This is a genomic window from Micromonospora sp. DH13 (genome assembly GCF_020873825.1).
GTDB classification, from domain to species: Bacteria; Actinomycetota; Actinomycetes; order Mycobacteriales; family Micromonosporaceae; genus Micromonospora; species Micromonospora haikouensis.
Genome location: NZ_JAHWGR010000011.1, coordinates 54,879 through 170,221, shown reverse-complemented (window position 1 = coordinate 170,221; position 115,343 = coordinate 54,879). Strand labels below are relative to the sequence as shown.

Annotated in this window: 96 protein-coding genes, 3 tRNA genes, 1 pseudogene and 1 riboswitch (1 of these 101 only partly in view); of the genes and pseudogenes, 63 read left to right on the top strand and 37 right to left on the bottom strand. The window is 73.4% G+C overall.

The features are described 5' to 3' along the window. Both LPA42_RS13750 and LPA42_RS13745 read right to left on the bottom strand, forming a co-directional pair. A protein-coding gene (locus tag LPA42_RS13750; protein ID WP_077935344.1) for a hypothetical protein crosses the window boundary here: on the bottom strand, window positions 1-529 show its 5' portion. Its footprint begins 233 nt before the window's first position; the window shows 529 of its 762 coding nt (coding positions 1-529); the start codon lies at window positions 527-529; the stop codon falls past the left edge of the window. Between the two features lie 212 nt (window positions 530-741). Beyond that, entirely contained in the window at window positions 742-1,227 is a 486-nt protein-coding gene (locus LPA42_RS13745) for a methylated-DNA--[protein]-cysteine S-methyltransferase (RefSeq protein ID WP_077935345.1), read from the bottom strand. Between the two features lie 72 nt (window positions 1,228-1,299). Here LPA42_RS13745 and LPA42_RS13740 point away from each other — a divergent pair, with 72 nt between their 5' ends. Both LPA42_RS13740 and LPA42_RS13735 read left to right on the top strand, forming a co-directional pair. Next, the gene (locus LPA42_RS13740; protein ID WP_077935370.1) at window positions 1,300-1,845 is read left to right on the top strand and encodes a hypothetical protein; all 546 of its coding nucleotides are present in this window, start codon (window positions 1,300-1,302) and stop codon (window positions 1,843-1,845) included. Between the two features lie 41 nt (window positions 1,846-1,886). Further along, entirely contained in the window at window positions 1,887-3,398 is a 1,512-nt protein-coding gene (locus tag LPA42_RS13735; protein ID WP_077935346.1) for a flotillin family protein, read from the top strand. A 159-nt stretch (window positions 3,399-3,557) separates the two neighbouring features. On the opposite strand, the gene LPA42_RS13730 is transcribed toward LPA42_RS13735, so the two are convergent. Then, entirely contained in the window at window positions 3,558-5,633 is a 2,076-nt protein-coding gene (locus tag LPA42_RS13730) for a S8 family serine peptidase (RefSeq protein WP_228986594.1), read from the bottom strand. Window positions 5,634-5,874: 241 nt separating this feature from the next. Continuing rightward, window positions 5,875-7,335, bottom strand: coding sequence for a CCA tRNA nucleotidyltransferase (locus LPA42_RS13725; protein ID WP_077935348.1), 1,461 nt, complete (start codon window positions 7,333-7,335; stop codon window positions 5,875-5,877). Window positions 7,336-7,461: 126 nt separating this feature from the next. Between LPA42_RS13725 and murJ the strand changes: the two genes are divergently transcribed. The 7 genes from murJ (at window position 7,462) to LPA42_RS13690 (ending at window position 15,962) form a co-directional block, all read left to right on the top strand. Beyond that, window positions 7,462-9,207 carry a murein biosynthesis integral membrane protein MurJ gene (gene murJ, locus LPA42_RS13720; RefSeq protein WP_077935349.1) on the top strand — a complete coding sequence of 582 codons (1,746 nt, stop codon included), beginning with the start codon at window positions 7,462-7,464 and terminating at the stop codon, window positions 9,205-9,207. Between the two features lie 469 nt (window positions 9,208-9,676). After that, the gene (locus tag LPA42_RS13715; protein ID WP_077935350.1) at window positions 9,677-11,281 is read left to right on the top strand and encodes a protein kinase family protein; all 1,605 of its coding nucleotides are present in this window, start codon (window positions 9,677-9,679) and stop codon (window positions 11,279-11,281) included. 43 nt (window positions 11,282-11,324) lie between these two features. After that, window positions 11,325-12,107, top strand: a complete 783-nt coding sequence (sigM, locus tag LPA42_RS13710) for an RNA polymerase sigma factor SigM (protein ID WP_043960985.1) — start codon at window positions 11,325-11,327, stop codon at window positions 12,105-12,107. Further along, window positions 12,104-13,075 carry a hypothetical protein gene (locus LPA42_RS13705; RefSeq protein WP_077935351.1) on the top strand — a complete coding sequence of 324 codons (972 nt, stop codon included), beginning with the start codon at window positions 12,104-12,106 and terminating at the stop codon, window positions 13,073-13,075. Before sigM ends, LPA42_RS13705 begins: the two co-directional genes overlap by 4 nt. A 212-nt stretch (window positions 13,076-13,287) precedes the next feature. Next, window positions 13,288-14,241: a thioredoxin-disulfide reductase gene (gene trxB, locus LPA42_RS13700; protein ID WP_077935352.1), complete on the top strand. Its 954-nt coding sequence runs from the start codon at window positions 13,288-13,290 to the stop codon at window positions 14,239-14,241. Between the two features lie 77 nt (window positions 14,242-14,318). Continuing rightward, the gene (trxA, locus tag LPA42_RS13695) at window positions 14,319-14,642 is read left to right on the top strand and encodes a thioredoxin (protein ID WP_043960991.1); all 324 of its coding nucleotides are present in this window, start codon (window positions 14,319-14,321) and stop codon (window positions 14,640-14,642) included. Window positions 14,643-14,792: 150 nt separating this feature from the next. Further along, window positions 14,793-15,962 (top strand): N-acetylmuramoyl-L-alanine amidase, encoded by a 1,170-nt coding sequence (locus LPA42_RS13690; RefSeq protein ID WP_077935353.1) that lies wholly within the window; start codon window positions 14,793-14,795, stop codon window positions 15,960-15,962. Window positions 15,963-16,016: 54 nt separating this feature from the next. On the opposite strand, the gene LPA42_RS13685 is transcribed toward LPA42_RS13690, so the two are convergent. Beyond that, a complete protein-coding gene (locus tag LPA42_RS13685; protein WP_077935354.1) occupies window positions 16,017-16,682 on the bottom strand; it encodes a GNAT family N-acetyltransferase in 666 nt (221 codons plus the stop codon). 306 nt (window positions 16,683-16,988) lie between these two features. Here LPA42_RS13685 and LPA42_RS13680 point away from each other — a divergent pair, with 306 nt between their 5' ends. Then, a complete protein-coding gene (locus tag LPA42_RS13680) occupies window positions 16,989-18,305 on the top strand; it encodes a PLP-dependent aminotransferase family protein (protein ID WP_077935355.1) in 1,317 nt (438 codons plus the stop codon). 7 nt (window positions 18,306-18,312) lie between these two features. After that, window positions 18,313-19,311, top strand: coding sequence for a D-alanine--D-alanine ligase (locus LPA42_RS13675; RefSeq protein ID WP_077935356.1), 999 nt, complete (start codon window positions 18,313-18,315; stop codon window positions 19,309-19,311). 46 nt (window positions 19,312-19,357) lie between these two features. Here the strand turns inward: LPA42_RS13675 and LPA42_RS13670 are convergent. The 9 genes and pseudogenes from LPA42_RS13670 to rpmH all read right to left on the bottom strand — a co-directional run. Then, window positions 19,358-20,029 (bottom strand): annotated as a pseudogene (locus LPA42_RS13670) (hypothetical protein); the annotation flags it as partial. 2,752 nt (window positions 20,030-22,781) lie between these two features. After that, entirely contained in the window at window positions 22,782-23,810 is a 1,029-nt protein-coding gene (locus tag LPA42_RS13665) for a ParB/RepB/Spo0J family partition protein (protein WP_077935358.1), read from the bottom strand. Between the two features lie 27 nt (window positions 23,811-23,837). After that, complete coding sequence (locus LPA42_RS34150) at window positions 23,838-25,178, bottom strand: ParA family protein (RefSeq protein WP_077935359.1); 1,341 nt, start codon at window positions 25,176-25,178, stop codon at window positions 23,838-23,840. 263 nt (window positions 25,179-25,441) lie between these two features. After that, window positions 25,442-26,155 (bottom strand): 16S rRNA (guanine(527)-N(7))-methyltransferase RsmG, encoded by a 714-nt coding sequence (rsmG, locus tag LPA42_RS13655; protein WP_077935371.1) that lies wholly within the window; start codon window positions 26,153-26,155, stop codon window positions 25,442-25,444. A 202-nt stretch (window positions 26,156-26,357) separates the two neighbouring features. After that, the gene (locus tag LPA42_RS13650; RefSeq protein WP_077935360.1) at window positions 26,358-26,948 is read right to left on the bottom strand and encodes a R3H domain-containing nucleic acid-binding protein; all 591 of its coding nucleotides are present in this window, start codon (window positions 26,946-26,948) and stop codon (window positions 26,358-26,360) included. 213 nt (window positions 26,949-27,161) lie between these two features. After that, complete coding sequence (yidC, locus tag LPA42_RS13645) at window positions 27,162-28,145, bottom strand: membrane protein insertase YidC (RefSeq protein WP_077935361.1); 984 nt, start codon at window positions 28,143-28,145, stop codon at window positions 27,162-27,164. Between the two features lie 3 nt (window positions 28,146-28,148). Continuing rightward, window positions 28,149-28,436, bottom strand: coding sequence for a membrane protein insertion efficiency factor YidD (gene yidD, locus LPA42_RS13640; protein WP_077935362.1), 288 nt, complete (start codon window positions 28,434-28,436; stop codon window positions 28,149-28,151). After that, window positions 28,433-28,849: a ribonuclease P protein component gene (gene rnpA / locus LPA42_RS13635; RefSeq protein WP_077935363.1), complete on the bottom strand. Its 417-nt coding sequence runs from the start codon at window positions 28,847-28,849 to the stop codon at window positions 28,433-28,435. Before rnpA ends, yidD begins: the two co-directional genes overlap by 4 nt. A 36-nt stretch (window positions 28,850-28,885) precedes the next feature. Then, window positions 28,886-29,023, bottom strand: a complete 138-nt coding sequence (gene rpmH / locus LPA42_RS13630; protein ID WP_074478258.1) for a 50S ribosomal protein L34 — start codon at window positions 29,021-29,023, stop codon at window positions 28,886-28,888. Window positions 29,024-29,643: 620 nt separating this feature from the next. Here rpmH and dnaA point away from each other — a divergent pair. The 5 genes from dnaA to LPA42_RS13605 all read left to right on the top strand — a co-directional run bounded on the left by dnaA (window position 29,644) and on the right by LPA42_RS13605 (window position 36,306). Continuing rightward, entirely contained in the window at window positions 29,644-31,548 is a 1,905-nt protein-coding gene (gene dnaA, locus LPA42_RS13625; protein ID WP_077935372.1) for a chromosomal replication initiator protein DnaA, read from the top strand. Between the two features lie 882 nt (window positions 31,549-32,430). Beyond that, a complete protein-coding gene (dnaN, locus tag LPA42_RS13620) occupies window positions 32,431-33,564 on the top strand; it encodes a DNA polymerase III subunit beta (RefSeq protein WP_077935364.1) in 1,134 nt (377 codons plus the stop codon). 40 nt (window positions 33,565-33,604) lie between these two features. After that, a complete protein-coding gene (gene gnd, locus LPA42_RS13615) occupies window positions 33,605-34,477 on the top strand; it encodes a phosphogluconate dehydrogenase (NAD(+)-dependent, decarboxylating) (RefSeq protein ID WP_077935365.1) in 873 nt (290 codons plus the stop codon). Window positions 34,478-34,493: 16 nt separating this feature from the next. After that, window positions 34,494-35,627 carry a DNA replication/repair protein RecF gene (gene recF, locus LPA42_RS13610; RefSeq protein WP_077935366.1) on the top strand — a complete coding sequence of 378 codons (1,134 nt, stop codon included), beginning with the start codon at window positions 34,494-34,496 and terminating at the stop codon, window positions 35,625-35,627. Next, window positions 35,617-36,306, top strand: coding sequence for a DUF721 domain-containing protein (locus LPA42_RS13605; protein ID WP_077935367.1), 690 nt, complete (start codon window positions 35,617-35,619; stop codon window positions 36,304-36,306). Before recF ends, LPA42_RS13605 begins: the two co-directional genes overlap by 11 nt. 170 nt (window positions 36,307-36,476) lie before the next feature. Here the strand turns inward: LPA42_RS13605 and LPA42_RS13600 are convergent, their stop codons facing one another. Further along, a complete protein-coding gene (locus LPA42_RS13600; protein WP_043961011.1) occupies window positions 36,477-37,031 on the bottom strand; it encodes a hypothetical protein in 555 nt (184 codons plus the stop codon). Between the two features lie 517 nt (window positions 37,032-37,548). Between LPA42_RS13600 and gyrB the strand changes: the two genes are divergently transcribed. The 7 genes from gyrB to LPA42_RS13565 all read left to right on the top strand — a co-directional run bounded on the left by gyrB (window position 37,549) and on the right by LPA42_RS13565 (window position 46,094). Next, on the top strand, window positions 37,549-39,495 hold the full coding sequence (gyrB, locus tag LPA42_RS13595; protein WP_077935373.1) for a DNA topoisomerase (ATP-hydrolyzing) subunit B: 1,947 nt from the start codon (window positions 37,549-37,551) through the stop codon (window positions 39,493-39,495). A 129-nt stretch (window positions 39,496-39,624) separates the two neighbouring features. Then, window positions 39,625-43,407: an intein-containing DNA gyrase subunit A gene (gyrA, locus tag LPA42_RS13590; RefSeq protein WP_096761543.1), complete on the top strand. Its 3,783-nt coding sequence runs from the start codon at window positions 39,625-39,627 to the stop codon at window positions 43,405-43,407. A gap of 3 nt (window positions 43,408-43,410) precedes the next feature. After that, on the top strand, window positions 43,411-44,325 hold the full coding sequence (locus tag LPA42_RS13585) for a DUF3566 domain-containing protein (protein ID WP_077935374.1): 915 nt from the start codon (window positions 43,411-43,413) through the stop codon (window positions 44,323-44,325). Between the two features lie 152 nt (window positions 44,326-44,477). Beyond that, a tRNA-Ile gene (locus LPA42_RS13580) sits at window positions 44,478-44,551 on the top strand. Window positions 44,552-44,594: 43 nt separating this feature from the next. Beyond that, window positions 44,595-44,723: a DLW-39 family protein gene (locus tag LPA42_RS13575; RefSeq protein ID WP_218107428.1), complete on the top strand. Its 129-nt coding sequence runs from the start codon at window positions 44,595-44,597 to the stop codon at window positions 44,721-44,723. A 43-nt stretch (window positions 44,724-44,766) separates the two neighbouring features. After that, a tRNA-Ala gene (locus LPA42_RS13570) sits at window positions 44,767-44,839 on the top strand. 97 nt (window positions 44,840-44,936) lie between these two features. Then, window positions 44,937-46,094, top strand: a complete 1,158-nt coding sequence (locus LPA42_RS13565; protein ID WP_158229356.1) for an erythromycin esterase family protein — start codon at window positions 44,937-44,939, stop codon at window positions 46,092-46,094. Between the two features lie 9 nt (window positions 46,095-46,103). Here the strand turns inward: LPA42_RS13565 and LPA42_RS13560 are convergent, their stop codons facing one another. After that, complete coding sequence (locus LPA42_RS13560) at window positions 46,104-46,871, bottom strand: HAD family hydrolase (protein ID WP_077935376.1); 768 nt, start codon at window positions 46,869-46,871, stop codon at window positions 46,104-46,106. Between the two features lie 103 nt (window positions 46,872-46,974). Between LPA42_RS13560 and LPA42_RS13555 the strand changes: the two genes are divergently transcribed. After that, window positions 46,975-47,940, top strand: a complete 966-nt coding sequence (locus tag LPA42_RS13555; protein ID WP_077935378.1) for an L-threonylcarbamoyladenylate synthase — start codon at window positions 46,975-46,977, stop codon at window positions 47,938-47,940. Between the two features lie 81 nt (window positions 47,941-48,021). Here the strand turns inward: LPA42_RS13555 and LPA42_RS13550 are convergent, their stop codons facing one another. Next, window positions 48,022-52,500 (bottom strand): HAD-IC family P-type ATPase, encoded by a 4,479-nt coding sequence (locus LPA42_RS13550; RefSeq protein ID WP_228986593.1) that lies wholly within the window; start codon window positions 52,498-52,500, stop codon window positions 48,022-48,024. Window positions 52,501-52,749: 249 nt separating this feature from the next. Here LPA42_RS13550 and LPA42_RS13545 point away from each other — a divergent pair, with 249 nt between their 5' ends. The 5 genes from LPA42_RS13545 (at window position 52,750) to LPA42_RS13525 (ending at window position 56,677) form a co-directional block, all read left to right on the top strand. After that, a complete protein-coding gene (locus LPA42_RS13545; RefSeq protein ID WP_077935395.1) occupies window positions 52,750-53,010 on the top strand; it encodes a hypothetical protein in 261 nt (86 codons plus the stop codon). Between the two features lie 221 nt (window positions 53,011-53,231). Next, window positions 53,232-54,701: an MFS transporter gene (locus LPA42_RS13540; protein ID WP_228986592.1), complete on the top strand. Its 1,470-nt coding sequence runs from the start codon at window positions 53,232-53,234 to the stop codon at window positions 54,699-54,701. A 185-nt stretch (window positions 54,702-54,886) separates the two neighbouring features. Next, window positions 54,887-55,672, top strand: a complete 786-nt coding sequence (locus tag LPA42_RS13535; protein WP_077935396.1) for an SDR family oxidoreductase — start codon at window positions 54,887-54,889, stop codon at window positions 55,670-55,672. 37 nt (window positions 55,673-55,709) lie between these two features. Further along, on the top strand, window positions 55,710-55,904 hold the full coding sequence (locus tag LPA42_RS13530; protein WP_074475710.1) for a hypothetical protein: 195 nt from the start codon (window positions 55,710-55,712) through the stop codon (window positions 55,902-55,904). A 212-nt stretch (window positions 55,905-56,116) separates the two neighbouring features. After that, window positions 56,117-56,677, top strand: coding sequence for a YbaK/EbsC family protein (locus tag LPA42_RS13525; RefSeq protein WP_077935381.1), 561 nt, complete (start codon window positions 56,117-56,119; stop codon window positions 56,675-56,677). Window positions 56,678-56,746: 69 nt separating this feature from the next. Here LPA42_RS13525 and LPA42_RS13520 read toward each other — a convergent pair whose 3' ends face one another. The 4 genes from LPA42_RS13520 to LPA42_RS13505 all read right to left on the bottom strand — a co-directional run bounded on the left by LPA42_RS13520 (window position 56,747) and on the right by LPA42_RS13505 (window position 60,171). Further along, window positions 56,747-57,373, bottom strand: coding sequence for a DsbA family protein (locus tag LPA42_RS13520; protein WP_077935382.1), 627 nt, complete (start codon window positions 57,371-57,373; stop codon window positions 56,747-56,749). Between the two features lie 20 nt (window positions 57,374-57,393). After that, window positions 57,394-57,822: a SufE family protein gene (locus LPA42_RS13515; RefSeq protein ID WP_077935383.1), complete on the bottom strand. Its 429-nt coding sequence runs from the start codon at window positions 57,820-57,822 to the stop codon at window positions 57,394-57,396. Window positions 57,823-57,917: 95 nt separating this feature from the next. Next, complete coding sequence (locus LPA42_RS13510; RefSeq protein ID WP_043961031.1) at window positions 57,918-58,343, bottom strand: CBS domain-containing protein; 426 nt, start codon at window positions 58,341-58,343, stop codon at window positions 57,918-57,920. A 58-nt stretch (window positions 58,344-58,401) separates the two neighbouring features. Next, complete coding sequence (locus LPA42_RS13505; RefSeq protein WP_077935384.1) at window positions 58,402-60,171, bottom strand: proline--tRNA ligase; 1,770 nt, start codon at window positions 60,169-60,171, stop codon at window positions 58,402-58,404. Window positions 60,172-60,389: 218 nt separating this feature from the next. On the opposite strand from LPA42_RS13505, the gene LPA42_RS13500 reads away from it, so the two are divergent. From LPA42_RS13500 to LPA42_RS13485, 4 genes are all read left to right on the top strand, one after another. Then, window positions 60,390-61,157, top strand: coding sequence for an SGNH/GDSL hydrolase family protein (locus tag LPA42_RS13500; RefSeq protein WP_077935385.1), 768 nt, complete (start codon window positions 60,390-60,392; stop codon window positions 61,155-61,157). Between the two features lies 1 nt (window position 61,158). Next, the gene (locus LPA42_RS13495) at window positions 61,159-61,605 is read left to right on the top strand and encodes a hypothetical protein (protein ID WP_077935386.1); all 447 of its coding nucleotides are present in this window, start codon (window positions 61,159-61,161) and stop codon (window positions 61,603-61,605) included. A gap of 46 nt (window positions 61,606-61,651) precedes the next feature. After that, window positions 61,652-62,554 (top strand): sulfurtransferase, encoded by a 903-nt coding sequence (locus LPA42_RS13490; protein WP_077935387.1) that lies wholly within the window; start codon window positions 61,652-61,654, stop codon window positions 62,552-62,554. Window positions 62,555-62,704: 150 nt separating this feature from the next. Beyond that, entirely contained in the window at window positions 62,705-64,351 is a 1,647-nt protein-coding gene (locus LPA42_RS13485) for a triacylglycerol lipase (protein WP_228986591.1), read from the top strand. Between the two features lie 9 nt (window positions 64,352-64,360). Here LPA42_RS13485 and LPA42_RS13480 read toward each other — a convergent pair whose 3' ends face one another. Further along, entirely contained in the window at window positions 64,361-64,747 is a 387-nt protein-coding gene (locus tag LPA42_RS13480) for a hypothetical protein (protein ID WP_077935388.1), read from the bottom strand. A 585-nt stretch (window positions 64,748-65,332) separates the two neighbouring features. Here LPA42_RS13480 and LPA42_RS13475 point away from each other — a divergent pair. From LPA42_RS13475 to LPA42_RS13465, 3 genes are all read left to right on the top strand, one after another. After that, window positions 65,333-67,120, top strand: coding sequence for an HSP90 family protein (locus LPA42_RS13475; RefSeq protein WP_077935389.1), 1,788 nt, complete (start codon window positions 65,333-65,335; stop codon window positions 67,118-67,120). A 9-nt stretch (window positions 67,121-67,129) separates the two neighbouring features. Beyond that, window positions 67,130-69,967 (top strand): hypothetical protein, encoded by a 2,838-nt coding sequence (locus LPA42_RS34145; protein ID WP_077935390.1) that lies wholly within the window; start codon window positions 67,130-67,132, stop codon window positions 69,965-69,967. Window positions 69,968-70,038: 71 nt separating this feature from the next. Then, the gene (locus tag LPA42_RS13465; protein ID WP_077935391.1) at window positions 70,039-70,662 is read left to right on the top strand and encodes a TetR/AcrR family transcriptional regulator; all 624 of its coding nucleotides are present in this window, start codon (window positions 70,039-70,041) and stop codon (window positions 70,660-70,662) included. A gap of 302 nt (window positions 70,663-70,964) precedes the next feature. On the opposite strand, the gene LPA42_RS13460 is transcribed toward LPA42_RS13465, so the two are convergent. Both LPA42_RS13460 and LPA42_RS13455 read right to left on the bottom strand, forming a co-directional pair. Continuing rightward, a complete protein-coding gene (locus LPA42_RS13460) occupies window positions 70,965-71,195 on the bottom strand; it encodes a hypothetical protein (RefSeq protein WP_228986590.1) in 231 nt (76 codons plus the stop codon). Window positions 71,196-71,257: 62 nt separating this feature from the next. Then, the gene (locus LPA42_RS13455; RefSeq protein WP_228986589.1) at window positions 71,258-71,536 is read right to left on the bottom strand and encodes a hypothetical protein; all 279 of its coding nucleotides are present in this window, start codon (window positions 71,534-71,536) and stop codon (window positions 71,258-71,260) included. A gap of 269 nt (window positions 71,537-71,805) precedes the next feature. Here LPA42_RS13455 and LPA42_RS13450 point away from each other — a divergent pair, with 269 nt between their 5' ends. The 4 genes from LPA42_RS13450 to LPA42_RS13435 all read left to right on the top strand — a co-directional run bounded on the left by LPA42_RS13450 (window position 71,806) and on the right by LPA42_RS13435 (window position 75,470). Beyond that, entirely contained in the window at window positions 71,806-72,570 is a 765-nt protein-coding gene (locus tag LPA42_RS13450; RefSeq protein ID WP_077935392.1) for a DUF5753 domain-containing protein, read from the top strand. Beyond that, a complete protein-coding gene (locus LPA42_RS13445) occupies window positions 72,567-72,752 on the top strand; it encodes a DUF397 domain-containing protein (RefSeq protein WP_077935393.1) in 186 nt (61 codons plus the stop codon). Before LPA42_RS13450 ends, LPA42_RS13445 begins: the two co-directional genes overlap by 4 nt. A gap of 213 nt (window positions 72,753-72,965) precedes the next feature. Then, window positions 72,966-74,303 (top strand): acetyl/propionyl/methylcrotonyl-CoA carboxylase subunit alpha, encoded by a 1,338-nt coding sequence (locus LPA42_RS13440; RefSeq protein WP_077935394.1) that lies wholly within the window; start codon window positions 72,966-72,968, stop codon window positions 74,301-74,303. A gap of 255 nt (window positions 74,304-74,558) precedes the next feature. Then, window positions 74,559-75,470 carry a hydroxymethylglutaryl-CoA lyase gene (locus LPA42_RS13435; RefSeq protein WP_198956398.1) on the top strand — a complete coding sequence of 304 codons (912 nt, stop codon included), beginning with the start codon at window positions 74,559-74,561 and terminating at the stop codon, window positions 75,468-75,470. Between the two features lie 146 nt (window positions 75,471-75,616). Here LPA42_RS13435 and LPA42_RS13430 read toward each other — a convergent pair whose 3' ends face one another. Then, a complete protein-coding gene (locus tag LPA42_RS13430; protein WP_077935400.1) occupies window positions 75,617-76,192 on the bottom strand; it encodes a snapalysin family zinc-dependent metalloprotease in 576 nt (191 codons plus the stop codon). Between the two features lie 216 nt (window positions 76,193-76,408). Between LPA42_RS13430 and LPA42_RS13425 the strand changes: the two genes are divergently transcribed. From LPA42_RS13425 to LPA42_RS13415, 3 genes are all read left to right on the top strand, one after another. Further along, entirely contained in the window at window positions 76,409-77,941 is a 1,533-nt protein-coding gene (locus LPA42_RS13425) for an acyl-CoA carboxylase subunit beta (RefSeq protein ID WP_077935401.1), read from the top strand. A 166-nt stretch (window positions 77,942-78,107) separates the two neighbouring features. Further along, window positions 78,108-79,262 carry an acyl-CoA dehydrogenase family protein gene (locus LPA42_RS13420; protein ID WP_077935402.1) on the top strand — a complete coding sequence of 385 codons (1,155 nt, stop codon included), beginning with the start codon at window positions 78,108-78,110 and terminating at the stop codon, window positions 79,260-79,262. Window positions 79,263-79,420: 158 nt separating this feature from the next. Beyond that, window positions 79,421-82,072 carry a helix-turn-helix domain-containing protein gene (locus tag LPA42_RS13415; protein WP_077935403.1) on the top strand — a complete coding sequence of 884 codons (2,652 nt, stop codon included), beginning with the start codon at window positions 79,421-79,423 and terminating at the stop codon, window positions 82,070-82,072. A 201-nt stretch (window positions 82,073-82,273) separates the two neighbouring features. Here the strand turns inward: LPA42_RS13415 and LPA42_RS13410 are convergent, their stop codons facing one another. Continuing rightward, a complete protein-coding gene (locus tag LPA42_RS13410) occupies window positions 82,274-82,774 on the bottom strand; it encodes a MarR family winged helix-turn-helix transcriptional regulator (protein WP_077935404.1) in 501 nt (166 codons plus the stop codon). Window positions 82,775-82,875: 101 nt separating this feature from the next. Between LPA42_RS13410 and LPA42_RS13405 the strand changes: the two genes are divergently transcribed. Continuing rightward, complete coding sequence (locus tag LPA42_RS13405) at window positions 82,876-83,457, top strand: YceI family protein (protein ID WP_077935405.1); 582 nt, start codon at window positions 82,876-82,878, stop codon at window positions 83,455-83,457. A 307-nt stretch (window positions 83,458-83,764) separates the two neighbouring features. Then, a complete protein-coding gene (locus tag LPA42_RS13400; protein WP_077935406.1) occupies window positions 83,765-85,243 on the top strand; it encodes a glutamate--cysteine ligase in 1,479 nt (492 codons plus the stop codon). A gap of 54 nt (window positions 85,244-85,297) precedes the next feature. Here the strand turns inward: LPA42_RS13400 and LPA42_RS13395 are convergent, their stop codons facing one another. Continuing rightward, the gene (locus LPA42_RS13395) at window positions 85,298-86,671 is read right to left on the bottom strand and encodes a hypothetical protein (protein WP_144082500.1); all 1,374 of its coding nucleotides are present in this window, start codon (window positions 86,669-86,671) and stop codon (window positions 85,298-85,300) included. A gap of 111 nt (window positions 86,672-86,782) precedes the next feature. Here LPA42_RS13395 and LPA42_RS13390 point away from each other — a divergent pair, with 111 nt between their 5' ends. Further along, complete coding sequence (locus tag LPA42_RS13390) at window positions 86,783-87,475, top strand: PASTA domain-containing protein (protein WP_096761546.1); 693 nt, start codon at window positions 86,783-86,785, stop codon at window positions 87,473-87,475. A gap of 97 nt (window positions 87,476-87,572) precedes the next feature. Continuing rightward, window positions 87,573-88,244: a PASTA domain-containing protein gene (locus tag LPA42_RS13385; protein WP_077935409.1), complete on the top strand. Its 672-nt coding sequence runs from the start codon at window positions 87,573-87,575 to the stop codon at window positions 88,242-88,244. Between the two features lie 64 nt (window positions 88,245-88,308). Here the strand turns inward: LPA42_RS13385 and LPA42_RS13380 are convergent, their stop codons facing one another. Both LPA42_RS13380 and LPA42_RS13375 read right to left on the bottom strand, forming a co-directional pair. Beyond that, window positions 88,309-88,767, bottom strand: a complete 459-nt coding sequence (locus LPA42_RS13380) for a hypothetical protein (RefSeq protein WP_077935410.1) — start codon at window positions 88,765-88,767, stop codon at window positions 88,309-88,311. A 101-nt stretch (window positions 88,768-88,868) separates the two neighbouring features. Then, window positions 88,869-89,159, bottom strand: coding sequence for a hypothetical protein (locus LPA42_RS13375; protein WP_043961066.1), 291 nt, complete (start codon window positions 89,157-89,159; stop codon window positions 88,869-88,871). Between the two features lie 635 nt (window positions 89,160-89,794). Between LPA42_RS13375 and LPA42_RS13370 the strand changes: the two genes are divergently transcribed. The 3 genes from LPA42_RS13370 to LPA42_RS13360 all read left to right on the top strand — a co-directional run bounded on the left by LPA42_RS13370 (window position 89,795) and on the right by LPA42_RS13360 (window position 91,475). Next, window positions 89,795-90,676 (top strand): helix-turn-helix transcriptional regulator, encoded by an 882-nt coding sequence (locus LPA42_RS13370; protein ID WP_077935411.1) that lies wholly within the window; start codon window positions 89,795-89,797, stop codon window positions 90,674-90,676. Beyond that, window positions 90,646-90,867 carry a DUF397 domain-containing protein gene (locus LPA42_RS13365; RefSeq protein WP_043961068.1) on the top strand — a complete coding sequence of 74 codons (222 nt, stop codon included), beginning with the start codon at window positions 90,646-90,648 and terminating at the stop codon, window positions 90,865-90,867. Before LPA42_RS13370 ends, LPA42_RS13365 begins: the two co-directional genes overlap by 31 nt. Window positions 90,868-91,058: 191 nt before the next feature. Further along, entirely contained in the window at window positions 91,059-91,475 is a 417-nt protein-coding gene (locus tag LPA42_RS13360; protein ID WP_077935414.1) for a hypothetical protein, read from the top strand. Here LPA42_RS13360 and LPA42_RS13355 read toward each other — a convergent pair. From LPA42_RS13355 to LPA42_RS13340, 4 genes are all read right to left on the bottom strand, one after another. Further along, a complete protein-coding gene (locus LPA42_RS13355) occupies window positions 91,440-92,042 on the bottom strand; it encodes a hypothetical protein (RefSeq protein WP_077935412.1) in 603 nt (200 codons plus the stop codon). The two genes, LPA42_RS13360 and LPA42_RS13355, sit on opposite strands and share 36 nt — an antisense overlap. 92 nt (window positions 92,043-92,134) lie before the next feature. Then, entirely contained in the window at window positions 92,135-92,941 is an 807-nt protein-coding gene (locus LPA42_RS13350; RefSeq protein ID WP_077935415.1) for a WecB/TagA/CpsF family glycosyltransferase, read from the bottom strand. Further along, window positions 92,938-94,011 carry an NAD-dependent epimerase/dehydratase family protein gene (locus LPA42_RS13345; RefSeq protein WP_043963666.1) on the bottom strand — a complete coding sequence of 358 codons (1,074 nt, stop codon included), beginning with the start codon at window positions 94,009-94,011 and terminating at the stop codon, window positions 92,938-92,940. Before LPA42_RS13345 ends, LPA42_RS13350 begins: the two co-directional genes overlap by 4 nt. Before the next feature lie 128 nt (window positions 94,012-94,139). Continuing rightward, window positions 94,140-94,225, bottom strand: a tRNA-Leu gene (locus tag LPA42_RS13340). A 207-nt stretch (window positions 94,226-94,432) separates the two neighbouring features. Between LPA42_RS13340 and LPA42_RS13335 the strand changes: the two genes are divergently transcribed. Genes LPA42_RS13335 through pknB form a run of 7 tightly spaced genes read left to right on the top strand, consistent with a single transcriptional unit; the run spans window position 94,433 to window position 103,472 of the window. Next, a complete protein-coding gene (locus tag LPA42_RS13335; RefSeq protein WP_043961072.1) occupies window positions 94,433-95,233 on the top strand; it encodes a DUF3662 and FHA domain-containing protein in 801 nt (266 codons plus the stop codon). A 6-nt stretch (window positions 95,234-95,239) separates the two neighbouring features. Continuing rightward, window positions 95,240-95,728, top strand: coding sequence for an FHA domain-containing protein (locus LPA42_RS13330; protein ID WP_074475676.1), 489 nt, complete (start codon window positions 95,240-95,242; stop codon window positions 95,726-95,728). After that, window positions 95,725-97,149: a PP2C family serine/threonine-protein phosphatase gene (locus tag LPA42_RS13325; RefSeq protein ID WP_228986588.1), complete on the top strand. Its 1,425-nt coding sequence runs from the start codon at window positions 95,725-95,727 to the stop codon at window positions 97,147-97,149. The genes LPA42_RS13330 and LPA42_RS13325 overlap by 4 nt, the downstream gene beginning before the upstream one ends. Before the next feature lie 30 nt (window positions 97,150-97,179). Further along, window positions 97,180-98,673, top strand: coding sequence for an FtsW/RodA/SpoVE family cell cycle protein (locus tag LPA42_RS13320; RefSeq protein ID WP_077935416.1), 1,494 nt, complete (start codon window positions 97,180-97,182; stop codon window positions 98,671-98,673). After that, window positions 98,670-100,175 carry a penicillin-binding protein 2 gene (locus LPA42_RS13315; protein WP_077935417.1) on the top strand — a complete coding sequence of 502 codons (1,506 nt, stop codon included), beginning with the start codon at window positions 98,670-98,672 and terminating at the stop codon, window positions 100,173-100,175. Before LPA42_RS13320 ends, LPA42_RS13315 begins: the two co-directional genes overlap by 4 nt. A 1-nt stretch (window position 100,176) precedes the next feature. Further along, window positions 100,177-101,649 carry a serine/threonine-protein kinase gene (locus LPA42_RS13310; protein WP_228986587.1) on the top strand — a complete coding sequence of 491 codons (1,473 nt, stop codon included), beginning with the start codon at window positions 100,177-100,179 and terminating at the stop codon, window positions 101,647-101,649. Beyond that, complete coding sequence (gene pknB, locus LPA42_RS13305) at window positions 101,646-103,472, top strand: Stk1 family PASTA domain-containing Ser/Thr kinase (RefSeq protein WP_077935419.1); 1,827 nt, start codon at window positions 101,646-101,648, stop codon at window positions 103,470-103,472. The genes LPA42_RS13310 and pknB overlap by 4 nt, the downstream gene beginning before the upstream one ends. Before the next feature lie 160 nt (window positions 103,473-103,632). Here the strand turns inward: pknB and LPA42_RS13300 are convergent, their stop codons facing one another. The 4 genes from LPA42_RS13300 to LPA42_RS13285 all read right to left on the bottom strand — a co-directional run bounded on the left by LPA42_RS13300 (window position 103,633) and on the right by LPA42_RS13285 (window position 107,277). Continuing rightward, window positions 103,633-104,283 (bottom strand): aminodeoxychorismate/anthranilate synthase component II, encoded by a 651-nt coding sequence (locus LPA42_RS13300; RefSeq protein ID WP_077935420.1) that lies wholly within the window; start codon window positions 104,281-104,283, stop codon window positions 103,633-103,635. A 2-nt stretch (window positions 104,284-104,285) separates the two neighbouring features. Beyond that, window positions 104,286-104,564, bottom strand: a complete 279-nt coding sequence (locus LPA42_RS13295; protein ID WP_043961080.1) for a hypothetical protein — start codon at window positions 104,562-104,564, stop codon at window positions 104,286-104,288. 2 nt (window positions 104,565-104,566) lie between these two features. Beyond that, window positions 104,567-106,204, bottom strand: a complete 1,638-nt coding sequence (locus LPA42_RS13290; protein ID WP_228986586.1) for a class E sortase — start codon at window positions 106,202-106,204, stop codon at window positions 104,567-104,569. A gap of 266 nt (window positions 106,205-106,470) precedes the next feature. After that, window positions 106,471-107,277, bottom strand: a complete 807-nt coding sequence (locus tag LPA42_RS13285; RefSeq protein ID WP_077935422.1) for a DUF881 domain-containing protein — start codon at window positions 107,275-107,277, stop codon at window positions 106,471-106,473. Window positions 107,278-107,505: 228 nt separating this feature from the next. Here LPA42_RS13285 and LPA42_RS13280 point away from each other — a divergent pair, with 228 nt between their 5' ends. The 6 genes from LPA42_RS13280 to LPA42_RS13255 all read left to right on the top strand — a co-directional run bounded on the left by LPA42_RS13280 (window position 107,506) and on the right by LPA42_RS13255 (window position 115,327). After that, a complete protein-coding gene (locus tag LPA42_RS13280) occupies window positions 107,506-107,769 on the top strand; it encodes a cell division protein CrgA (protein WP_043961083.1) in 264 nt (87 codons plus the stop codon). Window positions 107,770-108,092: 323 nt separating this feature from the next. Next, complete coding sequence (locus tag LPA42_RS13275) at window positions 108,093-110,288, top strand: (Fe-S)-binding protein (RefSeq protein WP_077935423.1); 2,196 nt, start codon at window positions 108,093-108,095, stop codon at window positions 110,286-110,288. Window positions 110,289-110,392: 104 nt separating this feature from the next. Then, complete coding sequence (locus tag LPA42_RS13270; protein ID WP_043963668.1) at window positions 110,393-111,703, top strand: hemolysin family protein; 1,311 nt, start codon at window positions 110,393-110,395, stop codon at window positions 111,701-111,703. Beyond that, entirely contained in the window at window positions 111,696-112,697 is a 1,002-nt protein-coding gene (locus tag LPA42_RS13265) for a hemolysin family protein (protein ID WP_043961086.1), read from the top strand. Before LPA42_RS13270 ends, LPA42_RS13265 begins: the two co-directional genes overlap by 8 nt. A 209-nt stretch (window positions 112,698-112,906) precedes the next feature. Beyond that, window positions 112,907-113,923 (top strand): NlpC/P60 family protein, encoded by a 1,017-nt coding sequence (locus tag LPA42_RS13260; protein WP_077935424.1) that lies wholly within the window; start codon window positions 112,907-112,909, stop codon window positions 113,921-113,923. A gap of 210 nt (window positions 113,924-114,133) precedes the next feature. Continuing rightward, window positions 114,134-114,274, top strand: a riboswitch (cyclic di-AMP (ydaO/yuaA leader). 12 nt (window positions 114,275-114,286) lie between these two features. Continuing rightward, window positions 114,287-115,327, top strand: a complete 1,041-nt coding sequence (locus LPA42_RS13255) for an NlpC/P60 family protein (RefSeq protein WP_077935425.1) — start codon at window positions 114,287-114,289, stop codon at window positions 115,325-115,327. The last annotated feature ends 16 nt before the right edge of the window (window positions 115,328-115,343 follow it).

Genomic DNA, 115,343 nt, shown 5'->3' with positions numbered 1-115,343 from the left:
CCTCCACCCGGCGGAAGTCGTCCGCGACCAGGGTCGTGTGCCCCTGACCGATCACGTCGGTGAAGACCACGTCCGAGACGATCAGAGCCAGGTTCACGGCCGGGGCGAGCTTGAGCGCGCTGCGGACCGGCGCGGAGTTCAGGAGCCGACTCACCACGACGACGCCCTGGCCGGCGAAGCCGTTGTCGGCCCGGTAGGCGACGCCGACGTGCAGGGCCATCCGTAGGCGCAGGCGCTCGGCCGGATCCCGGGACCGGTTGTACCGGGCCAGTTCGGCGTCGAGCTGCCGGGGAAAGTCGTCAACCATTCTGGGCTCGTCGGGTCCGAGCGGCACGAGGGACAGTTCTTCGTCTCCCACTCCCTGCCGCAGCCAGGTGGTCCGGTCCAGCTTCGCCCGGGCGGCAGCCGCGTCCAGGAGTTGGACCAGGGTTCGTTGCATGTCGTGCTGGGCGCAGTCGTCGCGCCCGCCGTAGCCCTCGGCATCGACGGAGACGCAGAATCGTCGGCCGAACTGCTCGTGAAGCTGCATGAACAAGCGCTCCCGTAACGATGAGTGGTGTGATTTCTGCCCACCCACTGTTCGCGTGATCAGCCTGCCAAACCCCCCGCAAGTACGGCTTTCGCCTGTCAGCTATGCGATAGGGCGGATTCATCGGGCATGGCGAGGAACAACCGACGGGATCGACCGGATTGTAGTCGCACCCTGACTGTGAGCGACAGCAACCGAGTGGCGACGGTTGGTCAGCTCCAGAGCCGGCGCAGGGCGACGCCGGCCTCCAGCTCCAGCAGCTTCACCTTGCGGGGCAGGCCGCCGCCGAACCCGACCAGCTTCGCCCCCGCACCCACGATCCGGTGGCAGGGGACGATCACGGGGATCGGGTTGCGGTTGCAGGCCACCCCGACGGCCCGCGCCGCCCCCGGGTCACCGCCGCCGACCAGTCGGGCCACCTCGCCGTAGGTCGACGTCTCCCCGTACGGGATGCGGGTCATCTCCCGCCACACCGCGCGCTCGAACTCGGAGCCCCGGCGCGCCGTCACCGGCACCGTGAACTCGGTCAACTCCCCGGCGAAGTACGCCCGCAGCTCGGCCACGACCCGGTCCGACAGATCGTCGCCGGGTACGTCAACGGCGCTCTCCACCCGCCCGAAGTGCGCGCCGCACACGGCGTCGTCGTCGGTGGCCACGGAGAACGCGCCGATCGGGGAGTCGAGCACGGTCCAGCGCATGCCCCATTCTTTCCCGCGAGCGTGACCCGCCCGACCCCGCCCACCCGCAACGGTGGCGGCCGGCGCCGCCGGATGACCTTGCACGGCGTCGATACCGTGCAGGTCGTGGCCACCGGAACGCTCATCTTCCTGATCATCGGCGGGGCGGGCGTCGGCGTGCTGGCGCTGGCCCTGCTCGGCACCGAGCTGTTCCACTTCAGCCATCCCGGTGCCGACGGTCCGGTGTCCCTGGAGGCGGTCGCCGGGTTCGCCGGCGCGTTCGGCTTCGGCGCGGCGATCGTCAACGAGCTGCTCGGTGCGCGTACCCCCGGGATGGTGGCGGCGGCCGTGGCCGGCGGCGCGGTCGCTGCGGTGCCCACCGCGTGGGTCGCGGCCCGGATGAGCCGGGCGGCCCGCACCATGCGCACCGACCCCACGCCCACCCGCCACCACCTCGTCGGCGCGCTCGGCCTGGTCGTGACCCCGATCCCCGTGGACGGCTACGGCGAGGTCAGGGTCCGCGTCGCCGGCCAGCCGGTCAAGCTCAACGCCCGCGCCGACCGGCCGATCGGGATGGGCGAGCAGATCTTCGTGGTCGAGGCCCTGAGCGAGACCAGCGTGCACGTCGAGACCTACTGACCCCCACCGTCCTCCTCCCCTTGTCGCAGAGCGGAAGTCGTATGCCCCTTCTCATCGCCATCGGCGGCGCGGTACTCCTCGTCGTCGTCCTCGTCCTGTTCGTGCTGTCCCGGATCAAGGTCGCCGGGCCCAACGAGGCGTTCATCGTCACCGGCCGCAAGGGCCGGACCACCGAGACCGCCGACGGCGGCCGGTCCACCGACATGTCCGGCCAGAAGGTCGTCCTCGGCGCGTCGGTGTTCGTGCTGCCCGTGGTGCAGAAGCTCCAGTCGCTCGACCTGTCCAGCCGCCGCATCGACGTCGGCATCAAGGGCGCCGTGAGCAAGCAGGGCATCCGGGCCGAGCTGCACGGCGTCGCCATCGTCAAGGTCGGCGGCACCGAGGACGCGATCCGCGCCGCCGCGCAGCGCTTCCTGCACCAGCAGGACGAGATCGACAACTTCACCCGCGAGGTGCTGGCCGGCGCGCTGCGCTCGATCGTCGGCCGGCTCACCGTCGAGGAGGTCATCCGGGACCGGGCGGCGTTCGCCAGCGCGGTGGCCGAGGAGGCCGAGCACTCGATGACCAACCAGGGCCTGGTGCTGGACACCTTCCAGCTCCAGGACATCGTGGCCGAGGGCTCGTACCTCCAGGACCTGGGGCGGCCGGAGGCGGCCCGCGTGCTCAAGGACGCGGCGATCGCCGAGGCCCGGGCCCGGCAGCAGGCCGAGCAGGAGCGGCTGCTCGCCGAGGAGGCCATCGCCGAGGCGAACCGGAACCTGTCGCTCAAGCAGGCCGCCATCCAGGCGGAGATCGACGCGGCGAAGGCGAAGTCGGCGGCGGCCGGCCCGCTCGCCCAGGCCGAGCGGGACCAGGCGATCCTCTCGGAGCAGCAGAAGGTCGCCGAGCGCAACGCCGAGCTGAAGCAGCGCCAGCTCGACACCGAGGTGCGCAAGCCGGCCGACGCCGCCCGGTACAAGGTGGAGCAGGAGGCCGAGGCGGCCCGCAACGCGGCGGTGCTCAACGCCGACGCGCGGCGGCAGGCCACCATCGCCGCCGCACAGGCCGAGGCCGAGCAGGCCCGGCTCACCGGTGAGGGCGAGCGGGCCCGCCGGGCCGCGCTGGCCGAGGCGAACGCCATCGAGGGCGCCAAGGAGGGCGAGGCCGAGCAGCGCCGCCGGTCCGCGATCGCGGAGGCCGTCGAGCGGGAGGGCCAGGCCGAGGCCGCGGCCATCCTGGCCAAGGGCCAGGCCGAGGCCGACGCGATGGCCCGCAAGGCCGAGGCGTTCGCCGCGTACGGGGAGGCCGCGGTCCTGGACCTGCTGGTCCGGGTGCTGCCGCAGGTGGTCGAGGCCGCCAGCGCGCCGATCGGCGCGATCGACAAGCTGACCGTCATCTCCACCGACGGGGCGTCGTCGCTGACCAAGTCGGTGGCGAGCAACGTGGCGCAGGGCCTCCAGCTCGGCACCGACCTGACGGGCATCGACCTGGCCGGCCTGCTCGCCAAGCTGGGCGCGGCGCGCAACGCCGGCACCGAGGCGACCACGGTGGACGGGACCGCCGTCGACCGCTGACCCTGATCAGCATCACGAAGCCGGCCGGGCCCGTCGTGGGCCCGGCCGGCTTCGCTTTCGGTACGGAGGATTCGGCCGTCCCGGGAAAGGCCGGCGCCCGCCGGACCACCCCGGTCGTTGGGGGCGGTGCCGACGGGCGCCGGATGTGGTGCGGGATCCTCAGGCGAGGCCGATGGTGAACTGCTCCCAGGCGCCGACCGAGGTGCTCTTGGCGATCAGCGGCTTGCTGCCGCCGCTGTCCGCCTTGACGATCTTGCCGTTCGCGTTCGCGTACAGGTGGACGGTGCCGTCCGGGTGGTGCCAGCCGACGTAGAACGCCTCCCAGTCGCTGATCGAACCGGCCTTCGCCAGCAGCGGCTGGGAGCCGCCGCTCTGCGCCGTCACGTACTTGTTGTTGACCAGGGCCCGGAAGGCGATCCAGCCGTAGCCGAGGTCGACCAGCTCGTACTTCTCCCAGGAACCCACCGAGGTGCTGCGGGCCAGCAGCGGCTTGCTGCCGCCACCGTCGGCCGCGACGAACTTGCCGTTCGCCTTGGCCTTCACGCTGACGATCGGGTTGGGCGCCTCGAAGTCGAACTTCTCCCAGGCGCCGATGCTGGCGCTCTTGGCGAGGAGCGGCTTGGTGCCCGCGCCGTCGGCGGCCACGTACTTGCCGTTGACCTGCGCCTTGAGGCTGACGCTGCCGTCGGTGTTGTTGACGAGCTGGAACTTCTCCCACGAGCCGATCGCGGTGCTCTTGGCGATCAGCGGCTTGCTGCCGCTGCCGTCGGCCGCGACGTACTTGCCGTTGGCCTTCGACTTGAGGGCGACCACCCCGCTGCTGACGGAGACGACGTCGAACTTCTCCCACCCGCCGAGCTGCCAGCTGCGGGCGATCAGCGGCTTGGAGCCGCCGCTCTCGGCCACGACCAGGGAGTCGTTGACCCGGGCCCGCAGGCCGACGTTGGTGCGGGCCACCGGGGTCGCGCCGACGTGCGCGAGCCGGTCGATGCTGCCCGCCGGGCCGAGCACCGCGCCGGAGACGCCGTTGGTGACGACGGCGTTGCGCACCTGCTGCGGGGTCCAGTTCGGGTTCTGGGCGAGCAGCTGCGCGGCGATGCCGGCCACGTGCGGCGCGGCCATCGACGTCCCGTTGATGGTCTCCGTCGCGGTGGTGCCGCCGATCCACGCCGAGGTGATGCCGACGCCGGGGGCGAACGTGTCCAGGCAGGTCCCGTAGTTGGAGAAGCCGGCCATCATGTCGACCCGGTCGGTGGCGCCGACGGTGATGGCGGCCGGCGCGCGGGCCGGCGAGTACGCGCAGGCGTCGTCGGCCTCGTTGCCGGCGGCGACGACGTAGGTGATGCCCTGGCCGATGGAGGTGGCGATCGCGTCGTCCAGCACCGGGTCCACGTCGCCGCCGAGGCTCATGTTCGCCACCGCGGGCTTCTGGGCGTTGTTGGTCACCCAGTCGATCCCGGCGACGACCCCCTCGGTCGAGCCGTAGCCCTCGCAGTCGAGCACGCGGACCGCGACCAGGTCGACATCCTTGGCGACGCCGTAGGTCGTGCCGCCCACCGTGCCCGCCACGTGCGTGCCGTGGCCGTTGCAGTCGGCGGCGTCGCCGCCGTCGATCGCGTCGAACCCGGAGCTGGCCCGGCCGCCGAAGTCCTGGTGGTTGATGTTGATGCCGCTGTCGATGATGTACGCGGTGACGCCGCTCGACGACGGGTACGTGTAGGACTTGCTCAGCGCCGGGGTGGTCTGGTCGATGCGGTCCAGGCCCCACGAGGGCGGGTTGGTCTGGGTGCCGCTCGCCGAGACCTTGCGGACCGGCTCGACGTACGCGACGTCCGGGTCGGCCGCCAGCCGCTTCGCCTCGGCGGGGGTGAGCTGCGCGGAGTAGCCGCGCAGGGCCCCGGTGAAGACCTTCCGCACCTTGCCGCCGTTGGCCTTGGTGAGCGCCTTGACGGTGCTGCGGGTGGTGCTCGCGGCGGCCTTGCCGTTCTTCAGCTTGACGATGTAGCGGCCCGGCACGACGCCCTTGGTCAGGGCGTCACGCGCCTGCGACCGCTTCGGCGCGGTCAGGTTCGGCCGCACCGGGTTGCCGGCGGCGTCCAGGCTGGACGCCTCGACGCCGGCCGGCTCCGGGCTGGCCGGGGCGGAGGGTTCGGCCATCGCCGCGCCGCCGGTGGTGGCGAGGGCGATGGAGGTCGCGGAGGCGAGGGCGAGCCCGGCCACCGCAGAGCGGCGCATTACGCCACGACGTGTCAAAGAGATCTCCCCGTTGCAGCATCGGCCGTCCACCTCGGACGGCCGAGAACAATGAATCAGGCCTCACACTGAAATGGACAGGAGGCCACGATGATGTTGCATCATCATGGACGCTGGTCGAAGGGAATTACCTCAGCCGATCGGTCGATACGCTACCGTCGCGTCGTCAGTTTCCCGACAGGACGCGCGATCGGAGCGCCGCGCCGTCCCGGCGGACCCGCGATCAGCCGCCGACGCCCTCTTCGCGGGCCCAGCGCAGCAGCTCCGCCTCGGCCTCGTCGCGGTCCAGCGGGCCGCGCTCCAGGCGCAGCTCCTTGAGGTGCTTCCAGGCCCGACCCACGATCGGCCCCGGCGGCACGCCGAGCAGCTCCATGATGGCGTTGCCGTCGAGGTCGGGGCGGACCCGGGCGAGGTCCTCCTCGGCGGCGATCCGGGCGATCCGCTCCTCCAGCGCGTCGTAGTCGGCCGCGAGGGCCGCCGCCTTGCGCCGGTTGCGGGTGGTGCAGTCCGAACGGGTCAGCTTGTGCAGGCGGGCCAGCAGGTCACCGGCGTCGGTGACGTAGCGGCGGACCGCCGAGTCGGTCCACTCGCCCCGGCCGTACCCGTAGAAGCGCAGGTGCAGGCCGACCAGCTTGACCACCTGGGCGGTGACGTCCTTCGGGTATCGCATGGCCTTCATCCGGGCCTTGGTGAGCCGCGCGCCGACCACCTCGTGGTGGTGGAAGCTGACCCGGCTGTCCGGCCCGACGGCCTTGGTGGCCGGCTTGCCGACGTCGTGCATCAGCGCGGCCATCCGCAGGACGAAGTCACACCCGTCGGTCTCGTACGACACGGCGTTGGCGACCACGGTGAGCGTGTGCTCGTAGACGTCCTTGTGCTGGGCGTGCTCGTCGATCTCCAGCTTCAGCCCGGTCAGCTCGGGCAGGAAGCGGTCGGCCAGGCCGGTGTCGACCAGCAGCCGCAGGCCGGTGATCGGGTCCGCGCCGCAGAGCAGCTTGGTGAACTCGTCGCGGATCCGCTCGGCGGTGATCCGGTCGAGGTCGGCGGCCATGCTGGTCATCGCGGCCCGCACGTCGGGGTGCACCGCGAAGCGGAGCTGGGCGGCGAACCGGGCGGCCCGCAGCATCCGCAGCGGGTCGTCGCCGAAGGACTCGGCGGGGGTGCCGGGGGTGCGGATCACCCGGGCGGCGAGGTCGTCGAGACCGCCGTGCGGGTCGGTGAACCGGTGCGCGGGCAGGCTCACCGCCATCGCGTTGATGGTGAAGTCGCGACGCCTGAGGTCCTCGGTGAGGCTGGTGCCGTACTCCACGACGGGGTTGCGGCTGACCTGGTCGTACGCCTCGGCGCGGAACGTGGTGATCTCCAGCCGCAGCCCGTCGCGTTGGCAGCCGATGGTGCCGAACTCCCGCCCGGTCTCCCAGATCGACTCGGCCCAGCCCTTGACGATCCGCAGGGTCTGGTCGGGATGGGCGTCGGTGCAGAAGTCGAGGTCGTCGCCGAGGCGGCCGAGCAGGGCGTCGCGCACCGAACCGCCCACCAGGTGCAGCTCGTGGCCGGCGTCGGCGAACCGGCGGCCCAGCTCGTCGGCGACCGGCGAGACGCGGAGCAGTTCGGCGACGGCGTTGCGCTGCGCGGCGGTGAGTTCGCGGCGGTCGGCGGCGTGGGGTGCGGAGGCTTCGGACATGGGATCGCCAGCCTATCGGTCGGGTCGGGGGCCTGATCCGCCGGGCGCGGGTAACCAGCAGGTGTTGACTATGGTCATGGTGTGCGGGCCGGTGCCCGGCTCCGACGTACCCCTGGGAGGCTGGAGATGAGCGGCGGTCTCTACCGCAGCGCGAACGCCGCGCAGGGCGGCGGCCGGCCCCCCGGCGACGACGCCACCTTCATCTCGGCGGAGCCGCTGAACCAGCCCGCGATCGAGTCGACCGCGCCGCCCCAGGAGCAGGTCGCCGAGGCCAGCGCCGCGACGAACAGCGCGGTGATGGCGATCGGCAGCCTGGTCAGCCGGGGCACGGGCTTCCTGCGCACGCTGGCGCTGACCGCCGCGCTGGGCGGGGCGCTGGTCGGCGACGCGTACACGACGGCGCAGATCCTGCCGGGGATGGTCTACGAGTTCCTGCTAGGCGGCATCCTCACCAGCGTCCTGATCCCGGTGCTGGTGCGCCGTCGCAAGGCCGACGCGGACCGGGGGCAGGCGTACACGCAGCGGTTGCTGACGCTCGCGGTGGTCACCCTGGCCGTCGCGGCGCTGCTCGCCGTCGCGGGAGCCTCGCTGCTGACCGCGCTGTACGCGAGCGACAAGTCCAGCGGCGACTACCAGTCGCTGGTCACCAAACTGTCGTACCTGATGCTGCCGATGATCTTCTTCACCGGCCTCAGCGCGTTGATCAGCGCGGTGCTCAACACCCGGGGGCACTTCGCCGCCCCGATGTGGGCACCGATCCTGAACAACCTCGTGGTGATCGGCACCGTCGGCCTCTACATCGCCATCTTCGGCGCGGAGATCGTCGACCCGGAGCAGATGACCACCGGGCGGATCCTGCTGATCGGCGGCGGCACCCTGCTCGGGGTGGCGATCCAGGCGGCCGGGCTGCTGCCGGCCCTGCGCAAGGTGGGGTTCCGCTGGCGGCTGCGGTTCGACTTCCGGGCGCTGGGCCTGGGCGAGCTGGGCCGGCTCGGCGCGTGGATGTTCTGCTACGTGGCGGTCAGCCAGATCGGCCTGATCGTCCTGTTCAACCTGCTCAACCGCGCCGGCCGGGAGAACGCCGCCGGCCCGCTGATCTACAACAACGTCTTCCTGCTGCTGATGATGGCGCACGGCATCATCGCCGTGTCGATCATCACGGCGCTGATGCCCCGGATGAGCGCCGCCGCCGCCGACGGCCGGTACGCCGACCTCGCCGCCGACCTGTCCCGGGGCACCCGGACGGTCACGGCGGTGCTCGCCCCCATCGCGGTCTGCTACGCGGTGCTCGCCGGCCCGCTGTCGGTGACGCTGTTCCGCTACGGCGCGTTCAGCGACGAGAACGCCACCGCCACCTCGCTGGTGCTGCTGGTCGCGGCGCTGGCCCTGGTCCCGTTCGCGGTCAGCCAGTTGTTCACGTTCGCCTTCTACGCGCTCCCGGACACCCGCACCCCGGCCCTGATCAACATTCCGGTGGTGGCGCTGCGGATCGGCGTGCAGATCGCGCTGTTCGCCGCCTTCTCCGCCACCTTCGCGGCGGCGGGGATGATGATCGGCAACGCGGTCTCCTACCTGGCCGCCGCAGTGTTCTCCGCGCTGCTGCTGCGGCCCCGGGTCGGCCGGATCGGGCTGGGCGGGATCCTGCGCACCCTCGGCAAGGTCCTGGTGGCCGCGCTCGGTGCCGCGCTGGCCGGCCTGCTCGTGGTGAACCTGCTGCCGGGCGGCGACACGCTGAGCTGGCCGCAGGCCGTGTTCCGGCTGGTCGTCGGCGGCGCGGTCATCGCGGGGACGTACCTCGGGCTCGCCATGGTGCTGCGGATCGGCGAGATCACCGAGGTGGTCGGGATGGTCCGCCGCCGCCTCGGCCGCTGACCGGGCCCGCCGGCCGCTTCGGGCCGGCCGGTCGAGCGGGCCCTCCGCCCGGCAGACACGGAGCGTGATCGAGGATCACCAGGCTGGGGACAGCCCTGTGGATAACTCAGCGATTCGCCGCTCAGCAGCCATAAGGCCCTGTGGACAACCAACCGTAAGGCTGAGCATGGCGGGCCGTTCGGCGGGGAATCCGTCGCCGTCGCCCGGACGCCACACCGGCGCGGCCCCTGCAACGACTACTTGCCGTCAACCTCTAGATTGGCTAGTACATGTGCCAGCAACGCGGCCGACAACGGTCGTAACCGGACAGGCGCGGCCACTCCCGGCACCTCAGCCGGGTACGCCGGGAAGATGACATGTCGGGGAGGCCGGCAACCCGGGTAAGGTCGCTCTCGACGGGTACGGCTGACCCCGGCGCTCCGCGTCGAGACCGTCGGTCGGTTCCTCAACAGGCAGAGCGGGAAGCCAGATGCCCAGCAGCGCGGGTCCATCGATCGACACGATCACCGAGGGAGGACGGGTGACCCAGGTCGGCGAGGGTCAGCAGGCGGAGGAGAGCGCTCCGCCGATCATGACCTTCGGTGCTCCCACGGCCGGTGAGATCCTCGCCGAGCGGTACGAGCTGGTCGAGCACATCAACAACGACAGCGCGGGCCGGCTGGTCTGGCGCGGGGTCGACGTGGTGCTGCGCCGCCCGGTCGCGGTCGTGCTGCGTTACCCGGGCGGCGACTCGGCCACCGAGATGCTCCAGGCGGCCGTCGCGGCCAGCCGGGTGATCCACCCCAACCTGGTCGGCGTGTACGACGCGATCGACGAGGCCGAGCGGGCGTACGTGGTCCGCGAGTGGGTGGACGGCCGGTCCCTGCGGGAGATGGTCGCCGACGGCCCCCTCGACCCGGGCCGGACGACCGCGATCGGCAACGCCGTGGCCAGCGCGCTGGCGGCCGTGCACGCCACCGGCATGGTGCACGGCAACGTGCACCCGGGCACCGTCATGATCAGCGACGAGGGCCGCGTGGTCCTGGCCGACGCCCGCACCGACGGCGCCGACAGCCAGGAGAACGACGTCCGCGCGATCGGCGGCATCCTCTACTTCGCCCTGACCGGGCACTGGCCGCACGCCGAGGCCCCGCTGCACGGCGCCACCGCCGGGCACGGCCGGGCCGCGATCCCCGACGCCGTGCGCGACGCCAGCGGCGCGATCGCCGCGCCCCGCCAGGTCCGGGCCGGCGTGCCGGCCTACCTCGACGACCTCACCATGGACCTGCTCGACGCCGGCATCGCCCCGCCGCCGTCGGACGTGCTCTCGGCGGAGCTGGCCCGGCTGGACATCCCGGTGGAGGACGACGGCTACCTGGAGCCCGCCGGCCCGCTGCGGTTCGCCGCCGACAACGGCGAGGAGCCGTCGCCGCTGGCCTCGGTCGCCGGGCGGAAGGTCGCCGTCGGCATCGCCGGCCTGTTGGCGGTCGCCCTCGTCGGCCTGCTCATCGGCATCAGCATCCTCGGCAACGACGACGAGACGCCGGAGACCGAGCCGGTGGCCCGGCCGTCCAGCAGCGCCCCGGCGACCGAGGCGACCCCCGCCGCCGCCGTGCGCAAGCTGTCGGTGACCGAGGTCCGCATCGTCGACCCGGACAGCAAGCTCCGCGACGAGCTGGGCGGGGCCGAGAAGGTGATCGACGGCGACGCGGACAAGGGCTGGGACACCGACACCTACACCCGGTCGAACTTCGGCAACACCAAGAGCGGCATGGGCGTCTGGATCGACCTCGGCGAGGAGCGCACCGTCAAGTCGGTGCAGGTGAGCCTCTCCGCCACCGGGGCCTCCGCCCAGCTGTTCGCGGGCACCACCGACCCGCCGCCCACGTCGTCGGGCGACAAGGAGCTGTTCGCCAGCTACAAGAAGAACCCGATCGGGCAGCCCTTCGAGCAGCACGACGGCACCACGATGACCTTCAACGGCTTCGACGCCGACGCGAAATACCGCTACCTGCTGTTCTGGATCACCGAGCTGCCCCCGAACGACCGGGGCTACCAGGTCGGCGTCCAGGAGATCACGGTCCAGGGGTCGTGAACCGGGGCCCGGCGACGGGGCACCGCAGCGATCGGGCGCGGTGATGGACGCTCACGGCGAGCGCGCGAGCGACGTCGACCTGCTGCGCGCCCACGTCGCCGGTGACCGGGACGCCTTCACCGAGCTGTTCCACCGGCACCGGGACCGGCTCTGGGCGGTCGCCCTGCGGACCCTCGGCGACCGTGAGGAGGCCGCCGACGCCCTCCAGGACGCGCTGCTGTCCGCCCACCGGGCGGCGGCCCGGTTCCGGGGCGACTCGGCGGTGACCACCTGGCTGCACCGGATCGTGGTGAACGCCTGCCTCGACCGGATCCGCCGCCGGCAGGCGCACCCGACCGTCCCGCTGCCCGACGGCACGCACGGCGTCGACGGCGGCCCGTCGACCGGCGGGTTGGAGCCCGCCGCCCCCGTCCAGGACCACGACACCGCCCTGGTGGTCCGGCAGGCGCTCGCCGAACTGCCCGTCGAGCAGCGGGCGGCGCTGATCCTCGTCGACGTGCAGGGCTACCCGGTGGCCGAGGTGGCCCGCATCCTCGACGTCGCCGAGGGGACGGTCAAGAGCCGCTGCGCCCGGGGTCGGGCCCGGCTCGCCGTCGCCCTCGGGCACCTGCGTACGGGCGCACTGCCCGACGGCCCGGCCGGCGACGCCGCAGGGGCGGGCCGACAGCCCGGCCCCGCCGTGCGGCTGGCCTCGCCGCGCGCCGGTGCCGACGGCTCCCACGGCCCGGACGTGCCCGCCGTCACCCAGGGGAACCCCCGGCCCGCCGACGGCGTCCGATCAGGGTCGGGACGCTCCCGGCGCGTCGCCAACCAGGAGGACTCGTGACTGCCGGGGGGTTCAGGGAGGTCGACCTCGACCTGCTCGCCGACTACCTCGGCGGCGCGTTGGACGGCACCCCCGACGAGGCGGTCGTGGCGCGGCTCGTCGCGGAGGACCCGGCCTGGGCCGAGGCCCACGACGCGCTGGCGGCGGCCCTGGCCCCGGTCGGCGACGCCCTCGCGGCCTGGGCCGGGCCCGCACCGCAGATGCCGCCGGTGGTCGCCGACCGGATCACCGCCGCGCTGGCTGGTGCCGGCCCCGGCACGCCCGCCGGTGTCACCGACCAGCCCGACCGGGCGGGCCTCGCCGACCCGGCCCGGGTCGGCCGGGTGCCCGCCCAGCCCACCGGCGGTACGCGCCGGCCCGCCGGCGGTCCCGGCCCGGCTACCGGCCGCCCCGGGGGCCGTGGGCGGCGCTGGGCGCGGCTCGCCGGGCCGGTGGCCCTGGCCGCGGCCTCGGTCGTCGCCGTCGGGTTCGGGCTCAACCAGGTGGTCGGCGGCAGCGACCAGAGTGGCGGCACGGCCGACCGGGCGATCAGCGCGCAGGCGGAGTCGGGCGGCGGCGCGTTCACCGTCGCCGGCGCGCCGCGGCGCTCGGGCACCGACTGGACGCCGGAGACCCTGGCCGCCGGCGATCGGCCGTCCCCCGGTGCCAGCGAGCCGCCGAGGTCGTTCGGGTCGGGGCCGGACGCGCCCGCCGGGGGCGACAGCGGCGAACGGCTGCCGGCCGTCGGGGACCTGGGCCGACTCACCGGCACCGCCGCCCTGGCCGACTGCCTCACGGCCGTCAGCGCCGAGCACGGGGCCGGTCCGCTCACCGTCGACCTCGTCGACTACGCGCGCTTCCGGGGCGCGCCGGCGCTGGTCGTACGCTTCGTCGACCCGTCCGGGGAGCGCTGGGCGTGGGTGAGCGGCCCCGAGTGCGGGGTGCCCGGGTCCGGTGCCGACACCCGCTACCGGACGCGGGTAGGGTGAGGCCGCGGCCGGCCCGGCGGGCCTCCACCGGCCGCGCCTGATTCACATCTGCCGTTCTTCCACGTGACGTGACCCACCGGATGACCGGCTCGGGAATCCCCACTTCGTACGATGACGTTCTGCAAGTCAGTAGTCGGCGTCTGCGCGGCGTCGACGCTCCGACCGGCATCGGTGCGCGTGCCGATGGCGACCACACACATCGGGAGACGGCAGTGGACGAGGTCCGCAACCTGATCATCATCGGCTCCGGGCCGGCCGGTTACACGGCGGCGGTCTACGCCGCGCGCGCCAACCTCAAGCCCCTGATCATCGAGGGCGTGCAGTCCGGCGGTGCGCTGATGACGACCACCGAGGTGGAAAACTTCCCCGGTTTCGCCGACGGCATCCTCGGCCCCGAGCTGATGGACAACATGCGCAAGCAGGCCGAGCGGTTCGGTGCCGAGTTCCTCACCGACGACGTGACCCGGGTCGAGCTGACCGACACCGGCAGCGTCGGCTCCGACGCGGTGAGCACCGTGTGGGTCGGCGAGACGGCATACCGGGCGAAGGCCGTCATCCTCTCCACCGGCTCCGCCTGGCGCCCGCTGGGCGTGCCGGGCGAGCAGGAATACCTGGGCCACGGCGTGTCGTCCTGCGCCACGTGTGACGGCTTCTTCTTCCGCAACCAGCACATCGTGGTCGTCGGCGGCGGCGACTCGGCGATGGAGGAGGCCAGCTTCCTCACCCGGTTCGCCGAGTCGGTCACCATCATCCACCGGCGCGACTCGTTCCGGGCCAGCAAGATCATGGCCGAGCGGGCGCTGGGCAACGAGAAGATCAAGGTCGAGTGGAACAGCGTGGTCGAGGAGGTCCTCGGCGACGACGGCAAGGTCACCGGCGTCCGCGTCCGCAACGTGCACACCGGGGAGGCCAAGGTCCTCGACGTCACCGGCGTCTTCGTGGCGATCGGCCACGACCCGCGCAGCGAGCTCTTCCGGGGCCAGGTGGAGCTGGACGACGAGGGGTACGTCAAGGTGCAGGCCCCCAGCACCCGCACCAGCGTCCCGGGCGTGTTCGCCGCCGGTGACGTGGTCGACCACACCTACCGGCAGGCCATCACCGCGGCCGGCACCGGCTGCGCCGCCGCCCTCGACGCCGAGCGCTTCATCGCCACGCTCGAAGGCTGAGCGCCGCACCCCGGGCTTCCCGGGTGGCGCACCGAACGACTGAAGGAACACATCGCAACCCCCGTAGGAGGGTCATAGTGGGAGCGACAAAGGCGGTCACCGACGCGAGTTTCGCCGTCGACGTGCTGAAGTCCGACAAGCCGGTGCTCGTCGACTTCTGGGCGGAGTGGTGCGGCCCGTGCCGCAAGGTCTCGCCGCTGCTCGAGGAGATCGCCGGCGAGATGGGCGACCAGGTCAGCATCGTCAAGCTCAACATCGACGAGAACCCGGAGACCGCGCGCGCGTACCGGGTGATGTCGGTGCCGACCCTGACCGTGTTCAAGAACGGCGAGCCGGTCCAGTCGATCGCCGGCGCCAAGCCGAAGGGCGAGCTGGTCAAGCTGATCCAGTCCGCGCTCTGACAGCCGCTACGCGAAGCCCCGTACCCCGTTGGGTGCGGGGTTTCGCATTTCGCGGGCCGTGACCTGCGCGGACACCGCCACCCCGGGCGGCCGGACCGCATAGCCTCAACCCGGGAGCCGCCGGCCGGCGACCCTGCGAAGGGGGCGAGCGTGCGTCCGATCCGACCCGGTGACCGTGGACCGGCGGTGCGCGAGATCCGCGCCGTCCTGACCGGTCTCGACCTGCTCGCGGCCGGGCCCTCGGCCGGCGACGAGTTCGACGCCGACACCGAACGCGCCGTGCGGGCGTTCCAGCAGTCCCGGGGGCTCAGCGTCGACGGGCGGGTCGGCGCGGAGACCTGGCGCGCCCTGGACGCCGCCCGCTGGCGGCTCGGCGCGCGCACCCTCTACCACGCGGTGCCGGAGCCGCTGACCGGCGAGGACGTCCGGTCGCTCCAGGAACGCCTGCTGGAGATGGGGTACGACGTGGGACGCGCCGACGCCGTCTACGGCGTACGCACCTCGCGGGCGGTGGCCCAGTTCCAGCGCGAGATGGGGCTCAAGCCGGACGGCTCCTGCGGCCCGCAGACCATGGGGACGCTGCGCAGGCTGGGGCGGAAGGTGGTGGGCGGCCGGCCGCAGTGGCTGCGCGAGTCCGACGCGATCCGGCAGGCCGGCCCGACCCTCGTCGGCCGGACCGTGGTCATCGACCCGGGGCACGGCGGCACCGACCCCGGGGTGGTGGTGCCGGACGGCCCGTTGCGCTGGACCGAGGCCGACCTGGTGCACGACCTGGCCAGCCGGCTGGAGGGGCGGCTCGCGGCAGCGGGCGTGCGGGTGCAGCTCACCCGGGGCCCGACGCCGCAAAGCTGCCTGCCGGACGCCGAGCGGGCGCAGCTGGCCAACTCCCTCGGTGCCGACGTGTTCATCTCGCTGCACACCGACGGGCACGCCAACCCGGAGGCGGAGGGGGTGGCCACCTACCACTACGGCACCGGCAACGGGGTCACCTCCGCGACGGGCGAGCGGCTGGCCGGGCTGGTGCAGCGGGAGATCGTGGCCCGCACCGGCCTGCGGGACTGCCGTACCCACGCCAAGACGTGGGAGCTGCTGCGGCTGACCCGGATGCCGGCGGTGCGGGTGGAGGTGGGCTACCTGACGTCGCCCACCGACCGGGGGCGGCTGGTCGACCCCCGGTTCCGGGACCGGCTGGTCGAGGCGATCGTCGCCGCCGTCCAGCGCATGTACTTCCCGATCGAACGGGACGTGCCCACCGGCTCGATCGACGTCAGCGCGCTGCGCGCGGCGGTCGCGGCAGGTCGCCGGGTGGGCGCGAACTGAGCCGCCCGCCCCGGGACAGCCGGTGGCGCGTGTGCGAGGCCGGACGCCGGCCGGTCAGCCGCCGGTGGAGCGGGTCGCCGGGGCGGGCCGGACCGGCCGGAGCAGGGTCTCGGGGCTCATCGACCCGAGCAGCTTCTCCAGGGCGTACTCGACGTCGGACTTCCAGCTCAGCGCGGTGCGCAGCTCCAGCCGCAGCCGGGGAAAGCGGGGATGCGGGCGGACCGTCTTGAAGCCCACCGACAGGAAGAAGTCGGCGGGGGCCACGCACCCGCCCGCCGGGTCGCCCTCGTCGCCGAACTTCGCGTCCCCGAACGCCTCGATCGCCTTGATGCCCCGCTTCGTGAGGTCCCGGGCGACGCCCTGCACCAGCATCCGGCCGAGCCCGCCACCGGCGAAGGGCGCGACCACGTGCGCGGTCATCAGCAGCGCCGCGTCGGCGGAGACGGGGGAGGTGGGGAACGCCATCGACCGGGGCACGTAGGCCGGCGGGGCGAACATGACGAACCCGGCGGGCATGCCGTCGACGTACGCGAGCTTGCCGCAGGAGCCCCACTCCAGCAGTGTCTGCGAGACCCAGGCCTCCTTCTCCAGCCCCGGGTCGCCGGCGGCACACGCCCGGTCGGCCGAAACCGGATCAAGCTCCCAGTGGACGCACTGCCGGCACGGCCGGGGCAGGTCCTCCAGGGTGTCGAGGGTCAAACTGACCAGACGTCGCGACATCGGCGCATCCCCACCTTAGGCTCGGAGGCGAGAACGACGCCGCCGCCTTCGGCGCCTCCGACGAGCGATCGTACGCCGCCGGACGGCGGTACGGGAGGGGACGCGCGAAACACCCCGCAGCGCCCATCCGGGCCCGCCGTTGCGCCGCAGGGCCGGTCCGGGATGTGGACGGCCGGCAAATCGATCGGCCCGTCCGAGCGGGAAAGGACTACCATCGGTGGTCTGCGTCCCGTGCCGCCATGGTCTGCGGTGTCCCGGGTACCCCCGGGGGGCGGGAGCCGCCCGACACGCGATCGAGGTGATGTCATGACCGGCACGACGCTCGACGACTACACCGACCGCTACGCCCGGCGCGTCCGGGGCATGACCGCCTCGGAGATCCGCGCCCTGTTCGCGGTGGCCAGCCGGCCCGAGGTGGTCTCCCTCGCCGGCGGCGCGCCCTACATCGCCGCCCTGCCACTGGACGCGGTGGGCGAGATGCTCGGCCGGCTCGGCTCCGAGCACGGCGTCACCACCCTGCAGTACGGCATCGGGCAGGGCACCCTGGAGCTGCGCGAGCGGATCTGCGAGGTGATGGCGCTCTCCGGCATCGACGCGTCCTGCGGGGCCTCCCCGGAGGACGTGGTGGTGACCGTCGGCGGGCAGCAGGCGCTCGACCTGGTGGCCCGCCTCTTCCTGGACCCGGGTGACGTGGTGCTCGCCGAGGGGCCGACCTACGTCGGCGCGCTCGGGGTGTTCCAGGCCGCCCAGGCACAGGTCGTGCACGTGCCGATGGACGACGACGGGCTGATCCCGGAGGCGTTGGAGACGGCGGTCGCCGAGCTGGCCCGGGCCGGGCGGCGGGTGAAGTTCCTGTACACCATCCCGACGTACCAGAACCCGATGGGCGTGACGCTCAGCGAGGAACGGCGCGAACGGGTCCTCGACATCTGCGAGCGCGCGGGCCTGCTGGTGATCGAGGACGACCCGTACGGGCAGCTCGGTTTCGAGGGTGACGCCCCGCGGCCGCTGCGGGCCCGGCGGCGCGACGGCGTCTTCTACCTCAGCACCTTCTCCAAGACCTTCGCCCCGGGGCTGCGGGTGGGCTGGATCCTGGCCCCGCACGCGGTCCGCGACAAGCTGGTCATCGCCAGCGAGGCGAACATCCTCTGCCCCAGCGGGTACGCCCAGGCCGCCGTCTCGACCTACCTGGGGACGATGCCGTGGCGCGAGCAGCTCAAGGTCTACCGGGAGGTCTACCGGGAGCGCCGCGACGCCCTGCTGGCCGCGCTGGAGGATCTGATGCCGGCCGGCACCACCTGGACCAGGCCCACCGGCGGCCTCTTCGTCTGGGCGAGCCTGCCCGACGGCCTGGACTCCAAGGCGATGATGCCGCGCGCGATCGCGGCCAGGGTGGCCTACGTGCCGGGCACCGGCTTCTACGCCGACGGCACCGGCACCGGCAACATGCGGCTGAACTTCTCCTTCCCCACGCCGGAGCGGATCCGGGAGGGGGTGCGCCGGCTGGCCGGCGTGATGGAGCAGGACATCGCCATGCGCCGGGTCTTCGGCGGCACCGTCGGTCGTCCCGGTTCGCGGCGGGGGCAGGCCGGCGCGGACACCCCGGGACCCGACTTGGCATGATTCCGGCATGGCTGCGATCCCTGCCGAGCGAATCACCGTGACCGACCCCAACAGCACCACCGAGCTGCACGTGCTGGTGCTCGCCGGTGGCCTCTCCTACGAGCGGGACGTCTCGCTCCGTTCCGGCCGCCGGGTGCTGGACGCGCTCCGCGCCGTCGGGGTGGAGGCGGAGCTGCGGGACGCCGACGTGGCCCTGCTCCCGGCGCTGGTCGCCGACCCGCCGGACGCCGTGGTGATCGCGTTGCACGGCGCGACCGGCGAGGACGGTTCGCTGCGCGGGGTGCTCGACCTGTGCGACGTCCCGTACGTCGGCTGCGACGCCCGGGCGTCCCGCGTCGCCTGGGACAAGCCGTCGGCGAAGGCGGTGCTCCGCGAGGCCGGCCTGCCCACCCCCGACTGGGTGGCCCTGCCGCACGACCGCTTCTCGGAGCTGGGGGCGGTGGCGGTGCTGGACCGGATCGTCGACCGGCTCGGGCTGCCGCTGATGGTGAAGCCGGCGCAGGGCGGTTCCGGCCTGGGCGCCGCCGTGGTCCGGGACGCCGCGTCGCTGCCGGCCGCGATGGTCGGTTGCTTCGCGTACCACTCGACGGCGCTGGTCGAGCGGTACGTCTCCGGCATGGACGTCGCGGTGTCGGTGGTCGACCTCGGGGAGGGCCCGCAGGCGCTGCCTGCCGTGGAGATCGTGCCCCGCAACGGCGTGTACGACTACGCCGCCCGGTACACCGCGGGCCGGACCACCTGGCACACCCCCGCGCGACTCGACCCGGAGGTCGCCGACACGGTGGCCCGCGTCGCCGTGGCGGCCCACACGGCGCTGGGGCTGCGCGACCTGTCCCGGGTCGACCTGATCGTGGACGCCGACGGCCAGCCGCACGTGCTGGAGGTCAACGTCTCGCCTGGCATGACGGAGACGTCGCTGCTGCCGCTCGCCGTCCAGGCCGCCGGGCTGGACTTCGGCCGGTTGATCGGCTCCCTGGTGACCCGGGCCGCCGCCCGGCGCGGCTGACCGGCCGCCGCGCTCACCGGGCGTCGTCGGTCGGCCCGTCCGCCGGCTCCGGGATCTCCTCGGCGGCCTCGATCACGCCGACGCCGTCGTCCTCGCCCACGGCGTCGGAGGACGACTGGGTGCCGATGCTCGACGGCGCCTGCCACTGGATGCGGGGCGGCTCGGCCAGCGGCCGGCCACCGAACTCGGCCAGCCAGGCGGCCACCATGGCCAGGTTCTCCCGCCACTGCTGCTCGGAGATCGGCGGGAGGATGGAGTCCCACAGCGACAGGAACGTGCCCCGCAACTGGAGGCGCCCGTACGGCCGGGCGAGGAACCACAGGTGCAGGTGGGCCGACCCGTCGCCCCACCGGTTCACGTGGACGCGGGCGACGCCGTCGAGGGACCGGATGGCCTTCTCCAGCCGTACCGTCATCACGCCCAGCTCGGCGGCGAGAAGATTGGGCAGGTCGCCCAGGTCGAGGTGGGAACGGGACTCCAGGATCAGCACCATCGGCAGCCCGGTGGGCCGATCCATGGCGCGGACACGCCACCGCTCGCCAACCCAGATGTACGCGTCGTCGGGCGCGGCGCAGGCCGTGCACTCCCGGTTGCCCTCGCCCTTGCGCGGGGGTTCCACCGGGACGGGGTCCTCAAGGTGCTTGACCCGGAGGTCGCCCTCGAAGGGGAAGGAAGGCCAGGAGGTGAAGTCGGGGACTGCGGGAGGGGTGTCGTGCACGACGCTGACCCTAACCGAGCAAGCGGGCCCTGTCCCTACCTGATTCGTCCAGCGTCGAGGGCGGCCGGGCCCTTCGGACCAGGCCCACGCGGTCGCCGGACGGGGCGAGTTCCGCACCCCCGCGTAGGGCCATCCCGCGCAGTCCACGAGCGTTGTCCACACGTTATCCACAGGCCGTCGAGACCGTCGCCACGGCCCGTCGTCCACAGGCTGACACCGCGTTTCACGCGGGGTTTCACGTGAAACAGGGTGGGGCTGTGGAAAACCGCTGTGGATAACTCCGCGCCTCTTGGCGAGGGTTGTGCACAGCCTTCTGCCTCCCTCGTTCCTAACGAGCCGGCGGCCTGCGGGTCGCTGCCTGAGCGCTCGGAGATGGGCCCGATCTGTCGCCGTCTTCCCGGGCGACGCCTGCTCATGGTGCCGCGAGGGTGGGGCGGGCCGTCCGAGGGGCGCACTCCCGCATCGCCCGACGTCCACCGATGGGGCCCCGGCGTCCCGTGCCCTGGCTCTCCGGGCTCCCGAGGCGCCCCACCCTCTCCGATGACGGGGAACTGACCATCGGCGAAGGGCTCTACACCTCCCATCGAGCCGACGCCGGCCGCGACCCTCCCGTCATCTCGGCGCGGGCGCGCACAGCGCAGCCGCGTGGTGCCGTCGGTGTGCCCGCTGCCGTCCGGGGGCGGCGAAGCGGCGGTAGCCCGTCGGGAAGGTGCGGTCGTCATGACCGCCGAAGACCGGCTCCCCTGAGCACCCAACCGAACGGCTACGGGGGCGACGTGCTGGTGCCGACCTTGGTGCTGGGCCGTCGCGGCTGCTGCTGCACTCGTGGGGCAAGCGACGCCGTCGGGGTAGTGGCGACCGCCGAGCGCCTCGGGGCTGGTCGAGGAGCGCCGAGCGCAACGGGGGCCGGTCGAGGACCGCCGACCTGGCCCCGAGGCTCAAGGATCGCCGAGGACGGGCGAGCGGAGAGATCGCCGTTGGCGCGCGGCGAACAACCCGTCGCTTCGCGACCGCACAGGAAAGAGCGGACCAGCCAGCCCGCTGAGGAGGCCGTACAGGTCCGAACCGACAAGCGGGGTGCAGTGGGTCGGATCGCACGCCTGCGATGGCACGAGGGCCAGCTGATGGTCTGCCGCCGCTTCACGGGCGAAGCCCTGGCCCACCCCGCTCTCTCAGGTCGCGCTCGTGAGGGGCCGCGTCCCCCGACAAGGGCTACGGGTTCAGGGCCGGAGTGCCGACCCCAGCCGTACTTGCGCCGAGCAGAGGGGGCACCGGAGCCGCCTCGCGCCGCGCACGCCCGGGGCCCGCCATTCCCGGCCGCAGGGCACCGATCGGACGGTCCCAAGCGTGCCCCCGAGCGTCCTGCGTTCTCCGCGCCCCGGCCTCCCGATCCCGGCTTCCGCGTCCCTTCGTGTCCGATGGCTCCTGAAGCCATGCGCTCCGCCCGGCGGCTGATGCCGGCCACGGGACGCGGCCCTGGGTCGGCGCGCTGCGCGTCGGCACCGGTGGTGCCGAGGGTTTCGGCTTCCGGTTCCACGTGAAACAGGGCGGCAGCTCGCCTCCGCACGGGGCCGGGATGGGCCGTTCCCTCGCCGCCCCGGCGGGAGCGAGCCGGAGGGGATCACCGAGCACGGCTACTCGGGCTTGGCCATCACGAGCCACAGACCGCGAGCGAGTTGGAGCGGCTCATCGTCACCAACTCGCCGCCACCGCTCCCCTTGCCGGTCCCGCGGCTGCCGAAGGCCTGGCGGCACGGCACCACCTCGTGGCGCGGAGGATCGTTTCACGTGGAACCAGTGGGCGGGATACTCGCGGCATCGGGCGGGCCAGCCGGTGAGTTACGCGGATTCGGCCGGCGGGACCCGAACCTCGACGTCCGGCTCGGACGCTGTCTACGGCGGCTTTGCCGAGGTGAGAGCCGGAGCCGGGACATGGTGCTGAGTGGCGTCCGTGCGGACGTCCTCGTTTCACGTGGAACCCGTCCACAGGCTGGTCGCCGAGGACCGACGCAGCTCGGGGTCGACATGGCGGCCCTCCTCCGTCCGGCGGCCCTCCTTCCTCCGGCACCCGTCGCCATGTCGGCGACATGGGGGTATCCGGGGCCTCGGGATACCCCCATGTCGCCGGCATGGCGACCGACGACGCCAGGTCGGCGGTGACCGCCACCGGGCGCCCGGCCAGGGAGAAGCTCAAGTCGGCAGAGGCGTAGGCCCTGCCGGCCCAGCACAGCCCATTCGAGGGAGCGCGTCCGGCGCGGGCGAGCCCGCGAGCCAACGGCGCCGATCCCGCAAGCCGACAGCCGCGAGCCCACGTGCCAACGGCACGATCCCGCAAGCCCGCGAGCCAACGGCGGCAAGCCCGCGTAGCAATGCCGAGCACGCCCCCGGGCGCGGAGCGGGGGCACCGCAGTGCCCGGGGGCGTGCTCGGCATTACCTGTCCGCCAACGTCTTCGGCGTATGCGATGGGCTCCGAGCCAATCGTCGGCCGAGACGTGTCCCGTGTCCCGTCTCGCCGACGGCGGGCAGCCCACCAGAGACCGGGAGGTTTCACGTGGAACGTGTCGGCGACCGCGGCGCACGGAGGTGGACGGCCCTCGCACCGCCTCACGGAGCCTGGGCCGCATCGTGCCGACCGCCACGGGGCGACGACTGCCGGAGGCGATGCCCCTCGGGACCACCCGGGCAGCAGCCTGAAACGCCGCCGGCCGCGTCGCCCGGGTGGGACGGCGCGGCCGGCGGGCAGGCGCGGAGGTCAGTCCTCGGGGGTGTCCTCTTGACCGACCCCGATGAGGCCGACGATCCGTTCCAGGTCGTCGACCGTGGCGAACTCGATGGTGATCTTGCCCTTGCTCCGGCCGATGTCCACCTTCACCCTGGTGTCGAACCGGTCGGAGAGCCTGTCCGCGAGGTCCGTGAGGGCCGGGGCGTGGGCAGTGGTCCGCCGCTTCGCGGCCGGGGCCTTCGCCGGCCCGTCCGCCAGCGCGAGCGCGACGATCTCCTCGGTCGATCGGACGGAGAGCCCCTCGGCGACGATGCGCGCCGCGAGTTGCTCCTGCGCCTGCGCCTCGTCCAGGCTCAGCAGCGCGCGGGCATGGCCGGCGGAGAGCAGCCCGGCGGCAACGCGGCGCTGCACCTGGGCGGGCAGATTCAGCAGCCGGATGGTGTTGGAGATCTGCGGGCGGCTCCGGCCGATCCGGCGGGCCAACTCCTCGTGGGTCGCGCCGAACTCCTCCAGCAGTTGCTGGTATGCGGCGGCCTCCTCCAGCGGGTTGAGGTTGGCCCGGTGGATGTTCTCCAGCAGCGCGTCCCGGAGCATGGCGTCGTCGCGGGTGTCCCGGACGATGGCGGGAATGTTCTCCCGGCCGACGGCCTGTGCGGCCCGCCAGCGGCGCTCACCCATGACGAGTTCGTACTTCTCGCCGTCGAGTGCCCGCACCACGATCGGCTGGAGGAAGCCGACCTCCTGGATGGAGGTCTTCAGCTCCTCCAGGGCCTCCTCGTCGAAGACCTGGCGGGGCTGCTTCGGGTTGGGCACGATCGCGTCGACCGGCACCTCAGCGAACCGGGCACCGGGCACCGGGCTGAGTTGAGGCTCGGACGGCGGCATGACCGCAGGGGCCTCGACGTCGACCGGCGCCACCATCGGGGCCGGTGCCGAGGCCGGGACGGGCGCCTCGCCGTCTTCGGGCATCGCCGTCGTCGTCTCGACGGGCTGGACCGGGCCAGTGGGGATCAGCGCCCCGAGCCCTCGACCCAGACCCCCCCGAGGACGGTTCTTCATACGATGCCTCCCAGCGACTTGTCCGCACTACGCATTCCGGCTCACCGGCTCCTTGACCCCACGCTCGGCGATCTCCTGGGCGGCCTCGAAGTAACTCGTCGCCCCCCGTGAACCGGGATCGTAGGTCATGACCGACTGGCCGTAGCTCGGTGCCTCGGAGACTCGGACGTTCCGGGGGATCACCGCCTGCAGGACCTTGTCACCGAAGTGGTTCCGGACGTCCTGCTCCACCGCGTCGGCCAGTCGGGTGCGCCGGTCGTACATGGTGAGCAGGATGGTGGAGACGTCGAGCCTGGGGTTGAGGTGCTTGCGGACCAGGTTGATGTTGTTGATCAGCTGGTTCAGCCCTTCCAGCGCGTAGTACTCGCACTGGATGGGGATGAGCACCTCCTGCGCGGCCACCAGGGCGTTGACGGTGAGCAGGCCCAGCGACGGCGGGCAGTCGATGAAGACGTAGTCGAAGTGGCCGGGGTAGGCGTCGATCGCCCGGGACAGCCGCGACTCGCGGGCCACCACGGACACCAGCTCGATCTCCGCGCCCGCGAGGTCGATCGTGGCCGGCACGCACCACAGGTTGGGGATGCCCTCGACGCCCTGGGCCACCTCCTCCAGCGGAACGCTGTTGATCAGGCAGTCGTAGACGTCCGGTACGCCGGTGTGGTGCGGGACGTTCAGCCCGGTCGACGCGTTGCCCTGCGGGTCGAGGTCGACCACGAGGACCCGGTTGCCGTGCAGGGCGAGCGCCACCGCCAGGTTCACCGTGGTCGTGGTCTTCCCCACGCCGCCCTTCTGGTTGGCGACGCACATCACCCGGGTCCGCTCCGGACGCGGCATGGTCACCTCGCCACTCGGATTAAGGATCTGCACGGCGCGCATAGCCTCCATAGCCAACGGTGGGTCATCCTCTTCGCGCGTCGGGGTTTCACGTGAAACGTACGCGGCATCGGCCGGTTCGGTGCCATAGGCCCCGGCCGGCGGTGCCGGCGTGTCGACTGGAACGGCGGCTCCCGGGGCCGCGTCAGGCACCACGTGCGGTGCGGGTTGCTGGGGGAGCACGACGGCAGGCCGGGGTGTCGACTCGAAGTGAGCGGAGGGCCCGGGGTCGGAACCGTCGGCCGCCGGAACGCCGGGGCGGCCGGCCCTGCCGTAGACCGTCCCGGACGCCTCCGCCCGGGGGGCGGTGGTGCCGGTACCGGCGGCGGCAGGGGCGTCGCGGCGTGGAGCGGGGCCGCCGCCGATCGGGTGCGCCGCCCCGTAGGCGTCGCCGGGCCAGCCGGGCTCGTCGGTTTCACGTGAAACGGGGCCCGCTGCGGACCGCTCTCCGCGACCGTTCACCCGTGGATCGTCGTACCTGCCGTCGTCATGCACCTGTCATCCCTACCCGCTCCGGATGGTCGGCCCGCACCCCGTCGTCTTGGCCACGCTCGTTCGCATCACGGAGCCTACGGCCCGGCGGGAGCGGCCGGGACCCCCTGAGGGTCAGATGCCGTCCACTCCACACTATCGACGCGCGGTCAGCCTACGGCGGACGGGCGCGGCCGGTCCACGCCGGATTTCCCGCCCGCGCGTGCCCGCACCCGTATCAACGACCCGACCTGCGGCGGGAAGCCGGCGCGCGAGGACAAAGGCGGTCAGCGGCCCCGGCGACGCCCGCCGCGCGAGCGCTTCGCCGCCGACTTGACGCGGGGCTGGTTCACCACCCGCTCGCGCACGATCTCCACCACCGTCGCCGGCGGCTCGATCACACCGACCCCGCAGCGCTGCACGGTCGGCTCGCCCCCGCCCAACTTGGCGACGGCCTCGGCGTGCTCCGCGATCTCGTCGGGGGCGGAAGCGCCCTTCATCGCCACCAGCCGCCCGCCCCGCACGGTCAGGGGGAGACACCAGGCGGCGAGGCGGTCGAGCGGGGCCACGGCGCGAGCGGTGACGATGTCCGCGCTGAAGGGGCCGACGCCGGTCGAGCCGGTCGCCGCCTCCTCGGCCCGCCCCCGGAAGACCCGGACCGTCTTCGCCAGCCCCAGGTTCTCGACCACCTCGATGAGGAAGGAGGTGCGTCGGGCCAGCGGCTCGACCAGCGTGACGGTCAGGTCGGGCCGGGCGATGGCCAACACCAGCCCCGGCAGGCCCGCGCCCGAGCCGACGTCGAGCACCGACGCGTCCGGCGGGATCCGTTCCGCCACCGCGGCGCAGTTGAGCAGGTGCCGGTCCCAGATGCGCGGTGCCTCCCGTGGCCCGATGAGGCCGCGGACCACCCCGTCGGTGGCGAGCAGCTCCGCGTACGCGGCGGCGAGTTCGAGCCGGTCGCCGAAGAGGGCACGGGCGGCCTCCGCCAGCTCCGGCGGCAGCGTCGCGACGGCCGGATCCGGTGCCTCCCCCGTCGGGCGGGGCGCATCGTCGCCGAGGGCCGGCGCCGTCACGCTGGTCGGCACGGCCTCGACGCCGGGCGCTGCTTCGCCGGCCGCCCCGGGCCGGGCAGGCGACGGCCCGGGCGGCGTGCCACCCGGGCCGGACACGGCTGCCGCCGTGGTGTCGTCGTGGGTCACCCGGTCAGTCCGCGGGCCGGACGACGATGCGGCGGTTCGGCTCGACGCCCTCGGACTCGCTCTCCACGCCGCTCATCGCATTGACGACGTCGTGGACGCACTTGCGCTCGAAGGCGGACATCGGTTCGAGCCGCACCGGCTCCCCGTACTCCTTGACCTTCTCCACCGCGTTCTTGGCGACGGCGGCGAGCTCCTTGCGCCGGGTGGCACGGTAGCCGCCGACGTCGAGCAGCAGCCGGCTCGGGGTCCCGGTCTGCCGGAACACCGCCAGCCGGGCCAGCTCCTGGAGCGCCTCCAGGGTGGCCCCGCGCTGCCCGACCAGGTTCTGCAGTCGGCCGCCGACGACCTCGACCACCGGACGCCCACCGGACACCAGCTCGTCGATGTCCCCGTCGTAGTCGAGGATGTCGAGCAGCCCTTCGACGTAGTCGGCGGCGATCTCGCTCTGCCGGAACAGCTCGCTCTCGGCCGGCGCCTTCTTCTCCCGGGGAGCGGCCCCGGTCTCGGCCTCCTCCTCGGTGTCGTCGGTGGCCTCGATCGGCGTGCTCTCCTCGTCCACTGACTGGTCAGCGCTGGGGATGCTGGTCTCGGTCACGGTCTCATCTCCGTACTCGCTCGGCCGGACCGTCGGGTCCGCTGGTTCCCCGGGGGCCGGCGGGAGATCACCGGTGCCCACGGGCACGTCTGTACGGGCGGCTGGCGCCCGCGACCGCGCTACGCGCGGTGGGTCGGGCCCGGCGCTGCCCCTCGGGCGGCGGCCAGGGCCCGGTCCCGCCCGTGCCGGGCGGCCGGCGCGGGTGGGGAGGCGTCAGCCCTGGCGCTTGGCCGGGCCGCTCTTCTTCGGGTTGACCGGCTTGGCGCCCGGCTTCGGGCCGGCGACCTTCGGCGTGGCCGGCGCCTGCTTGACCGGAGCGGGGGCGGCCTTGCGGCCGAACAGGCCGGCGGTCTTGGCCGGCTGGACCGGGCTGTTGGACTTGACGCCGGTGCGGCCCGGGGTGGGCGGCGGCGGGTACTTGCGCAGCACCCACTGCTGCTGGCCGAGGGTGAACAGGTTGTTCGTGACCCAGTAGATGATCACACCGATCGGGAAGATCGCGCCGGAGACGAGCAGCGACAGCGGGATGCCGTAGAGCATCAGGCGCTGCACCATCTTCTGCTGCGGGTCCTCCGCCCAACCGGTCTTGAGGATCATCTGGCGGCTGGTGAGGTAGGTGGTGCCCATCATCACCAGGACCAGGATGCCGGCGATCACCTTCACGGTGGTGCCGTTGGCCCCGAGGCGGGCCAGCTCGTCGGCGGTCGAGCCGAACTTGCCGGCGATCGGTGCGGTGAAGAGCTTGGCGCTGGAGGCGCTGTCGAACTGCTCGACCGTCCAGCCGTAGAGCGTCTTATTGATCTTGGCCGGATCGAGGCGGCGCAGCACGTGGAAGAGGCCGAGGAAGACCGGGATCTGGAGGAACATCGGAAGGCAGCCCATGAGCGGGTTGGCCTTTTCCTTCCGATAGAGCTCCATCATCTCCTTCTGGAGCGTCTCCCGGTCACCCTTGTGCTTCTCCTGGAGCTCCTTCACCTTGGGCTGGAGCGCCTGCATCGCCCGCTGGGACTTGATCTGCTTGACGAAGACCGGGAACAGGATCACCCGGACGGTGACCACCAGGAAGACGATGGCCAGGATCCAGGCCCAGTTCGTCCCGATCACCGCGTCGACCGGTACTCCGATGGCGTCCCAGGCCGAGTGCCAGGTCAGCAGGATCCACGAGATCGCGTAGTAGATCCAGTCCAGACTGAACAATTCTCAGGCTCCAGTCACTTCGGCACGGCGGCGACCGCCCGGCTCGGGCACCGGGTCGTGTCCACCAGGGTGAAAGGGGTGGCAGCGCAACAACCGTCGGACCGTCAGACCGGCCCCCCGAATCGCGCCGTGCCGGGCCACGGCCTCAAGGGCGTACGCACTGCACGACGGGTAGAACCGACAGCGGGCCGGCAGCGCCGGGCTTATCCAACGACGGTACGCGACGATGGGGCCGGTCAGCACCCGGGCACCCAAGCTCGTCGACGGCGACGCCGTGGAATCGCTGCTCATCGGGGCCGCCGCCCCCGGGGGGCACGGGCTGTGGCGATCGCCGCGTCGAGGTCGGTCCCGAGCCGGGAGTATGACGCCTCGGCTGCGGCCGGGAGTGCCCGTACGACCAGGGTGCTGCCCTCGGGCAGGGCCGCGAGCCGCTCGCGGACCAGGTGCCGCAACCGACGCCGGACCACGTTGCGGACGACGGCCGGGCCGACGGCCTTGGACACGACGAAGCCGGCGCGGGTCGCTGCGGAGGTGTGCTCCGCACCGGTGGTCCGCGCCGGCTTCGGCGAGACGTCCGTCGGTGTCCCCGGTGTGCCGGGCAGGGTCAGGTGGACGACGAGCACGCCACGGCCGGCCCGGCGACCAGCCCGGACCGCTGCGGCGAAGTCACTGCTGCGCCGCAGTCGTTGCGCGGCGGCCAGCACGACTGCCCACGTCCCCCGGACCGGCCTCGGTCGGCCTCAGGCCGACAGGCGGGTGCGGCCCTTGGCGCGACGGGTCGAGATGATGGCGCGGCCGGCCCGGGTGCGCATACGCAGCCGGAAGCCGTGGGTCTTCGCGCGCCGGCGGTTGTTCGGCTGGTAGGTGCGCTTGCTCACGTCAGGCTCTCCGTTTTCGTACGCCCCGGGCGCGGGATCGCCGGGGTCGTGTGGTGGTCCAGGCCACCTCGGCGGTGGCCCCCGATCGGTGCTGCCCGGCGGCGCGGAACCTCGGCGATGCGAGGGAGGCGACCGCGGACAGCAAGCACGCACCACCCTAGCAGAGGGCGGCAGAGCAGCCGATCCAGCCTACGCAGAGGGGCAATGAGCGTCAAACACCCCGCCACACCCCCACAGCGCCCCTGACCACGACCGAAGCGCTGCTTTTCACTGATGTCGCCAAGGGTGCCACCGCGTCGACGGTTGATGGCCCCGGCCCCGCGCTGTTAGCGTGCGCGTTTGCGGTCGGCGTCGTCGCCCCGTTCCCGTCGTCGGGCGAGACGGTCGTCGTCGAGCAGGACCGGACTCGGGCAAGACCCGACCAGGCAGTGAATCGTTCGGCACGGTGAAACCCGCTTCAGCGCCCGTTCAGACAGGGGGCAGGTCCCACCCGCTTCGGGCGGGGGGCCACAATCGGTCAGTACACACAGGCTGTGGATAACTTGTGGACGACGGCCGGTGAGCCGTCCGGCTGGACCACCGCGGCGGTCGGGAGCAGAAGCGAGGGGGGTGGCACGACGGTGGCCGGTACGACCGACCTAGCCGCGGTGTGGACGGCGACCACGGACGAACTCGCCGACGAGATCATCTCCGCGCAGCAACGCGCGTACCTGCGGCTCACCCGGCTCCGCGCGATCGTCGAGGACACCGCCCTGCTCTCCGTGCCGGACGCCTTCACCCGCGACGTGATCGAGTCCCGGTTGCGGCCGGCCATCACCGAGGCGCTGACCCGGCGGCTGGGCCGCCCGATCCAGGTGGCGGTGACCGTCCGGGTCGCCGAGGACCCCTCGGGTCGCCCCGCCGGCACGGTCTACCGCAGCACCCCGGACGCCGGGCCGGGCGAACAGCCCGCCCTCGACGGGTCCGTCGGCTTCGACGCCGCAGCGGCGTTCGACGGCCGGGGGTACGACGAGCCCGGCGCGGGCCGACACGAACCCGCGCTCGGCTTTCCCGCCCCGGGCCATCCCGGCCACCCCGGCCACGACGAGCCGGGCACCGACCACGCGCGGCCACCCCACCCGGGCCAGGACGGCACCGCCGGGCATCCCGGGCACGGGGTGGCGGAGCCGGGGCCCGCGTCCCGGCCAGCCCCGAACGACGACGGGCACCGCCAGGGGCTCGTCCCCGCCGCCCGCGACGCCCAGGAGCCCCTGTTCGGCGACGCCTTCGCCGAACCGCTGGTGCCGGGTGCCGACCGGCGCGGCTTCGAGGAGCGGCCCCGGATCGACGTCGGCGGGGCCCGGCCCTACGAGGGCCGATACGCGGCCGGCGCCGTGCCGGCCCCCCAGCGGTTGCCGCGCGACGGCGGCACCGACAGCGGGCCGGGTCGCAGTGGCATGGATCACCGTCCGGGTGGACGGGACGACCGGCGGCTCCCCGGCGGGGCGGAGACCGGTGGGAACCGGCTCAACCCGAAGTACATGTTCGAGACGTTCGTCATCGGCTCGTCCAACCGGTTCGCGCACGCCGCGTCCGTCGCGGTCGCCGAGTCGCCGGCGAAGGCGTACAACCCGCTGTTCATCTACGGCAGCTCCGGGCTCGGCAAGACGCACCTGCTGCACGCCATCGGTCACTACGCCACCACGCTGGGCAACGCCCGCTCGGTCCGGTACGTCTCGACCGAGGAGTTCACCAACGACTTCATCAACTCGGTGCGCGACGACAAGACGAGTGCGTTCCAGCGCCGCTACCGCGACGTCGACATCCTGCTGATCGACGACATCCAGTTCCTGGAGAACCGCGAGCGGACCCAGGAGGAGTTCTTCCACACCTTCAACACGCTGCACAACGCCAACAAGCAGATCGTCGTCACCTCCGACCGGTCGCCCAAGCAGCTCGCGACGCTGGAGGACCGGCTGCGCACCCGGTTCGAGTGGGGGCTGCTGGCCGACATCCAGCCGCCCGACCTGGAGACCCGGATCGCGATCCTGCAGAAGAAGGCGGCCCAGGAGCGGCTCTACGCGCCGCCGGACGTGCTGGAGTTCATCGCGTCGCGGGTGTCGAACTCGATCCGGGAGCTGGAGGGGGCGCTGATCCGGGTCACCGCGTTCGCCAGCCTCACCCGGTCGACCGTCGAGCTGTCGCTGGCCGAGGAGGTGCTGCGGGACTTCATCCCCGACGGTGCCGGCCCCGAGATCACCGCCGACCAGATCATGGTCTCCACGTCGGAGTACTTCGGGGTCAGCCTGGAGGACCTGCGCGGGCACTCCCGCTCCCGGGTGCTGGTCAACGCCCGCCAGGTCGCCATGTACCTGTGCCGGGAGCTGACCGACCTGTCGCTGCCCCGGATCGGGCAGGCGTTCGGCGGGCGGGACCACACGACCGTCATGCACGCCGACCGGAAGATCCGCCAGCAGATGGCGGAGCGCCGCTCGCTCTACAACCAGATCGCCGAGCTGACCAACCGGATCAAGCAGACCACCTGAGGCGTACGCCCACCACGCCCGCGCCCGCAGCGGCGACCGACGCCCGGCCGACCACGACGGCCGGGCGTTTTCGTGTTCCGGGCGGCGTCGACCTCCGCGCCCGACCACCCGGGTCGACGTGACGCCGGTCACGTCCAGACCCCGGAGCCGTCGTCCACAGGCGTGCCGGGACGCCTCGTGTTGACCCTCGACCCGGTTCAGGCCCCAGGATCGGCACATGCTCGTCCACAGTTTCCACACGCTGTCCACAGCCGGTTGTCCACCGGCGGTGGAAAACTACGCAGGGTCCGACCCCGGTTACCCACAGGCTGTGGACAAACCCTGGGGACGGACCTGTGGATGCCTGTGGACACCTGTGGACGATGCCGCCCGTCGCCCACAGGCAGGAGGACGGCTGTGGGCTACCTGTTGAAGGTTCTGGGGACAACGACGCGAAGACCGGTGCGGCCCGTCCACAGGACTGGGGAGAAAGTCGGTGGATAACCGGTGGATAACCGGTGGACGGCGGTGGACAACCCGGTGGATCGGCGGGCCTGTGGACGACCGGCCCGGTTTTACCCCGGGTTCTCCACAGGCTAGCCACCGGTGGATAACGTGTCTGACCTGCGCAGACGCGGGTTTTCCACAGTTTGCACAGGTGCTACGAAGACGATGAGTTTGTTCTTCTAAGAGAACAAAAACCAATCATCACCGTTGGACTTCCTGTGGATGGGGCCGGAACGGCCGGAGACAGTCGCTCCGGCACCGGCCGGATCCACGGGGTCGGGCGCACAGCCGATGCCCGCGCGCCCTAAGGTGCGATGGGAACCCGCACAGTCGGGCGGGACGGTGGGCAGCGGTCGGCATGAGAGAGTTGTCGCTGACGTCGACGCGGAGGCATTGATGAAGTTCCGAGTGGAGCGCGACGCGCTCGCCGAGGCCGTGGCGTGGACCGCGAAGAGCCTGCCCAACCGGCCGTCCGTGCCAGTCCTGGCCGGCGTGATGCTCCGGGTGACCGACGGCAACCTGCAGGTCTCCGGCTTCGACTACGAGGTCTCCAGCCAGGTGACCGTCGAGGTGCAGGGTGACGCCGACGGGGCCGCCCTGGTCTCCGGCCGGCTGCTCGCCGAGATCACCAAGGCACTCCCCGCGAAGCCGGTGGACATCGCCGCGGTCGGCGCGCACCTCGAACTGGTCTGCGGCAGCGCCCGGTTCACCCTGCCCACCATGCCGGTGGAGGACTACCCCGCCCTGCCCGAGATGCCGGAGAGCACCGGCACGGTCGACGCCGCCGCGTTCGCCGCCGCCGTCGCCCAGGTCGCCGTGGCCGCCGGCCGGGACGAGACGCTGCCGATGATGACCGGCGTCCGCATCGAGCTCTCGGGTGGCAACCTGGCGATGCTCGCCACCGACCGCTACCGGCTCGCCCTGCGCGAGATGGAGTGGCACCCGGACGACCCCGAGGTGAGCATCAACGCCCTGGTGCCGGCGCGCACCCTGCACGACACCGCCAAGGCCCTCGGTCCGCTCGGCGGGCACGTGACGATGGCCCTGTCCCAGGGGGCGGCCGGCGAGGGCATGATCGGTTTCTCCGGCGGCACCCGGCGCACCACCAGCCGGCTGCTCGACGGCGCCAACTACCCGCCGGTGCGCTCGCTCTTCCCCGCCAGCCACAACGCCGAGGCCCGCCTCGCCGTCAGCACCCTCATCGAGGTCGTCAAGCGGGTGGCGCTGGTCGCCGAGCGCACCACCCCCGTGCTGCTCAGCTTCAGCTCCGACGGTCTCGTCGTGGAGGCGGGCGGCACCGAGGAGGCGCGGGCCAGCGAGGCCATGGACGCCACCTTCACCGGCGACCCGCTGACCATCGGCTTCAACCCGCAGTACCTCATCGACGGGCTGGCCAACCTGGGCGCTCAGTTCGCGCAGCTCGCGTTCGTCGACGCCTTCAAGCCGGCGGTGATTTCCCCCGCAGGCGAGGATGGCGAGGTCATCCCCGGGTACCGGTACCTCATCATGCCGATCCGCGTCTCCCGCTGATCGCGCATACCCGACCCGGACGCAGCGGAGGTAGGAACACATGCAGCTCGGCCTCGTAGGACTCGGCCGCATGGGCGGCAACATGCGCGAGCGGCTGCGCGCCGCCGGTCACGAGGTGGTCGGCTACGACCGCAACGCCGACCGCAGCGACGTCACGAGCCTGGCCGAGCTGGCCGAGAAGCTCGACGGCCCCCGGGCCGTCTGGGTGATGGTCCCCGCCGGCGTCACCGACACCACCATCGACGCCGTCGCCGAGGTGCTCAGCGACGGCGACATCATCATCGACGGCGGCAACTCCCGGTTCAGCGACGACGCCCCCCGGGCCGAACGGCTCGACACGCGCGGCATCGGATACCTCGACGTCGGCGTCTCCGGCGGCGTCTGGGGCAAGGAAAATGGCTACGCCCTGATGGTCGGCGGCGCGCAGGAGCACGTCGACCGGCTGATGCCGATCTTCGAGGCGCTCAAGCCGGCCGGCGAGCACGGCTTCGTGCACGCCGGCCCCGTCGGCGCCGGCCACTACGCCAAGATGGTGCACAACGGCATCGAGTACGGCCTCATGCACGCCTACGCCGAGGGCTACGAGCTGCTCACCAAGTCCGAGCTGGTCACCAACGTGCCGGGCGTGTTCAAGTCCTGGCGCGAGGGCACCGTCGTCCAGTCCTGGCTGCTCGACCTGCTCGACCGCGCCCTCGACGAGGACCCGGACCTGTCCGACCTGAGCGGCTACACGGAGGACACCGGCGAGGGCCGGTGGACGGTCGACGAGGCCATCCGCCTGGCCGTGCCGCTGAACGTCATCGCCGCCTCGCTGTTCGCCCGCTTCACCTCCCGGCAGGAGGACTCTCCCGCCATGAAGGCCGTCGCCGCCCTGCGCCAGCAGTTCGGCGGCCACGCCGTCCACAAGCGCTGAGCGGCGTCCGCCACCCGTGTACGTCCGCCGGCTCGAACTGGTCGACTTCCGCTCCTACGAGCGGGTCGCCGTCGACCTCGAACCCGGCCCCAACGTCCTGGTCGGCGCCAACGGCACCGGCAAGACCAACCTCGTCGAGGCGCTCGGCTACGTGGCGACCCTGGGCTCGCACCGGGTCGCCACGGACGCCCCGCTGGTGCGGCTGGGCGCCACCTCGGCCGTGATCCGCTGCGCGGTGGCGCACGACGGCCGGGAACTGCTGGTCGAGCTGGAGATCGTCCCCGGCAAGGCCAACCGGGCCCGGCTGGGCCGTTCACCCGCCCGGCGGGCCCGCGACGTACTCGGCGCGCTGCGCATGGTGCTGTTCGCCCCGGAGGACCTGGAACTCGTCCGCGGCGATCCGGCGGAACGCCGCCGCTACCTCGACGACCTGCTGGTCAGCCGCCAGCCCCGCTACGCCGGGGTGCGCGCCGACTACGAACGGGTCGTCAAGCAGCGCAACGCCCTGCTGCGCACCGCGTACCTGGCCCGCAAGACCGGCGGGTCGCGCGGCGGGGACCTGTCCACCCTCGCTGTCTGGGACACCCACCTCGCCCGGCACGGGGCCGAGTTGCTCGCCGGCAGGCTGGAACTCGTCGCCGCACTCGGCCCGCACGTCACCAAGGCCTACGACGCGGTCGCCGCCGGCAAGGGCGCGGCGGGCATCACGTACCGGCCGTCGGTGGAACTGACGGACCCGGTGGCGGACCGGGCGGCGCTGGCCGAGATGCTGCTCGCGGCGTTGGCCGAGTCCCGGTCCGCCGAGGTGGAGCGCGGCACCACGCTCGTCGGCCCGCACCGCGACGACCTGGCCCTCACCCTCGGCCCGCTGCCCGCCAAGGGGTACGCCAGCCACGGCGAGTCCTGGTCGTTCGCCCTGGCCCTGCGGCTGGCCGGATACGACCTGCTCCGCTCCGACGGCATCGAGCCGGTGCTGGTGCTCGACGACGTCTTCGCCGAGCTCGACGCGGGCCGCCGCGAGCGGCTGGCGGGGCTGGTCGGCGGGGCGAGCCAACTGCTGGTGACCTGCGCCGTGGACGACGACGTACCGACCGGCCTGCACGGCGTCCGCTACCAGGTCGGCGAGGGTGAGGTGCGCCGTGCCGGATGAGCAGGAACTGCCGCCGGCCCGGCTCGGGCCCCGTACCCCCGCCGTCGGGCCGGCTGGCCGGGACGCCGCAGCCCCGGGCGGCGGCGGCGCACGCCGCGGCGCCGGCCGGGCGGCCGACGGGACCGGACGGTCCGACGGCCCGGCCGCCGCGGGCGGTGGCGACGCGCCCGCCGGGGCGGCGGGGCCGGAACTGGCCCGGGCGGTGCTGGACGCCGCGCGGGCCCGCCGCGAGACGGCGGCCAAGAACCGCCGGCGCAGCGTCGTCTCCGGCGACGGCGAGGGCGGCCGGCGGCTACGCGGCTACTCCGGCCCCGGGCCGGACCCCCGCGACCCGCAGCCGCTGGGTGTCGTGCTGGGCCGGCTGATGAAGGCGCGCGGCTGGGAGCAGCCGGCCGCCGAGGCGACCGTGTTCGGCGCGTGGGAGCGGGTCGTCGGCCCCGAGGTGGCCCAGAACAGCCGCCCGGTCAAGCTGGAGGACGGCGAGCTGACCGTCGAGGCCCGGTCCACCGCGTGGGCGACGCAGCTGCGGCTGCTCGCCGCCTCGCTGCTGCGGCAGATCGCCAGCGAGGTGGGCCACAACGTGGTGCGCAAGCTGCACATCCACGGGCCGGCCGCGCCGTCCTGGTCCCGGGGGCCGCGCCGCGTCCGGGGCCGGGGCCCCCGCGACACGTACGGCTGACGCCCGGGCCCGCGCGGGCTGGCCCGGGCCCGCGCGGGCTGGCCCGGGCCGCCTCGGGCGGGCCGGCCGCGCGATGTCGGCGACATGGCGGTATCCCGGCCGCCCGGATACCGCCACGTCGCCGACATGGAGTCGATCACCACGCGCGGGACGGGCCGGTGCCGGTCCCGTCAGGCGTCGGCGTAGACGGCGAAGCCCCGGTCGGCGCAGCGGCGGTAGAAGGCCGCCAGCACACCCAGCTCGGCGCAGGTGAAGTCCCACTGCGGCGGGTCGCCGTTCTCGTCGCGCAGCCCGTCTAGGCGGGTGTCGAGCCAGCGCAACTGCTGCTCGGCGAGGCGGCCGTCGCCGAGCAGCCCACGCAGCACGGTGCTGACCGAGTCGAAGGTGACCGTCTCCCCGTGCGGCCGGTGACCGGCCACGAAGCGCTCGATCCCGCCGGCGATCCAGGCGCAGCCGTCCGGGTCGATCACCGGGTCCTCGTCCTCGGCCGCGTTCTCCGTGGCGTAGAGCACATTCTCCAGCCCGAGCAGCAGGTCGACCAGCTCCGTGTAGGCGGTCGCCCGGACCGTGCCGGTCTTTGCGATGTGTTCGGCGAGAGCCGCCGTCGGCGCGGAGATCCGCGGCAGGTCGACGATCTCGCCGAAGTCGACGAACTCGGCCGGTGCGACCGGATCGTAGAAGCGGCCGGTCCGCGGCCAGTGCACCGCGACGTTGTCCAGCCCCATCTGGCGTCACCCCTTGAGAGCACGTGTCGAAGCGTTCGGGTCGATCGTCCGGTTCCGACCGGAAAAGATCAAGACCGGCCACGCTGGGCGCCGCAAACCTACGCCCACCGTCCCTCCCGCCGCGACCCCCACCCCCCGAGTCCCGGCGGCGGCGCCGCCACCCGATCCGGGGCTCGCCCGTAGGGGGAGTCGTGGGTGGCGCGGATCGGCCGGCTACGGAGTTCTCAGCCGCCGCGAAGGGGTGCCGAGTGGCGGTTCTGTCGTCTGCGCACAGTAAGATTGAGGGCGAGACGAAGACCCGACACGGTGCGACGGACACGGGCCCACCGGCCCGAGATCATTGTCCCACGTCGGGTCGAGCCGATCGCGATCCGCGGGCATCCGCGGCGACCGGCGCTCCGGCCCGTGCCCCGGTTCACGCCCGGTGCCGGTCCGCGCGCCGACGTCGCGTCCTGTCCGCCGAACCCGCGCCCGACTCGCCGCTTGCGGCGCTGGCGGCGCGAGAAAGTGGCCGAGGGTGGCAGCGCAGGACAAGCAGGAGTACGGCGCCGAGTCGATCACCGTCCTCGAAGGGCTGGAGGCGGTCCGCAAGCGGCCGGGCATGTACATCGGGTCGACCGGCGAGCGCGGTCTGCACCACCTGGTGTGGGAGGTCGTCGACAACGCGGTCGACGAGGCGCTTGCCGGCTACTGCGACACCATCGACGTGGTGCTGCTGGCCGACGGCGGGGTCCGGGTCACCGACAACGGGCGTGGCTTCCCGGTCGACCTGCACCCCAAGTTGAAGAAGCCCGGCGTCGAGGTGGCACTCACCGTGCTGCACGCCGGCGGCAAGTTCGACGGCAAGGCGTACGCCGTCTCCGGCGGTCTGCACGGCGTCGGCGTGTCCGTCGTCAACGCCCTCTCCACCAAGATGGCGGTGGAGATCCACAAGTCCGGTTTCGTCTGGCGGCAGCAGTACGCCAACTCCAAGCCATCGCCGCTGGAGAAGGGCGAGACCACCGACCGCACCGGCTCCGCCGTCGCCTTCTGGCCCGACGCCGACGTCTTCGAGACCGTCGACTTCGACTTCCAGACCATCTACCGCCGCCTCCAGGAGATGGCCTTCCTCAACCGGGGCCTCACCATCCACCTGCTCGACGAGCGGGTCCCCGAGGGCGAGGAGGGCAAGACCCGCGAGGTCACCTTCTGCTACAAGGGCGGCATCGCCGACTTCGTCCGGCACCTCAACGCCTCCAAGACCCCGATCCACAAGACGGTGGTCGAGTTCGGCGCCGAGGAGGAGGGCATGTCGGTCGAGATCGCCATGCAGTGGAACGAGTCGTACGGCGAGTCGGTCTACACCTTCGCCAACACGATCAACACCCACGAGGGCGGCACCCACGAGGAGGGCTTCCGCGCGGCGCTGACCAGCGTGGTCAACCGCTACGGCGCGGACAAGAAGCTGCTCAAGGGCGACGAGAAGCTCTCCGGCGAGGACATCCGCGAGGGCCTCGCCGCGATCATCTCGGTCAAGCTGGCCAACCCGCAGTTCGAGGGCCAGACCAAGACCAAGCTCGGCAACACCCCGGTGAAGAGCTTCGTGCAGCGGGTCTGCAACGAGTGGCTGGTCGACTGGTTCGACCGGAACCCCGCCGAGGCGAAGATCATCATCACCAAGGCGTCCCAGGCCGCCCGCGCCCGCATCGCCGCGCAGCAGGCCCGCAAGCTGGCCCGCCGCAAGTCGCTGCTGGAGTCCGGCTCGATGCCGGGCAAGCTCGCCGACTGCCAGTCCACCGACCCGCGCGAGTCCGAGGTCTTCATCGTCGAGGGCGACTCGGCCGGCGGCTCGGCCAAGCAGGGCCGGGACCCGCGCACCCAGGCGATCCTGCCGATCCGCGGCAAGATCCTCAACGTGGAGAAGGCCCGGATCGACCGGGTCCTGAAGAACAACGAGGTCCAGGCGCTGATCACCGCCCTGGGCACCGGCATCCACGACGACTTCGACATGGAGAAGCTGCGCTACCACAAGGTGGTGCTGATGGCCGACGCCGACGTCGACGGCCAGCACATCCAGACGCTGCTGCTCACCCTGCTGTTCCGCTTCATGCGGCCCCTGGTCGAACTGGGCCACGTCTACCTGGCCGCCCCGCCGCTCTACAAGATCAAGTGGAACAAGAAGGGCGACGACGCGCAGTACGCGTACTCCGACCGCGAACGCGACGGGCTGATCGCGCTGCGCCAGCAGAAGAAGCCCAACGCCAAGCCGGACGACATCCAGCGCTTCAAGGGCCTCGGCGAGATGAACTACCCCGAGCTCTGGGAGACCACGATGAACCCGGCGACCCGCACCCTGCGTCAGGTCACGCTCGACGACGCGGCGGTGGCCGACGAACTGTTCAGCGTGCTGATGGGTGAGGACGTCGAGGCGCGCCGCTCGTTCATCCAGCGCAACGCCAAGGACGTCCGCTTCCTGGACATCTGACGGAGCCGGCGGGACCGCCCGGCCGTCCACCGGCGGCCCGCCGATCCACAGAGTTATCCACAGTGTGGCCGGTTTCCACAGCGGTTATCCACAGCACGAAACCGACTCTGATTCTGATAAGGGTTAACAGTGACCGATACCCCCGAGTCCACCCCGAGCGAGCCCGAGGTCCCCGAGACCCCCGCCGCCGCAGTCGTGGCGCACGACCGGATCGAGCCGGTCGGGCTCGAGGTGGAGATGCAGCGCTCCTACCTCGACTACGCCATGAGCGTCATCGTCGGGCGGGCACTGCCGGACGTCCGGGACGGGCTCAAGCCGGTCCACCGCAAGATCCTCTACGCCATGTTCGACTCCGGCTACCGGCCGGACCGCGGGTACGTGAAGTGTTCCCGCGTCGTCGGCGACGTGATGGGTCAGTTCCACCCGCACGGCGACTCGGCGATCTACGACGCGCTGGTCCGGATGGCGCAGCCCTGGTCGCTGCGCTACCCGCTGGTCGACGGCAACGGCAACTTCGGATCGCCCGGAAACGACCCGGCTGCGGCCATGAGGTATTGTCTGGACGGCAATGTCCGCATTCGTACCGCCGATGGTGCGGTCCGGATCGGTGACGTCGTTTCCGACGCCGCGCCGAGCAGCGAGACCGACATCGAGCTGAAGGTTCGCGACCGCAACGGCGACCTGGTCCGCGCCTCCAAGTTCTTCCACTCCGGCGAGCATCCGACGCTGCGGCTGCGCACCCGCGAGGGGTACGAGCTGACCGGCACCCACAACCACCCGGTCCTCTGCCTGGTCGACGTGGCCGGCGTGCCGACCCTGCTGTGGAAGCTGCTCGCCGAGATCGGCCCCGGCGACCGGGTGGTCATCCAGCGGACGGTGCCGGAGGAGATCGGCTACCCGATGCTGGAGCACGTCGAGGCGGCCGTCCTCGCCGGTGCGTTCGTCAGCGAGGGCTGGGTGTCCAAGGGCCGGGCCGGCTTCAACAACACAGACCGCGAGTTCTTCGTCCGGGTCCTCGCGGCCTACGACCTCGCCGTCGGCGGTCCGCGCTACGTCAGCCAGCGCACCATCGCCTCCGGGAGCGTGCTGCACGAGATCGACGTCCAGGACCTCTCCGCGCTGCGGGAGAGCATCCTCGGCGAGCTGGTCGGGGCGCGGAGTGCCGCAAAGTTCGTGCCGGAGTTCGTCTGGCGGGGGCCGGCGGCGATCAAGCGGGCCTTCCTCCAGGCCCTGTTCGAGGGCGACGGCTCGTCGTCGCTGCTGCCCCGCAACACCATCCAGATCTCGTACTCGACCCGCAGCGAGCGGCTGGCCCGCGAGGTGCAGCAGCTCCTGCTGGAGTTCGGCGTCATCAGCCGGCAGTGCCCGTACGACAACGGCGAGATCAAGGTGGTGGTGACCAACCGCCGCGACGCCCGGATCTTCGCCCAGCAGGTCGGCTTCCTCGGCCGCAAGCAGGTCAAGCTGGAGTCGGAGCTGGCCCAGGTACCGGCGAGCAGCACCGCGCTCTCCGGCGACCACGTGCCGCTGGTCGGCGACTTCATCCGCGAGCACGGCGCCACCCGGTGGACCGAGCGGGACTGGCTGCGCCGGCACAACGTCGACCGGATCGAGCGCTGGGAGCGGGACCGCGAGGAGATCGTGGCCCGGATCACCGAGCGCGAGGTGCTCGACGTGGTTGAGCCGCTGGTCGACGGCCGGTTCTACTACGCCGAGGTGGCCAGCGTCACGGACGCCGGGGTGCAGCCGGTCTACAGCATCCGGGTGGACACGGACGACCACTCGTTCGTCTCCGACGGGTTCGTCAGCCACAACACGGAGTGCAAGCTCGACCCGCTGGCGATGGAGATGCTGCGGGACATCGACGAGGACACCGTCGACCTGCAGGACAACTACGACGGCCGGGCCAAGGAGCCCACCATCCTGCCGTCGCGGATCCCGAACCTGCTGATCAACGGTTCCGAGGGCATCGCGGTCGGCATGGCCACGAAGATCCCGCCGCACAACCTGCGCGAGATCGGCGCGGCGGTGCAGTGGTGCCTGGAGAACCCGGACGTCGACGAGGCGACGACCCTCGACGCGCTCATCGAGATCGTCAAGGGTCCGGACTTCCCGACCCACGGTCTGATCGTGGGCACCCAGGCGATCCAGGACGCGTACCGCACGGGTCGCGGGTCGATCCGGATGCGGGCCGTGGTGGAGGTCGAGGAGGACAAGCGGGGCCGCCCGGCGCTGGTGGTCAGCGAGCTGCCCTACCAGGTGAACCCGGACAACCTGGCCGAGCGGATCGCGGAGCTGATCAAGGAAGGCAAGCTCGCCGGCATCGCCGACATCCGGGACGAGTCCTCGGGGCGTACGGGCATGCGGATCGTGCTCGTGCTCAAGCGCGACGCGGTCGCCAAGGTGGTGCTGAACAACCTCTACAAGCACACCCAGCTCCAGGAGACGTTCGGCGCGAACATGCTGGCGCTGGTCGACGGGGTGCCGCGCACGCTGAACCTGGCCCAGTTCATCCGCTACTACGTCGAGCACCAGATCGAGGTGATCCGGCGGCGGACGGCGTTCCGGCTGCGCAAGGCCGAGGAGCGGGCGCACATCCTGCGCGGCCTGAGCAAGGCGCTGGACGCACTGGACGAGGTGATCGCCCTGATCCGGCGGTCGCCGACGGTGGAGGACGCCCGGCAGGGCCTGATCCGGCTGCTGGAGATCGACGAGATCCAGGCGACTGCGATCCTGGACATGCAGCTGCGCCGGCTGGCGGCCCTGGAGCGGCAGCGGATCCTCGACGATCTGGCGAAGCTGGAGCTGGAGATCGCCGACCTGAAGGACATCCTGGCCAAGCCGGAGCGGCAGCGGCGGATCGTCTCGGAGGAACTGGGCGAGATCATCGCGAAGTGGGGCGACGAGCGGCGTACGAAGATCGTGCCGTTCGACGGCGAGGTCTCGATGGAGGACCTGATCGCCCGCGAGGACGTGGTGGTGACGATCACCCGCACCGGGTACGCGAAGCGGACGAAGGTCGACCTGTACCGCTCGCAGCGGCGTGGCGGGAAGGGCGTCAGCGGGGCCACGCTGCGGCAGGACGACATCGTCAGCCACTTCTTCGTGTGCTCGACGCACGACTGGATCCTGTTCTTCACGAACAAGGGCCGGGTGTACCGGGCCAAGGCGTACGAGCTTCCGGAAGCCAGTAGGGTAGCCAAGGGCCAACACGTGGCCAATCTGCTCGCTTTCCAAGCGGACGAGCAGATCGCGCAGATCATCGAAATCCCGAACTACCAGGTGGCCCCCTACCTGGTACTGGCCACGAAGAACGGCCTGGTGAAGAAGACGCGGCTCGAGGAGTTCGACTCCAACCGTTCCGGCGGAGTCATCGCGATCAACCTGCGCGATGAGGACGAGCTGGTCGGTGCTGCCCTCGTCGCCCCGTCCGACGATCTGCTGCTGGTGTCGAAGAACGCGCAGGCGATCCGCTTCAACGCCACGGACGAGGCGCTGCGGCCGATGGGTCGGGCCACGTCGGGTGTGATCGGCATGCGGTTCAGCGACGAGGACGTCCTGCTGGCCATGGAGGTGGTCCGCGAGGGGCTGGACGTCCTGGTGGCCACGAACGGGGGATATGCGAAACGTACCCCGATCGAGGAATACCCGGTGCAGGGCCGGGGAGGTAAGGGCGTGCTGACTGCGAAGATCACCGAGCGCCGCGGTGGTCTGGTCGGCGCTGTGGTGATCCACCCGGACGACGAGCTGTTCGCGATCACCAGCAACGGTGGCGTCATCCGGACTCCGGTGAAGCCTGTACGCCGTACGCGTGACCGGAACACAATGGGGGTCAAGCTGATGGACCTCCCGGACGGCGTGACTATCGTGGCGATTGCTCGCAATGCCGACGAGCCTGACGAACAGGACTAGTTGATGACGGAGACACAGGCGAAGTCGGGGAACAAGGGGACCTCGGCCAACCCGGTCGACGAGGAGGCCGCCGCGAAGGGCGGCGCACCAGCGACCGGCCGCGCGGCCGTGGGCCGGGCAACCGTCCCCGCCGACGCGCCTGCCCCGAAGTTCACCCGGGCGCCCGGGATGGCGCCGCCGCCGGACTCCCCCGGCGACGATTCGGGGGCGAGCGACAAGACCGAGACATCCGGCATCGACGCGCCCACCTCCGCGGCGGCTCCGGCCGCGGCGGCGGGCAGTGCGGCCCGTCCGGCGACGACCCAGCCGATCAGGACCGGCGGCGGGCAGTCGGCGGCCGGCAGCAGCGCCGTCACAGGCACCCTGCCGCGCATCGGGGGTGGCACCGCCACGAAGCCGCAGCCGGACGGTGGCCGTCCGGCCGGTGTCGGCCGTCCCGCCAGTGGCGGCGGGCTGCCGCCGGGGGTGGCCGGTGCGGCGGCCGTCGGGGCGGCCCGCGTGGGTGACGCGGTGCGCTCGGCGCGTACCTCGGTCAGCTCGGCCGCGTCGCGCGGGCCCCGCCGGGCCCGGCTGAACCTCAAGCGGATCGACCCGTGGTCCGTGATGAAGTTCGCGTTCGCGGTCTCCGTCGTGCTGTTCATCGTGGTGGTCGTGGCCACGTCGGTGCTCTACCTGGCGCTGGACGCGATGGGTGTGTTCCAGAGCGTCAACGACAGCCTGACCGACCTGGTGGCCGCCGGCGGGCAGAGCAGCAGCACCTTCCAGATCACCGCCAAGGGTGTGATCCTGAGTTCCGCCCTGATCGGCCTGGTCAACGTCGTCCTGTTCACCGCGCTGGCGACTCTCGGCGCGTTCGTCTACAACGTCTGCGCCGACCTGGTCGGCGGGATCGAGCTGACGCTCGCCGAGCGGGACTGACCGCGTCCGACGCCGGGGCGGGCCGCGTAAAGCGGTCGCCCCGGCGTCGTGCGTCCGGGTAGTTTCGGGGGGTACGGCGGGGCGCGCGGCGCTCGGCGGCCCCCGATTTGGGGCGCGGCGGGCGGATGCGTTAACCTTGGCCGTCGCCACGCGGGGCTATAGCTCAGTCGGTTAGAGCGCAGAGCTGATAACTCTGAGGTCGCTGGTTCGATTCCAGCTAGCCCCACCGCACATCGTTCCGACGGCTGTCGAGCGCAAGGGGTCGCCCCATGTTCAAGAAGCTTCTGATTCTGGCCGGCGTCGTCGGTGTGGCTGCCCTGGTCGCTCGTAAGGTCAAGGCCTCCAACGACGAGCGGGCCCTGTGGCACGAGGCGACCACCGCGCCCGACCTGCGCTGACCGTCACTTCGACTGCCAGCTCCGGGCGGTTCCGCCCGCCTTCGGGGCCCTAGCTCAACTGGCAGAGCACTGCCTTTGCAAGGCAGGGGTTAGGGGTTCGAGTCCCCTGGGCTCCACTCAAAGTCGTGCAGCGTTGTGGTAGCCGTGACTGCTCACCGGCCCGAGGTTCGCAGGCTTGACCTCAACGCACGTTCAACTGTGATGGTTCGTCACATGAGCGAACGGGCAGACGATCTCCAGCGGGCCGGACAGCAGCTTTCCTCCCTCGTCGACGCGGCTACGGTCGTGGGGTTGGGCACCTCCACCCGCGCGGCGCACGAACTCTTCGGCCTTGTCGAACACACGACCCGCGCCCTGATCCGTCGCGGGTTCCGGGTCGTCGCGGTGCTCGACAACCAGCGGGTCGGCGAGCTGTACGACGAGTTCGTCCGGGGCGCGGACATCGATCTCGACGGGGTGCTCGGCCAGGCGTGGGGCCCGTGGCGGACGACCGAGATGCGCGCGGCGCTCGGCTGGCTGCGCCGGCACAACCAGCGGCGGACGGATCCGGTGAGGGTCATCGCTGTCGGCGGGTCGCGGGTGCTGCCCGCCGACTACCACCGCGCCGTGGAGCTGCTCGCCCGGCTGGACGCGCCGACGGCAAGGCGGGTGGGGGAGCTGTTCGACGTCATCCGTACCGCCCACGACAGTGGCGAACACGTCCAACGTGCACACGGCACCCACCCGGGTACGCCGTTCGTCGACCTCGCCCGAACCGCCCGCGATCTGGTCCTCGCACTCGACGGCGGCCCCGATCGCGACGAGGTGCTGCTGATGCTCGACGCGATCGTGGAACACCACGCCAACGCCATCGGTGTGGGGCACGACGTGGCCCGGGAGGAGCGTTCCGCCGCCGATCGGCTCGTGGCGCATCAGCGTCGGACGGGCGAACGCATCGTCCTCTGGGAGGGCAGCGCGCACGTCGCCGCACACCGAGGGGTGATGCTGGGCGCTCATCTTCGGGCTGCCCTCGCCGACAGGTACGCCGCCGTCCATCTCACGTTCGGCCGGGGGCGGATCCCGGGGATGGACCTGCCCGAGCCCAGCCCGAACTCGCTGGAAGGGGCGCTGCTGGCCGGTGGTGCGGGCGGCGTGCGGATCGTGGACCTGCGTTCGCCGGCTGCCACCGAGGTCGCGCCGCTGCTCGGTCGACCTGCGCGGACCCGGGTGGTCTCCGGCGTGTACGACCCTGGGCAGGACGAGAGGCACTACCTCGACCTGCCCTCGCCCCGCGACAGTTTCGACGTCGTTGCGGTCGTCCCCACGATCAGCGCGGTTCGTCCACTTTCGGCGGCCACGGAGCGCGACGTGCCCGGTCGTCGGAACGAATGACGGTGCTGGTCAGCCGACCGGGGCGCTGACTCCGGCGTCGCGGAGCAGCGCGAGCAGGCCGTGGCCGTCCTCGACCACGGCGTCCGGGGCGAGCGCGGGCAGGGGCTCCTCGCGGTCGGTGCGCGGTGAGCACATCAGCACCGCCGCCCCGGCTCCGGCGCGGCGGGCGCAGGCGACGTCGCGGTGCCGGCTGTCGCCGACGAACCAGCAGTCGGCGACCGGCACGCCGAGCGCCTGGGCGGCGAGCCGGGCCAGCTCAGGGTTCGGCTTACGCACGCCCGCCTCGTCGCTGTAGAGCTGCGCGGTGAACAGTGTGCCTAGGCCGGCGGCGGCCAGGAAGTCGCGTGGGGCGGCACCGCAGGTGGTGTTGCTGACGACCGCGAGCGGGAGGCCGGCGCGGGTGGCGGCGGCGAGGGCGTCGGGGATGCCGGGGCGCACGGCCCACTGCTGGTGCCAGGTCCACGCGTACGCCAGCGGGGTTGCCTCCCGGTCGACGGCGGCCCGGGCCGGGGCCGGCCAGCCGCCGGTGACGAACCTGGCCCACACCTGCCGGTGGCCCAGCTCGACGGGGTGCTCCCCGGCGCTCTCCTCGTCCCGCCACCGCCCGTACGCGTGGGCGCCGGCCGTCAGGTCGCGGGCGATCTGCTCGGCGGGGACCGCGCCACCGACGAGCCGGAACAGCCGTTGCACCAGCTCGGGCGGGTTCGGTGGCTGCGGTGGCGCGTCCGCGAGGACCCCGCCGAAGTCGAGCAGGAGCGCACGCGGTGTCCGGAGCATGCCCGCATCCTCCCGTACCGGTGGGGAGAGGAGAAGGGGCGAACCGGTGCGCCCGGGACGGGCAGGTTAGCGTCGGGGGGTGAGCACCGGATCTCCGCGCGTCCTGCCCGTCGAGAGCGGCATCGCCGAGGCTGCCTCGGTCCTGCGGGCCGGGGGGCTGGTGGCGTTCCCCACCGAGACCGTCTACGGGCTGGGCGCGAACGCCCTCGACGCCCGCGCGGCGGCCCGGATCTTCGAGGCGAAGCAGCGGCCGAGCTTCGACCCGCTGATCACCCACCTCGCCGACGCGGCCGACCTGGCCGGGCTGGTGGGGCCCGTGCCCGAGGCGGTGGCGGTTCTGGCCGAGCGGTTCTGGCCGGGGCCGCTGACGCTGATCGTGGACCGCCCCGCCGCCATCCCGCCGATCGTCACCTCGGGGCTGGAGACGATGGCCGTGCGGGTGCCGGACGAGGCGTCCGCGCGGGCGCTGATCGCGGCGGCGGGGGTGCCGGTGGCCGCGCCGAGCGCCAACCGGTTCGGGCAGCTCAGCCCCACCCGGGCCGAGCACGTGGTGGCGGGGCTGGGCGGCGCGGTCGACGTGGTGCTCGACGGCGGGCCGACCCGCTGCGGCATCGAGTCGACCATCGTGGACGCCCGGGGCGGGCGGCCGGTGGTGCTGCGGCTCGGCGCGCTGCCGGTGGAGACCCTGGTCGAGGCGGTGGGCCCGGTGACCGTACGCCCGGGCAGTTCCGGCCAGCCGGTGGCACCCGGGACGCTGGCCGCGCACTACGCCCCGCGTACCCCGTTGCGGGTGGCAGGTGGGGCGGAGCCGGCGGCCGGCGACGGCACCCGGCGGGGCCTCCTGGCGTTCCGGGAACGACCGGCGGGCGGCGACTGGGCCGCGGTCGAGGTGCTGTCGCCCGGGGGTGACCTGACGGTGGCGGCGGCCCGGCTCTTCGACGCGCTGCATCGACTCGACGCGGCCGGGGTCACGGAGATCGTCGCGGAGCGGGTGCCGGACGTCGGGGTGGGGCGGGCGGTCAACGACCGGCTGGGCCGGGCGGCGGCGACCTGGCGGTCGGACGCCTGACGCGGTCGGTCCGGCCCCGGCCCCGGCCCCGGCCCGCCCCCGCCCGGCCCGCCCGCCTCGCCCGCCCGTGCGCGCTGCGGTTCAGGGGTGAGAAGGGGACCCTTCTCTACCGGAGGCGTTAACAAGGGGCCCTTCCTTACTCAGCAGGCGGGTGAGGGTGCCGTTGGCCAGGGTCGCGCCGAGCGCCGATCCCGCCGCGATGCTCCAGCCGACCGGCCCGAGCGGGGTGCAGCCGAAGAACTGGCTGACCCCCGGCGTCTGCACCACGAGCACCAGCGCCCCGACGGAGGCGGCGGTCGACACGAGCACCGTGGGGCTGGTGCCGCCGGCCAACACGGTCTGCCCGAGCTGGGTGCCGACGAGCGAGGCGAGCGCGACCGTACCGGCCCGCCGTTGTCGCCCCGTGTAACGGGCGAGCGTCCAGCCCACCGTCGCGCCCAGCGTGGTGGATGCCGCCCGCAGCGCGATCTCCCGGGTCAGCGTCTCGCCGAGCGAGCTGTCCGGGCCCTCCCGCAGCAGGTGGTCGGCGTGGCCGTCGGCGGGTGGCCGGACGGCGATGGCCAGCGCCGGTGCCAGGTCGGTGAGCAGGTTGACCAGGAGCAGCTGCCGCCCGTTGAGCGCCGACCGGCCGGTGCTGGCGGCGCTGAGCACGCTGAACGCGATCTCGCCGAGGTTGCCGCCGACGAGGATGCTCAGCGCGTGTCGGACGGACGACCACATGGCCCGACCCTCGACGAGGGTGGCGATGATGGTCTCCAGCCGGTCGTCGGTGACCACCAGGTCGGCGGCGGCGCGGGCGGCGGGGGTGCCCCGCTGGCCGAGGGCGATGCCGACGTCGGCGAGTCGGATCGCCGGGGCGTCGTTGGCCCCGTCGCCGGTCATCGCCACGGTCCGCCCGTTGCGCTGCAACGCCTGGATGATGCGTACCTTGTGGGCCGGGGTACAGCGGGCCACCACGTCAATGCGGGTCAGCCGTTCGGCGAGCGCGTCGTCGTCGAGGCGGTCCAGCTCGGTGGCGGTGGCCACCCGCTGCTCGCCGTGGTCGGGGCTGATGGTGGCGGCGATCGCCTCGGCCGTCGCCGGATGGTCCCCGGTGATCATGATGGTGTGCACGCCGGCCTGCCGGATCCGGCGCACGGCGGGTGCGGCGGACTCGCGTACCCCGTCGGCGATCGCCAGCAGGCCGACGAAGACGAGGCCCGTCACGTCGTCGTCGGTCACGGTCTCGGCGGTGACGGGACGCTCGGCGACGGCCAGGACGCGGTGCCCTGCGCCGGCCCGCTCGGCGAGCATCCGGTGCAGCTCGGCCCGGCCGGCGTCGTCCAGCGGCCGGTCGTGCCCGTCGGCGGTGCGCCGGGCGGCGCAGCGGGGCACCACCGTCTCCGGGGCGCCCTTGACGCTGAGCAGCAGCCCGCCGCCGGCCCGGCCGACGGTGGCGTGGTAGCCCCGCGACGGCTCGAACGGCAGGCCGCCCGCCGCCTGCCAGCCGTCGGCGCCGGTCCGCTCGTCGACCCCGGCCGCCGCCGCGCCCCGGCGTACCGCCCGGTCGGTCTGCTGGGGCAGCTCGTCCGGGTCGCCGGCCGGGGTGGCGCGCAGCGCGGCGGCCAGGGTCCGTCGCAGCGCACCGTCCAGCCCTTCCGGCGCGGCGTACCGGGTGCCGCTGCCGTCGCCGACGCCGGCGAGCAGCAACTTGCCCTCGGTGAGGGTGCCGGTCTTGTCGAAGCACAGCACGTCGACGCGGCCCAGCGCCTCGATGGTGCGCGGGTTGCGGACCAGCGCGCCGTGCTCGGCCAGCCGCCGGGCGGCGGCGAGCTGGGCCGCGCTGACCAGGAACGGCAGGCCCTCCGGCACCGACGCCACCGCCAGGTTCGCGGCGGTCGCCGCCGTCTCCGCCAGGGGTACGCCGCGCAGCAGCCCCGCCCCGGCCACCGCCACCGCCGACCCGGCGGCCAACGGGACGGCCGACCTGGTGAGCTTGCCGAGCCGGGCCTCCACGCCGCTGGCCGGGGGCGACTGCCGGGCCAGCGCCAGGCTGCGTCCCGCCTCGGTGTCCGCGCCGGTGGCGACGACGACGGCGGTGCCGTGGCCGGTGGCGATGGTGGTGCCCTCGTACAGCATGGAGTGGCGGTCGGCGACGGCGGCGGCGACCACCGGGTCGGCGGACTTGCCCACCGGCAGCGACTCGCCGGTCAGCGACGACTCGTCGGCCTCCAACCCGTCGGTGGCGAGCACCCGGCAGTCCGCCGGCACGGCGTCGCCGGGCCCGAGGACGATCACGTCCCCGCTGACCAGTTCCTCGGCGGCGACGGTCCGTTCCGTGCCGCCGCGACGGACCAGGGCGGTGACCGCCGAACGGGACAGCAGCTCGGCCAGCGACCGTTCGGTGTTGCGCTGGTGGACGGCCCCGACCAGCGCGGACCCGCCGACCACTCCGCCGACGAGGGCCGCGTCGACCAGCGAGCCGAAGCTCGCGGAGAGCACCGCACCGGCGGCGAGTACGGGGGTGAGCGGGTTGGCCAGCTCGTCGACGAACGCGCGGAGCAGCCCGGACGGGCCCGGCGTGTCCCCGGTGCGGCCGACCAGGCGGCGTTGCGCCTCGGCGTCGTCGAGCCCGTCGGGGCCGGTGTCGAGCTGGCGCAGCACCGCGTCGGTCGGCATCAGGTGCCACGCCGTCGGGGCCGGCGGCGCGGTGTCCGTCCGGTCCGGCAGCCGGCCCGCCCGCCACACCCCGTGCAGGAAGGCCAGCGCGGCGGCCCCGTTCACGGCGGCCAGCGTCCGGCCCGGCAGCTGCCGGGGGTCGGCGGTGAACGCGCCGAGCGCCCCCAGCCCGGTGCCGGCCAGCGACAGCCGGATGTTCTGCGCGGTCATCCGGCGGGCCACCCCCGCCGCCTCGATGATCAGGGCGGCGACCCGCAGGTCGGTGCCTACCAGCAGGTGCGCCCCCCATGGCGGCAGCTCGTCGGGCCCGGCCACCCCGAGCCCGCAGTCGGACGCCCCCAGCGCCGTCCGGTCGGCGGAGAGCAGCAGCACCACCGCGCCGTCGCGCTGCAACTGACGCACGGTGTCGACGGTCCGTGGGCCGCCGGGAAGGACGGCGTCGGCGAAGGCGTACCGGCCGTCGTCGTCGCCGGCGACCACCAGCCGCAGGCCGGCCTGCCGGGTGGCGGTGGGCAGGGCGTCCACGCCGGGGGCGGGCTCCGGTTCGACCCGGAGCAGCGCGACGAGGCGGTCCGCCTCGGCGAGGCCGAGCAGCGTGCCGCCGCCGGAGCGCAGCCGCCTGCTGTCGTCGGTGTCGCCCGGGTCGGTCGCGCCGATGTCTTCCAGCGGGCCGAGCCGCCACCCGTCGGCCTGCTGCACCTGGCCGGGGGCGGCCGGGTCGAACAGCGCGAAGGCGCGGGCGGCCACCTGCCCGGTGTCCGCCCCGGACAGCGGGGCTAGGTCGGCGAGGACCGCCCGCTGCGAGCCGAGCACGGCGGCGTCCAGCACCACCGTGTCGATCCGGTCGAGTTCCCGCAGCACGCTGCGGTCCATGGCGATCACGCCGCGCCGGGCGAGCATGCGACCGAGTTGGGCGGCGTACCCCTCACGGCCGCTGCCCGGTGCTTTGGACAGGCTGGAGAGCCCGAGCGCGGCGGCCCGCTTGCCCCCGACCACCGGGATCGCCGCCGCGCCGGCCGCCGCGCCCGCCGCCAGCATCCGGGCGACGAAGCGTTCGGCGGGACCGTCCGGCTTCGGGTTCGGGCGTTGCGCCGTCGGGACCCGGGCGACGGCCCGGTCCGGGTCGCCGGTGAGCCGGGGCTCCGCCTTCGACCAGGCCGTGAGCTGGGCGCGGGCCTCGCCCCACTGCACGACGCGCTGCGCGCCGTCCAGCACGATCCCGGCCCAGCCGCCGGTGAGGCCCTGCACGACCGCCTCGGCGAGCGGGAAGAGGATGTCGGCGCGGGGGTCGGCGCGCAGTCCCCGGCCGGCGAGGGCGTGCAGCCTGGGGTGCAGGTCGACGGCGGTGAGCAGGCCGGACACCTCGCCCGGGACCGGGGTGAACGGCAGGATCCGGGTGGCCGCCGAGATGGTCAGGCCGAGCGCGTCCGAGGCGAGCGCACCGAGGGTGCGGGGGGTGCGCGGCCCGTCCTCGGGCGGGTGCGGGGGCGGGATCTCCGGGTCGGGCTCGTGGTCGCAGGTGCGTTCGCAGCGGGCGATCGTGGTGATGAGGTCGCGCAGTTTCGGTTCCGGTTCCTCGACGGCCACGACCACGCGGCCGGAGGCCGCGTTCACCCGGGCCCAGGTCACCCCGGGCAGCCGTTCCAGCGTGCGTTCCACCTGGCGGGCGAGCCGGTCGCCGCCGTCCTGGCCGACGCCGTGCACCTCGATGTGGTGCCGACCCGGCCGGGACCAGACCCGGCGACTGGTCAGGCCGGCCGACCGGGCCAGCCGGGTCGCGGCGACGCCGACGCTGCGGGAGGCGTCGCCCACCAGGTGCGGCACCGTCCGGGACACGTCGCCGACCAGAGGCATCGTCACCGACGGCAGGAGGCGGCCGGCGAGCCGGCCCAGCGAGGTCATCGAGCGGTACGGCCGGAGCGCCGCCGGCCGGCTTTCCCCGTGCCGCCGCAGCTCCCGCCGTACGCCATCTCGCCTCCCACGCTCGGTCCCGGCGGGCTGACTTCCCGCCCGCTCGGGCGTCATGCCCCCTTCGTCCGGGAATTTCTCGGCGGTTGGCCGGAGAAGTTCCTCCGTCGCTGGCATGGACGGGGCCGACGGTGGAACGCGGCTCGGGTCATGGCCAGCGCGGACGACACAGGGGAGGCCGGGATGAGCACGATCACGCGACACCTCAGCGGGGCGCACGAGATGGTGCGGACGTACAGCCGCCGGGTGGAGGTGCCGATGCTGGGCGAGGTCGCCGTGCCGCCGCCCGACAAGGTGGCCTACTACGCGGGCCTCGGGGTGCTCGCCGCGCTCCAGGTCATCGAGTGGCCGCTCGCGCTGGTCATCACCGCCGGGCACCTGCTCGCCGACCAGCACCTGTCCGGGCTGGCGAAGGGGGTCGGCGAGGCGCTGGAGTCCGCCTGATCCTCTGCGGCGCGTCGAGCAGGGGTGGATGAGGCCCGATCGCGCGGGGTGAGAGCCCGGTCACGTCCGGCTTGACCTGAATCCGGGTTGAGGTCGCAGGCTGGGCGCATGCTGATCGAACTGCTGAGGATCGAGGTGAGCCGGGAACGCCCGGCCGGCGGGCGGCGGCGGAATCCCCCGGTTGCGCCACCGGCGTGGGTCTTCCGCACGGTCGGTCGGCGGTGACCGCCGTCGCGCCCCCGGCCGCTCCGGGGCACCTGTTCGCCCCCGCGCTGCGCGCCATGACGGTGGGCGTGGTGGCACTGGTGTCGCTGCTGGCCTTCGAGGCGCTGGCCGTCGGCACCGCCATGCCCACCGTCGCCCGCAGCCTCGACGGGCTGTCCCTCTACGGGCTCGCGTTCGGCGGGGCCTTCGCCTCCGGCGTGGTGGGGATGGTCGTCTCCGGGGTGTGGTGCGACGCGCGGGGCCCCCGGGCACCCGTGTGGCACGGGGTGGGCTGGTTCGTGGCCGGGCTGCTCGTCGCCGGCTTCGCGTCGACGATGGGCGTGCTCGTGGCGGGCCGGATGGTGCAGGGCTTCGGCTCGGGCCTGCTGTCGGTGGCCCTCTACGTGGTGGTGGGGCGGGCGTACCCGGAGGCGCTGCACCGGCGGATCTTCGCCGCGTTCGCGGCCGCGTGGGTCATCCCGTCGCTGGTCGGCCCGGCGATCGCCGGGCTGGTCGTCGAGTACCTCGGCTGGCGGTGGGTCTTCCTGGCGGTGCCGGCGGTGGCGGTGCCGGCGCTGCTGCTCGTCCAGCCGGGCCTGCGCAGCCTCGCACCGTCCGCCGCCGTCCGGCCGTCGACCGGCGCGGCGGCCCGGGTCGGCTGGGCCTTCGGGGCGGGGGCGAGCGCCGCACTGCTGCACTACGGGGGGCAGCAGCGCGGCGTGCTCGCGGTCGGCCTGGTCGGTGCCGCGCTCGCGGGCCTGTTCTGCTGCGCCCCGCGGCTGCTGCCGGCCGGCTTCCTGCGGGCCGGCCGGGGCCTGCCCACGGTGGTGGGGCTGCGAGGGCTGGCCTCGGCCGCGTTCGCCGGTGCCGAGGTGGTGATCCCGCTGATGCTGTCCCGGGAGCGCGGGCTCACGCCGACCGGCGCGGGCCTGGTCCTGACCGTCGGCGCGCTCTCCTGGTCGGCCGGGTCCTGGTTGCAGGGCCGGCTGCCCGCGCCCGCCGCCGCAGTGCCGGGCACCGCGCCGGCGACCCGGCGCGGTTTCCTGGCCGGGCTGCGGGACCGGCTCGCGCCCCGGTCCTCCGCCACGCTGGTCCGCGCCGGGCTCGCCTGCATCACCGGCGGGACCGCCACGGTGGCGCTCGCGGTGTGGCCGGCGGTGCCGCTGCCGGTGTGCGTGCTCGGCTGGGCCGCCGCCGGGCTCGGGATGGGGCTGCTCTACCCGTCGCTGTCGGTGCTCACCCTGGAGCTGTCCGCCCCCGGCGAGCAGGGCCGCAACAGCTCCTCCCTGCAACTGGGCGACTCGCTCTTCGCGGCGACCGTGCTGGCGTTGACCGGCGCGGTGCTCGCGGCGGGCACCACCCCCGGCCGGTCGAGCTACGCGGTGACCCTGGTCCTGGCGGCCGCCCTGGCCGGGCTGGGCGTCCTGCTCGCCGGCCGGGTGGTGCCGGCGGGACGGGCGGCGTTGGCCCCGCGCTCCCCGCAGTGAGCTCGCCGGCCGGCCCGGCGGTCCGGCCCGGTGGCCCGGCCGAGCGTTGCGGCCCGGCGCCCGACCCGGTGGCCCGGACCAGCGCTTCGGCCTGGCGTCGCGGGGCGGGTCCGGTCACGAGCCGGCGGGCCGGCTCGTCGGGTCGGTGGACGACCCCACCCGGGGGCGTCGGGAGGGAGATGGACATGAAGGTGCTGGTCACCGGGGCCACGGGCGGTCTCGGGCGGGTCGTGCTGCCCCGGCTGCATGCCGACGGGTTCGCCGTGCGGGCGGCGAGCCGGCGGCCCCGCACCGGAGCGGAGGTCGAGTGGACGGTGGTGGACCTCGCCACCGGGGCGGGCCTCGCCGAGGCGGTGACCGGCGTGGAGGCCGTCCTGCACCTGGCCTCACTGCCTGGGGGCGGGCGGCGTACCCACCAGGTGGACGTCCTCGGCACCCGCCAGCTGGCCGTCACCGCCGGGCGGGCCGGGGTCGGCCACCTGGTGCACATCTCCATCGTCGGGGTGGACCGGGTGCCGTTCCCCTACTACCGGCACAAGCTGGCGGCCGAGCGGGTGATCGCCGAGGGGCCCGTGGCCTGGTCGGTGCTGCGGGCCACCCAGTTCCACCCGTTCCTCGACCGCCTGCTCACCATGTCCGGTCGACTCGGCCCCGTGATCGGGGACCGGGCGCTGCTCGTCCAGCCGGTAGACCCCGGCGAGGTGGCGGCCCGGCTCTCCGCGCGGCTTTCCGCCGGGCCGCTGGGCGACATCGAGGAGTACGGCGGCCCGCAGGTGCTCCGCTTCGACGAGGCGGCGTACGCCTGGCGTGCCGCCCGGCGCTCCCGCCGCCCGCTGCTGCCGGTGCGCCTGCCGGGGCGGCTCGGGCGGGCCCTGCGCGCGGGCGGCCTCACCACCTCGGCGACCCCGACGGGCACCCGAACCTGGGCGGACCACCTCGCCGCCACGTACGGGGGAACCGACCGTAGATGAGAAGTCCCCCCGTTCGACGTCTGCCTACCGTGACGCCATGTTGGTCCTCGTCTCCACCGTGATCCTCTACGTCGCCGGCTTCGTCTTCCTCTACGGGGTGATCCGGCTCGCCGTACGGCACGCCCTCGAAGACCTGGAGGCCCGCCGGCCCGGCCTGCTGCGCTCCCAGGAGGTCGCCGCCGCGCAGGACCGGACGTTCGTCCGGGAGAACCCGTTCGTCGCGAACGGCTGACCCGGCACCGGTCCCCACGGGGACGGGGCCGGACGACTCCCCCGGCGGGGCGGGGGACGCACCTCGGGGCCGGCCCGGGCACGGGGCTGGGCCGGCCCCGAGGTGGTAACACCGGCATCGTCGGTCCGGCCTCGCCTGGGCGTGGGCCCGGCCACCTGCGGTGGGCGTCCCGCGATCGGGCGGCGTCCGGGGGTGCGAGGATCGCAGCCGTGATGGGAACGCTGAAGACCGAGCCCGCCCGGAGCCGACCGGACCTGCTGGCACCCCCGGTGGCCGCCGCGCTCGGGCAGTGGCCCGCCGACGCTCCGGTGGACGTCGACCAGGTGCTGGTCGCGCCGATCGACGCGAGCCTCGCGGACACCGCCGAGTTCTGCGCCGCGTACGGGGTGGGACTGGAGGTGTCGGCGAACTGCGTGGTGATCGCCGGGAAGCGCGGGAGCGAGATCCGGTACGCCGCCTGCGTCGTCCTCGCCACCACCCGGGCCGACGTCAACGGGGTGGCCCGCAGGGCGCTGGACGTACGCAAGGCGAGCTTCGCCCCGATGGCCGAGGCGGTGGAGCTGACGGGCATGGAGTACGGCGGGATCACCCCGATCGGGCTGCCCGGGGACTGGCCGATCCTGGTCGACGCGCGGGTGGTCGCCGCTCCGTACGTGATCGTCGGCTCCGGCGTGCGGCACAGCAAGATCGCCCTGCCGGGACCGACGCTCGGCGCGCTCCCCGGTGCGCGGGTGGTGGAAGGGCTGGCCAGGCCCGCCCAGCCCACGGCGTAGATCGATGTCGTTTCACGTGGAACGTGATCGACGCCGATCGTTGGCTGCCCGGATCGTGGCCCTGACGCGTCAGGCTTCGCGCTGCTCGACCTCGCGCAGGGCGGCGAGCAGGGTCTCCGGCTCCTGGGCGCCGGTGACGACGTACTTCCCGGCCAGCACGAAGGTCGGCACGCTGGAGACACCGAGCTCGCGCGCGGTGGCCAGATCGGCAGCCACCTCGCGGCGGCCGAGGTTCGACTCCAGGTAGTCCCGGGCCTCGACCTCGTCCAGGCCGACCCCGGCGGCCAGCTTGACCAGGGCGTCCCGCGCGCCGATGTCGACCCCGTCGGCGAAGTGCGCCCGGTAGAGCGCCTCGACCAGCTCGGCGGAGCGGCCCCGCTCGGCGGCGAACCGGATCAGCCGGTGCGCCTCGAAGGTGTTGGCGTGCACCGCGCGGTCGAAGCGCATGTCGAGCCCCACGCCGGCGGCGACCCGGGTCACCTGGGCGAACATGCCCTCCGTCCGCTCCCGGCCGCCGAACTTCGCGGCCAGCGCCTCCACCAGCGGCTTCGGCTCGGAAACCGGCGACGGGTCGAGCTGGAACGGGCGGTACCGGACGATCACCTCACCGCCGTACGACTCCAGTGCCTGTTCGAGCCGGCGCTTGCCGATCCAGCACCAGGGGCAGACGACGTCGGCGTAGATCTCGATCTCCATGACCAGCGACAACCCGTCGATCAGGAGATCTGTTCCCGGACCTGGCGCTTGAGCCGGGCCAGGATGGCCGTGCCGCCCCGGACCCGCAGCGGGCTGATCGCCTGCGCCAACCCCATCCGCTGGTAGAGGTCGTCCGGCACGGCGAGCACCTCGTCGGCGCTCGCCCCGGACAACCCCTCGGCGAGGATGCCGGCGAAGGCGCGCGTCGTCGGCGCCTCCGGCGGGCAGTCGAACCAGGTGGTCACCGTCCGGTCCGGGTTCACCTCGGCGCGCAGGAAGAACGCGGTCTGGCACTCGGGGACCTGCTCCATGCCCTCCCGGCCGGCGAGTTCCCCGGGCAGCGGCGGGATGACGTCGGCATATTCCAGCAGCATCTCCAGCACCACGTCGCGGGGGGCTGCGGCGAACTCGTCGACGATCTCGGCCAGCTTGGTCGGCATCTCGGGCATCCGTTCAGGCTACCGACGGTCGGGCGACGGCAGCCCGACGGTGGTTAAGAAGGGGCCCCTGCTCTACCGGAGGCGTTAACAGGGGGCCCCTCCTTTCACACGGTCGGGGCCTGCTCGCTGATGTCGCTCAGCGCCGAGTTGGGGTCGAGCTGCATGGCCAGGTCGCCGAGGGAGACGATGCCGACGAGCTTGCGTTCGCCGTCGCACACGAGGATGCGCCGGATGCCGCGTTCCCGCATCAGCGACGCCGCCTCCCCGGCGGTCGCGTGCTGCTCGATCATCACCACCTCGCGGGTGATGACCGAACCGATCGTGGTGGTCGCCGGATCGCTGCGCTCGGCCACCGCCCGGACCACGATGTCGCGGTCGGTCAGCATGCCGGCGAGGCTCGCGCCGTCGGTGACCACGACGTCGCCGATGTCCGCCTCCTTCATCACCCTGGCCGCCTCGTCCAGGGTGGTCTCCGCGGGCAGGTAGACCACCTGCCTCGTCATCACGTCGCTGACCCGGTAACCGGTCATGGGAGCCTCCGAATACACACCTGTGCCGATCGGTAACCGGTACCCAGTGCGCCGCCCGCTACACCAGATCGCCCCGGGCACGCAGCGCCTCGTCGCGCAGCCGGTCCACCAGCCCCGCCAGCGGCAGCTCGGTCCGCTCGCCGGTGGCGCGATCGCGCAGCTCGACGTACCCGTCGGCGAGACGGCGACCGACCACGACGGCGCGCGGGACACCGATCAGCTCGGCGTCGGTGAACTTCACCCCGGCGGAGACGTGCGTGCGGTCGTCGACCAGCACCCGCAGGCCGGCGGCGGCGAGGCGTCCGCCCAGCTCCAGCGCCGCGTCGAGCTGCGGCCCCTTCCCGGCCGCCACCAGGTGTACGTCGCACGGCGCGACCGCCGCCGGCCACACCAGGCCCCGGTCGTCGTGGTGCTGCTCGGCGATCGCGGCGACCGCCCGGGACACCCCGATGCCGTAGCAGCCCATGGTGGGGCGGACCGGCTTGCCGGCGGGGCCGAGCACGTCGACGGCGAACGCGTCGGTGTAGCGCCGGCCGAGCTGGAAGATGTGCCCGACCTCGATCCCGCGCCGCATCGTCAGCGCGCCGGAGGCGCACGCCGGGCACGGGTCGCCCGGCCGCACCTCGGCCGCCTCGACGGTGCCGTCCGGGGTGAAGTCCCGGCCGCAGACCACGTCGGTGGCGTGCCGGCCCGGCTCGTCGGCCCCGGTCAGCCAGGCCGCCCCGGGGACCACCCGGGGGTCGACGAGGTAGCGGACGCCCAGCCCGGCCAGCCGCTGCGGCCCGATGTACCCGCGTACCAGCCCCGGGTGGGCGGCCCAGTCGTCGAAGACCGCCACGGTGGCCGGGGCGAGCGCCGCCCCGAGCCGCTTCAGGTCCACCTCGCGGTCCCCGGGCAGCCCCACCACCAGCAGCTCGGCCTCGGCCGCGCCCGGCCGGCGCACGGTCAGCACGACGTTCTTCAGGGTGTCGGCGGCCGTCCAGTCGGCGCGGCCGGCGAGCCGGCGGGTGTTCGCCAGGTCCACCAGCGCGGCGATGGTCGGCGTCTCCGGGGTGTCGTGCACGGCCGACGCCGGCTGCGCGCCGGGGTCGCCGGCCGCCGGGGGCCGGGTGACGACCGCCTCGGTGTTGGCGGCGTAGTCGCAGGTGGTGCAGCCGACGAAGGTGTCCTCGCCGACGTCCGTGGCGGCCAGGAACTCCTCCGACGCCGATCCGCCCATCGCCCCGGACGTCGCGCGGACCACGGTGAAGTCCAGCCCGAGCCGGGTGAAGACGCGTCGGTACGCCTCGCGGTGCCGGTCGTAGGCGGCCTGGAGCCCGGCGTCGTCCAGGTCGAACGAGTACGCGTCCTTCATCAGGAACTCGCGCCCGCGCAGCAGCCCGGCGCGGGGGCGGGCCTCGTCGCGGAACTTCGTCTGCACCTGGAACAGCGTCACCGGGAAGTCCCGGTAGGACGTGAACAGGTCCTTCACCAGCAGCGCGGCCAGCTCCTCGTGGGTCGGGGCGAGTAGGTGCTCGGCGCCCCGGCGGTCGGCGAGGGTGAAGATGTCGTCGCCGTACTCGGCCCACCGGCCGCTGGTGCGGTAGGGCTCGGCCGGCAGCAGCGCCGGGAAGTGCACCTCCTGGTCGCCGATGGCGGTCATCTCGCCCCGGACGATCTCGGTCACCCGGTCCAGCACCAGCTTGCCCAGCGGCAGCCAGGTGTAGCCGCCCGGTGCGGCGCGACGGACGTAGCCGGCGCGCAGCAGGAGCCGATGGCTCGGCACCTCCGCGTCCGCCGGGTCCTCACGCAGGGTCCGCAGCAGCAGGGTCGACATGCGCAACAACATCAGCGCAGCGTACGGCCGCGGTGACCGGCCGAGCGACGCGGTTTACCGGCGCGGCCGACCGGAGGCGTCCTCGCGGTCGATGAACTCCCTCACGTTCCCGGTGCCGGGACGATGTGCGCGGGTGGCCGGTGCCAGACTGTCTGACGTTAAGCAGGGGCCCCTTTACAACCGGATGCGTTAACAGGGGGCCCTTCCTTGCTGGCAAGGCGGAGGGTTCGGTGGGCTGGCGCAGTTTCGTGGCGGTGGGGGACAGCTTCACCGAGGGCATGGACGACGCGTACCCGGACGGCACCTACCGGGGCTGGGCGGACCTGGTGGCCACCCGGCTCGCCGCCGAGGCCGGCCCCGACTTCCAGTACGCGAACCTGGCGATCCGGGGTCGGCTCTTCCCCAACGTGGTGGCCGAGCAGGTGCCGGCCGCGCTGTCGATGAAGCCCGACCTGATCAGCTTCGCGGCCGGCGGCAACGACGTGCTGCGCCGCACCTTCGACCCGGACGCGCTGGTGGCCCGCTTCGACGACGTGGTCCGGCAGCTCCGTTCCGGTGGCGCGGACGTGCTGCTGTTCCGGTTCGCCGACGTGATGGCCCGGCTGCCCGGGCAGCGGCTCGTCGCGCCCCGGGTGCACCTGCTCAACCGGGCCGTCGGGGAGACCGCCGAGCGGCACGGCGCGATCCTGGTCGACCTCTACGCCGACGACACCTTCCTCAATCCGATGCTGTGGAGCACCGACCGGCTGCACCTGTCGGCGGCGGGGCACCGGCGGGTCGCCGGCCAGGTGCTGACCGCCCTCGGCGTCGGCTGCGACGAGGACTGGCTGCTGGTCCCGCCGCACCCCGCGCCGACGCCGTGGCTGGCCGCCCGCGCCGCCGACCTGCGTTGGGCGGGCCGGCATCTGGCCCCGTGGGTCAAGCGCCGGCTCACCGGCCGCTCGTCCGGCGACACCGTCACGGCGAAGCGGCCGGTGCTCGGCCCGGTCGCCGACTGACGTGCGGACCATCCACGCCGCGCCACTGCTGCGGCGCACCCTCGACGACCGGCCGGTCGCCGACACGGCGGTGCTGGTGACGGGGGACCGGATCGAGGCGGTGGCGCCGGCCGGCGAGCTGACGGCCGCGTACCCGGGGGTGCGGGTGCGTCGGTGGCCCGGCGTGCTCGGGCCGGCGCTGGTGCACGACGGGCCGCTGCCGTCCGCCCCCACCCCGCGCGAACGGGTGCACGCCCTGTTCGGGCTCGGGGCCGCCGCGGTGCTCGCCGACCGGGTGACCGACCCGGGGCTGCGGGCCGCCGCCGCCCGCAACGGGGTCGCGCTGCTGGCATCCGCGCGCCCGCCCGCGCTGGTCGTCGGCGGCCGGGCCGACCTGGCCGTCTTCGCCGACGACGGGAGCTGCGTCGCCACGGTGGTCGCCGGCCGCCTCGTGCACCGCCGCGCCTGACCGCGACCGTCACCCTGGGGTGGGGGAACCGGCGTAGGTTGGGCTCATGCCTGTGCCGAGTGATCCGAACCCCCGCCTCCAGTCGTACGCCGACCCGCAGCGGCTCGTCACCACCGACTGGCTCGCCGAGCACCTCGGCGACGAGGGCCTCGTCGTGGTCGAGTCCGACGAGGACGTGCTGCTCTACGACACCGGGCACATCCCGGGCGCCGTGAAGGTCGACTGGCACACCGAGCTGAACGACCAGGTGACCCGGGACTACCTGGACGCGGCCAGCTTCGCCGAGCTGTGCGCCGCCAAGGGCATCGGCCGCGACGACACCGTCGTCTTCTACGGCGACAACTTCAACTGGTGGGCGGCGTACGCGCTCTGGGTCTTCTCGCTCTTCGGCCACGCGGACGTGCGCCTGCTCGACGGCGGCCGGCAGAAGTGGGCCGCCGAGGGGCGGGAGCTGACCCGCGAGAAGGTCACCCGGCCGCGCGCCGCGTACCCGGTGCCGGAGCGCAACGACGCGCCGATCCGGGCGTACCGGGAGCAGGTGATGGCGCACGTCGCCGCCGGCCGGCCGCTGGTGGACGTGCGCTCGCCGGGCGAGTACACGGGCGAGATGCTGCACATGCCGGACTATCCGCAGGAGGGCGCGCTGCGCGGCGGGCACATCCCGGGCGCGGTGAGCAAGCCGTGGAAGTCGGCGGCGAACGACGACGGCACGTTCAAGTCGGCCGACGAGCTGCGGGTGATCTACGCCGACCAGCTCGGGCTGAGCCCGTCCGACGACGTGGTGGCGTACTGCCGGATCGGGGAGCGGTCCAGCCACACCTGGTTCGTGCTGCACCACCTGCTCGGCTACCCGCAGGTGCGCAACTACGACGGCTCGTGGACCGAGTGGGGCAACCTGGTGCGGGCCCCCGTCGTGAAGGGCGACCAGCCGGGAGGCATGGCCGGCTGACCCGCCGCCCGGCCACGGGCGTCCGGCCCGGGACACGACAACGGCCCGGCACCTGACCTTCTGTGGGCAATGTGCCGGATGCGCCGACACGGAGCCCGCCACCGGTGGAGCCTGCGAATGGGGCAGGACCCGCGACGGTGGCGAGGAGGCGTGTTGACCCTGGACCGCAGGCTCGTCGCGCTGCTCGTGCTGACCGCCGTGTTCCCGGCGGCCGAGGCCACCGTCCTGGTCGCCATGGACTTCGTGGCGGCCGAGGGGATCGCGCCCCAGGTGAGCGCGGTCTGGCCGTACGACACGTACCACGACCTGAGGTGGCTGTTCGTCTACCACCGGTCGTGGCCGGAGTTCGTCCTGTGGCTGGCCTACGTGGCGCTCACCCGGGGCGCGTTGACCACCGGCCTCGTCGCGCTGTCCTGGCCGGTCGAGGCGCCCCGGCCGCCCGTACGCCAGCTGTTGAAGCGCAACGTCGGTGTCTCCGTGGTGGTCACGGTCCTCGTCGTGCCGTGGGCGGTGATCTCGGTGGCCGCGTCGGTGGTGGCGCTGTCCTGGGTGCTGCTCGCGTCGCTGCTGCCGATGTTCCTGCTCGCGCCGTTCCTGCAACGGGCCGCCGCCGTCGGGCCGTGGTGGCGGGGGTTGCCCTCGCTGCCCCTGGTCGGGTGGACGCTGCTGAACTTCGTGGTGCTCACGGTCGCCGGGGCGGTGGCGTGGAGCGTGCCCGGCTGGTGGACGGTGCCGGTGGCAGCGGCGGCGGGCGTGGTCAACGGCGTGCTGTGGAACCGGACGGTACGGGCGGCCGTGCTCGCTCCCCGGCTGCGGTGGGCCCGGGTGCCGGTGGCCCCGATCGTGGCCCTGCTGGCACTCGTCGTGCCGCTGCTGATCCCGACGCTGGTCAGCACGGTGCCCGGCAACCAGCTGCGCACCGAGGACGTGCTGCTCACCCGACCGCTGCCGCCGGAGGTCACCGAGGCTGTGGTGGTGCTGGCCGGCTACGGCTCCGCGTACGGGGGCGAGCAGCCGCGCGACCCGAGGGTGGAACGGTTCTCCTACCGGGGGCTGGGCTCCGACGGCCGGCCCCTGCCCTACCGGCCACAGGACACCACCATCTCGGTGGCGGACAGCGTCGGGCTGCTCGCCGCGCAGGTGGACCGGCTGCACCGGCGTACCGGCCGGAAGGTGGCCCTGGTCGGGGAGAGCGAGGGGGCGATCGTGGCCCGCACCTACCTCGCCCGGCGGCCCCACCCGGCGGTCGACGCGCTGGTCATGTTCAGCCCGTTGATCAACGCCGGCCGGGCCTACTACCCGCCGCGTGGGGAGGACGACGGGTGGGGCGTGGTCACCGGCTGGATGCTCCGCGCCATGTTCGGGCTGGGGCGTCTCGCCGGTGCGCCGGGCAACGGGCCGGACGAGCCGTTCATCCGCTCGCTGCTCGACGACGCCCCGTTCTACCGCAACCAGCTCATGTGCCAGGTGCCTGGCGTGCGGATGGTGGCCTTCCTGCCGTACACGACGGCCGCCGAGGCGCCGCCCGGCGACTACACCGGCATCCCGGTCTTCCAGACCCCGGGCGTGCACGGCGGCCTGCTCAACCGGTCCCTCGTCCAGGACCGGCTGGTGAACTTCCTCGGCGGCGAGCTGGTCCAGCGGAACCGGCGCGAGTATCCGCTGTTCCAGCGGCTCGGGGCCGCCTGGCAGGCGCCCCCGCTGGCGATCTCGGCCAACCCGGCGTGGGAGGAGAGCGAGCAGCCGGACCCGGCGTTGACCGGCAAGGTCTGCCAGCCGTCCCGGGAACCCCGGTAGCCTGCCTGGTCAGGCGGTGCGCGAGCGCCGCTGCCGCAGCACCAGCCGGGCGGCGGTCAGGGCCAGCCCGAGGACGATCACCGCCCGGATCGGGTGGTACGTCAGCATCAGCAGGTGCGTCGCGACGGCGACGACGACGGCGAGCAGGGCGAGCCGGGTGGACCAGCGCCGACCCAGCGGCACGAGCGCCCCGGCCACCGCCAACAGCGCCCCGGCGGCGAGGTGCAGCCACGCCCAGCCGGTGATGTCGTAGTGGTACATCCCGCCGCCCTCGATGGAGACGTACGGGTCGCCGATCAGGTCGCCGACGCCGGCCAGCACGTCGAAGACGCCCGCCCCGCCGAGCAGGATCCCCGCCAGCACCAGCGGGCGCTCCTTCGTGCCGTCGTCGACCACCGTGCCCCCCGCCCGAACCGTCCGCGAAGGCCACGGCCCGGTAGGTCCCCGGGTCCGGCCCGCCCCCTCCGGGCTCCAGGCTAGGGGCCGCCCGGCCGGGTGTCCGCCGATCAGCGGGGGGAGCCGGGGTCGATTCCCCGCAGGGTCCGCCAGCCGACGGCGGCGGCCACCGAGAACACCGAGGCGGCCCCCCCAGGCGACGGGCGGCATCCCGTACGTGTGCCCGGCGAGCCCGGCCAGCGTCGCCCCGACGGGCGCGGTCACCAGCCCGACCACCCGTTGCGCCGCGCCCACCCGGCCAGCGGCGGCCAGCGCACCGCCCAGCCCGCCGACGCCGGCCCCGCAGAGAAACAGGCCGTAAGCCGCCTCCGGCACGGCGAGGACGTCGAGCGCCGCTTGAGGGTGGGCGGCGAACCCGGCAGGCGGAGGAGCAGGAGGGTGGAGAGGGCGAAGGTCAGGCGCCCACGGCGAAGGGGAGCGGTACAGGTCACCGGTCGAGGGTCAAGTTCCGGGCGAACGGGGGCAGCCGGGCGTCGGTGATCACCGGTACGGTGAGCGCCGGCATCGGACCGGGGAGCAGCAGCGTTGGACCGCACCTTCCAGGTCGACCTCCGAGGCGTGGTCGACCTGCTCAGTCATCACCTGTACGGCAGCCCACGGGTCTACGTCCGTGAGCTGATGCAGAACGCGGTCGACGCGATCACCGCACGGCGGGCGAGCGAGCCCGACGCGCCGGCGCTGGTGCGGATCTTCCCACCCGAGCTGACCGGCGACGGGACGCTGCGGGTGCACGACACCGGCATCGGCCTCACCGAGGCGCAGGTGCACGAGCTGCTGGCCACCATCGGCCGCAGCTCCAAGCGTGACGAGCTGGGCTTCTCCCGGCACGAGTTCCTCGGCCAGTTCGGCATCGGGCTGCTCTCCTGCTTCCTGGTGGCCGACGAGATCCGGGTGGTCACCCGGCACGCCGACGAGCCGACGGTGCTCTGGACGGGCTACGCCGACGGCCGGTACGCCGTCGAGGTCGCCCCGGCCGGTCAGCAGCGCCCGGAGCCCGGTACGACGGTGACGCTGGTGCCGCGCCGCGACGCCGACCAGTGGTTCGGCACCGCGATCGTCACCGAGCTGGCCCGGCTCTACGGGTCGCTGCTGCCGGTGACCGTCCGGGTCGGCGACACGGTCACCACCACCGGCGGGCCGCCCTGGCCGACCGCGCCCGGCGCGGGCGTCGACCGGCCGGCCCTGACCCGCTACGCCCGGCAGCTGCTCGGCGTCGACCCGTTCGACGTGGTGCCGCTGTCGGTGCCGGAGGCCGGCCTGACCGGCGTCGCGTTCATCCTGCCGACCCCGGTGAACCCGGCGGCCCGCGCCGGCCACCGGGTCTACCTCAAGCGGATGCTGCTCACCGAGCACGCCGACGGGCTGCTGCCCGACTGGGCGTTCTTCGCCCACTGCGTGGTCGACGCCGGGGAGCTGCGGCCCACCGCCAGCCGCGAGGCGCTCTACGAGGACGCCCTGCTCACCGCCACCCGGGAGGCCCTCGGCGACCAGGTGCGCGGCTGGCTGGTCCGGCTGGCCCGGCACGACCCGCGCCGGCTCGGCGAGTTCCTCCAGGTGCACCACCTCGGCGTGAAGGCCCTCGCCGTGCACGACGACGAGATGCTGCGGCTGGTCGACCGGTGGTGGCCGATGGAGACCAACGTCGGCACCCTCACCCTGGCCGAGTTCCGCCAGCGCCACGGCCTGGTCCGGTACGCGGCCAGCCTGGACGAGTTCCGCCAGCTCGCCGCCGTCGCCGCCGCCCAGGACCTGGCGGTGGTCAACGCCGGGTTCACGTACGACGCGGAGCTGATCGAGCGGCTGCCGGCCGTGGACCGGTCGGTGCTCATCGAGCGGCTGGAGCCGAGCGACCTGACCACCCGCTTCGACGCCCTCGACCCGGCCGTCGAGCTGGCCCTGCGGCCGTTCCTCGCCGGGGCGCAGCGGGCCCTGGAACGGCTCGGCTGCGAGGTGGTGGTGCGGGCGTACGACCCGGTGTCGCTGCCGGCGCTCTACCTGGTCAGCCGGTCGGCGGCGTTCAACGACCAGCTCGCCGCGACCCGGGACGCCGCCGACGAGCTGTGGGGCGGGGTGCTCGACGCGCTCGCCGCGTCCGCCCCGCCGGACCGCCCGCAGCTCGTGCTCAACCACCGCAATCCGCTGGTCCGCCGGGTCACCACCCTCGACGACCCGGAGCTGGTCGGGCTCGCCGTCGAGGCGCTGTACGGGCAGGCCCTGCTGCTCGGGCACCACCCGATCCGCGCGGCCGACGCCGCGCTGCTGAACAGTTCCTTCCTCGGCCTGCTCGGCCGGGCCGTACCGGGACGGGAGTGAGTGGCACCGATGAGTGACGACGAGCTGTGGCGGATGCTGCACGAGAGCAGCGGCATGCCGTACGGCGCGGGGCGCACGGCCGCCCTGGAGCAGCTGCTGCGCCGCGCCGACAGCGGCGACGACCGGCACCTGGCGTTCGCCGTGCGGATGCAGGCCACCACCGCGTACGTCTACGGCGGCGAGCCGGCGAAGTCCTTCGTCACCTTCTCGTGGTGCCTGGCCGAGTTCGACCGGGACCCGCAGCCCTACCACGAGCGCTACGCCCACCAGCTCCTCTGGCACTTCAAGTACATGGTCAACGCCATGTTGAAGTTCCCCGAGCTGCCGCTGGACCGCACGTACGCGGTGCTCGACGACATGCAGCGCCGGTACGCCAACGCGGGGCACAGCCTCCAGGCCGTGCACAAGCACCGCTACCTGGTCGCCGACCACGTGGGCGACGCCGAGGCCGCCGAGCGGTGGTACCAGGAGTGGCTGACCGCCCCGCGCGACGAACTGTCGGACTGCGCCGGCTGCGATCCCACCACCCAGGTCGCCCACCTCGCCCACGTGGGCCGGCACGACGAGGCGGTGGCGCTGGCCGAGCCGGTCCTCGCCGGCCGGCTGACCTGCACGGAGCAGCCGCAGGCGATCCTGACCGCGCTGCTGGTGCCCTACCTCCGCTCGGGGCGGGGCGACGCGGCGCGGGACGCGCACCGGGAGGCGTACCGGCGGCTGCGCGGCAACCTGTCGGACCTGTGGGACATCGGCGACCACGTCGAGTTCTGCACGCTGACCGGCAACGAGGCGCGGGCCGTGGAAATCGTCGAGCGGCACCTCGACTGGCTGGACCGCGCGCCCACCCCGGCCGCCGCGATGCACTTCGCGGCCACGGCCGCCGCCGCGCTGCGCCGCGCCGCCGGGGCCGGCGACGTCACCCTGCACCGGCGGGCGGCCGGCGACCGGCCGGCGGGCGAGGTGTCCGCCGCCGCGCTCGCCGCCGAGCTGACCGACACGGCGACCGCGCTGGCCGCGCGGTTCGACGCCCGCAACGGCACCACCCACCAGTCGGAGTGGATCGCCCGGCGGCTGGCCGCCGGCCCCGACGGCGAGCACCTGCCGCTGTCGGCCAGCCTCCGCCGTCGCCCGGCCCGCCGGCCCGAGCCGCCCGCGACCCCGGTTCCGGCGGCCACCGTGCCGGCCGGGGCCACCGCCGACGAGCTGCTCGACCTGGCAGACAACTGCTGGCGTACGCACGACCGGGCGGGGCTGGCCGCCGCGCTGGCCGCCTACGACGGGCGGTTCGGGGCGACCGGGCAGCCGCCCCGCACGGCGGCACGGCGGCTGGAGCTGCGGTCCGCCGAGCTGACCGACGCCGACGGCCCGCAGGCGGCGCAGGAGGCGAACCGGGCGGCGCTGGCCGCGTACCGGGAACTGCCGGACCCGGTGCGCGAGCAGGTGGTCGCGGGCCGGCTCGGCGCGCTGCTCTGCCTGACCGGCGACGGTGAGGAGGGGCTGGCGCTGGCGCAGGGGTCCGCCGACTTCTTCGCCGGGCACGACGACGCCCGGGAGCGGGCCGCCGCGTACGACCGGCTCGCTCTCGCGCTGGCGCACCTGCAGCGCTGGGAGGAGGCGCTGGCCGCCGCCGACCTGGCCGCCGCCGAGGCCGACGTCGACCCGTGGCTGGCCGCCCGGGTGGCGCTGCACCGCGCGCACGTGCTGGAGGAACTGGAGCGGCCGGAGGAGTTCCGGGCGGCGGCCGAGCTGGCCCGCCGGCTCACCCGCGAGGTGGGCGTGGGCGAGCTGGTCACCGCCGCCACCCTGGCGTACGCGCGGGCGACGGACGACCCGGCCGAGCGGGTTGCCGCCTGCGACGAGGCGCTGGAGACGGCCCCGGCGCAGGCCCGGTTGCCGGTGCGGGTGTTCCGGGCGCGGGCCCTGCTGAGCGCGGACCGGGTGGCCGAGGCGGTGGAGGACTTCGCCGAGGCGGTGACCCTCTGCGTCGAGCAGGGCGCCGACGGGGACGCCTTCCTGCGCTGGGAGCTGGCGAACGCGTACCGGGCGGCCGGGCGGCCGGCGGAGGCGGCCGAGGTGGCGGAGGAGGCGGTGCTCGGGCTGGACCGGCTCGGGGCGCAGGCCGAGGCGGACCGCTGCCGGCACCTGCTGGCCGGGATCTACGTCGACCTCGGTGAGCTGGAGCCGGCGCTGGCCCTGCTGGACCAGCTCGCCCGCAACCTCGACGGGCCGGACAACCTGCCCCACCGGGCGCAGGTGCTGGAGGAGGCCGGCGGGCTGCTCTACGACGCCGACCGGGACGCGCTGGCCGCGCAGCGGTTCGCCGAGGCGGCCACCGCCTACCGGCTGGCCGGTGCGCCGGTCGACGAGCTGCGCGCGCGCCGCCGGGAGGCCGACGCCCTGAACTGGTCCGGGGACGTGCCGGCGGCGGTGCGCGCCGTCGAGGTGGTGGACGGCCTCGCCGCCGCGCTGACCGGTCGGCCGGAGGTGCCGCCGGTGGTGACGTACGAGGCGGCGCTCGCGGCGGAGGTCGGTGCCCGGGTGCTGGCCGCCGACGAACGGCCGGACGATGGCCTGGACCGGCTGGCCGGGGTGCCGGCCCGGCTGCGGTCGATCGAGGCGTTCGGCGAGGCGGCCCGGGTGGAGCTGCTCGGCGGCGAGCTGCTGGTGCGCGCCGGCCGGCCGGGCGAGGCGGAGCCGCTGCTGCGGAACGTGCTCGGCGGCCTGCCCCCGGGCTCCCGGCCGGCGTCCCAGGCGGCGTGGCTGCTCGCCCGGGTGCTCGACGAGCTGGGCCGCCCGGACGAGGCGGCGGCGGTCCGGGCGGAGCACGGCCTGGGCGACGACGACGACTGATGGGGCGACGACGGCTGGCGGGGGCCGACCGGCGGGTAACCTAGGCGTCCGGTCGGGTCTAGGCTTGCCGGGTGACGGTGGAACAGCGGGCACGGGGAGCGGCGGGCGGCGTGGCGGGCACTGGCAGGCGACGGTCCCGGCGGGACGAGATCCTGGAGATCGCGGTCGGGCTCTTCGCCGCGCGGGGCTACCACGGCGTGTCGATGGACGACATCGGCGCGGCGGCGGGCGTCACCGGCCCCGCTCTCTACCACCACTTCGCCGGCAAGGAGGCGATGCTGGCCGCCGCGCTGATCCCGGTCAGCGAGGGGTTGCTCGACGGCGGGCGGGAACGGGTCACCGGCCGTTCCGACGACCCGCGCGGGGTGCTGGAGTCGCTGATCGACTTCCACGTCGAGTTCGCGCTGGCCAACCCGGCCGTGATCGCCCTGCACCTGCACGAGCTGGACCGGCTGCCGGACGAGCCGCGCCGCCGCATCCGCCGGCTTCAGCGGCTCTACGTGGAGCAGTGGGTGACGGTGCTGACCGCCCTGCACCCGGGCCTGCCCGACGGCGAGGCGCGGGTGCTCGCGCACGCCGCGTTCGGCCTGATGAACTCGACGCCGTTCCTCGGCGGCGAGGTGGACCGGCAGCGGCGGGCCGCGCTGCTGCGCGCCGCCACGCTGGCCGCCCTCCTGGCCGAGGCCGACGCCTGAGCCCTGCCGGCCCTGAGCAGCGCCGGGGCCTGCCAGGCCTGAGCAGCGCCGGGGGCCTGCCGGGCCTGAGCAGCGCCGGGGGCCTGCCGGGCCTGAGCAGCGCCGGGGGCCTTGAGCCCTGCTTGCCTTAGTCGACGCTGAGCGCCATCGGAAAAGCCGCATTTCCGACTAACCGCGACCAATGGGCCGGTCGGGCCGAGCCCTGGCACCCCCACCGCCCGTCGTCGTCGCGTACCACCGGCGATTCTTGGACAGTTGCTGTTCAGTCCTGACGACAACTGTCCAAGATTCTGGGTGGGCGGTCAGTGACGGGGACGGGGCAGGGAAAGCCAGCCGAGGAAACGGGCGTGCATCGCGGCCCTGTCGGGACGGCCGCCGAGTCGGTACATGTCGTCCATGGCGTCCCGCATCGCGGCGGCCAGGTAGAACGCGAGCGCGACGCTGTGGCCGTGGAACTCGGCGGGCAGGTCGAGTCGCGCGGGCGGGCAGGGCCACTGGGCGGCGCAGACCCGGCAGAGCCAGGCGGGACGCATCGGTAGATGCCGGCGGGGCATCACGGCACCAACGCGGGGCACCAGCGCACCCGGGCGGGGCATCAGCGCACCCGGGCCGGGCTCGTGCCCCGGGCGGGCGCGGCCTGCCGCAGGGCGACGGCGAGCCGGTGCAGCCCCTCGCGCAGCACGAACAGTTCGCGCTTGGCGACGGCGTCGCCCCGGGCGTCCAGCTCGTACGCCTCGATCCACGTCCAGCCGTGGTAGGTGTGCCGGTCCCGCACCTCGCGGATGACCCGTACGGTGATCGGCTTGACGAACTGCGGGCTCGCGGCGCGGGTCAGGTGCAGCACGTCGCCCGGGTCGATCGGTTGGCCGGTCACCGACGCCTGCCGGCCCGGGCGGTTGCCGGCGCGGTGGGTCCTTCTCGGTTCGGCATCTGCGTCCCCTGTCCGTGGCCGTTGGAGAGGGGGCCGCCCGCGCTTGGTGCGCAGGACCGACCGGGCGGCCCCCTCGACGAACGCGGGCCGGGGCATTTCGGTCAGCCCGACCCACGCCGTCCCGATGACAGCCTGCCCAGGGTTGCGGCGCAATCACACAGCGTTAGATGATTTCCTTCGGACGTTCCGTTGGTTCCTGAAGGGACTCAGGCATGAATCATGCGTTCGTCACGGCTCTCGCCGAGGCGTCGGAGACCGCCGAGAGTTTGGCAGGTCGCATAGGGATTCACCCGAAGACCGTCGCCCGCTGGGCCAACCCCGGGCGCATTCCGCAGACCCGGCATCGTGCCGAGGTAGCGAGGATCCTCGGGAAGGATGTGGCGGATCTCTGGCCGGATGCTCTGCGCCGTGAGCCGGTGTGGTTCCGGCCGTGGGTCGACATCGAGCGCGAGGCCGTCGCCCTGCGCGCCTTCCAGCTCGCCTGGGTGCCGGGCCTGTTGCAGACCGAAGCGTACGCCCGCGTCACGTTCCACGGGCAGCCCCTGTCGCCGGTCGAGGTCGACGACCTGGTGGTGGCTCGCATCGCCCGGCAGGGAATCCTCACCTGCGACCGGGCACCCACGACCGTCGTCGTCCTCGACGAGCAGGTGATCCGCCGGGTGCCGGCCGGCGGGCGGCCGATCATGGCGGCCCAGCTCGCCCGCCTGGTGACCTGCGCGGAGCTGCCGACCATCCAGCTGCACATCGTCCCCCGCGACGCCCCGACCTATCCGGGGCTCGACGGTCCCTTCACGATCGCCGAGCTTCCCGGCGGGACGCGGGTGGCCCATGTGGACAGTCAGGCCCAGGCGCAGATCATCGATCAAGCCTCCCAACTTGCTACTCTCGAACGACGGTGGGAGCGGATCCGGGGCGAGGCTTTGTCCCGGCCGCAGTCCCTGGATCTCCTGAGGGAGGCGGCAGCAGCATGGACATGACCGGCGCGCAGTGGCGCAAGAGCACCCGCAGCGGCGGCAACGGCGGCGACTGCGTCGAGGTCGCCGACAACCTGCCCGACGTCGTCCTCGTCCGCGACACGAAGGACCGCGACGGCGGCACCCTCTCCTTCTCGCCGGCCTCGTGGCGCGGCTTCGTCGAGCTGGCGAAGCGCACCGCCTGACCCGCTCGCCCCGCAGCACCCTCGCCCCGCAGCACCCTCGTCCCGCAGCCCTTCGACCCGCAGGCCCTCCGCATCCGCCGGGGCCTGTTCTGTGTCCGCAGCAGCTCGACACGAGCCGCTGAATCCGCCCCGCCGCCACGCGCTTGACTCGTGGCCGGCCCGTCACCCATGGTTCCCTGGCATCGTCCCCACCCCTGGACGCTGGAGGAGAACATGATCGAATCGCTGCTGGTAGCCAACCGCGGCGAGATCGCCCGTCGGATCATCCGAACCGCGAACCGGCTCGGAATCCGCGCGATCGCTGTCCACTCGGAGGCCGACGCCGGCCTGCCGTTCGTGACCGAGGCCGACGAGGCCGTCTGCGTGGGACCGGCGAACCCGGCCCAGAGCTACCGCAACGTCGAGGCCATCCTCGCCGCCGCCAAGTCGACCGGCGCGCAGGCGATCCACCCCGGTTACGGCTTCCTGTCGGAGAACGCCGACTTCGCCCGTACCGTCGAGAGCAGTGGGCTGATCTGGGTCGGACCCGGCGCGGACGCGATCTCCGCGATGGGCGACAAGATCAACGCCCGGAACCTGATGGCGGCGGCCGGCGTGCCGGTCGCGCCCGGCACCACCGAACCGGCCGCCGACCTGGACGCGGCGGTCGCCGCCGCCGCGGAGATCGGCTACCCGGTGATGGTCAAGGCCGCGGCGGGCGGCGGCGGCATGGGCATGGGCGTGGCCGCCGACGAGGCGGCGCTGCGCACCGAGTACGACAAGGTGCGCGCGTTCGCCGAGCGGATGTTCGGCGACGGGTCGGTGCTGATCGAGCGGTACTTCCCCCGGGTGCGTCACGTCGAGGTGCAGATCCTCGGCCTGGCCGACGGCCGGGTGGTGGCGCTCGGCGAGCGGGAGTGCTCGGTGCAGCGGCGCAACCAGAAGCTCGTCGAGGAGTCCCCGTCCCCGGCGGTCTCGCCGGAGCTGCGCGCGCGCCTCCTGGCCGCCGCCGTGCGGGCCGGCGAGGCGGTCGGCTACCGCAACGCGGGCACGGTGGAGTGCCTCTTCGACCCCGCCACGCAGGAGTTCTTCTTCCTGGAGATGAACACCCGGCTCCAGGTCGAGCACCCCGTCACCGAGCTGGTCTACGGCGTCGACCTGGTGGAGGAGCAGCTCCGGGTGGCCGCCGGCCTCGCGCCGACGTTCGACCCGGACGCGCTCGCCCCGCGCGGCCACGCCATCGAGCTGCGGATCAACGCCGAGGACCCGAAGCGCTTCCTGCCCGGCCCCGGCGTGATCACGACATGGCGCGAGCCGGCCGGCGAGGGCGTGCGGGTCGACTCCGGCTACGTCGACGGCAACACGGTCACCCCGTTCTACGACAGCCTGCTGGCCAAGCTGATCGTCAACGGCCGGGACCGGGCGGAGGCGATCGGGCGGGCCCGCGCGGCGGTCGCCGCCTTCGAGGTGGCCGGCCCCAAGTGCAACCTGCCGTTCTTCGCCGAGCTGTTGGAGAACGAGGAGTTCCTCTCCGGCGACTACGACACGGGCATCGTCTCCCGCATGCGCTGACCCCCATTTCGCCTCGGTGATCAAGAGGTTTGCGTCAGGATCCGGCATGCCCGGTGACGCAAACCTCTTGGTCAACTTCGCAGGCCGCCCAGGCGGCAGGGGGGCGGGTCGGCCTGGCGGCGGGGCTCGGGGGTCTGGTTGTCTGGAGGGACCATTGGTCGTCCGGCGTCGTCCCGTCGGCCGCCCTCACGAGGGGCGGTGGCGCGTGCGGCACCCCCGGCGGCCCGACGTCACAGCGAGGTGACCATGAGCCAGATGCCAGCGGCGGTCTCGATCCGGGAGGTCGGGCCGCGCGACGGACTCCAGAACGAGGAGCCCATCCCGACCGAGGCCAAGGTGCGGTTGATCGACGCGCTCTCCGGCACCGGCGTGCACCGCATCGAGGCGGTGTCGTTCGTGCACCCCAAGGCGATCCCGCAGATGGCCGACGCGGACGAGGTGTGGCGTCGGGCGGCGAAGGTCGACGGGGTGCGCTACTCGGCGCTGGTGCCGAACACCCGGGGCGCGCAGCGGGCCCTGGCGGCCGGGTTCACCGAGATCGAGGTGGTGGTCTCGGCCAGCGACACGCACAATCGGCGCAACGTCAACCGGTCCACCGCCGAGTCGCTCGACGACATCGCCGAGCTGATCGACCTGCTGCACGGTGCCGGGGCAACCGCCGAGGTGATCGTGGCGACCAGCTTCGGCTGCCCGTACGAGGGGGACGTCGACCCGGCGCGGGTCGCCGGCATCGTCGACCGCGTGGTCCGCGACGGCGCGGACCGGGTCGCGTTCGGTGACACCACGGGCATGGGCACGCCGCGCCGGGTCCGCGAGCTGATCAGCGCGGTACGCGACCGCAACGCGCACGTCCCCGTGCTGCTGCACTTCCACAACACCCGGGGCACGGCGCTGGCCAACCTGCTGACGGCTCTGGAGCTGGGGGTGACCGAGTTCGACGCCAGCGTCGGCGGCCTCGGCGGCTGCCCGTACGCGCCGGGGGCCAGCGGCAACCTGGCCACCGAGGAGGCGGTACACATGCTGCACGACATGGGCATCGACACCGGCATCGACCTGGCGGCCCTCGTCGAGGTGGCGGAGCTGGCCGAGGAGCTGCTCGGCAAGAAGCTCCCCTCCGGCGTCCTGCGGGCGGGCCCGCGCACCCGGCTGACGCCCCTGCCGGCCTGACCGACCGGGAGACGCGGCCCTGCCGGGCCGGGCGCGACGGGCCAAGAGGCGACAGGGCCGGGCGCGACGGGCCAAGAGGCGGCAGGGCCTGCTGGACGCGGCGGAGGGGCCGGCGGTGTGCCGGCCCCTCCGGTGTTCCCGCTCGGTCAGCTCACCGGGGCGAGCGCGGCGGGCCAGCTGTCGCGGAAGACGGCCGCCCCGCTGCTGTCCGTGCCCCGCTCGGTGGCGCTGAGCGTGCCGGCGAACAGGTTGGTGACCCGGTTCGCCTCGGCGGTGCTCGGGTACGGGTTGGTGCAGCCCGTGCCGGCGCTGCCGCCGGACATCAGGAGCGCGCAGTCGCCGTTGTAGTTGTCGGGCAGGCCGAGGATGTGCCCGATCTCGTGGGTCATGATCCGCAGGGGGCTGTACTGGGCGGCCTGCTGGGTGTCGATGTAGACCCGCCCGTTGCCGAGGCTGGTCCGCACGGCGTACGAGCCGCCGCCGGTGATCTGGTAGATCCGGAGGTTGGTGCCGCAGTTCGCCGTGAGCGTCAGGTTCGACGTGGCGTTGTTCCAGATCGTGGCGGCCTGGTTGGCGATGCTGGCGTAGCTCGGGGCCTGGCTGGTGTTGTAGCAGATGGTCATGGCAGCGGACGCGGGCGACGGGTTGGCGAGGGTGACGCCGAGGGTCGCACCGGCCGTGGCGACCATCGCGACCAGGGTCCGGCTGATTCGTGAGGCCATCGCTGACTCCAATCCGGGAGGGGGTGTCGGGAGCCTAACGAGAACCATCTACACATTTCAATATGTTGATCACGATCACTCGATGCGTGGCGCGTCGGGCGTTCGGTCCGCCCCGGGGTCGCCGATCGGGTGGCGAGTGGGATACCCTAACGATCGTTCAGGGTGGTCGGCGTGCCCGTGCGGCGGCCGGCACGGTGGCGGCAATGGGGAGTCGGCGTGACGCTCGACGGTGAGGCACTGGAGCAGCTGCGCAAGCGCGCCCGGGCCGGCGGTGCGGACAAATACCACGCGGCCAACGCGGCCAAGGGCAAGCTCTTCGCCCGCGAACGGGTGGCGCTCCTGGTCGACGAGGGCTCGTTCGTCGAGGACGGCCTCTACGCCAACGCCCTGGCCGAGGGCCTGCCCGCCGACGGCGTCGTCACCGGCACCGCCACCATCGACGGCCGGCCGGTCTGCCTGATGGCCAACGACTCCACGGTCAAGGCGGGCAGCTGGGGCGCGCGTACCGTCGAAAAGATCATCCGGATCATCGAGCGGGCCTACTCGACCGGCGTGCCGATGGTCTACCTGGTCGACTCGGCCGGCGCGCGGATCACCGACCAGGTCGACCTGTTCCCCGGCCGGCGCGGTGCCGGGAAGATCTTCTGGAACCAGGTCCGCGCCTCCGGCTCGATCCCGCAGGTGTGCGCCCTGTTCGGGCCGAGCGCGGCCGGCGGGGCCTACATCCCGGCGTTCTGCGACGTGGTGGCGATGGTCGACGGCAACGCCAGCATGTATCTCGGCTCCGACCGGATGGTCGAGATGGTGACCGGCGAGAAGACCACCCTGGAGGCGATGGGCGGGGCGCGGGTGCACTGCGCCGAGTCCGGCGTCGGGCACTTCCTCTGCAAGACCGAGGCCGAGGCGCTCGACGTGGTCCGCCGCTACCTGTCCTACCTGCCGGCCAACTGGACCCAGCCGCCGCCGGCCGCCGAGGCGACGCCCGCGCCGGCCAAGGCCGACCTGGCCGCGCTGGTGCCGGCCAGCGAGCGGCAGGCGTTCGACATGCGCCGGTACGTCAAGGGCCTGCTCGACGACGGCAGCTTCTTCGAGATCCAGGCGCTCTGGGCCAGGGAGCTGACCATCGGCTTCGGCCGGCTCGACGGCGAGGTCGTCGGCGTCGTCGGCAACAACTCGATGTTCAAGGGCGGCGTGCTCTTCGTCGACTCGGCCGACAAGGCGACCCGGTTCGTGCAGCTCTGCGACGCGTTCAACGTGCCGCTGCTGTTCCTGTCCGACGTGCCCGGGTTCATGGTGGGCAGCGCGGTGGAGAAGCAGGGCATCATCCGGCACGGGGCCAAGATGATCACGGCGATCTCCGAGGCGACGGTGCCGAAGATCTGCGTGGTGGTCCGCAAGGCGTACGGCGCGGGCCTCTACGCGATGGCCGGCCCCGGCTTCGAGCCCGACGCGACGATCGCCCTGCCCACCGCGAAGATCGCGGTGATGGGTGCGGAGGCCGCCGTCAACGCCGTCTACGCCAACAAGATCGCGGCCATCGCCGACGAGGCGGAACGGGCCGCCTTCGTCGCCGCCAAGCGCGCCGAGTACGAGCGCGACATCGACGTCGTCCGCCTGGCCAGCGAGCTGGTGGTCGACACGATCGTCGAGCCGCACGACCTGCGCGCCGAGCTGGTCCGCCGATACGCCGCCGCCCGCACGAAGGACCGGCACTTCTCCCGCCGCCGGCACGGCGTCACCCCGGTCTGACCCGCCGCGCCGGGGCCGGCACCACCACCGCGACCCCCGGGCCACCACCGCGACGCCCCCACCAGCACAGCGACGGCCACCACCGACGGCCACCACCGCTACCCAGGACCACCCACCCCGTCGGCGTCACGAGCGTCCGACGGAGGACTGCGTACAGGAGGAACCGATGGACTTCCGGCTCACCGAGGAGCAAGAGGCGCTGCGGTCCAGCGTGCGGGACTTCGCCCGCGAGGTGGTCGCCCCGGTCATCGCCGAGCACTACGAGAGGCACACCTTCCCGTACGAGGTGATCCGGCAGATGGGCAAGATGGGCCTGTTCGGCCTGCCCTTCCCCGAGGAGCACGGCGGCATGGGCGGCGACTACTTCGCGCTCTGCCTCGCCCTGGAGGAGCTGGCGCGGGTCGACTCCAGCGTGGCGATCACCCTGGAGGCGGCCGTCTCCCTCGGCGCGATGCCGATCTTCCGCTTCGGCACGGCCGAGCAGCGGGAGCGGTGGCTGCCGAGGCTGCTCAGCGGCGAGGCCCTGGCCGGCTTCGGCCTCACCGAGCCCGGCACCGGGTCGGACGCCGGCGGCACCCAGACCCGGGCCGTCCTCGACGAGTCCACCGACGAGTGGGTGATCAACGGCTCGAAGGCGTTCATCACCAACTCGGGCACCGACATCACCGCCCTCGTGACGGTCACCGCCGTCACGGGCACCCGGCCGGACGGGTCGAAGGAGCTGTCCACGATCATCGTCCCGTCGGGCACCCCCGGGTTCACGGTCGCGCCGGGCTACTCGAAGGTCGGCTGGACCGCCTCGGACACCCACGAGCTGACCTTCGACGACTGCCGGGTGCCGGCGGCCAACCTGCTCGGCGAGCGGGGCCGGGGCTTCGCCCAGTTCCTGCGCATCCTCGACGAGGGTCGCATCGCCATCGCCGCCCTGGCTGTCGGCCTCGCCCAGGGCTGCGTCGACGAGTCGATCAAGTATGCGAGCCAGCGCCAGGCGTTCGGCCAGCCGATCGGCAACTACCAGGCCATCCAGTTCAAGATCGCCGACATGGAGCTGAAGGCGCACACCGCCCGCCTGGCCTACTACGACGCCGCTGCCCGGATGCTGGCCGGCGAGCCGTTCAAGCGGCAGGCGGCGATCGCCAAGCTGCACGCCAGCACGGTCGCCGTGGACAACGCCCGCGAGGCGACCCAGATCCACGGCGGCTACGGCTTCATGAACGAGTACCCGGTGGCCCGGTTCTGGCGCGACTCGAAGATCCTGGAGATCGGCGAGGGCACCAGCGAGGTCCAGCGCATGATCATCGCCCGCGACCTCGGCCTGTGAAAGGAAGGGCCCCCTATTAACGCCTGAGGTAGAGAAGGGTCCCCTTCTCACGCCGGTAAACTCCCGCGTGCAGCGCTGTCGGATATTTGTGCCGGTCAGCGTCGGCAGGGCGACGGTTGGCTGACGACAGTCAGACCCGATCCGTACCCTTCCTGCCCATGGCTCCCGATCATGACCGTCCGCCGGGCGCGGACGGTCGTACCGGATTGTCCGCCCTGCTGCGCGCGCACCGGCACGCCGCCGGCCTCACCCAGGCCGAGCTGGCCGCCCGCGCCGGGGTCGGGGTGCGGACGGTCCGCGACCTGGAGCGGGGCCGGTCCGCGCGGCCGCAGCGGACCACCATCGACCTGCTGGCCGGTGCCCTCGGCCTCGCCGGGCCCGTCCGCGCGGCGTTCGTCGCCGCCGCCCGCGGGACGGCCCCGGCCGACCCTGCCCGCGCAGCCGACGAACCACCCGCCGCCCCGCCGCCGTCGGTTCCCCACCCGGTCGGTGCCGGGCCGCCGTCGGCCGCCCACCCCGGGGGTACGCCGATCGCGCTCCCGCCGCCCGTCGAGCTGATCGGCCGGGAGCGGGACGTCGCCGAACTCGTCGAGCTGCTCACCGCCGACCACGGCCCGCCCGTGGTCAGCCTGGTCGGGCTGGCCGGGGTGGGCAAGACGGCGCTGGCCCTGGCGGTCGCCCACGCCGTGGCCGGGCGGGCGCCGGGCGAGGTCGCCGGGGTGCTCGTCGGGGAGGGCTCGGACCCGGCCGACGTGCTCTCCGCCGCGGCGGCGGCCTTCGGCGCGGCCCGCGCGTCCGACCTCGCGGTGCGACTGGCCGCCCGTCCGGCGCTGCTGCTGATCGACGCGGTGGAGCGGGCGCCCGACCCGGTGGCCGGGGCGCTGCACCGGCTCGCGGGGGCGGTGCCCACGCTGCGGGTGCTGGTCACCGGGCGGCACCCGGTCGGTGTGCCCGGCGAGCGCGTCTGGCCCGTACCGCCGCTGGACGTGCCGCCGCCCGAGCTGGACCCGGCCGGGCCGGCCGTCCTGGCCGGCTACCCGGCGGTGGCGCTGTTCACGGCGCGGCTGGCCCGGGTGCGGCGGGAGCCGCCGGACCCGGCCGAGCTGCCGGCCCTCGCCGCGCTGGCCCGCCGGCTGGGTGGGCTGCCCCTCGCCATCGAGCTGATGGCCGCCCGGGGGCGCATCCTCGACCTCAACGAGCTGCTCGACCGGTACGGCGACCGCGTCCTCGACCTCGCTACCTCGCCGGCCCAGCGGCCCGGGCCCGGGTGGACGCCGGGGGGTGGGGCGACGGTCACCCTGCGGGACGCGGTGGCCGCCAGCTACCGCCTCCTCGCCCCGGACGAGCGGGCCGCCCTGCGTCGGCTCTCCGTGTTCCGCAACCGGTGGTCCGTGGAGCTGGCCGAGGAGATGCTGGCCGACGATGCCGACCCGGAGGGCACGGTCTCGATCGACCCGGTGCCGCTGCTGGACCGGTTGCTCCAGCTCGGCCTGCTGAGCGTCCGGGGGACCGGTCCGTTCCGGTTCCGGCTGCTCGACGCGGTGCGGGAGTTCGCCGCCGAGCAGGCCATCGGCGCCGGGGAACGGTGCGACGTCCGGCGGCGGCACGCGGAGGTCTTCGCGCGGCTGGTGGCCCGGACGGCCCCCGACCTGGCCGGCCCGCAGCTGACCTCGGCGGTGCGCCGGCTGGACGAGGCGACCGCCGACATCACCGCCGCGCTGGCCCACGCCGCCGTCGACGACCCGTCGACCGCGCTCCGGCTGGCCGTCGGGCTGGCCCGCTGGTGGCGGTTCCGGGGCCGGGACGTCGTCGGGCGGCAGTGGCTGCGGCGGCTGCTGGCCGACCCGCGCACCGCCGCCGCCGATCCGGGGCTGCGCGCCCGGGCGGTGCTGGGCGCGGCCCGGCTCGCCGTCGAGCACGGCGCGGCGGAGCAGGAGCTGCCGGCGGCCCGGGACGCCTGGGCCATCCTGCACCGGGCCGGTGACGTGGCCGGGGAGCTGGAGGCGCGGGCGGTGCTCTGCGCGCTGCTGGGCGCGACCGGGGGGCACGACGAGGCGCGCGACCAGGCCGCCGCCGTCCTCGTCCTGGCCACCCGGCACGGGCGGCTGCGCGACATGGCCGTGGCGCAGCACAGCCTCGCCTGGCACGACGTCCGGGTGGGCGACCTGGCCGGGGCGCGGCGTCGCCTGGCCGCCATGGACCGGCTGGCCGCCCAGTCCGGCGAGCGGCGGCTGCGCGTGTTGGCCCGGGCCGACCTGGCCGAGGTCACCCGGCTGGAGGGCCGGTACGCCGACGCCGTGGAGCAGGGTCGCCGGGTGGCCGCCGGGCTGGTGGAGGTCGGCGACCCGGGGCACCGTCGGCGGGCCCTCGGCACGATCGGCCTGGCGCTGGCCCAGGACGGGCGTCCCGACGAGGCGGCCGAGGTGCTGGCGGGTCTGCGCACCTGCGCGGCCGGTGACGCGGCGCTCGGTGCCGAGCCGCTGCGCGGCCGGCCGGGGGAGGCCCGGTTCGAGGACGGGATCTGCGCGCTCATCGAGGCGAACATCGCCCTGCACCGGGCCGACGGTGAGCTGGCGGCCGAGTGGTTCGCCGCCGCAGCGGAGGGGACCGTCGCCGGTCAGGACCGGCGGGACCTGGTGGAGGCGCTCGTCGGGCTCGCGGCGAGCACCCGGGACGCGGGCGTGCTCGACCGCCTCGACGCCGCCTGTCGGCAGAGCGGGATCAGCCTGCTGCCCCGGGAGGATGCGCTGCTGGCACCGCTGCGGCGGCCCGGCCGACCCGAGTCGACCGGGCGTGCCCGGGAATGTTGACGCGGGGGCGGCGCGAGCGAAGAAGCCCCCTGGTTTTACCCCTCGCTCATCGCTCGCGCCGGCACCCCCCGGTGCGCCCCCGCTGGGAGAACAGTAGCCACCCTCGGCGGTGTGACTTGTCTGCTTAATCCGGTTTGTTGTCGGCGGGTGGGCGGTTCTGCCGGTCTTTCTGCCGGTGCCTCCGGCCCGTCCGCCGGGCGGTCAGGAGGAGGCGGCTTCCGTCGGGACCGGGTCGGTGCTGCCGGCGGTCGCGCCCGGATGCACCGCATCGCGTACGCGGCGCAGGCCGTGGAGGAGGGTGCGCAGCTCCTCCGGCTCCAGCTGGCCGATGAACCACTCCTCGATGATCCGCAGGTGCCCGGGGAGGGTCTGGTCCAGCCGCTGCAACCCGGCGGCGGTGACCACCGCGTACGAGCTGCGCCGGTCGGACGGGCAGGCCCGGCGGCAGAGCAGGCCGTCACGTTCCATCCGGTCCACCACCCGGGTCACCCCGCTGGTGGAGAGCGAGGTCTGCGCGGCCAGGTCGGTCATGCGCAGCTGGTTGCCCGGCGAGCGGGCGAGGCGGGTGAGCACCTCGAACTCGACCGGAGAGAGCCCGTGCTCCTCGTACTGGGCGGCGAACCGGGCCGACAGCCCGGCGTGCGCCTCGACGAGGAGACCGACGGCGGTGATCCGGGGGTCGTCGAACACGTTCTGGTCCACGAGTTCATCATAGCAATACTTGACACACGGAATATTGCTCTGTCTATAGTTGCTCGGTCAGTCGTTGGGCCACTGAACAATCTCTCCTGGAGGACAGCACCATGACCAGCAGCAACGGATCGGTTACCCGCGAGTGGGAGGGCCTCACGATCCCGGCGGCCGGCACCTACCTGCTGGACGTCGCCCACAAGCGGGTCGGGTTCGTCGCCCGGCACATGATGGTCAGCAAGGTGCGCGGTGAGTTCGCCGACGCGACCGCCACCATCACCATCGCCGAGGACCCGATGCAGTCCTCGGTCTCCGCGACCATCCAGGCCGCCAGCATCAGCACCGCCCAGGCCGACCGGGACGGCCACCTGCGCAGCCCCGAGTTCCTGGACACCGAGGCCTTCCCGACCCTGGAGTACCGCAGCACGGGCGTGAAGTCCCGGGACGGCAACGAGTTCGTCCTCACCGGTGAGCTGACCATCAAGGGCGTGACGCGTCCGGTGGAGCTGGAGGTCGAGTTCGAGGGCGTGGGCCGCAGCCCGTTCGGCCAGGACATCTTCGGCTTCTCCGCCAGCACCGAGATCGACCGCGAGGACTTCGGCCTCACCTGGAACGTCGCCCTGGAGACCGGGGGCGTGCTGGTCGGCAAGAAGATCAAGATCGAGATCGAGGGCGAGGGCGTCCGCCAGGCCTGACCGCCCCGCTCCACGAGACCCGGGCCCGCGTCGCACCAGTCGACGCGGGCCCGCGGCCGTTCCGCCGGAGTCCCTTCGGCGGGAGCGTGCGAATTGTCACGGTCGGCCCCTTCGCGGGGGCGGTGGCGCGCGCCCCCACCTGGGTAGAGAGGCGGTCGGGAGCGCGTTCCAGGCCGGTCGCGGTCGCCGCAGAGGTGACCGTCCGGCGTCGGCCTCTGGCCCGGCGCGGGGGGTGCTTTTACCGTAGAAGGTTCACAATGTGCGCTGCGGGCGGCAGGCCCCGCCGCGCCTCGCGCCGGGAGGACACATGGGCAGGGACGTCGAGCAGGGCGCCTTCTCCCGAGAGGACAGGCTCCACTACCGGCAGAAGGTCCGGAGGTGCCTGGACGTCTTCGCGTTGATGCTGGACGACTTCGGCTTCGACGCCGACCGGCCGATGACCGGGCTGGAGATCGAGCTCAACCTGATGGACCCGGCCGCCGAGCCGGCGATGCGCAACGACGAGATCCTCGCGGACATCGCCGACCCGCTCTTCCAGACCGAGTTGGGGCGGTTCAACCTGGAGCTGAACGCCGAGCCCCGGCTCATCGAGGGCGCCGGCTTCGCCGACTACGAGCGTGACCTGCGCAGCAGCCTGGACCGGGCCGACGCGCGGGCGGCGTCGTCCGACGCGCGGATCGTCCTGGTCGGCATCCTGCCCACACTGACCGAGCGGCACCTGGTGGCCGACAACCTCTCCACCGCCGCCCGGTACCGGGTGCTCAACGACCAGATCGTCGGTGCCCGGGGCGAGGACATCGAGCTGGACATCCGCGGCGTCGAGCGGCTCCGGACGCACACCGACTCCATCGCGCCGGAGGCCGCCTGCACGAGCCTCCAGTTCCACCTCCAGGTCGCCCCGGACAGCTTCGCCGACTACTGGAACGCCTCCCAGGCCATCGCGGGCGTCCAGGTGGCCGTCGGGGCGAACTCCCCCTACCTGTACGGCCGGCAGCTCTGGGCCGAGACCCGGATCGCCCTGTTCCAGCAGGCCACCGACACCCGCCCCGACGAGCTGAAGGCCCAGGGCGTACGCCCCCGGGTCTGGTTCGGCGAGCGCTGGATCACGTCGATCTTCGACCTGTTCGAGGAGAACGTCCGCTACTTCCCGCCGCTGCTGCCGATCTGCGAGGACGAGGACCCGGTCGAGGTCCTGCACGCCGGGGGCGTGCCCGAGCTGGCGGAACTCCGGCTGCACAACGGCACGGTCTACCGCTGGAACCGGCCCGTCTACGACATCATGAACGGCCGGCCCCACCTGCGCGTGGAGAACCGGGTGCTGCCCGCCGGCCCGACCGTGGTCGACATGCTCGCGAACGCCGCCTTCTACTTCGGCCTGGCGCGGGGCCTGGCCGAGGCGGACCGGCCGATCTGGAGCCAGCTCACCTTCAGCTCCGCCGAGGAGAACTTCCACGCCGCCGCCCGGCGCGGGATGGACGCCGTCCTGCACTGGCCGCGCCTCGGGGACGTGCCGGTGACCAAGCTGGTGCTCGACACCCTGCTGCCGACGGCGGCCACCGGGCTGGACCGCTTCGGCGTCGCGCCCGCCGAGCGGGACCGCCTGCTCGGCATCATCGAGCAGCGCTGCCGCACCGGCCGCAACGGCGCGGTCTGGCAGACCGAGACGGTCTGGGCGGCCGAGCACCACCGGGGCCTGGAACGCGACGCGGCCCTGCACCACATGGTGCAGCGCTACGCGGAGTTGCAGCGGAAGAACGAACCGGTGCACACCTGGCCGGTCGACTGACCGACCCACCACCTCGCCGGCGGCCGGACCACCACCCCGCCGGCACAAGGTTGATCACGCCGGCTGGTCGGCCTCCGTGTCGACCAGCCGGGCCGGCCCGGGGCCGGTCGTCGCGGTCGCCTCCCCGGCCTCACCGGCCTCCCCGGCGGCACCGGAGCGCTGCCGGGGCAGCACGGCCGGCGCGGCGGAGCCGCGTCCGCCCGTTGTCGGCTTCGAGGACCCGGCCGCCTGCCCCGCGAGGTCGCGCCCGGCGCTCCGGCGGGTCGCGGAGCGCTGGGCGAGCGCCGCCGTCAGCACCGAGCCGGCGAAACCCACCACCACGGCGTACGGGGCGACCAGGTGCGCCGACACCTGCTCCCGGCCGAGCGTGCTCAGGCCGGGCACGACCAACAGGTACGCCAGCGCGACGAGGACCGGCCCGGCCCCGCCGGAGGCCGCCGCCCCGAGCCGGTGCTCCGCCGACCGGGCGGCACGCCGCGCGCCCAGCGCCCCGATCAGCAGCGCCGAGCCGAGCGCCAGCGACGCGCCGGGCCAGTAGAACCAGTCCCGGATCCAGAAGTCGGGCCGGTCGGCGCTGAGCTGCCAGATCCCGAGCTGGGCGGTGGTCAGCCCGCGCCCGGCGAGCACCCCGTCCACCACGGCGACCACGGCGAGAAGCCAGAGCCAGCCGGCGGTAGCGATCACGTTGGCCGCCGCAGCGGGCGAGCGCAGCGCCCAGACCGCCACGAGCAGCCCGAGGAACAGGCCGATTCCGGCGTACCCGGCGGCCATGGCCTGCGGTGCGGCGACGCCGGGCACGTCCGCCATCCGTGCCGGCACGGCCACCAGCAGCACGGTGACCAGCGCGCCGACCGCAGCGGCCAGCGCCAGCGCGAGCGCTCCCGCCGGCCGGGGCGGGCCGGTCGGCCCCGGCCCGGCGACCGGGTCGACGGCGTCGGCCACGTCGGGTCCCGGGTCGGTCACCTCCGGCCCGCGGGCGGCGGCCGGTGCCGGGGCGGCCGAATCCGTAGCGGCGGCCGGTGCCGGGGTGCCCAGCGCCGGAGCCGGCTCCGGGGCGGCCGGCTCGGCGGTGGCAGTGGGCTCGGCAGTGGCAGTGGCAGTGGGCTCCGCGGTAGCGGTCGGCTGGGCAGCGGCGGTGGGCTCCGCATCGGTCGTGACCCCGTCCGGGGCGGTCGCGGCCCGGTCTGCTGACCGGGCGACGGGACGCCGTAGCCGCTGGGCGCAGACCGCGCCCGCGATCGTCGAGGTGGCCGAGATCCAGGTCGCCCACGCGAGGCTCGCCACCCACGCCGCCTCGCCCGCGTCGACGCCCGACGCCGACCAGTTGATGATGCCCAGCCCGTAGCCGAAGCCCAATTGGGCGGCGCCCGCGCCGGCAGCGACACCGATCGCGGTGGCGATCGATCCTCCCCAGCCCCGTCTGGCCATGCCGGGCAGCGTAACGCCCCTGGGGCGGCCCGGCGAGTCGTGGCGGGGAACCCGCGCCGGGGTGCCTGGCGTGCCCCCGGTACGGTCGCCGGTGATGAGGTGGTGGGCGCTGTGACGGACGGGAACACCGTGGGGGAGGCGTACCCCGACGAGGCCGACGCGACCGGCTCGGGCCGGTCGGCCAAGCTGCTGGGCGGCGGCCTGGCCGTCGCGCTCCTCGCGCTGGCCGGCGCGGCCGGTGGCTGGCTGCTGGCCGGTGAGGACGACCCGTCGCCCGGCCTCCCGGCCGCGCAGCCCGACGTCTCGGCTACGGCACCCCCCTCCGAGGCCCCGTCGTCGCCGGCCCGGACGACCGCTCCGGCGACCCGGACCACCGCGCCCACCCGCTCCACCGGGCTGACCGTCCCGCCCGTGGTGGGCACGGACTTCGAGGACGCGCGGGACGAGCTGCGGGACCTGCGGCTGGGCTGGCGGCTGGTCTTCGGCGTGGAGTCGGGGCGGGACGTGCGGCGCGCCGACCCGCCCGTCGGCTCCCCCGTGTCGCGGGGCACGACCGTCGCGCTGTACGTCGCCGGGCCCGCACCCGAGGTCAGCGTCCCCGACCTGGTCGGCGACGACTGCGACGACGCGGCCGAGGACCTGGTCGAGGAGGGCCTCTACCCCGGCTATCCGACGGGCCGGACCGGCGTCGTCACGGCCCAGGCGCCGGCGGCCGACAGCACGGCGCACTGGAACGACAAGGTGGCTCTGACCTGCGGCGAGGAGCCCGGCGAGCCGAGCGCGGAGCCGCCGCCCACCCCGTGACGGCGGCTCGCCGCGCCGGTCCCGGCCGCGCTGGCCCACAGCGGTTAGCGTGGATGGGAGGGCCAGCCGCCCCGCCCGGTGTGGGAGAGGACGTGCCATGAGCGACGACCGCCAGGACCCGCCCCCCGACGACGCCGGTGACCAGACCCGGCCGCTGCCGAAGCCCGGTGACGACGACCGGCCGAAGCCGGCCGGCGGGCAGGTGTGGTCCGGTCGAGCCGGGGTGCCGCCGCCCCGACCGGCGGAGTACGGGCCCCCGACCGGCGAGTGGTACGCCGAGGAGCAGCCCGGCCGGCGCTGGTGGACGCCGATCCTGCTCGGTGTCGTGGCGCTGCTGCTGCTCGGCCTGCTGGGCGTCGGCTTCTGGCTGGCCCAGTCGTCCGGCGACGGCACCGGTCCCGAGGAGACGCCGTCGGCGGGCCCGACCTCGGCACCGGCGACGACCGGGGCACCGACGACCGAGGCGACGACCGGTGGGCCGTCCCCCACCCCGACGACGCCGCCGGCCACGACCCCGGCCGGGGTGCCGATGCCGCCGCTGGTGGGGCTGCCCCAGGCGACGGCCGAGCGGATCCTGGACCGGCTCGGGGTCGACCACCGCGTCGAGACCCGTGAGTCCGACCGGCCGGCCGGCACGGTGCTGGAGACCGACCCGGAGGCGGGGACGCTGGTGCCGGCCGGCGATCAGGTCATCCTGGTGGTCGCGGCGGCACCGGCACCGACGAGCAGCGCGGCGGCCCCGACGACCCCGGCGACCCCGACCCCCTGACGGCGGATCCGGTCGTCACGCCCGGCACCGGGGTTCGGTCACCGCGCTTCGCGCCCGACGCCGGTCACCACATGCGGCGTCTGGTGCCGACCAGGCCCAGCCCGGCCAGGGAGATGGCGAGCCCGAGGAGACCGGACCAGAACAGGGAGCGGCTCGTCTCGTCCCGCTGGGAGGTGGGCCCCGCCGCGGCCCGCCCGGCCTCGACCACCGGGTCCGTTCCGGCGCCGGCCCCCGCGCCGGCCGGTGGACCGGTCGGCACGCCCGCCGCGTCCGCTCCCGCACCGACGGGGCCCGGGACGGCCGGTGGATCCGCCGGGGCGGCCCAGTCGGGCTCCGGCTCCTCGTCGACGACGGTGATCTCCGGCGCGGGGACCGGCGCGGCCAGCTCGGTGGCCGACAGGGTCGGGTAGCGGACCACCACCCCGAGGGTGGTGGCGGCGCCGAGGAGCGCCAGCAGCCCGAAGGCGTAGATCGTACGGGACCTGTGGTGCCGCCGCGCGGCGGGCAGTATGACCATGACCATCCCAGGTTCAGGGTCCGGGACGCGCGGGGTGGAGACGTTCGCCGGGGTGGGCGTACCGATTCTATGGCGGTGGCACGCCCACCGGGACGGGTTTCGGCTGGTCAGCCGACCCGGGCGGGGGTACGCACCACGGGGCGGCGCTGCCGGACGGGGACGGTGCGCTGCCGGGGTTGGGCGGCGGCCCGAAGCTGGCGCAGGCCTGCGGCCTGCACGTAGATCGAACGCCGGCTGACCGCGTCCCCCGCCGCGTTCAGCTCGTAGCCTTCGAGCCACATCCAACCGTCGTAGGTGGGCCAGTCGAGCACCCGGATCACGCGGAACATGATCGGCTTGAGGAACTGGACACTCGCCGCGCGCGTCACGTGCAGCACGTCACCTGAGCGGGGAAGCACAGAGTTCTCCTGGGGAGATCGGCCGGCGGGCACGCCGGTGGCTGGTGTTTCGGGGGATGTCTCGCCTGGTGACGGGGTTGTGCCTCGTGAACCGGCGGCGCTGGTGATGCTGGTCGGGTCGGGCGCGTTGGTGGCGTGCCCGCACCCGACCAGCACCCCGCCGCTCCCGGTCGTCGCGCCCGCCGCCACAGTCACCCTGACGTGCGGCAGCGGGGTCCTCGCCCGGAGCGGATCTTGTCGTGCGGTGCCGGGCTGGTATCCCTCGACCGGACGCCCACCCGTCGGCGGATCGTCCCTTTCCGGCGGCCGACCGGAACGGTGAGTGATTCGAGCCCTACGGACAGATTGCATGAGTGTCGTGCTTCATGCAAGTTGCATGTCGACTTTTGCCGATACGTGAGCGGCTCGCGGAAATAGACGCTTGATGCCGCTGTCCCCGGACCGGCACACTGGACGCCGGTTCCGCCCGTCGCGGCCGGTCGACGACCGGCACCATCACCCCTGCCGCGAACGCTCGCCCGCCGTTCCGACGGTCGCGCCCCCGGCGGGCGTCGACCCCAGGCGCGACCGACCGGAGGTAACCGGGTGAGGGCGAGCAGCGAGCGATTCGGCCCAGTGGGCCGCCGGGGGGCGTCGTGAGCGAGCGGCGCAGCCCGACCATCCGCCGTCGCCGGCTCGGCGCCGAACTGCGCCGGCACCGCGACGCCGCGCGCATCACCATCGAGGCGGTGGCCGAACGGCTGGAGTGCTCGGCGTCGAAGATCTCCAGGATCGAGACCGGCCACACCACCGCCACCCCGCGCGACGTCCGCGACATGCTGCTGATCTACGGAGTGTCCGGCGCGGAGAGCGACGAGCTGGTGCAGATCGCCCGGGAGGCCCGGCAGAAGGGCTGGTGGCACCCCTACAGCACTGTGCTGGTCGGGGCCTACGTCGGGCTGGAGTCGGCCGCCAGCTCCATCCGGCAGTACGAGCAGCAGGTCGTCCCGGGCCTGCTGGAGACCGAGGAGTACGCCTCGGCGATGATCCGCGCCGCCCGGCCGGACTTCACCACCGAACAGGTCCAGCAACGGGTGCGTGTCCGACTGGGCCGTCAGTCGTTGTTGACCCAGGACGATCCGGTCGATCTGTGGGTGGTGCTCGATGAGGCGGTGCTGAGCCGGCCGGTGGGCGGCGACGCGGTGATGCGTGGCCAGCTCAAGCGGCTGGTGGAGGTGGCGGAGCTGCCGAACGTGACGCTCCAGATCCTGCCGTTCTCGGTCGGAGCGCACGCCGGCATGGACGGCACCTTCACCATCCTCAGCTTCCCAGAAGCCAATGATCCGGATGTCGTGTACGCGGAGAACGCCACGGGTGGGCTCTTCCTGGAGAAGAGCGACGAGCTACAGAAGTACAGCTTCATCTTCGATCATGTTCGAGCAGCGGCCATGCGCCCGGAGGAATCCATCGCACAAATCGCAAAACTGGCAGAGGAGCCGTTGTGGAAATGGCGACCAAGGGGTTCCGTGGGGACCTGACGCGGGCGACGTGGTTCAAGAGCTCGAAGAGCGGGCCGAACTGTGACAACTGCGTGGAGGTGGCGTACGTGACCGGGGCGGTCGGGGTGCGGGACTCGAAGGACAAGAGCGGTCCCAACCTGGTCTTCGCTCCGGCAGGCTGGCACGCCTTCGTCGCCGGGGCCAGGGACGGCGCGTTCCTCCGGGACTGATCGCTGACCCCTAGACACGACGGGCGTGACCCCTTCCGGCAGCGTGGCCGGGGCGGGGGTCGCGCCCGTCGCGTTTCCACCGCCGACCCGGGTCGTTGAACCCGTCGGGACGGCGCTGGTCGACGACCCGGACCAGCTACCGGAACGGCAACGGCCACCCGGATCGGCACCCGAGCGAGGCAGGCGAGACGATGACGACGATCGGTTCAGAGAACCTCACCAACGGTCCGGGCAAGCCGGAGCGGTTCGGCGGGAAATACCGCGGGGCCCGCCGGGACACCGTCCTGACGGAGGTCGTCTCCACCGATTCCGAGATCGGCAGCCGGGACGACGGCCCGACCGCCCTTGACCAGGCCGTCCCGCCGCTGTCGCTGCCGTCGCTGGACCCGAACCCGCTGACCGAGCCGTCGTTCCCGCCGTCGGGCTGGTCGGCCGGCCCGTCGGCCACCGACTCCCTGGTCGACCACCCGCTGCTGCGCGGGCTGCTGCTGGAGCTGCCACCCAAGGGCAGCGTGCCGCCGCCCGGCTGGCTGGACCGCTGGTTCGAGGCGACCCGGGCGATCCTGGAACTGCTATACGTGCAGGGCGGCGCTGGCCGCTCGCGCTGACCCGGGCTGCCGGGTCACCGCCCGCTCGGCGAGGCGGCTGTGGCGCAGCGCCTGGCGTACCCCGATCGCGGCGACGCCCAGCGCGGCCACGGTGACGGCGGCGCCGGTGGTGCCGGGCCCGGCGAAGAGGTCGAGGCCGCTGGCCGACAGCACCCCCGGCACGGTGGCCAGGCCGGTGGCCTGGAGCGGCAGGCCGATCAGCGGATGCGCCGCGGCGGCCCGCAGCCCGTGCGGGGCCGGCGTCTCCGGCGCGGCGGCGAACGCCCCCGCACCGGCCCACAGCCGGCGCACCCGGCGGGCCGTGACGACCGCCACCAGCAGCGCGGGGGCGGCGGCCAGTGCCAGGCCGGCGGCGGCCCGGTCGATCGTGCCGGTGCCGGCGCTGGTCAGCCCGACGGCGAGCACGGCCGCCGTCAGGCCGAGGCCGGTCACCGTCAGGGCGAGCAACCATCCGGTACGCCGCCGCAGCGCGCGGGCGCGGTGCGGCCGGGGCAGCCGCTCGGCGAGGAGACCCGCGGCCAGCCACACGCCGGCGATCGGCAACAGCACGATGAGATGCCCGTCCATGCCGTCAGCCTTGCCCAGTTCGACGCCCGCCGAATCCGGGTCGGCCCCCTGTTCGTCCCGCAGGCCCGTCCCGTAGGGGTCGCGCGGGCGGCCTAGACGGCGAAGGTGGCGGGGCGCTCGGTGGCCGGGGTCGGCGGCTTCGCCTTCCACAGGCCGGTCTTCTGCGCCGCCAGCCGGGCCAGGTATGCCGGGTTGAGGATGACGTACCGCCGCCAGAGGCGCTTCGGCTCCAGGCCGAGCCGCCAGAACCACTCCAGGCCGGCCCGCTGCATCCACGGCGGCGGGTTGCGCAGCAGCCCCGCGTGGTAGTCGAAGGCCGCCCCGACGGCCATCATCGGCATGTCCAGCAGCGGGCGCATCGCGTACGTGAAGATCTCCTGCCGGGGGCAGCCGAGCCCCACCAGGACGAGCCGGGCCCCGCTGGACCGGATCCGGTCGGCGATCTCGGCGTCCTCGCCGGGCTGCACGGCGCGGAACTTCGACGGCTCCACCCCGGCGATCTTCAGCGCCGGGAACATCCGCTCCAGGGCGGGGATCAGCCGCGCCAGCGTCTCCTCCGTCGAGCCGTACAGGTAGACCGGCAGGCCCTCCTCGGCGAAGCGGCGCAGCACGTGCAGGGTCAGCAGCGGGCCGTAGACCCGGTCGGCCAGGTTGGCGTGGTGCAGCAGGTTGAGCGCCCAGCGCACCGGCTGCCCGTCCGGGGTGACCACGTCGAACGAGTTGAGCCGGGCGTTGTGGGCCGGGTCGAGCACCCCGGTCATCACCCCGTGCACGGCGAGCGCGGTGAGCGCCAGCGGACGCCGCTCGTGCGCCGCCGCCACCACCCGCTCGGTCGCGGTGGCGTAGTCGGTGGCGTCGACGAGGACGCCGAGAACGTTGCGCTTGCTGCCGTCGGTCATGCCCCGGGCACCCACTTGTCCACGTTGGCCTCGTAGATCTCGCGCATGATCATCGGCACGTCGTAGACCTGCTTCCAGTCCGGGTAGTCGGCCTGGAACGCCTCGTTGGAGCCGATCCACCACTTGTGGTCGCCGATCCGGTTCGCCTCGACGTACTCGGTGATCATCTCCTGGCCGGTGATCTGCTCGGCCAGGGCGAACGCCTCCCGGTTGGAGGTGTTGGAGTGCCGGCCGCCGCCGAGGTTGTAGACGGCCGCCGAGCGCGGGTTGCGGAAGAACGCCTCGAACGCCGACACCACGTCCGAGCTGTGGATCGCGTCCCGGACCTGCTTGCCCTGGTAGCCGAAGATCTTGTACGTCCGGCGCTCCATGTTCGCGCGCATCACGTACCCGAGGAAGCCGTGCAGCTCGGTCGCGGAGTGCGCCGGGCCGGTCAGCGTGCCGCCCCGGAAGCAGGCGGTGCGCATCCCGAAGTAGCGGCCGTATTCCTGCACCATCACGTCGGCGGCGACCTTCGACGCGCCGAAGACCGAGTGCAGGCAGGCGTCGATCGACATGTCCTCGCGGATGCCCTGCTCGTACGGGTGCCCCGGCTCGATCTCCCAGCGGGACTCCAGCTCGACCAGCGGGAGGCTGTTGGGGCGGTCGCCGTACACCTTGTTGGTCGAGCAGTGGATCACCGGCGCCTCGATGCAGTGCTCGCGCACGTTCTGCAGCACGTTGAGGGTGCCGCCGGCGTTGACGTCGAAGTCGGTGAACGGGTCGCGCACCGCCCAGTCGTGCGAGGGCTGCGCGGCGGTGTGGATCACCACGGCGATGTCGCGGCCGTACCGGGCGAAGAGCTTCGCCAGCGAGTCGCGGTCGCGGATGTCGATGCTGTGGTGCGCGTACGCCCCGCCGAGCTCCTCGGCCAGCCGCCGGACGTTCCACGCGGTCGACGCCTCGGCGCCGAAGAACTCCTGCCGCATGTCGTTGTCGATGCCGACGACGTCGAGGCCGAGGCCGGCGAAGTGCCGGACCGCCTCGGAACCGATCAGGCCGCCCGACCCGGTCACCAACGCGACACTCACACGCCACTCCTGGTCCATCGGAGGCAGGGAAACGATCGGAGCATAGCGTGACGTCCGGCACCCACCGGATGGGACGCCGGGCCCCACGGAACGGCGAAAGGGCCCCGCGTTCCGCGGAGCCCTCGCTCTGGTGGGGAAGGGGGGAGTTGAACCCCCACGCCCTTTCGGGCACACGGACCTGAACCGTGCGCGTCTGCCATTCCGCCACTTCCCCGTGGCTTGACCCGGAACACTTTAACCTGCCCCGGATCCGCTGTCCCCAGCGGCCCGGCACATCCTACGGCGTCCCTGGCCTGCGCCGCGACCGGTTACCGTTCGTGGCGGACGAAACTGTAGCACGGGGGAAAGGGCCCGTTCGAACGGGCCGGCGACGGCCGGCCGAGCGGCGTGTGAGCTGCGCGCGCGCCGGCCGGATACCATCATGTCCTCGGGACCCGAGGAGGAGCCGGTGAGCGTGCTGCAACGCTTCGAGAAGCGTCTGGAAGGCCTGGTGGAGGGAGCCTTCGCCAAGGTCTTCAAAGGGGTGGTCCACCCCGTGGAGATCCTCAACGCCATGCAGCGGGAGGCCGAGGCGCACAAGGCGATCCTGGCCGGCGGGCGCACGTTGGTGCCCAACCGCTACGTGATCGATCTCTCGCCCTACGACCACAACCGCCTGGCGCCGTACGCCGCCGCCCTGGCCCAGGAGCTGGCCCAGTCGCAGGCGGAGTTCATCGGCGAGCAGGCCTGGACGGTCTACGGCGACGTGATCGTCGAGATCGAGCGCGGCGAGGGCCTCGACACCGGCATGTTCCGGGTCACCGCCGAGGTCTACACCGGCGGCGACGTGGCACCGGTGTCCGCGCCGGGCTACGACCAGGGCGGCTACGACGCCGGCCCCGCCTATCCGGCGTACGACCAGGGCGGCGGCTACGGTCCCCCGCCGGGGCACGGCGGTGGGCGCAACGTCCGGCTGGTCTCCGGCGACGGCCGCACCTACCCGCTCCAGATGGGCTCGACCGTGATCGGCCGGGGCGACCAGGCCAACTTGCGCCTGCCCGACGTCGGGATCTCCCGCCGACACGCCCGGCTGGACTTCGACGGTGGTCAGGTCGTGCTGACCGACCTCGGCTCGACCAACGGCACGATGGTCAACGGCCAGCGGGTCTCCGCCGTCGCGCTCAACCCCGGCGACATGATCCAGCTCGGCACCACCACCCTGACCTTCCGCGTGGACGGCTGATCCGCCTTGCCGGAACTCGTCATCACCGTCGCCCGGTTCGGGTTCCTGATCCTGCTGTGGATCTTCGTCTTCACGGTGGTCGGCGTCATCCGCCGGGACCTGTTCGCCGGCGCCCGGTCGGGCCGGCTGGTGGCCGCGCCCCGGGCCGTGGGCGCCTCGACCGGCCAGCCGCAGGCCAAGCCGGCCAAGGCGAAGCGGGGCAGGGCCGCGCACCAGCTGGTGGTGACCGCCGGTCAGCTCGCCGGCACCCGGATCACCCTGGGCGAGGCGCAGATCACCATCGGTCGGGCCGAGGATTCGACCCTCGTCATCACCGACGACTACGCGTCGGCGCGACACGCCCGGCTCGTGCCCCGCGACGGGCAGTGGTTCGTCGAGGACCTCGGATCGACTAACGGCACCTACCTCGATCGCGCTAAGGTCACCGGACCAACCCCCGTCCCCCTCGGCGTGCCGATCCGCATCGGGCGCACCTCTCTCGAATTACGGCCATGACTCTGACCCTGCGCTATGCGGCCCACAGCGACCGCGGTCTGATCCGAGACGGTAACCAGGATTCCGTCTACGCCGGGCCGCGGCTTCTCGCCGTCGCCGACGGCATGGGCGGCATGGCCGCCGGTGACGTCGCCAGCAACATCGTCATCGGTGCCATGGCGCCGCTCGACGAGGACGTCCCCGGTGACGCCCTGGTCGACGCGTTGCGTTCGGCCGTGGGCACCGCCAACCAGCAGCTCCGCGACACCGTGGACGCCAACCCGCAGTTGGAGGGGATGGGCACCACGCTGACCGCGACCCTCTTCTCCGGCACCAAGCTCGGCATGGTCCACATCGGCGACTCGCGGGCCTACCTCCTGCGCAACGGCGAGTTCGCGCAGATCACCAAGGACGACACCTACGTCCAGATGCTCGTCGACGAGGGCCGGATCAGCGCCGAGGAGGCGAGCAGCCACCCCCAGCGCTCGCTGCTCACCCGGGCGCTCGACGGCCGCGACATCGACCCGGAATACAGCGTCCGGCAGGTGCTCCCCGGCGACCGCTACCTGATCTGCAGCGACGGCCTCTCCGGCGTGGTGAGCGCCGAGACCATCGCCGACACCATGCGGGAATACACCGACCCGCAGCAGTGCGTCGAGCGGCTCGTCCAGCTCGCGCTGCGCGGCGGCGGCCCGGACAACATCACGGTGATCATCGCCGACGCCACCGACCGGGACATCGTCGAGGCGAGCCCGATCGTCGGCGGCGCCGCCGCCCGGGACCGGGGCATGGCCACCTCCGCCGACGTCTCCACCCCCGCCGCCCGCGCCTCCGCGCTCTCCGCCCCCCGGCCGCCCGCCCCCGAGGAGCCGGCCGACGACGACGGCGACGACGACCGCCCGAAGCGCCGCCCGCTGCGCACCGCGGCGATGACCCTCGCCCTGCTGGTCATCCTCGGCGGCGCGCTGCTCGGCGGATGGACGTACACGCAGCGGCAGTACTACGTGGGCGCCACCGAGGACGGCCGGGTGGCCGTGTTCCGGGGCGTGCAGGGGCAGATCGCGGGCCTCGACCTCTCCGCCGAGCACTCCGTCAGCCCCGCCCGGCTCGACGACCTCACCCTCGCCGCGCAGGAGCAGGTCAAGCAGGGCATCCCGGCCCGCGACGAGCCCGACGCCGAGCGCCGGCTGGCCGAGCTGACCAGCGACGACCCGCTGAACCCCAACCTGAAGCCGATCTGCCAGCCGACCCCGACGCCGACCCCCGAGGCGACGACGCCGGAGCCCACGAGGTCCCCGGTCAAGCCGGGGGCGACCCGTACGGCCTCCGGCAGCGCCCGACCCGTCGACACCCCGACCCCCGCGCCCACCGAGACGCCCGACGTGCTGCCCTCCGACACGGTTCCGCCGGCCGACCCGGCCGGGTGCCGGTCGCCGGAGTGAGCGTCGGCTGAGAAACCCGAGGACACCTCCGTGACCGCAGCCGCCGCACCGGCCGCCTCGCCCGCAACGACGGGCGAGCAGCCCGGCGTACGCCTGGCCCGGTCGCGGCGCAACGCCGAACTGTCGTTGCTGCTGCTGGCCCTGGTGATCGTCGCCGCGTACGGCGCGACGGTGGAGGCGACCGTGCTCGACACGGTCACCCCGGACTTCTGGGTCCCCACCGCCGTGCTGGCGGGCGTCTTCCTCGCCCTGCACGTCGTCATCCGGTACCTGGCCCCCTACGCCGACCCGGCCCTGCTGCCGGCGGTGGCGCTGCTCAACGGCATCGGGGTGGGCTTCCTGCGCCGGCTCGACCTGGCCCGGGCCGCCCCCGCCGACCGGGAGTCGCTGGCGATCTTCGCCGGCAACGGCGGTCGCCAGTTCGCCTGGACGCTGGCGTCGGTGATGCTGGCCGCCGGCCTGCTGGCGCTGATGCGCGACCACCGGTCGGTCTCCCGGTACGCCTACACGCTGGGCCTCGCCGGCATCGTGCTGGTGATGATCCCGGCGGTGCTGCCGGCGAAATACTCGGAGATCTACGGCGCGAAGCTGTGGATCATCGTGCCCGGGGTGGGGCAGATCCAGCCGGGTGAGTTCGCCAAGCTCGCGCTGCTCGCCTTCTTCGCCTACTACCTGGTGCGCAAGCGCGAGGTGCTGTCGCTGGCCAGCCACCGGTTCCTCGGCATCGACTTCCCGCGCGGGCGGGACCTGGGGCCGGTGCTCGCGGTCTGGGCGCTGAGCGTGCTGGTGCTCGTCTTCGAGAAGGACCTGGGCACCTCGCTGCTCTACTTCGGCATGTTCGTGGTGACGCTCTACATCGCCACCGAACGGGTGAGCTGGCTGCTCATCGGCCTGATCCTGTTCTTCGGCGGCGCCTACCTCGCGTACGTGCTCGGCGGCGTCGTCGGCGGGCCGTTCGCCAACTTCCACCTGCGGGCCCAGATCTGGCTGGACCCGTTCGCCGACCCCTACCAGGACGGCTACCAGCTCGTCCAGGGCCTGCTGGCGCTGGGCAGCGGCGGCCTGTTCGGCGCGGGGCCGGGCGGCGGGGAGCCGCTGGAGATCCCCGAGGTGCAGAACGACTTCATCTTCGCCGGCATCGGCGAGGAGATCGGGCTGTTCGGCCTCTCCGCGCTGCTGGTGGTCTATCTGCTCATCGTGGAGCGGGGCCTGCGGGCCGCGCTCGCCGTGCGGGACTCGTTCGGCAAGCTGCTCGCCGGGGGCCTCGCCTTCACCCTCGGCCTGCAGGTCTTCGTGATCGTCGGCGGGATCAGCAAGCTCATCCCGCTGACCGGTCAGACCACCCCGTTCCTCTCCGCCGGTGGCTCGTCGCTGATGGCGAACTGGCTGCTCATCGCGGTGCTGCTGCGGGTCTCCGACGCGGCCCGCCGCCCGGTGACCGGTGGTGGTGGCCCGGCGGCCCGACCAGGGGGCGGCCCACCCGAGCAGTTGCACGGTGCCCCCACGGAGGTGATCCGGCCGTGAACGCACCCCTGCGCCGCGTCGGTGTCGTCGCGATGGTCCTGTTCGGTCTGCTCTTCGCGAACCTGAACTGGATCCAGGCCTACAAGGCCGACGAATACCGCAACAGCGACTACAACGGCCGGGTCCAGGTGGCCGAGTACGAGCGCAAGCGCGGCAACATCGAGGCCGGCGGCACGGCGCTCGCCACCAGCAAGGAGACGGGCGGCAAGCTGCGGTTCCTGCGCACCTACCCCGGCGGCGAGAAATACGCGCACGTCCTCGGCTACAAGCCGGTCAACCTCGGCGACACCGGCATCGAGCGGGTCGAGAACGACTTCCTCGCCGGCACCAGCGACGCGCTGATCGCCAACCGGATCAAGGACATGTTCACCGGCGACGAGACGGGCGGCGGCAACGTGCTGCTGACCCTCTCCAAGCGGGCCCAGGACGCCGCGTTCAACGGGCTGTCCAACAACCAGGTCGGGGCGAAGAAGGGCGCGGCGATCGCGTTCGACCCGCGCACCGGCGCGGTGCAGGCGCTGGTCTCCATGCCCAGCTTCGACCCGAACCCGCTGGCCAGCCACGACACGGACGAGGCGACGGCGGCGTACAACAAGCTGGAGAGCGCCGAGGGCGGCCCGCTGAAGAACCGGGCGCTGTCGGAGGTGCTGCCCCCGGGCTCCACCTTCAAGATCGTGGTGGCCGCCGCCGCGCTGGAGAACGGCATCGGCAAGAACACCCAGATCTCGGCCGGCCCCAGCTACACCCCGCCGACCTCGGGCACCCCGATCCGCAACGCGGTGCCGTCGATCTGCCCGGAGTCCGAGGTCAGCCTGATCAGCGCGGTCACCGAGTCCTGCAACACGGGCTTCGCCAAGCTCGGCGTGGAGCTCGGCGCGGACACGGTGAAGGAGAAGGCCCGCCAGTTCGGCTTCGAGCAGGACGACCTGACCGTCGGCCAGCTCGGCGAGGGCGGGCTGCCGGTGGCGGCCAGCCGCACCGGGGCCATGCAGGGCCCCGACGGCAGCACCGACCCGGCCGCGCTGGCCCAGTCCTCCATCGGTCAGCGGGACGTCAAGATGACCCCGTTGCAGGGGGCCCTGATCGCCGGCGCGGTCGCCAACGGCGGCAGCCAGATGCGGCCCTACCTGGTGCGGCAGCTCCTCGCACCGGACCGCACCACCAGCTACTACACGGCCAAGCCGCGCGAGCTGCGCCAGCCGGTCAGCGGGCAGGTCGCGTCGGACCTGCGCGACATGATGGTGAGCGTGGTGGAGAACGGCACCGGCCGCAACGCGAAGTTCAACGGCTACACCGTCGGCGGCAAGACCGGCACGGCCCAGTCGGGCCCGCAGACCCCTGACCACGGCTGGTTCATCGGCTTCGCCCTGGATTCGAAGGGCACCCCGGTCTCCGCGGTCTGCGTGGTACTGGAGGAGGCGGGCAGCGGCGGCAGCGCCGAGGCGGCCCGGATCGCCGGCAAGATCATGCAGGCGGCGGCCGCCGACTCCGGGGGGCGCTGACATGCTCAGCCCCGGGGTCCAGCTCGGCAACCGCTACCGCCTCGACGAGCGGATCGCCAGCGGCGGCATGGGCGACGTGTGGCGCGGCACCGACCAGGTGCTCGGCCGCACGGTCGCCGTGAAGAGCCTCCTCCCGGCGCTGCTCGACGACCCCGACTTCGCCGAGCGCTTCCGCGGCGAGGCCCGCACCATGGCCACGATCAACCACCCCGGCGTGGTTGACGTCTACGACTTCGGCAACGACCAGCAGATCGCCTTCCTGGTGATGGAATACGTCGAGGGCGACGCGCTCTCCTCGACGCTGGGCCGGGTCGGCCGGCTCACCCCGGCTCGCACCATGGCCCTGCTCGCCCAGGCCGCCGACGCGCTGCACGCGGCGCACTGCAAGGGCATCGTGCACCGCGACGTGAAGCCCGGAAACCTGCTGGTCCGGCCCAACGGCACCCTCGTGCTGACCGACTTCGGCATCGCCCGGTCGGAGCTGGTCGCCCAGCTCACCGCCGCCGGCTCGGTGCTCGGCACCGCCTCCTACATCTCCCCCGAGCAGGCCACCGGCGCGGTGGCCACGCCCGCCTCCGACGTCTACGCCCTCGGCGTGGTCGCCTACCAGTGCCTGGCCGGCCGGCGGCCGTTCGAGGGCGACAATCCGCTGGAAATCGCCATGAAGCACGTCCGGGACACCCCCCGGCCGCTGCCGGCGGACATCCCGCCCCCGGTGCGGGCCATCGTCGAGCGGGCCATGGCGAAGGACCCGGCCGCCCGCTGGCCCAGCGCCGCCGCCCTCGCCGGGGTGGCCCGGCAGGCGAAGCTCGCGCTGGGGCAGCAGTCCCGTGGCGGCGGCCACGTCGGGCAGGTCTCCGCCGCCCCGGCGTCCCCGGCCGGCCCGCAGGCGCGCGCCCAGGTGCCGCCCGCGTCCCGGCAGCAGCCCCGGCCGCCCGCGGTGGCGCAGCGCCCGGTGCCGACCTCCGGCCCGCCGCAGCAGCGCCCGGTCCCGGCGTCGGCCCCGCCGCAGCCGCGTCCCCCGGTCACCCACCAGCCCCGCCCGCCGGTGGTGCACCAGCAGCCCCACCCGCCGGCCGGCGTGCCCCGTCCACCGGTGGCCAACCAGCCGGCCTACCCGCGCGGCGCGGCGACCGTGCCGCCGCCGGCCCCGGTCCACCAGGCCAACCCCCTCGCGTACGCCCGCCAGCCCGGCCCGCCCCCGGCCCCGCCGCAGCGGTCCAGGTCAGGGGCGGTTTGGCTGTTCATCCTGGTGGCCACACTGGTCCTGCTCTGCTCCGGCGTGATTTCCTACAACCTGCGGAAGAATGCGGCAGCCGGTGACCCCGGCGGGTCCGGTGCCCGGGCCGTGGCGTCCGGCGCGCTGCAGGCCGGTGGGCGCGACGATCCGTCCGGGACGCCGTACCGTCGAGTGGAACGACTCCTGCCGGGCGGCGGCGAGACGACGACGAGCGAAGGACGACAGACGCGATGACAGCGCAGGCCCGCCTGCTCGGTGGCAGGTATCAGGTCGGCGAGCTGCTCGGCTACGGCGGCATGGCCGAGGTGCACCGCGGCCGTGACCTCCGGCTCGGTCGCGACGTCGCGATCAAGATGCTCCGGGCCGATCTGGCCCGCGACGCCACCTTCCAGATGCGGTTCCGGCGGGAGGCGCAGAACGCCGCCTCGCTCAACCACCCGGCCATCGTCGCGGTCTACGACACCGGCGAGGAGACGGGGCCGACCGGCGAGACGCTGCCGTTCATCGTGATGGAGTTCGTCAACGGGCGGACCCTCAAGGAGGTGCTCGGCGTCGAGGGGCGGCTCCAGCCGCGCCGGGCGCTGGAGATCTGCGCCGACATGTGCGCCGCGCTGGAGTTCAGCCACCGGCACGGGATCATCCACCGCGACATCAAGCCCGGCAACGTCATGCTCACCCAGACCGGCCAGGTCAAGGTGATGGACTTCGGCATCGCCCGGGCGTTGGCCTCCGGCGCCACCACGATGACGCAGACCAGCGCGGTCATCGGCACGGCGCAATACCTCTCGCCCGAGCAGGCGCGCGGCGAGGCGGTCGACGCCCGCTCCGACGTGTACGCCGGCGGCTGCGTGCTGTTCGAGCTGCTCTGCGGCCACCCGCCGTTCGTCGGGGACAGCCCGGTCAGCGTGGCGTACCAGCACGTGCGGGAGGCCCCGCCGACGCCGAGCGACATCAACCCCGACGTCAACCCCGCCGTCGACGCGATCGTGCTCAAGGCGCTGTCGAAGAACCCCCTCAACCGCTACCAGAGCGCCGGCGAGATGCGGGCCGACCTGCTCCGCGCGGCGGCCGGCCGGCCGGTGCTCGCCACCCCGGTGATGCGCGAGGCCGAGACCGCGCCGATGTCGGCCGCCGGGTCGGGCTACCCGACCCAGGTCGTCGGCGGCGCGGCCACCCGGCAGCAGATGCCGGCCCGGGTCGGCGACCCGCGCCAGCGCCGGGCGTCCTCCTGGGTGATCGCCACCTTCGCCGCGCTCGGCGTGCTCGCGGTCATCGCCCTGGTCACCGCCTACCTGATGAGCCAGGGCGGCACCGAGAAGATCGCTGTCCCCGACCTGACGGGCCAGACCCAGGCGGCGGCGGTGGCCCAGCTCGAACAGGCCGGCCTGGTCCCCGCCGTCGGTGACCCGATCGCCAACAGCACCTGCAAGAAGGACACCGTCGCGGCGCAGAACCCCCCGCCCACCGCCCAGCTGGAGAAGGGCCGGGGCGTCACCATCCAGCTCTGCTCCGGCAAGCCGGAGGTCACGATCCCCAACGGGCTGGTTGGCTCCCAGTTCGACAACGTCGAGCAGCAGCTCGAGGCCCTCAAGCTGAAGGTCAACAAGAAGGAGGTCAGCAGCTCCTCGCCGGAGGGGATCGTCACGAACGTCTCCCCGAAGTCCGGCACCAAGGTCGCCGAGGAGAGCACCGTGACCGTGGAGGTCTCCCGGGGCAACGTCCGGCAGGTGCCGAACGTCGTCGGCTCCTCGGCCGACGACGCCAAGCGCGAGCTGGAGCAGGCCGGTTACGTGGTGAAGATCGTCGACGGCGACGAGGTCCCCGCCGACCAGGCCGGCAAGGTGTCCGGTCAGAACCCCCGGGGCGGCACGGAGCTGGAGCGGGGCAAGCGGGTCACCATCGAGGTCGACATCCCCGAGCCCACCCCCGACCCGACCGAGCCGACGGGCAACCCGCCCGTCACGCCCACGCCGACCCCGCCGATCGACGGCGGGGGTGGCGGCAACGGCGGCGGCTTGCCCTTCCCGACCCCGCCGGTCCGCCTCAACCAGGACTGACGCCGGCCGAGGCTCGTCGATCAACGCGTTCGCCGACAGACGAGCGCGTTGATCCACACCATGCTGGCGACATGGCGCCATCCTTCGAGCCTGGATCGCCCCATGTCGCCGACAGGCCGCTCCCAGCTCGCGCCGCCCAGCGCGGGGAACCGGGAGCCGGTCAGGCGGCGGCGAAGGCGGCGAGACGGCGCGCGTCCACCTCGGCGGCCAGCGCCGGGGCGCGCTCCAGCGCCTCCGGGTGGCCGCAGGCGGCGAGCCAGTTCGCCAGCATCAGGTGACCGCCCTCGGTCAGCACCGACTCCGGGTGGAACTGGACGCCCTCGATCGGCAGGGTGCGGTGCCGCATCGCCATCACCACCCCCGAGCCCGTCCAGCCGGTGACCTCCAGCTCCTCGGGCAGGGTCTCGGGCAGCACGGCGAGCGAGTGGTAGCGGGTCGCGGTGAACGGATCCGGCAGGCCGGCGAGCACCCCGACGCCGCGGTGGGTGACCTCGGAGGTCTTGCCGTGCAGCAGCTCGGGGGCGCGGGCCACGGTGGCACCGAACGCCTCGCCGATGGCCTGGTGCCCCAGGCAGACGCCGAAGATCGGCAGCTCGCCCGCGTACCGGCGGATGACGTCGAGGCAGATGCCGGCGCGGTCGGGGCTGCCCGGCCCCGGGGAGAGCAGGACGCCGGCCGCGCCGACCCGCCCCACCTCCTCGACGTCGATCTCGTCGTTGCGCCGCACCTCGCAGTCCACCCCGAGCTGGCCGAGATACTGCACGAGGTTGAAGACGAACGAGTCGTAGTTGTCGATCACCAGGACGCGCATCGTCACCTGCTCGGAGAGGGGGGCGGGGTGTTGTTCTGCTCGGTGTCGTACGGCAGGTCGTGCTCGTCGCCGGCCGGCGGGGCGTTGCCGTCCACGCCCGAGCCGCCGCCCGGCACCCCGGAGTCCTGGGTGACCTGCACGTCGTCGAAGGGGAGCAGCGGCTCCGCCCACGGGAAGACCACATACCAGAGCAGGGCCACCGTGGCGGTGGCCAGCAGCAGTGAGCCGATCAGCTTGCCGGGCACGCCCAGCGGAAGCTTGCGCCAGATCCAGGCGTACATCGTCAGCCCCCCAGCTCCGCCGGTTGACCCGCCGACTTGGGCTGCGTACGGGTTAGCTCGGCGTGCACGATCAGGCGCTGGTAGTTGTCGAACTTCGGGTTGCAGGTGGTCAGCGTGAGCACCTTCTTCGTCGGCTTCGCGTCCGGCTGCATCGGCACCGGAGCGACGACCTCGACCTGGTTGGGCTTGACGATGCGCGACTTGTAGACCTGGTAGACGTACCACTCGGTCTTGCCCTCGACGACGATCGCGTCGCCCGGGTTCAGCTCGTCCAGCCGCCAGAAGGTCGCCCGGTTGCGGTGGCCGGCGACGGAGAAGTTGCCCACCTCGCCGGGCATCGCGCTGTCCGGGTAGTGGCCCGGGGCGTACCGGATGTCCTGCTGGGTGACCCCCTCGACCACGACCCAGTTCTTGTCGAGCTTCGGGATGTAGAGCCCGGCGATGGGCTTGCCGTGCGCCGGCGGCTTCGGCTTCGCCGACGCGCTCGCGCTGGGAGCCACGGTCGGGTCGCCGGTGGGACCCCACGCCTGGGCGAGCTGGTTGCTGAGGTCGTTCTGGTGGGCGTCGACGATGGCCGACTTGCCCCACACCTCGTAGCCGGCGAAGAGGAGTACCACCAGGCCGAAGGTGATCAGCAGCTCGCCGGTGAACCGGACCCCGGTGCGCAACCGGCTCCAGAACGTCGGGCGGGTGAGGTCGGAGTAGACGCTCTTGTAGCCCTCGTCGGTCTGCTCGGCCCGGAGCTGGACCACCCGCTCGCCGCGCCGCGGCCGGGGCGGCTCGGCCGGCTCCCCGTCGGTGGCGGCCTCGTCGCCGTTGTCGGGCAGGCGCGGCACCGCGCCCATCAGCGCGGTCGCGTCGGGGGCCGGAGGTCGAGGGGGCACCGCCGGGATGACGGCGGTGGCCGCCGGGTCGACGGGGTGACCAGGGCTGCCGCCCGGCGGAACCGGACGCCCCGCCCCGGGGGACACCGGAGCGGGCGACACCGGGCCGGTGCGGTCGACCGCCCCGGGCGGCGGGGTGCCGTGCGGCGGGGTGCCGGGTTGGCGGTCCGCGGCGGGCGGCACCGGGCCGGGGCGGCGGTCCGCAGGGGGACGGTTGACCGCGTCGGGCGGCGCGGTGCCCGGGAAGCCGGACCCACGGGAGAAAGGTGCCCCGGAGCGGTCGGCGGCGCGCGCCTCGATCGGGGGGAGGAAGGCCGTGGGACCGTCGGTGTCGGTCGCCGGACGGGGCGCGGGCCTGAGCTCGGCCGGGCGGTGACCCGGCCCGAACCCGGCGTCGCCGTCGACAGGCCGTCGCTCGTACGGTGCCCGCCCGGGCTCGGCGCCGTTGCCCGAGGGACGTCCGTACGGCGTCTGGTCGGGCTCGGCCGCCGGCCGGCGGGCCGGGGCGTCCACGGGCGGTCGCGCGGCCGGGGCCTGCGGGGGAGCGCCCATCGGGGGGTGGGCCGGGGCCGGTGGCCCGGATGCGGGCCGCTGCGGGGTGCCGGCGAACCAGTCGGTGCCGCGCCCGGGGTCCGGGGCCGGTGCGGGCCGCTGCTGGGCGCGGGGCCCGGCCAGGGGCGGGGCCGCCTCCGCGGGTGCCCGGCCGGGCGTCGCCGGCCGCTGGGCGTGGGGCACCGCCGGGCGGGGCGTCAGCACGGGCGTGGGCCAGGGACCGGTCGGGCCGGGCCGCTCCGGGCGGGACGGGTCCGGCGGAGCGGCGGCCACCGCGTCGGCGGCAGCCGGGCCAGGTGCGGTCGGGCCAGGACCCGTCGGGCCAGGATTAGCCACGCCAGGGGCGGTCGGGTGGGGGGACGCCGGCCCACGGGCGGCCGGTTCGGCGCGGTCGAGCCTGGGGAGGAAGGCCGTGTCCTCCTCCTGCCGGCCCCGGTGCTGGCCGTCCCAGCCGTCGTCGGGCCTCCGGGTCACCGGGGCACCGTCGCCGCGCGCAGGGCTGTCGAGTCCTCGAACGCCGGCACCGTGACCGTCGAGACGGTCTCCCGGTAGCCCAGCTGGAAGTCGTTGACCGCGCCCTTGAACATCTGCACTCCCTCAGACGCGGCGAGGGCCTGCCGGAGCGCAGCGGGGTCGCCGATTGCAACGATCTTGAATGGAGGGGAGTACACCCGCCCATGGAGCAGCAGGGTGTTACCTACGCAGCGTACCGCGCTGGTGGCGAGGACGCGGACGTTCATGATTGACATCGCCTCCGCGCCGCCGGCCCAGAGCGCGTTCACCACGGCCTGCACGTCCTGCTGGTGGACGACCAGGTCGTCGTTGGTGGCGCCGTCGGGCAGCTCCTGGTCCGCGCGCCGTACGGCGTCGTTCAGCTCGACCGTGACGCCTGTCCCGGTGAGCGCGGTGAACCCGGCGTCCTGCCGGCTGGCGGCGGCGCGGTCCCGCTGCTCCCTGATCGGGCCGTCGGAATCGGCCAGGGTCGCCGTCTCCTCCTCGACCTCGGCCCGGAGCTGGGCGGCCCGGCGCTCGCTCGCGGCGACCTGCACCCGGCGGTCCTCGATGAGCTGGGTGAGCTGGGGTCGGCGGTCCTCGCGCAGCGCGGTGCCGCCGGCGGTCGTCGCGGTGGTGGTGAACAGCAGCCCGGCCGCGGCGGCGATCAGCGGCACGCCGATCGACCAGCCCGGACGCCGCTGCCGGGGACGCCGGGGCAGGAGGCCGACGACCGCCCGGCGGAGAACCTTCTGCCAGGAGGCCGCGCCGGACGTGTACTCCACCGAGCGCTCCTTCCGCGTCGTCTCGTGTCGGCCCGCGACGACGCGGGCCGGTGCGGCGACCCGAACAGTCCCGCCTTTTTCGGTCACTCCGTGCATCGGCCTGACCCCATTCATGGCTTGAACGGGTCATCCGGACTACGCTAGCTGTCGAACATTATTGGCCATGGACCGTCGCCCCCGCGCCCGGTTGTCAGGCCGGACGAGGTCGTCACCCCTCTGGAGAGCGTCGTGCCCAAGTCTCAGGTCCGCAAGAAGAAGGTGTACACCCCGCCGACGGACGTGCGTCCGACGGCGACGGCGGCGACGCGCAAGCCTAGCCCGGTCTGGCTGCCGGTCACGGCGGTCGCCCTGATCGTCGCTGGCATCGGCTGGCTGGTGGTCTACTACCTCTCCGAGCAGGAATACCCGGTCATGTCGTGGGGTTACTGGAACCTCGCGGTGGGCTTCGGCGCGATGGTCGCCTCCCTGGTCCTGCTCTCCCGCTGGCGCTGACCCCGCGGGCCCGGCCGTCACCTGCCGGGCTGGAGCCTGACCCCCGGCCTGCCTTCCGGCACGATCCACGCCACCCCGCCGGGCCCCTGCCCGGCGTTTCGGCGGCGGGCACCCTATGGTGTCCGCAGGGCGGCGCGGCTCAGCTGCGAGATGACTCACGTTACTGTCGGGTAACTCTCGCGTAGGCTGCACTGCATGACCGAGCGGAGCGAGGTCATCGACCGGTCCGGTCGGGGTGCGACGAAGGCGCTGCGCCGGTCGCGCCCCTGACCCGGCCCGGCCGCCGAGCCGCTCGACAGGCAGCAGACCGGGAGGCCAACTCGATGGGCAGCGTCCAGATCGTCACCACGATCCTCGCGGCCGCCATCACCGCCGTGGCGGTGTGGCTTGCGGTACGCGCGGTCATGAAGATCGTGGCAGTCGTCCGGTTGGGCCAGCCCGCCCCGGAGCGGTTCGCCGACCGGGGCACCCGCACGAAGACGATGCTGGCCGAGACCGCCGGCCACACCAGGATGCTCCGCTGGAGCGTGGTCGGCGCCGCGCACTGGTTCGTCATGGTCGGCTTCATCGTGCTGTCGCTGCTGGTCCTGGAGGCATACTTCGAGGTCGTCTCCCCGACCGGCGGCCTGCCGCTGATCGGCGGCCTGGCGGTCTACGGCCTGGTCACCGAGCTGATCGCGGTGCTCGGCACGGTCGGCATCCTGGTCCTGATCGCGATCCGGGTCCGCAACCGGCCCTCCCGGCCGGGAGGGCGCTCCCGGTTCACCGGCTCGACCATGTGGCAGGGCTACTTCGTCGAGGCCGTGGTCCTCGCCGTGCTGATCATGGGCTTCGTGATCCGGGGCTTCAAGGTGGCCACCGACCACTTCGAGTACCCGCTGTGGGCCACCCCGGTCAGCCACGCCGTCGGCGCGCTGCTGCCCGACTGGTCGGCCGGCGTCAGCATCGCCGCCCTCATCAAGATCGCCATCTCGATGACCTGGCTGATCGTCATCGCGCTCAACGTCACGATGGGCGTCGCCTGGCACCGGTTCCTCGCCTTCTTCAACATCTTCTTCAAGCGCGACCCGGGCCGGGCCGGCTCCGGCCTCGGCGCGCTGCGGCCCATGATGAGCCAGGGCAAGCCCCTCGACTTCGAGGAGGCCGACCCGGAGAAAGACCAGTTCGGCGTCGCCCAGGTCGAGCAGTTCACCTGGAAGGGCCTGCTCGACTTCAGCACCTGCACCGAGTGCGGGCGGTGCCAGTCGCAGTGCCCGGCCTGGAACACCGGCAAGCCGCTGTCGCCGAAGCTGCTCGTGCTCAGCCTGCGCGACCACGCGTACGCCAAGGCCCCGTACCTGCTGGCCGGCGGCGGCAAGGACCTCACCGGCGAGGAGAAGGCCACCGCCGCCCAGCTCGCCCACGTGGACGTGCTGGCGCTCGCCGAGGCCGAGAAGCCGCTGATCGGCGGTGCCGAGGACGGCGGCATCATCGACCCGGACGTGCTCTGGTCCTGCACCACCTGCGGCGCGTGCGTCGAGCAGTGCCCCGTCGACATCGAGCACGTCGACCACATCGTCGACATGCGCCGCTACCAGGTGCTGATCGAGTCGAGCTTCCCGTCCGAGGCCGGCGTCATGCTGCGCAACCTGGAGAACAAGGGCAACCCCTGGGGCGCACCGCAGAACACCCGCGAGGACTGGACCAAGGGGCTCGGCTTCGAGGTGCCGCGCGTCGGCGAGGTCGACGACTTCGAATACCTGTTCTGGGTCGGCTGCGCCGGAGCGTTCGAGGACCGGGCCAAGAAGACCACCCGGGCGGTCGCGACCCTGCTCAACGAGGCCGGCGTCTCCTTCGCCATCCTCGGTGAGGGCGAGACCTGCACCGGCGACCCGGCCCGCCGGATCGGCAACGAGTTCGTCTTCCAGATGCTCGCCCAGCAGAACGTCGAGACGCTGAACGAGGCGTTCGACGGCCGGGAGAAGAGCAAGCGCAAGATCGTCGCGACCTGCCCGCACTGCTTCAACACCCTCGGCAACGAGTACGGGCAGCTCGGCGGCGAGTTCGAGGTGGTGCACCACACCCAGCTCCTGGCCCACCTGGTCAGCGCCGGCAAGCTCACCCCGGTGCAGCCGGTCGACGGCGGCGTCACCTACCACGACCCCTGCTACCTGGGACGGCACAACCGGGTCTTCGCCGCCCCGCGCGAGGTCCTCGGCGATTCCGTCCAGGGCGAGATCGTCGAGATGCCGCGCAACAGCGAGCGCTCCTTCTGCTGCGGCGCCGGCGGCGCCCGGATGTGGATGGAGGAGAAGATCGGCAAGCGGATCAACGTGGACCGGGTCGAGGAGGCCATGTCCACCGGGGCGAGGACCATCGCGGTCGGCTGCCCGTTCTGCTCGACGATGCTCAACGACGGCGTCAACGGCAAGGGGGCCGGTGAGCAGGTCGAGGTCGTCGACGTCGCCAGCGTGCTGCTCCGCTCGCTCAAGCCGGCCGACGCCGCCGGCGAGAAGGAGACCGCCACCTCCGGCAGCTGACCCGACGAGGCCGGTGCCGCGCGTAGTGATGTGCGGCCCGGCCCGTCGTGGAACAATCCTGCCGAGGTGAACCGATCATCGACAGTCTTCTGGTTGCCACGGTGTTGCCCCTGGTCGGCTTCGTGCTGCTGACCGCGGGCAACGCGTTCTTCGTAGCGGCCGAGTTCGCCCTGGTCACGGTGGACCGGCCGGAGATCGACCGACGGGCCGCCGCCGGCGACGGCGCGGCCAGGACGGTCCGCCGCGCGCTGCACGAGCTGTCCTTCCAGCTCTCCGGTGCCCAGCTCGGCATCACCATCACCGCCCTGCTCACCGGATACCTGGCCGAGCCGGCCCTGGCCCGGCTGTTCGCCCCGGCGCTGCACCCGCTGGGGCCGGCGGCCGACCGGTTCACCCCGTTCCTCGCCCTGGCCCTGGCGACCCTGCTGTCCATGCTCTTCGGCGAGCTGGTGCCGAAGAACCTGGCGCTGGCCCGGCCGATGCCCGCCGCGCTGGCCACCGCCCGGGGGATGCGCGGCTTCTCCCGGACGTTCGGGTGGCTGATCCGGGGGCTGAACAACTCGGCGAACACGCTGGTCCGCCGGCTCGGGGTGGAACCGCAGGAGGAGCTGGCCAGCGCCCGGTCCCCCGAGGAGTTGGGCCTGCTGGCCGCGATCTCGGCCCGCGCCGGCGCGCTCCCGCCGGACACCGCGATGCTGCTGCGGCGCACCATCCGCTTCGGCGACAAGCGGGCGGCCGAGGCGATGACCCCCAGGGTGGACGTGATCGCGCTGCGCGCCACGGCGAGCGTCGCCGAGCTGCTGACCCTCGCCCAGCACACCGGCCGGACCAGGTTCCCCGTCTTCGAGGAGACCCTCGACCTGGTCACCGGCGTCGCGGCGGTGCCGGACGCGCTGGGCGTACCGCTGGCGAACCGGGCCCGGACGACCGTCGCGTCGGTCGCCCGGGAGCCCGTGTACGTGCCGGAGAGCCTCGACCTCGACGGCGTCCTGGCCGCCCTCAAGGCTGCCAACGCGGACCTGGCCATCGTCGTCGACGAGTACGGCGGCACCGACGGCGTGGTGACCGTGGAGGACCTGGTGGAGGAGCTGGTCGGGGAGATCGCCGACGAGTTCGACCCGGACGCGGTCGACGACGTCGGGCCGGTCGAGCTGACCGTGCCGGGCGGCGAGCGGACCGTCCTGGTCGACGGGGTGCTCCGCGAGGACGAACTGGTCGAGCAGACCGGCTTCCGGCTCCCCGAGGGCCCCTACGAGACGCTCGGCGGCTTCCTGATGGCCCGGCTCGGGCACATCCCGGTGGCCGGCGAGACGGTCGAGGAGGGCGGGTACGAGTTCACCGTGGTCGAGGTGGAGCGGCACCGGATCGAACAGGTGCGGGTGCTGCGCCCGGAGGAGCCCGGGGACGATGCCTGAACTGCTGGTAACCGTGCTGCTGCTGCTCGGCAACGCGTTCTTCGTCGGCAGCGAGTTCGCGCTGATCGCCTCCCGGCGGACGGTGATCGAACCCCTGGCGGCCGGCTCGAAGCGGGCCCGCTGGGCGCTGTCGGCGATGAACCAGATCCCGCTGATGATCGCCGGGGCGCAGCTCGGCATCACCATCTGCTCGCTGGGCCTCGGCGCGATCGCCGAACCGGCGCTGGCCCACCTGATCGAGCCGCTGTTCCACGCGCTGGGCCTGCCCGACGGTGCCGTGCACCCGTTGGCGTTCCTGATCGCCCTCGGCGTGGTGGTCTTCCTTCACACCGTGGTCGGCGAGATGGTGCCGAAGAACATCACCCTGGCCGGGCCGGAGCCGTCGGCGCTCTGGCTGGGCCCGGCGATGCTGGCGTTCTGCACGGCGACCAAGCCGCTGCTGCTGGCCATGAAGTGGGCGTCGCGGCAGGTCCTGCGGATCTGGCGGGTCGAGGCGACGGACGCGGTCAAGACGGTGTTCACCGCCGAGGAACTGGCCGGTCTCGTGTCGCAGGCCCGGACGGAGGGGCTGCTCGACGCCGAGGAGCACGCCCGGATCACCGGGGCGCTCGCGCTGCACACCCGCACGGCGGCGGACGCCCTGCAACCCTGGTCGACGGTGACCACAGTGGCCGAGGACGTGTCGCCGGCCTCGCTGGAGGTGCTGGCCACCCGGACCGGCAGGTCCCGCTTCCCGGTGGTGCAGCGTGCCACCCGCCGGGTGCTCGGCTTCGTGCACGTCAAGGACGTCCTCGGGTACGCGGGGGCGGAGCGCCGCGCCCCCGTGCCGGCCGGGGTCTACCACCCGCTGGCCGTGGTGCCGCCGGACCGTACGCTGGCCGACCTGCTGCTGTCGATGCGCCGCGAGCGGCGGCACATGGTGCTGGTGAGCGACGGCCGCCGCCCGCTCGGGGTGGTGACGCTCGACGACGTGCTGACGGCCATCGTCGGCTGACGGACCGGCCGCCACGGTGCCCGTCTTCTCCGTCGTCGCCGCGCGGCCCACACCCGTTGTGCAGGAAGGGTTTGCGGGGCGTCACGGTGTGCCGACCCGCCTTGATTCCTCGCGCGGGACTCCCCTAATGTGAGGCGCTGACCGCTGTGGGTCGTCTGCCTCGATCTTCCCTCTCGCGAGGCGCCCGGCGGTCGGTTGCGAAGGAGTCGGTGCCGGTGGCAACCATGCCCCCTCATCGTCATGCCCCGGAACGGTCAACCGCTCGCCCGGGTGGTGCCCGCCGTTTCGCACGCCGCCTGCTCACCTTGGTCGCGGCGGTCGCCGTCGGCGCCGGGACACTGACCGCGCCCGCGTACGCCGAGCCGTCGGTGGACGAGATCGAGGCGCAGATCGACAAGCAGTGGGAGCAGCTTGAGCCCACCATCGAGCAATACAACAAGGTCCGCGCCCAGCTCAAGGTGAACCGCGAGAAGGCGGCGGAGGTGCAGAAGAAGATCGAGCCGCTGGCGCTTGAGACAGAGCTGGCGATGAACCGCGTCGGCGACCTCGCCTCCCGCTACTACATCTCCGGCCCGTCGCAGGACATCGGCGCGCTGCTGGTCAGCACCAAGCCGGGCACCCTCGCCGAGCAGCTGACCATCCTGGACCGGCTGGCCGCGCAGGAGCGCAAGCAGGTCGAGGGCGTGCTCGCCGTCCGGGCGAAGTACGACACCGAGAAGCAGAAGCTCGACACGCTCATCGTCTCCCAGGAGAAGCAGACCAAGGAACTGGCGGCGAAGAAGACCAAGATCAACGGTGAGATCAAGCGGCTCCAGGCGTCGATGCCGAAGACCGTGGTGTCCACCGAGGGCTGCCCGACGGTCACCGGCGTGGTCAGCGCCGCTGCCCGCACCGCCATCAAGACCGCCTGCGCCCAGGTCGGCGACCCGTACGTCTGGGGTGCCACCGGCCCGAACTCGTTCGACTGCTCCGGCCTGACCCAGTTCGCCTACAAGGCGGCCGGGATCCACCTGACCCACTTCACCGGCGCCCAGTGGAACGAGGGCCGCGCCATCCCGCGTTCCGAGGCCCGCCCCGGTGACCTGGTGTTCTTCTTCAGCGACCTGCACCACGTCGGCCTCTACATCGGCAACGACAAGATGGTGCACGCGCCCCGCGCCGGCAAGCCGGTCAACGTGAGCAGCATCAACACCATGCCGGTGGCCGGCTTCCGCCGACCCGGCTGACCCGGCCCGGCCCCCGCGAAGGCCGCGCCGCGCAGCACCACCCGCAGGCCCCCGGTCACCAGACCGGGGGCCTTCGCCGTGCGGCGGACATCGACGCCGGCCACGGGCCTGTACGGTGTGTCACGGCCGGTCGGGTTGCGGATCGATGGCGATCGTCTCTACTCTGGCCAATTGTCGGCCGGTAGCTGCACCGCCCAGCCGGGCGGTGACGGTGCGACACCGCCGAGTCGCCTCCGGGCGAGCCGGGGACCCAGGTACGCCGGGGTGAATCCGCAGCAGCGCTGCGGTAGGGCGCTCTCCCTTCCCGCCCGAACCCGTCAGCTAACCCGGTAGGCGGTAGAGGAAGAAGGAGAACGGAGCCCGGTGGCACTCCATGCCCCGCGGCGCCCGTCACGCCGGTCGGCCGACGCCGACCGGATGCCGGCTGCGCCGCGTACCCGCTGGTCACGCTGCACCACCGTCCTCGCCGCCCTCGTCGGCGTCGCCGTCGTCCTGACCGGCGCACCGACCGTGGCCCACGCCGACCCTTCGGTCGCCGAGATCGAGCGGCAGATCGACGAGGACTGGAACAAGCTCGAACCGATCATCGAGCGGCACAACGCCACCCGCCAGGACCTGGCCGCCAAGCGCAAGAAGGCCGACGCGCTCGCCGCGCGGATCGGGCCGCTCCAGCGCCAGGTGGACGAGGCGTTGAAGAAGGTCGGCGGCCTCGCCGCCGAGGCGTACAAGGGCGACAACATCTCGGTGGTCAACGCCCTGCTGGGCAGCCGCACGCCGAGCCAGATGATGGGGCAGCTGGAGCTGCTCGACCGGTTCGCCCAGCGCCAGCAGCACGACGTCCAGGCGGTCGTCGACCTCCGCGACGAGCTGGCCGCGAAGAAGCAGCCTCTCGACGAGATGGTCGCCCAGCTCACCCGCACCGAGGCCCAGCTCGCCGCGAAGAAGAAGCAGATCAACGCCGAGATCGACCGCCTGCAGAAGCTGCGGCTGAAGGTGTACGGCAACGGAGGCGGCGGCCCGTTGAAGCCCGCCCCCTGCCCGGCGAGCTATCCGGGTGGCGGCGCGGGGACGGCGGTGAAGTTCGCCTGCGCCCAGATCGGCAAGCCCTACGTCTGGGGCGCCGAGGGCCCGAACTCGTACGACTGCTCAGGGCTGATGCTGGCCGCCTGGGCGAAGGCCGGCGTCTCGCTGCCGCACAACGCGGCCCAGCAGCGGTCGGTGACCGCCAAGGTCAGCCGCGCCGACCTGCGCCCCGGCGACCTGGTCTTCTACTACTCCGACCTGCACCACGTCGGCATGTACGTGGGCGGGGGCTGGGTGGTGCACGCCTCCCGGGCCGGCGTCCCGGTGAAGATGAAGCGCGTCGACGACGGCCCGATCCACAGCTTCGGCCGCCCCGCCTGAGGTGCAAGGAGGGGCC

Excerpts from the sequence above, each read along its gene's own strand:
- LPA42_RS13745 (WP_077935345.1), bottom strand. The coding sequence starts at position 1,227 with ATGCGCTGGACCGTGCTCGACTCCCCGATCGGCGCGTTCTCCGTGGCC.
- LPA42_RS13740 (WP_077935370.1), top strand. The coding sequence starts at position 1,300 with ATGACCTTGCACGGCGTCGATACCGTGCAGGTCGTGGCCACCGGAACG.
- LPA42_RS13735 (WP_077935346.1), top strand. The coding sequence starts at position 1,887 with ATGCCCCTTCTCATCGCCATCGGCGGCGCGGTACTCCTCGTCGTCGTC.
- LPA42_RS13730 (WP_228986594.1), bottom strand. The coding sequence starts at position 5,633 with ATGCGCCGCTCTGCGGTGGCCGGGCTCGCCCTCGCCTCCGCGACCTCC.
- LPA42_RS13725 (WP_077935348.1), bottom strand. The coding sequence starts at position 7,335 with ATGTCCGAAGCCTCCGCACCCCACGCCGCCGACCGCCGCGAACTCACC.
- murJ (WP_077935349.1), top strand. The coding sequence starts at position 7,462 with ATGAGCGGCGGTCTCTACCGCAGCGCGAACGCCGCGCAGGGCGGCGGC.
- LPA42_RS13715 (WP_077935350.1), top strand. The coding sequence starts at position 9,677 with ATGCCCAGCAGCGCGGGTCCATCGATCGACACGATCACCGAGGGAGGA.
- sigM (WP_043960985.1), top strand. The coding sequence starts at position 11,325 with ATGGACGCTCACGGCGAGCGCGCGAGCGACGTCGACCTGCTGCGCGCC.
- LPA42_RS13685 (WP_077935354.1), bottom strand. The coding sequence starts at position 16,682 with ATGTCGCGACGTCTGGTCAGTTTGACCCTCGACACCCTGGAGGACCTG.
- LPA42_RS13680 (WP_077935355.1), top strand. The coding sequence starts at position 16,989 with ATGACCGGCACGACGCTCGACGACTACACCGACCGCTACGCCCGGCGC.
- LPA42_RS13675 (WP_077935356.1), top strand. The coding sequence starts at position 18,313 with ATGGCTGCGATCCCTGCCGAGCGAATCACCGTGACCGACCCCAACAGC.
- LPA42_RS13665 (WP_077935358.1), bottom strand. The coding sequence starts at position 23,810 with ATGAAGAACCGTCCTCGGGGGGGTCTGGGTCGAGGGCTCGGGGCGCTG.
- yidD (WP_077935362.1), bottom strand. The coding sequence starts at position 28,436 with ATGAGCAGCGATTCCACGGCGTCGCCGTCGACGAGCTTGGGTGCCCGG.
- dnaN (WP_077935364.1), top strand. The coding sequence starts at position 32,431 with ATGAAGTTCCGAGTGGAGCGCGACGCGCTCGCCGAGGCCGTGGCGTGG.
- gnd (WP_077935365.1), top strand. The coding sequence starts at position 33,605 with ATGCAGCTCGGCCTCGTAGGACTCGGCCGCATGGGCGGCAACATGCGC.
- LPA42_RS13600 (WP_043961011.1), bottom strand. The coding sequence starts at position 37,031 with ATGGGGCTGGACAACGTCGCGGTGCACTGGCCGCGGACCGGCCGCTTC.
- LPA42_RS13585 (WP_077935374.1), top strand. The coding sequence starts at position 43,411 with ATGACGGAGACACAGGCGAAGTCGGGGAACAAGGGGACCTCGGCCAAC.
- LPA42_RS13575 (WP_218107428.1), top strand. The coding sequence starts at position 44,595 with ATGTTCAAGAAGCTTCTGATTCTGGCCGGCGTCGTCGGTGTGGCTGCC.
- LPA42_RS13565 (WP_158229356.1), top strand. The coding sequence starts at position 44,937 with ATGAGCGAACGGGCAGACGATCTCCAGCGGGCCGGACAGCAGCTTTCC.
- LPA42_RS13560 (WP_077935376.1), bottom strand. The coding sequence starts at position 46,871 with ATGCTCCGGACACCGCGTGCGCTCCTGCTCGACTTCGGCGGGGTCCTC.
- LPA42_RS13550 (WP_228986593.1), bottom strand. The coding sequence starts at position 52,500 with ATGACCTCGCTGGGCCGGCTCGCCGGCCGCCTCCTGCCGTCGGTGACG.
- LPA42_RS13545 (WP_077935395.1), top strand. The coding sequence starts at position 52,750 with ATGAGCACGATCACGCGACACCTCAGCGGGGCGCACGAGATGGTGCGG.
- LPA42_RS13535 (WP_077935396.1), top strand. The coding sequence starts at position 54,887 with ATGAAGGTGCTGGTCACCGGGGCCACGGGCGGTCTCGGGCGGGTCGTG.
- LPA42_RS13530 (WP_074475710.1), top strand. The coding sequence starts at position 55,710 with ATGTTGGTCCTCGTCTCCACCGTGATCCTCTACGTCGCCGGCTTCGTC.
- LPA42_RS13525 (WP_077935381.1), top strand. The coding sequence starts at position 56,117 with ATGGGAACGCTGAAGACCGAGCCCGCCCGGAGCCGACCGGACCTGCTG.
- LPA42_RS13520 (WP_077935382.1), bottom strand. The coding sequence starts at position 57,373 with ATGGAGATCGAGATCTACGCCGACGTCGTCTGCCCCTGGTGCTGGATC.
- LPA42_RS13515 (WP_077935383.1), bottom strand. The coding sequence starts at position 57,822 with ATGCCCGAGATGCCGACCAAGCTGGCCGAGATCGTCGACGAGTTCGCC.
- LPA42_RS13510 (WP_043961031.1), bottom strand. The coding sequence starts at position 58,343 with ATGACCGGTTACCGGGTCAGCGACGTGATGACGAGGCAGGTGGTCTAC.
- LPA42_RS13505 (WP_077935384.1), bottom strand. The coding sequence starts at position 60,171 with ATGTTGTTGCGCATGTCGACCCTGCTGCTGCGGACCCTGCGTGAGGAC.
- LPA42_RS13490 (WP_077935387.1), top strand. The coding sequence starts at position 61,652 with ATGCCTGTGCCGAGTGATCCGAACCCCCGCCTCCAGTCGTACGCCGAC.
- LPA42_RS34145 (WP_077935390.1), top strand. The coding sequence starts at position 67,130 with ATGAGTGACGACGAGCTGTGGCGGATGCTGCACGAGAGCAGCGGCATG.
- LPA42_RS13460 (WP_228986590.1), bottom strand. The coding sequence starts at position 71,195 with ATGCGTCCCGCCTGGCTCTGCCGGGTCTGCGCCGCCCAGTGGCCCTGC.
- LPA42_RS13450 (WP_077935392.1), top strand. The coding sequence starts at position 71,806 with ATGAATCATGCGTTCGTCACGGCTCTCGCCGAGGCGTCGGAGACCGCC.
- LPA42_RS13445 (WP_077935393.1), top strand. The coding sequence starts at position 72,567 with ATGACCGGCGCGCAGTGGCGCAAGAGCACCCGCAGCGGCGGCAACGGC.
- LPA42_RS13440 (WP_077935394.1), top strand. The coding sequence starts at position 72,966 with ATGATCGAATCGCTGCTGGTAGCCAACCGCGGCGAGATCGCCCGTCGG.
- LPA42_RS13435 (WP_198956398.1), top strand. The coding sequence starts at position 74,559 with ATGCCAGCGGCGGTCTCGATCCGGGAGGTCGGGCCGCGCGACGGACTC.
- LPA42_RS13430 (WP_077935400.1), bottom strand. The coding sequence starts at position 76,192 with ATGGCCTCACGAATCAGCCGGACCCTGGTCGCGATGGTCGCCACGGCC.
- LPA42_RS13420 (WP_077935402.1), top strand. The coding sequence starts at position 78,108 with ATGGACTTCCGGCTCACCGAGGAGCAAGAGGCGCTGCGGTCCAGCGTG.
- LPA42_RS13415 (WP_077935403.1), top strand. The coding sequence starts at position 79,421 with ATGGCTCCCGATCATGACCGTCCGCCGGGCGCGGACGGTCGTACCGGA.
- LPA42_RS13405 (WP_077935405.1), top strand. The coding sequence starts at position 82,876 with ATGACCAGCAGCAACGGATCGGTTACCCGCGAGTGGGAGGGCCTCACG.
- LPA42_RS13400 (WP_077935406.1), top strand. The coding sequence starts at position 83,765 with ATGGGCAGGGACGTCGAGCAGGGCGCCTTCTCCCGAGAGGACAGGCTC.
- LPA42_RS13395 (WP_144082500.1), bottom strand. The coding sequence starts at position 86,671 with ATGGCCAGACGGGGCTGGGGAGGATCGATCGCCACCGCGATCGGTGTC.
- LPA42_RS13385 (WP_077935409.1), top strand. The coding sequence starts at position 87,573 with ATGAGCGACGACCGCCAGGACCCGCCCCCCGACGACGCCGGTGACCAG.
- LPA42_RS13380 (WP_077935410.1), bottom strand. The coding sequence starts at position 88,767 with ATGGTCATGGTCATACTGCCCGCCGCGCGGCGGCACCACAGGTCCCGT.
- LPA42_RS13365 (WP_043961068.1), top strand. The coding sequence starts at position 90,646 with ATGGCGACCAAGGGGTTCCGTGGGGACCTGACGCGGGCGACGTGGTTC.
- LPA42_RS13360 (WP_077935414.1), top strand. The coding sequence starts at position 91,059 with ATGACGACGATCGGTTCAGAGAACCTCACCAACGGTCCGGGCAAGCCG.
- LPA42_RS13355 (WP_077935412.1), bottom strand. The coding sequence starts at position 92,042 with ATGGACGGGCATCTCATCGTGCTGTTGCCGATCGCCGGCGTGTGGCTG.
- LPA42_RS13350 (WP_077935415.1), bottom strand. The coding sequence starts at position 92,941 with ATGACCGACGGCAGCAAGCGCAACGTTCTCGGCGTCCTCGTCGACGCC.
- LPA42_RS13335 (WP_043961072.1), top strand. The coding sequence starts at position 94,433 with ATGTCCTCGGGACCCGAGGAGGAGCCGGTGAGCGTGCTGCAACGCTTC.
- LPA42_RS13325 (WP_228986588.1), top strand. The coding sequence starts at position 95,725 with ATGACTCTGACCCTGCGCTATGCGGCCCACAGCGACCGCGGTCTGATC.
- LPA42_RS13310 (WP_228986587.1), top strand. The coding sequence starts at position 100,177 with ATGCTCAGCCCCGGGGTCCAGCTCGGCAACCGCTACCGCCTCGACGAG.
- pknB (WP_077935419.1), top strand. The coding sequence starts at position 101,646 with ATGACAGCGCAGGCCCGCCTGCTCGGTGGCAGGTATCAGGTCGGCGAG.
- LPA42_RS13300 (WP_077935420.1), bottom strand. The coding sequence starts at position 104,283 with ATGCGCGTCCTGGTGATCGACAACTACGACTCGTTCGTCTTCAACCTC.
- LPA42_RS13295 (WP_043961080.1), bottom strand. The coding sequence starts at position 104,564 with ATGTACGCCTGGATCTGGCGCAAGCTTCCGCTGGGCGTGCCCGGCAAG.
- LPA42_RS13275 (WP_077935423.1), top strand. The coding sequence starts at position 108,093 with ATGGGCAGCGTCCAGATCGTCACCACGATCCTCGCGGCCGCCATCACC.
- LPA42_RS13265 (WP_043961086.1), top strand. The coding sequence starts at position 111,696 with ATGCCTGAACTGCTGGTAACCGTGCTGCTGCTGCTCGGCAACGCGTTC.